This window comes from Laspinema sp. D2d, from assembly GCF_025370755.1.
GTDB lineage: Bacteria > Cyanobacteriota > Cyanobacteriia > Cyanobacteriales > Laspinemataceae > Laspinema.
Genome location: NZ_JAMXFC010000023.1, coordinates 1 through 103,483, shown reverse-complemented (window position 1 = coordinate 103,483; position 103,483 = coordinate 1). Strand labels below are relative to the sequence as shown.

The window sequence follows — 103,483 nt, the reverse complement described above, 5'->3', positions numbered from 1 at the left end:
AATCAACCCAGAGAGGTTACTCTATCAAAGCCTGGAATCCCCCCAAAAACTGGGTTTCTCCAGAACGAATCGCACTACTAATCACATAAGACACGGCTTTTGCGGGGTCTGGAAGCGCTAAATATTCACTCCCTTCATCAACTAAATTTGCCTCCCATTTCGACCCTTCCTGAACTCCAGCCACGCGACTATAAATTAGTTGCCCGCTGACTTGTTCCGGTGGACTGGGGGTCTTATCTCGGGGTAAAGCTAAATTACCCGTCGTTAAAAGTTGCTGCCATTCTTCTAAATTGGGGGCACGTTCGGTTCCATTAGAATCCGTTTTAGCATACAGGGCTAAGGATGCTAAATACACGGGACCATCACTCTGTAATCGCAGAAAGGTAGAACGTCCATTAATGGGTTTTTCTAAGCCTTTTACGGGAATTGGATGATTCATTAACATCCGACTTTCTCCCGGGGGAATGACTAAGGTTTCGGGTAAATCCGCTTGTCTGATTCCCCGCAATACATTATCAACGGCTCGAATTCCTGGCCCTGAATAAATCTCCCCATTAGGATTATCACTCATGGCCGGTTTTTCTTTAAAAGGAGCATCAGGTTCTAGTAAATAACTCGCACCTTCGGGGACGGTTACCGTAACAGCTTCCGCGCCAGGATTATTGACTAAAATCCCGATATAGAGGGTTTGTAAATTCGGGGGAGTATGGGTAAAATGGTGAGCAAATAGCTCAAATTTATCGTTAAACGCAAAGTTGAGATGGGCGGCGGGGACTTGTTTGCCTGCTGGGGGAAAGGTGGAGAGTAAAATGCCTTCAACTTTGACCCATTCTGGGCTATTACTATTAAACATGGGGACTTGATCTAATCCCCCCGGGAGCGATCGCACGACGTTGGATTTCACAATTTCTTGAGGGGATGCCGCTTGTGCTGAGTTGGGCGGTTTACCATCAGGAATTCCCGCATCAATTCCCGGGGAGTTGGGGTCAGCTTTCGTAACACAGCCGCCTGTCAATAGCACTAATAGCCCACAAAACCCTATAGCACTCAACCGACTGACCGAAGTCTGCATAAAATTTAAGGCTCAGTAATTAATAGTTCTATTATAGAGCGAGGCTAAATCAGTTTGGCAAGGGATAACCGCCCGAAAAGGTTGGAGTAGCGCACATCTAAGCAATTCCCCCGACTTTGCATTTTGCTCGCTATTTTGATGGGAGAGGGAAAGGCTTTTACGGGGAAGAGAGTTGTTGCCAGCGCAATACATAAATGGGAACCTTAAACCATAAGTTGTCCGGTTCGGGAACCGTAACTTGAATCACTTTAAGATAGCCCGGATCGGCTTCAATCCAGGTAAAATTCCCGAGATAAGCTAAGATATGTTCTCCATCTACGGTAACTGCTAAATCCCCCGGTTGAATGGTATGATGGTTTAATTCGTTAATACTGGTGGCTTGTTGTCCTCTTGTGGTAAAATTGCGATATTCATCCCTTAAGGCATCGGCCCCGGCATCATACCACCAGAGTTCTATTCCCTTTCTAACCAGTGCAGGATTGAGGGTTTTGAGGCCGATTTTCCAGTTCGCTTGAATTAAACCTTGGCGGACTAATCCGGAACAGTCAATTCCCAAATGGTTTTCGCCACCCCAAAGATAAGAAGTGCCATCATAGCGTTGGAGTTCCCGGATATAAGCGGCTTGTAACATCTTTTTATCCGCAGGATGTCCGGGTAAAATGAGAACAAGACTTAAGGCGATCGCCAGGGATAAGTTAACGTAGCGAACCGGCTTTTTATGCCAATATAAAAATAACCACCCGCCCCAGAGTAATAGCCCGAGGATGAGGGTGGTTAATCGCATGATGCCGTAACTAATGGGCTGAATTAACAGGACAACCAATAACGACAGTAAAACATACCAGAGGGTAAATAATTGGCGTCTGGTAATCGATTTGAGAACCATATTGCGATCGCCATAGAAAAAAGGATATAGGGGAAGTCAGTGGAAAATCCCCCATTCAAGGCGTTAGAAAATAGCTGACTGGATCGACTCAGCTTCTGGACACATAGATGACTGTAATTAATAAATTTAAAGGTATCGAGGACGCCGTTTCAACCGGGTTAACTCCTCAAACTTATCGGTAATCCAGATCGAGGGATCAGTTTCAAGGAGAACCCGGTTGGAATGGGATTAGCGGACTAAGGTGAGTTCTTTTTCTTCCACAACCGATACTTGGGGTTCGGTGTCTACTGTGGAGAACACTTCCGATGGCATAATCAACTCATCGGTGGAGGAAAATTCTGGATGTTCGGGACTGCGATCGCCTGCCAGACGACGGATTGCCAAAATACTAGCACCGGCTGTCAATGCTGCACCGCCTAGGAAAATGGCTTTCGGGATTCCTGTAGAATTGGATAGCTTTTGACTCGATAGAGTTCGTCCTTTAGCGAAAGGACAGCCTGATGCTTGTGCCTCGGAGGTCATTAAAATTCCCGTGGCGATCGCTGCAGTCGAAAGAATTCCGGCTAAAACGTGTTTGGGTTTCATCAGCAATTTTTTAAAAGAAATGACAACGCTTTTACCTATTATGTACAAAAATTTTAAAATGGCAAGGTCTGTCAGGGAACCCCCACAATTTCTGCAATTTACACAGTGGACTAACTGGGGTTCTAGGCGGCAGCGATCACCCCTAATGGAGTGAACGAGGGCAGAGTTAACGGGATTGAACTGCTAAAGTCTTGATTGGCATCTGTCTTTCGGTTGATTTTGGGACAAGTTTCCCGGGTTGTTAGTTAGGGACATTATCTACCGTAAAATTAAACGCAAGGGAGAAAACCTGCCGGTAGTTCGATGCCGCTTGGGATGCACCCCTGATGATTTGATTCAGTGGGGGCTTAATGTTTCGGAATAGGATAGACAGGGGTTGAATCTTTCTGATTCGACCCGGGGTGACTAAAAGACCTCTTACAAAATAGCGGATTGATCCCCCCAACCCCCCTTATTAAGGGGGGCTTTTTAGAATTGGGCAAGAGGTCTAAAGAGAGGAAAATTTATAAATCTTTACTTTTTTAGATTTTCAGTCGCTCAACTCTTGCACGATGTAAGGGTCTTGCTAGGTCAATTGGGGTTCTATAGAGTGTAGAAAAATGATAGAGGAAGTCGATGACCGTGAGAATAATTTTGTTTGATTTTGATGGGACGATCGCTGATACCCTAGATTCTATTGTAAAAATTACCAATCGGTTAGCTGGAGAGTTTGGATATAAAAAAACGACTCAAGAAGATGTCGAATATATGAGAAATATGAATTCAATGCAAATCATTAAAACTTCGGGTATTCCTATTTTTAAAGTACCTTTTTTATTGCAAATGGTCAAATTAGAATTAAATCATGAAATTCAAAATTTAAAGCCTATTCCGGGTATTTTAGAAGCTTTGCAACATTTAAGCAACAAAGAATATAAGTTAGGAATTGTTACGTCTAATTCTTTGGAAAATGTCAAGGGATTTTTAGAAAGAAATGAAATGAGTAAACTTTTCAGTTTTATTCATGCGGGTTCCACCTTATTCGGAAAAAATAAAGCCATTAAAAATTTCTTAAAAAAAGAAGGAGTTTCCCCAGAAAAAGTAATTTATGTGGGAGATGAAACCCGAGATATAGAAGCGGCTAGAAAAGCTAAAATCAAAGTTATTGCCGTGAGTTGGGGATTTAATTCTAAAGCGGTTTTATCTAAACACAACCCTGATTTAGCGATTAATAAGCCCCAGGATTTAATGGAGGCGATCGCCCGCTTAGAGTAAGCTTAGGAGACTTTGATTATTCAAATGATTCTCGGATGCTTTTTTTGAACTCAAACTGGGGGGCAATTCACCACTCAAACCGCTCTCAATGATGTACACTAAAAATCTAGGTTAGACTTGGGTCTCAAAATCCACCGGGATATCGATACCGCATTTAATCCATGAGACTGTTACCCCAGTTAAGGACTAGATTTGGTGTGGGCGTCTACGGAGTGTGTTCAAAAACTCGGTAACTCTTCGTGGGATATAATGCTGTAAAGATGTGCTGGGAAGATGAATGTAAACGGAGTTATTTTCCCTTAACTATACTTTACTGTGAAACCAAAACCTATTGATAATTTTAAAATTGAAGTGGATAGTTTATCCAAACCTAGAAATCAGAATTACCGGAATTAGGGAATAATTAATTTTAAAATGGGTGCAGAAACAGGAGAAATTATGGCAGATATCAATCCCGTCAATTGGTTACAAGAACGAACGGCATTGAGTCGTTTATCTGAACCCGTATTAATTGCGATCGCCCAAGTTATTGAGGAGCAAATCTTCCCTGCAAACGTGGCGATCGCTGAACAGGGGAAAGCGCCCAACGGATTCTACATCCTTCGAGAAGGAGAGTTACAAACGTCCCTAAAAAATGCCCCCCGTTCCCCCAATGAATTGAGTCCCGGTTGCACCATTAACTTGCGGGCATTACTCTTAGAACAACCTCAAGAACAAACGATTTTAACCGTCACGGAATCTAAACTCTGGTTTGTCCCGGCGGACCAAGTTCAAGAATTAGTTCGGCAATACCCAGAAATTACCCAAACCCTGACCCGACAACTCGCCCAAGAACTAGCGGAGGTGTCGAATGCTTTAACTTATGAACAAGAAAGACAAGATGCTTTACGTCCCTATTTTGTTAACAAAGCAAAACGGGGAATTGTGGGCAGAAGTCGCTATGCCCAACGTCTCAGACAGCAGATTAGAGAGGCGGGGTCTGATAGGCGATCGGTTTATATTTTCGGGGAACCGGGATTAGAAAAAGATAATATTGCTGCCCTGATTCACTATGGTTCCCCCCACCGACGGCAACCCATTGTCAAAATTGACTGTGGGATTCTCCAAAAAGGGGGGGCAGAACTCTTTGGACGGGCGGGAGGGAAACCGGGACTGATTGAATGGTTAGGAGAAGGCACACTCATTTTAAACAAAATTGAGGAACTCCCTTCAGAACTGTTTGAGGCGATCGCCACCCTCTTTAAAACAGGCACTTATACACCCGTTACCCGAGAGGGGGATACTCCCGCCGCCCCTAAATCGACCCCGGCCAAAATTCTAGCCATTGCAGAAAAACATCTTCCGGCGATCGCCCCGCATCTGGATCAAACCCTCAAAGTGCCTCCCCTGCGAGTCCGAAAAGCTGACATTGGCGCTCAAGTCGAGTATTATATCAGCTTGTACTGTCGTGCCAAAGGGCTGAGTAAACCGAAACTCACTCCTGAAGCCCTCCGTCGCCTGCAATCTTATGATTTTCCGGGCAATATTCGGGAGTTGCAAAACTTAGTAGAACGGGCGATCGTCCAGTCAGATTGTGCCCGAGAATTAACCGAAGAAATTTTCTGGTCTGCCCAAGGGAAGAAAAAGCGATTTCGCTTCAATTTACTGAATGCTTATCCCCAATTACGGCATTTTCTGCGGAGTCCTTGGTGGCCCGATCGCATTAATTATGGCTTTACTGTTGTTGCCTTTGCCCTAGTTATCGCTATTTTATTTATCGGTCCACAAACCCGCGATCAAAACTTTGCCCTCAACTTCTTTTGGGCCTGGTGGTGGCCGTTAGTTCTATTCGCTTTTCCCTTTGTCGGTCGCTTGTGGTGTGCCGTTTGTCCCTTCATGATTTATGGAGAAATTACCCAAAAAATCTCCGAAAAGTTATTAAAACACAACCTCAAACCCTGGCCCCGACAGCAAGCGGAAAAATGGGGCGGCTGGTTTCTGTTTGGCTTATTTACCCTAATTTTCCTTTGGGAAGAACTCTGGCATTTAGAAAATACTGCCTATCTCTCCGCCTGGTTACTCCTGTTAATCACCGCTGGGGCAATGATTTGTTCCGCCATCTTTGAACGGCGGTTTTGGTGTCGCTACCTCTGTCCCATTGGCGGCATGAATGGACTGTTTGCCAAACTTTCCATGACGGAATTAAGAGCACAACAGGGAACCTGTTCCGCCGAATGTACCACCTATCAATGTTATAAAGGCGGTCCACAAAAAGGAGAAGGAATGGAAACCAATGGCTGTCCTCTCTATTCTCATCCGGCTCAATTAGAAGATAACCGAGATTGTGTTTTATGCATGACCTGTTTAAAAGCCTGCCCCCATCGATCTGTTGAATTCAACTTACGACCACCGGGAATTGATTTGTGGACGACTCATCAGCCCCGTAGCTATGAAGTTGCCTTGTTGCTGTTACTTTTAGGGGGAATTTTTCTACATCGGTTGCCCGAGATTAATGCAGTTTTAGGATTAGGGATTGACTTAAGCCAATTTTGGCCCCATTTGGGATTGTCCCTAGGGGCATTAGGGATTCCTGCGGCAGTTGTGTTACTTGCCGGGGTGGCGATCGCCCAATTCAACCGCACCTTCAAATCTAAACCCTTTGTTCAATTAGCTTATGGCTATTTGCCCTTAGTTTTAGGGGGTAGTTTAGCCCATTATTTGCGCTTGGGATTAGGAGAAGCGGGACGGATTTTACCCGTTACCTTTGCCACCTTTGGGTTGAGTGGGGAAGGATTGCCCGTCTGGATTGCCCATCCCGCAGTGATTGCCTTTTTGCAGGGAACCACCCTCATTGCTGCCGTGGGGTTCAGCATTGTGTTAACCCAAAAAATTGGCCGAGAGTCCCTGCGATCGCTGCTTCCCCAACATTTAGTCACCCTTGGATTAGCTTTGGGGATGTGGGTTATTATCGTTGGGTAAAAAAGATGGAGATGCATTCGCAGCCCCTCTGGAGTCAGAATTAAATCAGGAGTAACGAGATCGTGCTCGATAGTCTCATTAAAATTACCGTGATCGGCGTCGGGGGTGGCGGGTGTAATGCCATCAACCGGATGATTGCTAGTGATCTGTCTGGGGTAGAATTTGTAGGGATCAACACCGATGCTAGAGCTTTAGCCCAATGCCGTGCCGATCGCCGCATTCAAATCGGGCAAAAACTCACCCAGGGGTTAGGAACTGGGGGAAATCCCCTCATCGGACAAAAAGCGGCAGAAGATGCGCGCAGTCAAATTGCCGCAGCGATGGAAGGGAGTGATTTAGTCTTTATTACCGCAGGCATGGGCGGGGGAACTGGCACTGGGGCCACTCCCATTGTCGCGGAAATTGCCAAACAGCAAGGGGCACTCACCATTGGGGTCTTGACTCGTCCCTTTGCCTTCGAGGGGAAACGGCGGAGTCATCTTGCCGATGAAGCAATTACAGCCTTACAAACTCGCTTGGATACGGCGATCGCCGTTCCGAATGAGAAATTGTTATCGGTGATTTCTGACAATATGCCAGTTCAGGATGCCTTTGGTGTGGCGGATGATATTCTGCGCCAGGGAGTACAGGGGATTTCCGATTTAATTGTGATTCCCGGGGTGGTGAATGTGGATTTTGCCGACGTGCGATCGGTCATGAGTCGCGCCGGAACTGCGTTGCTGGGAATCGGAATTGGACAAGGGCAATCTCGCGCCAGACAAGCGGCGATTTCGGCGATGTCGTCTCCCTTTTTAGATTGTTCGATTAATGGGGCCAAAGGGGTTGTTTTTAACATTACCTGCGGCATGGATCTCACCTTACATGAAGTGAATCTCGCAGCGGCAGAAGTCTATAACGTGGTGGATCCGGATGCAAATATTATTTTTGGTGCCGTGATTGACGATCGCCTGCATGGCGAAATGAGAATGACCTTAATTGCCACCGGATTTTCCAATCAAGAATCCCAGGTTTCTCTTCCCCAAACCCGGGTAGTCCCGACTCCCCCCCCTCAAACTCGCGTTGCCAAACCTCCACTCCCCAACCCTCAACCGGAAATACCCCCTCAAAGTTGGCCCGGATTGGACCTGCCTGATTTTTTCCCCCCTCGGCGGGGGAGATAGGGGATTGGGGAGGATTGGGGAGATGGGGGAGATGGGGGAGATGGGGGAGATAGGGGAGATGGGGGAGATAGGGGAGATGGGGGAGATGTTCAAAGTCATGACTTCAGTCGTTTCTTCTCCTACATCCTCCCTATCCTCCCTATCCTCCCCATCCTCCCCATCCTCCCCATCTCCCCTATCCTCCCCATCCTCCCCATCTCCCCTATCTCCCCCCCGATTCCAAGGCGTCCAACGGTTCTAATCCCATTAGTTGCAAGAGGGTTTTCCATGCTTCTTGATTAGAGTGTTCCTCAAGGGGGAGGGGGCTCAGGTCAGCTAAACTGGTGAAGGCATCCATCCAGAGTCCCGCTTCAGCATAAAGTTGGGGATGACTATTGGGAGAGGTATTTTGTAACTGAGTTGCCAGATTCCCCGAGAGTGGGAGACGCTGAACTGTTCCGGTTAAGGTGAGATTTTGGGATGGAGAGAGGGGATTACAAATAATTGAAAATGACCACCGATAATTTTTTTGAATTTCTAAGGGTTCTAGGTTAATAAACCCGGGAAGTTGCAGGCGAATTAGGCCAGGATTTCCAGTGATGGCAAATCGGAGTTTATAAAATACTTGATCGCTGTCGTTGAATAAGACAAATTCAGCATTTTGCGGCGAAGTTTTGGGGAGATAAAAGAAAAAAGAGGGAAATCCTTTGACTGTTGAAATTTGATTTTGATTCGGCGGCAGTAATGGCCTGAAAGAGGTATCCGTTGTCCTCGCCCCGGGGTCACAGGCATTAGTTTCTTGTATTGGGGGACTTTGAGTAAGCTGGGAAGGCAGAATCCTTCCACTCAGTTCGGTGGCGATCGCTCTTGTTGGCAACTCACAAGCCCCCAAGATTAAAAGCGACACCCAATAAGTCACCCTGATCATTCTGCAAAGCGGTGTCTGCAACATAGTGGTTCTTTAAGAAAAGTGCGACAACAACGGTAGATGGATTTATTCTAAGCCCTCGGTCGGATGACATCGATTTGCATCCTGGGTCAGACTATACCGAATTCTTGTTAAATTGGAGTCCTACCCCTAGTGTAGCAACAGATAAGGTTTGGAGATTGAACCGTTTTGCATTCAACCCCGTCAAAACGATAAGGAGTCCGGCATCCTTTATCGAAAAAGCACATTTTTATCCCTCTCCTGCATCCTTAAAATATTGGAATTAACTTCGGCTTAAACAATTACGGTCTGCTAACCGATCATTATGCGGTCTCAATCTCCCCTATTCATTCGTCAAGGGTCCCCGCAGCAGTGGGATAGTCCAAGTCAGCACAACCCAGGTAACCGATCGCTGGGAATCTCCATGAGAACCGGACGGCTGTTCTTCTGTATGGCGATCGCGGTGGGATTAGTCGGGTGTCCCAGCCTTTTTAACCGAGAGGCGGAAGGTCAACCAGCGACTCCAGGTGGGTCCAGAGAACGACAAAGGGGGCCGAGTTCTCCCAGTGTCGAGGTGGCAGTCGCCCAGACGGACAGCTTACGCGAACCCGTGGTTTATAGCGGCAATACCGAACCTTTTCGAGAGGTTTCTGTCCGGGCCCAAACCGAAGGACGCTTACTGGATATGACGGTAGACCTAGGCGATCGCGTTGAACAAGGAGAAATTGTTGCTCAACTCGATGGCACCCTCCTAGAAATCTCCCTCGGAGAAGCTGAAGCTGAATTAGCCGCCCGGGAATCCGATGTGGTCCGCGCCCGCAATGAGGTCAGAAATGCCCAAATTCAGGTCGATCAAGCCCTGGTGGAACTCCAACAGGCTCAAAAAGATGCAGAACGGTTTCTCGCTTTAGCGGCTGAAGGGGCGGTTTCTCGTCAACAGGGAGAACTCGCCCAAACCGAAGCTGAAGTCGCAGCGCAAACGGTGCGATCGGCCCGAGAACAGATTCTGATTGAACAAGAATCGGTGAGTAGTGCCGAACAGCTTGTCAAGGCCCAACGGGCTGTAGTCGCCCAAGCCCGAGAACGGCGGTCTTATGCCTTTTTACGGTCCCCGATTACCGGCGTGGTTCTCGATCGCCTGACGGAACCGGGAAATCTCGTCCAACCGGGTGGGGATGTGTTAAAAATTGGCGATTTTAGCCAGGTCAAGGCGATCGTTCCCGTGGCTGAACTCGCCTTAGCCCAGGTTCGAGTCGGACAAGCCGTTACCGTCACTTTAGATGCCTTGGGGGGGGAAGTGGTTGAAGGGCGAGTCAGCCGCATTTCTCCGGTCTCTAATGTGGAAACGCGACAAATTCCTGTAGAAGTGACCATTCCTAACCCCGATGGCCGGATTGGAAGTGGGTTGCTGGTTCGGGTCACCTTTGATACCCAAACCACAGAACGAGTGGTGATTCCAGAAAACGCCTTGCAAGGGGAAGAGGAAAATACCGTGTTTGTGCTTAAGGAGGCAGAGGGGACCGCCACCGTGGAAGCGCGAATAGTCCAAATTGGGGAACGCCTGAATAATCAAGTGGAAATTCTCTCGGGACTGTCCCCAGGGGAACGCTATGTGACCCGCAGCAGTCGCCCCCTGTCCAGTGGGGATGAGGTGCGCTTGAGTGCCTTGTCAGAATCATAAATTAGGCGCGGGTTTCCTCCCCATGCTGGGGAATTGAGGCGATCGCTGGGAAAAAAGCTGCCATCATAATTCATCCTAATTGTCAATTGTCACTTATCAATTATCACTTATTAATATGAATGGATTCAGCATCAGTGCAACCGCAATTCGTCAGCATATTGGCACTTTAGCCCTCACCACTACGGCGATCGTCCTAGGGGTGTTCTTCCTCACGTCGATTCAAGTGGATCTGCTTCCGGCGATTACCTATCCTCGGATCGGACTGCGCTTAGATGCGCCGGGAATTTCCCCTGAAGTGGCGATCGAAGAGATTACGAAACCCTTAGAACAAGCCCTGACTACCACAGAAGGAGTGGTTCAGGTTTATTCCCAAACCCGGGAAGGGCGGGTCAGTGTCGATTTATTCTTTGAACCTGGGGGCGATGTGGATATCGCCTTGAATGAGGCAACCGCTGCTTTTAACCGTGCCCAAGGACGTCTCCCGGATACGGTGGACTCACCGCGATTGTTTAAGGTGGACCCGTCTCAGTCTCCGGTTTATGAGTTTGCCTTACGGTCTCCCTCCTTAAAAGATGTGGATTTGCGGGTGTTTGCGGATGAGGAGTTAGCCCGAGAGTTAGGGGTTGTCCCTGGTGTGGCATCGGTGGATGTTTCCGGGGGCATTACGGAAGAGATTCAGGTTCGCATTGACCCGGTGCGATTACAATCCTATGGACTGGGGTTAACTCAAGTTTTGAATGAGTTGCGCGATCGCAATATTGATGTAGCGGGGGGTCGGTTATCCGGCGGAAGTGAAGAACCCCTGACTCGCGCCCGGGGACAATTTGAATCCGCTGAAGAGATTGCCAATTTGTCGTTTGAAATTCCCAATCAAGGTCGAGTCTATCTGCGAGACTTTGCTGACATTATTGATGGTACTGCCGAACGGTTGGTGTTGGTGACTTTGAATGGCGAACCCGCTGTGAAAGTGAGCATTCAAAAACAACCCGATGCGAATACGATTACGGCGGTAGAGGGGGTCAAACAGCGACTAGAACAGTTGCGTCAATCCGGGGTAATTCCCCCAGATATGGAAATTTCTACGACTTTAGATGAGTCAATTTTTATTAGAAATTCCATTTCTAATGTTGCAGTCTCTGGGTTGACTGGGGCGGGACTCGCGGCGGTTGCAGTGTTACTGTTTTTAGGGTCGATTCGCCAAACAGTGATTATTGTTTTATCCATTCCCTTGGCAACCCTGAGTTCCATTGCGGTTATGCAAATTTTTGGACTCTCCTTAAATGTGTTTAGTTTAGGAGGATTGGCCCTGGGGGTGGGGATTGTGGTAGACAATGCGATCGTGATGTTAGAAACGATCGCCGAAGGGGTGGGGATGACACCGGGGCAAACTCAGCAAAAGAAACGGCTGACCTCCTCCAAGGCGATCGCCCAAGCAGAAGCAAGCAGCCGGTCTATTGAGTCCGCCTTATTCGCCTCAACCACCACTAACCTGGTTTCTGTCTTACCCTTTTTACTGATTGGCGGGCTGTTTTCTCTCCTCTTTAGCGAACTGATTTTAACCATTAGTTTTGCCGTTGCTTCCTCCTTACTGATTGCCTTAACCGTGGTTCCGATGTTGACCTCCCGCTTATTAGCTATTCGCTATACCAGCGGATTAAGTCAATTCTTTTTAATTCGGCTATTTAATGCGGGATTTAATGGATTTAGTCGGATTTATCAATGGATTTTAAAATGGGTTTTACGATTGCGCTTGATTGTCATTGCTGTAGCTATTATCGGGTTAGGCGGAGGAAGTTTTTGGTTAGCCGGAGGGCTTCCCCAGGAAATTTTACCCCAGATTAATACCGGCCAAGCTCGTTTATTTGCCCAGTTTCCACCGAATACAACGGTGGCTCAAAACCTCAAAATCATGGCAAAGGTTGACGAAATTTTACTGAATCAACCGGAAACCTTGAACGTATTTACCACCGCTGGAGGGTTTCTCTTTGGTACCAGTGTCTCCCCCAACCCTCTGCGGGGTTCGAGTACCATTTCCTTGAAACCGGGTACGGATATTGAGGCTTTTATTACCCGAGTTAATGGGGAATTTGAAAAGCTCAATCTGGTGGATACTCGCTTAAGAATGAGTCCCGAAAGTGTCCGGGGGATTATTCTGACTAACTCCCCGGTTCGCGCCGAGTTGGATGTTACCTTACAAGGTTCCGATGTTCAAACCTTAGAACAAGTCGGAAAAGAAGTCCTAGCCGCATTGGATGAACAAGTTACTTTAGCCAGTTTTCGTCCTGATGCAGACCCCCAACAAACTGAGTTACAAATTCGCCCAGATTGGGTGCGGGCTGCTGAATATGGGTTGTCAGTTAATGACATTGGATCAGCGATTCAAACGGCGATTCAAGGGGCAGTTCCCACTCAACTTCAACGGGGCGATCGCCTGGTTGATATTCGTGTTACTTTACCGGATAATGTGGTTCAACGGGTCACTCAGTTAGAACAATTACCCCTGTTAGTGGGGAATAATCGGTCTATTCGGTTGCAGGATGTGGCAACGGTAGAACGGGGAGAAGCACCCGGAGAAATCCAACGAATTAATCAGCGTCAGGTGTATATTATTGGCGGTTCTTTGACCGAAGGTGCAACCCTCGGGGCGGCCAACGCCCAGATTGCTGAGGTCCTGGCAGGCATTGATTTTCCCCCAGGAGTGAGTGTGGTTCCTTCTTCTTCGGCGAAAACGAATCAAGAGTTACAAGACTCGCTCAAACTGTTAGGAGGATTAGCCGCCTTTCTGGTGTTTGTAGTCATGGCAGTTCAGTACAATTCCCTCGTTGACCCGTTGGTGATTATGCTCACCGTTCCCTTAGCATTAGCAGGAGGAATTGCTGGACTTTATGTCACTCAAACTCCGGTGGGCGCAACGGTATTAGTGGGAGCAATTCTGTTAGTGGGAATTGTGGTGAATAATGCCATTATTATGGTGGAATTTGCCAACCAAATTTATAAAGAAGATGGGATTAACCGACGGCAAGCCATGTTGAAAGCTGCACCCCAACGCCTGCGCCCAATTCTGATGACAACGATTACCACCGTGTTGGGAATGTGGCCCCTAGCGGCAGGAGTCGGGGAAGGGTCGGAATTTTTACAACCTTTGGGGGTTGTAGTGTTCTCCGGGTTATCTTTAGCGACGTTTCTAACGTTGTTTATTATTCCCTGTTTTTATACGTTGCTTCATGATATTTTCGGGGGCAGACGTCCGCCGTTAAGCCCGGATGAACTGGAAACGGTGTTCCAAGACTCTCCAGATTTGGACCCTGTGCCTTCTCCTTCTGGGGTAGACTGGCGATCGCCTGAACCGGAGATGTAATACGAAATCCAGTTGTCAAGGGTTTGCAAAAACCCGCAGGCTGAATAAAGCCTGCGGGTTTTTATAACCATTTACCAACCCAATTCCGTATTACGCGAGGTCGAACAACAACACTTCAGCCTCATCCGACCCAACTAGGGTAAGGGTTTCCGGCGCGGAACAGGCGACCCCATACCCGGTTTTTAAAGGCAGATCGTTCAGGGTCAGGGTACCCCGGGCGACTTGTAGCCAAGCATGACGGTTGGGGGGAATGTCATACACCACGCGATCGCCCTCATGGAGGATGGTGGCATACAGATTCACATCCTGATGGATAGTGACGGAACCCTCCCGACCATCCGGCGACCCGATTAACCGCAATTGGCCGCGTTTTTCCGCCTCAGAATAGTGTTTTTGTTCATAGGAGGGGGGGAGTCCTTGTTGACCCGGTAACATCCAAATTTGCAGCAGATGCACGGATTCGGTCCGGGAATGATTAAACTCACTATGTGCAACTCCGGTTCCCGCACTCATGCGTTGAACTTCCCCGGGAAGAATCACGGATGTGTTTCCCATGCTGTCTTTATGTTCTAATCCCCCTTCTAGGATATAGGTGACGATTTCCATGTCGCGGTGAGAATGGGTGGGAAAGCCACCCCCGCCACTCACCCAGTCCTGGTTAATGACCCGCAGAGCACGAAATCCCATGTGCTGAGGGTCGTAATAGTTGGCAAAGGAAAAGCTATAGTGGGTTTTGAGCCAGCCATAATTGCCTTGTCCTCGTTCTTCGGCTTTGCGTAGGGTTAACATGGGTTCCTCCAATGCGATCGCGACAGGTTTTATGGAATTTAGATGCTTTACTTATTACTTACTTTAGAATGGGTAAAGTCGATTTGTAAAGTATGCACTTTTAAGTGGGTTAGTTCCCAAAAAGTAACAATGGAAGCAAAAGCGGAAAGCAAAAAACAAGTTGGGTGTCCGGTAGAAACCACTTTAGCGATTATTGGGGGACGATGGAAAGTATTAATTTTGCAAGAGCTATTTTCGGGGGTAAAACGGTTTGGAGAATTGCATCGCGCTTTGGATGGAATTACTCAAAAAATGCTGACTCAGCAACTGCGAGAACTGGAACGGGATGGAATTATTAACCGGATGGTTTATGCGCAGGTTCCGCCGAAAGTGGAGTATTCTTTAACGGAATTTGGAATGACTCTTAAACCGATTTTAGATACAATGCACGAGTGGGGGGTCCGCTTTGAGGAAGCACAGCACCCTTGAGAGGCGATCGCCTCACTCTACCCAGAACCTTGACCCAAACCGCGACGGAATTAAGCACAAACGACTCGATTGCGCCCTCCAGCTTTTGCGACATATAGGGCTTCATCGGCGTTGGCAATGAGTTGAGCCGGTGTGGTTTCCGCAGTGGGAATTAGGGTGGCTACTCCTAGACTCATGGTGATGTAAGGATTGACTTTTGATTGGGCATGGGGAATCTGTAAAGCCGCGACTTGAGTGCGAATTTGTTCGGCAAGTTCTAAGGCGTTTTTTAAGTCTTTATTCGGCAATACGGCGGCAAATTCTTCTCCGCCATATCGGGCTATCAATTCAATTTTGGGGTTGATACATTGATGCAGGGCTGCCGCTACCCGTTGCAAACATTCGTCACCGGCTTGATGTCCATAGGTATCGTTATAGGGTTTGAAGTAGTCAATATCGCACAAAATGAGGGAGAGGGGACTTTCTGCTTCTCGTCGCCACTCGTGATTTAGAAATTCATCAAAACAACGACGGTTTGCGACTTGAGTTAAGCCATCGAGAGAGGCAAGGCGATGTAATTCTTGATTAGCAGCTTGCAATTGTTCAAAAAGGGTGGATTGTTGGATCGCGATCGCCACCTGAGTGGCTAATGCTCGAAGAAATTCGGTTTCCCAATTCTGCCACTGTCGCGGACCTTCGCAGTGATGAGCAATCAGCAATCCCCACAGTTGGTTGTGATCTCCGGAGGAATTTTCTACCCAATCTTCTTCGGAATGAGCTTGTAAATCTTCATTTAATAAAATCGGGACGACTAAATTGGCTTTAACTTGAAATTGGGTTAATAAATTGCGATGACAGGCACTGATGGGTTCAGTATAAATATCAGCAGTGGCTTTGAGACGACCTTTTTTATAAAGTATAGCCTGACTTTCTCGAAAGCAGGGGTCAAGAATGGTGAGGTTAAGAATTTCTCTAACGCCAGTGCTACAGGATTCGACGACGACTTTACCACTCCAATCCGGGTGAAAGCGATAAATAATCACGCGATCGGTATTTAAAAATTGTCGAACTTCGGCAACGGTCGTGTTGAGAATTTCTTGGAGATTGAGAGAAGAACGAATGCGATCGCGCATGGCAGACATGACTCGTTCTCGTTCGAGTTGCAATTGCAGGGCTTCTTCAGCTTCAACTCGGCTAGTAATATCGCGTAAAATGACGGTAAACAGTCGTTCTGAACCGACTTCTAATTTAGAAATGGAGGCTTCGGCGGGAAATTGACTGCCATCTTTGCGGCGTCCAAACACTTGCGATCGCGTCCCCATTGTCCGAGATACTTCTAAGGTATGGCAAAACAGTTCAATATACTGGTGATGCTGCAAACGCAGATTTTCTGGTAACAGCAAATCCAAGGGTTGTCCCATCACTTCTGCGGCGGTGTAACCAAAGATTTTTTCCGCCCCCTGGTTAAACAGTTGAATCCTTTGAGTTTCATCAATGGAGATAATCGCATCGTCGGCACTATCCAAAATCCCTGCTAGACGGGCTTGAGACAGGCGCAGGGCGGCTTCTGTATGTTGGCGTTCTAAAATTTCCCGTCGTAATTGTTCATTCGCTTGCTGGAGTTCCGTGGTACGTTCTTCGACTAATCCCTGCAAGGCGGCGATCGCTGCATCCATTTCAATCGGTGTACATCCTTGCAGTAAACTGGTTTGGGTGATAATTCCCTGGATCGCATCCCCCTCATCAGCAACGACTAATCGTCGGACTCGATACTCGCGCATTAATTGATGAGCAGTCCACAGGCAATCCGTCGGTTGCACCAACAACAGGGGCGAACTCATCACTTCCGCAGCGGTGAGTTTTCTCAGATTGAGCTCTAATGCCTGGAGTTGGAGGATATCTCGTTCGGTGACGATTCCTATTGGGATAGGCATTGCGGACCGTTCTGAGGTCCTCATAGGGTCATCGCTGGGGCGATTCTGGGCGATCGCCACGCAACTCACTCGATGGATGCTCATTAAGGTGGCTAATTCTAGTACCGATGCTGAGGGCGATGCCGTAATGACTTTGGGGTTCATCACTTCCACCACCCGTCTCAAACGCATCCAATCTGCCGGTTGGATAATTTCCCGAATGCTCTGGTAAGTAATTGTTCCCAGTAATTTTTCATCCGGATCCACGATCGGCAAATGGCGAATCTGTTTCTGGCGTAACAAATCCAGCAGGTTAACGAGATTGGGAAGGTGCTCCTCCTGTAAGATAAACGGCCTAGGAGTCATTAATGCAGAAATCGGTTGTTTACTAAACGCTTTGGTGAAGGAGTCGATTTCAATATCGCCACTCTGTGCCGTCAATTTCACCACATCCCGTTCCGTAAATATACCCAGTATTTTATCGCCTTCTACCACGATCGCGCAGCTCGATTTGACTTGGCTCATCAGCACGATCGCCACGCTTACTGGAGTATCTGGCGTGACGGTTAACGGATGGCGGTCAATAGCTAACTGTACAGAAAAAGCGGTACTTTCAAGCATAAATTAAAGGCATTTAATAATTCGGCGCAGTCTCTTCCTCAATTGCATGGTTTATCTTGACTGATCCTGGGTTGTTTGGGAAGGCTGATGAAAATTGAGGGCCAATCTCTTAATTCTCTAGTGATATTGTATTACTTCAGAGGTACCTTTCTGCCCGAGGGCTGTCATGTTATGGGTTGTCTAATCAGAACTCTAGGTCTGTTTATAGAGTCTACTCCAGCCAAGCTCAATCGTCAGATGCAGTCAATTTCCCGCTGGATGCCACTCTCCTGAGTCGTTCATCCCACCAGAGAGAGACCCAATTCTGAGATTTTCCTCGGTTACAATCGGCGATCGCCTTGAGTCCAATCACCCGTCACCCCAGATCCTATCGTTGGAGAGGTTTCAAATGCCTAAAGTTCCACCCTTATTCCTCGCGACTGCCACTACCGTTCTGATTGGTTTAATCGCACTGGTGTCCGCTTCGGCACCCTGGCGTCCCGTTAAATCGGGCATTCTTTTTGGCATTAGTGGTATCGCCCTCATTGAGCACTCTCTGGATGGGATGGGATGTCCCCCAAACACTTGTCTTGTAATCGTTCATGACAATAAAATAGAGGGAGACGGTCGTATCGCTATTTTAACGGTTCAGGGACAAGATTCTTTAGAATATTTACCCAGACGGTGGCCTGATGGTGCAGAATGGCCGATCGATTTAGAGGCGATCGCGCGGATTCCAGAGAGTGAAGACTCGGCTTTTATGGCCGTCACCAGTTCCGGACGAGTTTATCATTTCACCCTCGATTCCACGGGGACAATTCAACTGGTCCACATCTTTTCGCTTCCGGATTTGCCCAAAAATACTAATTTAGAAGGCTTTGATTTACACCGAATTAATGGGCAATTGTTAGCAATTTGGAGTCACCGGGGGAGTTCCGATGAGTCCGGGGTAATTTATTGGGGGTGGTTTGACTCGAACGGATACCAAATCTCTCCCCAAGGATCAGCGGTCATTACCGTTCCTTGGCCGGAGGAAGATGTTCGTCACATTAGTGACTTAAAGGTTAATAATGCGGGAATTCTCTATATTAGTTCCTCTCGCGATCCGGGAGATAATGGACCTTTTGATTCTGCTATTTATGCCGCTGGTCTGTTCTCCATGAACGGGGACCAGGTAGAATTTCGTCCCACTTCTTCTTTCGCTCCTCTTTATCGCGTTAACGGCCATAAAATAGAAGCCTTAGAATTTTTACCGGGCCTTTCGGGAGGCAAAATTTTCGGGACGGATGATGAAAATCAAGGGTCATCTCTGTATATCAAGCGTTAGATTTTTCTAAGCGCTAGGGTGGGTATTTAGAGGAATTTTATGCTAAAATAAGGGCAGGGATAAGATGAAATCCACCCCTGAACTATTATGGCTATCACTCTGAGCAAAGAACAGTTAATCCACGAGATAGCAGGTATTGATCGCCGTCAAAAAGGTACGGTATTTTCTTCCGAAGTCATTGGCAAAATATTGGGACATCCCCAACCTTGGAGAACTCTCAAAAAAGACGAACTCATTCAAGTTTTAGAGGCTTGGAATCATCTCTTAGAGTCTTGTCCTAAAACAGCGGATTGGAAAAGGATAGAACGGGGCGATCGCCAGGTCTCTTTACTCGCTGACGGGCATCCCTGGGTAGACTATTTTGGATTTCCCTCTCTCAAAAGTGCGGAACTATTTTTAGAGGAAGTTTTACCCCATTGTGACTGGGCGATCATCCGAAAAAGTGGCAAGCGGGTTAATGCCAGTTTTGAGTGCAAAGTATGGGGATTAATTCCGGACTCCTTGCAGGCGATCGGCCCTCAACGATTAGAAGTTTGTACCCGATAGAACCATCAGGGTTTGACTGGAAAATCTGAGTAGGACCAGATCCGGTTCCCTCCCCGGTATCTTGGGGAGGGCGATCGGTTTCGACTTTTCTATTAAAATCATTGAGGTGTGTTCCAGGAGGAAATCGATAAAATTGTTCCTATAAATATGAAAAAATGACTGATTTGGAATATAATTTATTTTAATAAAAGACATGAAATTTAAGACAAAAATCCAACCCAACCTAGAAAAAGATGCCCCCTTGGCGGCGCGGATGCGACCCCGAGTTTTGGAAGAATTTATTGGACAGGACCATATTTTAGGGCAAGGACGGTTGCTGCGTCGCGCCATTCAGGCAGATCAACTCTCTTCTTTGATTTTTTATGGTCCTCCCGGGACTGGAAAAACTACCTTAGCCCGGGTGATTGCCAATAGTACCCAAGCCCAATTTATTGCTATTAATGCCGTGCTTTCTGGGGTGAAAGAGATTCGGGAGGCGATCGCCACTGCCCAACAGCATCGCCAGGAATCTGCTCAACAGACGATTCTATTTGTAGATGAAGTCCATCGGTTTAATAAATCCCAACAGGATGCGCTTTTACCTTGGGTAGAAAATGGTACAGTTATTCTGATTGGGGCAACCACAGAAAACCCCTATTTTGAAGTGAATAAAGCCTTAGTCAGTCGATCGCGAATTTTTCAACTGACTCCTCTAACTCCCACGGATTTACAGCACATTTGTGAACAAACCTTAACCGATGGCGATCGCGGGTATGGACATCTCAAAGTCCATCTGGATCCGGAGGCAACCCGTCATCTTGTTGATGTTGCCAATGGGGACGCGCGATCGCTCTTGAATGCCTTAGAATTGGCCGTAGAAACCACTCCCCCGGATGACACCGGCACAATTCATATCACCTTGGAAGTGGCGGAAGAATCCATACAGAAACGAGCAGTTTTATACGATAAGGAAGGAGATGCTCACTTTGATACCATCAGTGCTTTTATCAAAAGTTTACGCGGTTCTGACCCGGATGCGGCCCTGTACTGGTTAGCCAAAATGGTCTATGCCGGGGAAGATCCACGGTTTATCTTCCGCCGAATGTTGATTTTAGCCAGTGAGGATATTGGACTGGCGGATCCCTATGCCGTGGTAATTGTCAATGCTTGTGCGGAAAGTTTTGATCGCGTGGGAATGCCGGAAGGACGGTATCATCTAGCCCAAGCTGCGTTATACTTAGCCACCGCTGCTAAATCTAACAGTATTATGGGCTTTTTTGATGCCTTAGCTACCGTGGAAAAGGAACGTGAGGCAGAGGTTCCCAGCCATTTAAAGGATGCTAACCGGGATAAAAAAGGGTTCGGACATGGTGCAGGATATTTGTATCCTCACGCCTATCGAGATCATTGGGTAGAACAGCAATATTTACCCCAAAGTTTGCAGGGACAGGTATTTTATCAACCCTCTAATCAGGGGAAGGAGGCAGAAATTGCCACCCAGGTAGCGCGACGCCGGGAAGCGCAGTTGGCAGCAATGGTGGAAGGGGTGGGAGTAGCCCCCGCAGAGGTTCTCACTTATGGTCCTGGCGATCGCATGGTCGATCGCTGGTTACAGCGTACTTTGGGACAAGTGGGCGATCGCCTCGGACAGGTGCGCGATCGCCTTTTTGAGATGGCGCAACCCCAACGCCATCATCTGATTCTGGATTTGAACGCCCAAAGTGGGTTACTCACTTGGGAGGCAGTTCGCCGAGTCCCAGAAGGGGGAGTCTATGCGATCGCCCGTCAGGGGTCAGAAGTGAGAGCATTGACAGAACAATCTACCGCTCTGCCGGAATTAATGCGTCCGACGGTGATAGCATCATCTTTACCCCAAATCAGCCAAACCCTGGACCAGCAAGCCCCTGGGGTCAAATTTGACCGAATTCTAGGCAGAAATGCCTTAGTTCAGGAACGGGATAAAATGGCGATCGCCCGGAATGTGGCCTCTCTGCTATCCGAGTCGGGATGGTTAGTGTTAGGCGAAACCCTGCCGCGTTATACTCAGCGCTTATATCGGTTGTTAGGGGGGAAAGGACTCAAAGGGAATTTAGGCGATCGCCTGATGGCAGCAGAAGAGGCAATTTATCAAGACTCTACCGATCCGATGGTGAATTGGGATGCAGCAGATTTGCAACGGGATTTAGAATCCCTGGGGTTTCGGGTCCAGTTGCAAATCGAGCGATCGCACCAGGAATTACACATTACTTCCCCGATGCTTGATCGCTGGTTTAGTCCTTCTCAGTCGGAAAAACCTAGCTATGGGGACCGATTGGCACAAATGCTCTCTGTCACCGAGGTTCAGGCAGTCACCGAGGCATTCCAGCATCATCTTCTCCAGCAAACCGTGCAATGGGAAAGTGCGATCGTCTTCATCTGTGCCACCCTGGAATTTTAGCCCCGGATGAGAGTTCAACAAAGGGGAAAACTCTCTAAAAATCAGGTCCATTTTTCCTTAAATCCTTGCCCCATCACAATCAGTCCCGGCCAATATAGGTAGGCTAAAATATCAATATTGTCTCCCAAAGAAAACAAAAATAAAACTGTTAAAATTGCTAACCCAATTCTTGACGTTTTATGAGTAAAAGCTTTAATTCCTAAATCCAGAAAGCTTAAAAAAAACCCGATGGCTAAAGCACTAAAAGCAAAGATTCCATGTATATAAAGAAGGCCCAACCATGTATGATGAGTGCCGACTGGCACTCCGCCAGTGACTGGGGGACCTTTCGGGCTGAGGACCCCATGACCCCACAGGAAAGCATCCCGTTCCCATTGCTGCTTAGCCATTTCTCTTAATGCTTTTCGGACTATAGAAGATCCCGGACGAGCATTATGAAACCGCTCTTTTAAGCTGGTTATGACCTGACGCACCCAGGGTAAAATCATTACGAACAAGGGGGTGAAAAATCCGGCGCAGATTTGAAACCAGGGGTTAAAACAATGAGTTAAGCACCAGATAAAAATGGGGACACAAGGCAATGTGACCATCGCCATGCGCGACGCCGAGGCAAAAATCATTGCGACGGCACCCATGATTCCCAGAAAGCGCCATTTTAGATTGGGTTCTGCCAGGGCCAACCATAAATACATATTCCCAACTAACCCTAAAGCCGGTGACCAAGGGGTAAATAATACTAATCTAACTTCATCTACATCTATGAGATAGCAGAGATGAATCGTCGAAACAAGTGTACCTCCACCAAATATTTTAAATGGAGAGACATAAGTCAGTTCAGGAATATTGACGAGCGCCGCAACCCGAAAAATTGGGGTGATGATGAGGCTCTGGAAACAAAGAATACAGGCGGCTCTATAGATAATTTCTGGTCTAATTTTCAACTGACCTGCTAAGGTAAATAAGATAAAAATGCCCCAGCCTGGATACCACCAGAATACTGTAGATTCAAAGAGTTGTCCTAGACCTAAGCTATTATCAAAATGTCCGATAATTGAAGAAAATTCTATGGTTAGAATGGCCCCAATCCATACCCAATTTAACGGAGAAAATACAATTTTTTCCTCCGGTGGGGTTTTGTCAGTTTCTTCCCACCATTGTTTGAGGACACAAAAGGTTAAATAAGTTCCGAGGAGGCTTGCTGCTACATACTGAGCGCCCAGTAAGTACAGAAGGTAAGTAAAAATAATATAATACCAAATTAGCGCTTCGGGCAAATTTTCCGGATGAATGGAGGAATGCTTCATAAAGACAAATTTAAAGAAACAAGGGGGATAGGATACTGGGGTTTAGGAAGAGGGGGGGTTGATGTGAATCCGGCGATCGCGAACCCATAACCCGAAAAGGCCGGATGTTAACAAACCAGACCCCATTACCGTCGCTAATAGCAACAATTTCTTAGGTGCAGTAGGTTGATCGGGTAAATTGGGCTGGGTGAGTAGTAACATCGGTGGATAGGACACCGAAACATTTGCCTGACTGAGGTCAAGTTGAGTTAACATTGAGGAAAAAACAGCTTCTGCAATTTGGACATCCCTTTGAATATTATCTAACTGAGTCTTTTCGATGGAAAGCCGAGACAGACGAGTTTGGTTGTCAATCAGTTGTTGCTCCATCTTCTGCAATTGCGCTTCGAGTCCCCGGTATTGGTTTTGAAACATAATCAAATCTTGTAATAATTGACTCCGTTCGGCTCTTTCTGAATTATTCGACGGTATATTTAATTGTTTTAATTGTCCCAACTGCATGGGACGTCCTAGTAAGAACTCACTCCGTTGCAGAAGGGCCAATTGCGTTGCCTCCCATTCCTCAGTTTTGGCAATTAAAGCCGGATGTTCCGGACGAAACCTTGCACTTAATTGCACGCGATCGCTACTCCCTTGACTGTAGGCCCTTAAATATTGTTGAAATATCGCATCGGATTGCAAGGTAAAGGCATCCCTCGCTTCTTCAACAGAAATTCCCAGATCGGCGGAAAGTTGTTGTAACCGGGCTCCCACTTGTTGGAGTTCCGCAACTTGTTCATCCCGTTGTCGTCTTAACTGCTCTAAATTAATCGATACATCGCGAATTTGGTCATTATCTAGCAAGATTGATTCCCGTTTATAGTCAGATACCCGCTTCTGTGCATCGTGCAATTTATGTTCTGCAAAGTCAAGAGTGGAGGTCAAGTTACGCTCTTGTTGTTGAATTTCTTCCTGCCTGAGTTGCTGTACCCTTAACTCTAAGGCTGCTTGGAGAGCAAATGCCTTTTTCTGGGCTGATTCAGGACTATTGGACTCCATTTGAAACTGAATAAGGGTGCTGTTGACTAATATCTGTACCCGAGGACGACCAAGTTGATTTTTAGGAATATTAAGTTGACTGGCTGCCATTTCAATCACTTCATCAGTCCGGGCAATCAATTTATAGCTTTCTCGGGGGTCAGCAACATTACTATTATAGGGAGATTCTACGTTGGAAGTGGCTTGTCCAATTCCAGGTAAATAAACATAAGACGATAATTTGGGACCGGGAATTGAAATGCTCCACTCACTGCGATACGTCGGTGCAACCTGTTTGGTGTAAAAAATTGTGGTACTAAAAATACCGATATTTCCTATCAATCCAAATAGGATATAAATCAACAATTTATACTGATTCGGATGAACTATGAGGTTGGAATTCTTTTGGGGAATAGCCAAAACATCTATTTTTTGTTGTTTAAGAAAAGTAGAAAATATATTCATGATGACCCATTTATGAGTTTCATAACTTGGATGAATGAGATAAAAAAAAGGTTGATTTTTGATTTAAAACCTGATAAGTTTAGGGGAGAATACACTTTGTTCCGGAATTCGGTTGTAAAAAATCGATGATGGGTCTATCGCTCTCTTGTCACGAGGGACAAGTCCCGGAGTGCAACAGGGGTTTAAGGATCCGGGGGAATAATTTGATAATAAATCCCTCTACCATTTGTCCCTACAAAGACTAAACCAAAGTGCTGTTTACTGGCGTCCATGCTGTTTGCAAGACTGCCAATCGGTCGGTTCGGATCGTTGATATTGCGCCAGGTTTCTCCTAAATCTAACGATAAAAAGATGCCTTCTCGGCCATCGGTTAACCGTCCATACAGATATAATGCGGGAATGTTGCTCTGGTCTGGCGGTTTTCCAAAAGAGAATAAATCCGATCGCTCAACGGTAGCAATGGGATTGAACGTTTCGCCCCCATTCTCAGACCGATGAAGTCCACCCGTCTCTAAACTTACCCAGACTTCTCCCTCAACCTCCGGCATAGTTTTTAGGCTATATCGTTGCGCTGCTGGTAAAGAATCATACACTGGGGCAAAGGATAAACCGCCATCTTGACTCCGATAAACAGTGCGATCGCAGTAGTAGTAAAAGCGATCGCCATTCACGCTATCCGCCGCTAAGGGTTGAACCCAATTCCAAGGTCCTTTAAATCCATCGGGCAGCCCTTGTACCCCTTGCCATGATGCACCGCCATCTTGGGTCTGTAAGGGCTGTTCTTCACTAAAAGTCACCAGAAATTTCTGGGGATCCGTGGCAGAAACTGCAACCCGTAGGGGTATTTTTTCCTCGGGGAAATTGCGAAAACGTTGCCAAGTACGACCCCCATCCCGGGAGGTTGCCCCCGTATAAGTTTTGTTATAGCGCCTGCCTCCGACTCGAACCATTTCCAACGGGTGACGGGCGCTATAGTCCATACTATAAGTATCTTGTAAGTAGTGCTTCCCATAACCCCGGGGATTAGGGTAACCCAAGCGGTCCAGGGGATAGGTATCCAAGCGACTGTGATAAAATCCATCAACATCGGCAACGGCACTTAAGAGTAATGCCCCTTCCGGGGGAGCAACCAGAGTAAAGATCACCAGTTGTTCATGCCCCTTTGGATAATTCCTCCAGACGGTGGGATTTGCATTAATCTCTTCCGTGCGCCAGATTCCAAACCAGTCCGTGAACCAGACTCGATTGGGGTTTTGGTAATCGAATTGGATCGCCGCCGGATGGGCGCTGAAAAAGCTATCGGGCAACCAGGGCACGTTATTCTGTCTCTGGGTTTCATTTTGGACCCAGGAGCGCCCACCATCTTGGGTCAGATAAATTTTGGCGAACTCTTTTTCCCCTTCCATGACTAATAGGGTTTCAGGATGGTGGGGGTGTATAGTCACTCCATTAAAAATTTCGTTTTTCGAGGCCGTGGGGGTGATATCTTGCCACTGACCCTCTCTATATTTTCTCACACCCGGAACTTGATCGCTGGTGACATACAGGGTGCGATCGCCCGCGATCGCCAGGTTCAGGGCAGTAGAGGGACTCCCGGGAATTTTATTCCAAGATATACCCCCATCCTGGGACTGGTAAACTCCATCGCCATAGGCATTCAAATAGATTTGGTTTGGGGTCTGCGGATCAAAGGCGATGGCTAAGATGCCAACTTGAGGATCTAGGGTTGCCGATAGTCCCTGATGCTGCTGCCAGGTTATCCCCCCATCCTCGGATTTCCATAACCCCTGTTGACGAGAACCAAAGAATAAGAGATTGGGTTCAAAAGGATTGACTGCAATTCGCTGACCCGCCCACCGCTTGTATTCGTCTCCCCCCATTTGCACCTGGAGGTTAGATTTTACCCAAGTTTCGCCGCGATCGCTGGATTTGAAGAGGGTCCCTGGCTCTCCCACGAGATATTTTCCTGCCGCCATATAAACAATATTCGGATCTGTCGGGTCCAAGGCAATAGCTTCAACACCAGAGTAATGACTTTCCTCCACGTCAAACTCATCATTCAAGGGAATCCATCCCAGACTGCTCTCATCCCAGCGATAGCTCCCGCCATTATCGGTTTTAATATATACTACGTTACTCTCTTGAGGATGTATGACAATTCCCGTTACATAACCCCCTCCCCCAATGGAGACATTCTCCCATTCGCTGGTAAAGCGCGTCGGAGCAACGGTTTGACTTAATTTTAGGTTTTTTCCATTCCCATTCCCCATCCAGAAGAACTGGACGAGGGCTGCAGTCAGTAATATCATGGCTCCCCCCGCCCAATAGCGGCGAGGATATCGAATCAGATGTTCTATACTGATTTTGATTCCCGGGTGCTGGATGAATTTGAGCCAGTCCAGGGCTGGACTGACTTCATGTTTTTTTACCAGGCTAGGTTCTTTATCCATTGGGGATTTTCCTCGGGTATCCAGTTGGAGTTAAACCGTTTCAAATCAAGTCAACTCAGCATTTTGATTTACTGCCGAAGTCCGGAGAACCAATCCGTTGAGAATCAATGTCTCTGTTCTGCGGGAAAAGACAATGAAACTGTTTAATCCATGTAAATGGGTTTAAATGAATTTGCGAGGTTAGAAAGTTGGCTTAGAGTTATTTTATATTCTAACCTAATTCAATTCAATTGGAGTCTATTTATTTTAAATATTTCTTAAAGTCTTTTCGGTGTCAGTCACTGGGAAAATTCAGTGCAAATCCCAAAAGTCTCGGTTTGAGGATCTGGAACCCCCGGAATTTTTAAAAAAAGGGGCAATACAGCCTATGGAATACCCTAAAACTGAGCTGTAGGGAAAATTTTGGGGGGGTGGAGTGATCAAGGATTCATCTGTAACCGGGAGTCAATGAGATCAGGGGATGCCATTGGGGTAGGCAACCGGGGTAATCCTCGGAAAATTCATGAAGTTTTGGGGAGAAATACTACCCAAGGAGCGATCGCCTCTGGAATTGCAGAGGAGCTGCACCAAAGGCGATCGCCGGTTATGATCCGCCTAGATGGAGGGTTTGATGTGGGGGGAAAATCGAGTGAGTATCCAGCGTTTAATCAACCATCGCAGGAGCGATCGGCCATAGTCTTGAAATATAATCGGGGGATAGAGGCGAATCGCTTGCGCCAGTTTCTGCCTTGCGCACTCAATGTCCTGGCGATCGCGTCCATATTCTAAATATTGTTGGGTACAATATTCATAAATCCAGGCTAAACTTTGAGGTTTTAGCCCTTGGTATTCCTCCGGAGCGATCGTTGTAAACTGTTTCTCTATCATCGTTAACAATTGATGTTCAATGTGAGCACATTTTGAGGTCATTGACCCCACTGATTGACGATACAGAATTTGATGCTGAGGGACTAAAACAAAAGACCATTGAGCCGCAAGGCGCAGATAATAGTCCCAATCCGCACAGTGGGGAAAGGTCGGGTCAAAGTCTCCCACAGACTGAATTGCTTTTCGGGTGACTAAGGGGTTTGAGCCATTGCCTAAAAAGTTGTTTAACAATAATGCAGGATAAACATTCCCCTCAAAACTGTGAGGATGACCTAGAGACTGTTGTTTTTTCTCTGAATTGAAAAAAATCACCCAACTATAAGCCACCCCCGCCTCGGGATAATGTTCTAGGGTCGCTAATTGCTGTTCTAATTTATCAGGCGTCCATAAATCATCGGCATCAAGAAAGGCGATATAGTCTCCCGTCACCTCCGCCAGACCTCGATTGCGGGCTATAGGTAACCCAGCATTAGTATATGAAAAAACTTTTAATCGCGGGTCGTTAATTGTCTGAAGAATGGGCAAAGTCTGGTCGGTTGAGCCATCATTAATGACAATCACTTCCCAATCAGAAAAGGTTTGATTTTGAATCGATATCCAAGTTTCTAGGATAGTTTTTTCGGCATTATACGCAGGAATAATAATGGATATTTTTGGCATAAAAAAACAAACTAAAGTAAGGGGTTATTGAAGAAAAAAGAAAGCAGATAAACTACTGTTGTTAATTAAGAACGGTTTCTTGCGGTGAATTGCGCCCGGTAAAAACCCGTAAAAATAATTGTTTTAAAAACATTCGGATTAAACAGTGAGTGTAAGCCTCTGAAGCATGAGAAGGATGTAAATAAATGGTTTTACACAAGTTGAATCCCACGAAAAACAACTGCTTAAGGGTTGCCTGCTTGCTTTTTAAGTAATGTTCAGCAATATATTGAGCCACCCAAGATAAGCTTTGAGATTTAAGGTACTGCAATTCGGGAGGGGCGGATTGGAAAGCTCGGTCTATCACTAACCGCAGATAGGTTTCCATTACCTCAATTTTGGAAGTCAAGGAGGTAGAAGATTTACGATAAAAGACTTGAACTTGGGGAACCAAGACAAAATGCCACTGTTTAGCAAGGCGCAAATAATACTCCCAATCTTCGCAGGATTTTAGACTTGGATCAAACAAGCCAACGGAGGCGATCGCTTCTTTTCTTACCAAGGGGTTTGACCCATTTTGAATAAAGTTTTTAACCAACAAATCCCCATAAACATTCCCTTGAAACCTTTGGGAAGTGTCCTCATAAGAATCCGCTGGATTTTCATACTGAAAATAATTCCAGCTATAGGCAACTCCTGCCTCTGGATGGTCTTGCAAAGCTTTCAGTTGCAGTTCTAATTTATCCGTAGTCCATAAATCATCGGCATCCAGAAAGGCAATATAGTCTCCAGTTGCATTGATGATTCCGTGATTTCGGGCCGCTGCCAACCCCGCATGAGGATAGGAAAATACATTGATTCTCGGGTCGTGTAGTTCCTTAACAATCTGGGCGGTACTATCTGTAGAACCATCATCAATGACCAGGGCTTCCCAATCGCCAAAAGTTTGAGTTTGAACAGAATTTAACGTTTTTAAAAGAGTTTTTTCTGCATTATAAGCTGGGATAACAATCGAAATTATTGACATTTTTTTACCCTCTGGTTATATTGAATATTCATCGGATTAAAACTAAAGATTGGAAGCCTTCGGCTGATTTTTAAACACATACTTAAAACACCACAGGGTGAAAGGTGGAATCGTTACAAACTGATAAACCAACACCGCCACAGCCACCCAGACGATTCCCCCCTGAACTGCCCCTAAAATAACCAAGGCAAATAACAGGGTTAATCCAATATTCCAGTACAGGCTGATATGAGGTCTGCCGGTGGCATTCAGGAGATAAAAAGACGAAATGGCTAAGGACCAGGGCAGGGCTGATAAGCAGATAAAGATTAAAATGGGGATAGCGGGTTTCCATTTTTCTCCAAAAATAATGGGGACATAAATTGGGGCGAGACTAGCTTGTAATAGAATCAAAGGACCAATCACCAAATAAGTTTTTTTAAGACTACTCCAAAAGCGATATTTGAGTTGATCTAGTTGGTTTTGAACTTGACAAAAATAAGGAAATAGGGCAGAATTAAAGGCATTAATCACGTTCAGACTAATTCCCAAGCCAGCATTAAAAGCTAAATAATAAATTCCCAAAGCATCAATTCCCAAAAAATGTCCAATAATCAAATAATCGATATTCCCCCTGACTTTTCCCAAAAGTTCAACCCCTAGGAGATTTCCACCAAAGGAGGTAATTTCTTGCCACCGGGCTAGGGTAAAAGTGGTCGGGGGTCGCCATTTTTGATAGTGCCAGGTGACGATAATCCAGACAGGAGTGGTGAGAACCATCGGCCAGACAATTGCCCATACTCCCAGGCCCATCAAGGCTAAAAAGACTGTGATAAGATTGGCCGCTGCTGATTGAATCGCGGTGCATAATGCTATAATTTTTAAACGGTTTTTTCTTTGAATAAGCGAAGAATTTATTAAGTGAAAAGGCATCATTAGATACATGATGCCAGCGGTGATAATCGGTAAAATTAATTGGGTATTTTCATAAATATTGGAAACAATAAAAGCTCCGGCTGCTTGACCCAAAAAAATCAAAATACATAGAATCCAGTTCAACCAGTAAGCGGTATTACTGAGAACCTCCACATCTTTTTCCTGGGCTTGAATAATTTTGGCCCCAATCCCTTGACGTAAAGTAAATACATTCGCAAATTCCACCACGGTATAAACGATCGCCATTAGTCCATAGTCTTCGGTACTAAAAGTGCGTGCCAGGGTCACTGTGGTGGCTAATCTAAAGATGCGATTGAATAATTCCGCTCCACCCAACCATCCGACATTGCGAATAAACTCGCCGGAAAAGATATGCTTGATTTTCTGAGTTAACATAAAAACATGAATTCCCTGGGTACGCTTTGAATGAGTTAGGAACTAGAAAATCACCTCTTTTCGATGCCCAGTTATGATAGTTTATTCCCCGGCTGCAACCGGGGGTCTGGGATAGACAAGCTTTTTCGGATGGAGTGAAACAGATAATTCGCCAGGGGTTTAGGCAACAGTTTTTTAATCCATAATTTGACCCAGAGTTTTTGGAAAGTCCGATCGCCAATCATCAGGCTGGGTTGCAAGGCGATCGCCGCTTGCACGTGTTGTTGGGCTTTCTTGATCGCATCCTGATCTTGACTGCGTTGTAAATAGAGTTCAGCACAATATTTATGAAAATTAGTGAAACTCAGGGGTTTGAGATACTGCAATTCGGGTGGGGCCGCTTGATAAGCTTTTTCCATTGCAATTAAAGCTTCTCGTTCCATGACTTCAACCTTAGATGACATCGAACCCGGCATCCGACGATAAAAAATTTGACACTTTTTAACGACTACAAAATGCCACTTAGCAGCCAATCGGACCCAATAATTCCAATCGGCACAACCCGCACAGGTTGGGTCAAATTCACCCACGGAGGAGATAGCTTCTCGGCGAATTAAGGTATTAGATCCACTATGAATAAAATCTTGAACTAATAAATTTTGATAAACGTTTCCCGTCCATTGATATTCCGGGGAAGGACGAAAGGTGGGAGGGGTCTCAGTGTCGGTTACATCCATAAAACAAGTCCAACTATAAGCAACCCCTGCTTCTGGATGCTCCTGGAGGGCAGCATATTGTTTTTCTAACTTATCCGATGTCCATAAATCATCCGCATCCAGAAAGGTAATGAACTCTCCTTGGGCTAGGGAAATTCCCCGATTGCGAGCCACACAAACTCCGCCGTTAGGATAGGTCATCACCTGTACCCGGCTATCGGAAATACTCTCCACTAGGGTTTGGGTATTATCCTGAGATCCATCATTGATGACCCATACTTCAAAATCTGTAAAGGTTTGCTTTAACACGGAATCAATCGTCTCTAAAATTGTAGCTGCGGCATTATAGGCGGGGATAATTACAGAAATTTTAGGCATCACTTAACCTCTCCATTGATATAATATTTGGAATCCGGCTCTCCTTCTCCTCCGAGGGGCTTACTAAGTGGGGTAACAAAACATCCCGCAGTTGCTTGCCAATGACTTCTGGGGAAAAACAACGTTCTACCCGATCGCGCGCGCGATTACCTAGTTCTCGACTCCATGCGGGATGATCTAACATCCGTCCCAAGGCGATCGCAAATGCAGCCGCATCCCCCCGAGGCACAATTATGCCTCCAGAATCTTCCCCGCCTTCCAGAATATCTGCTATCCCTGATGCATCAGCAGCAACTAGAGGAAGACGACAAGCCATTGCCTCAATAGGAGCAACGGGAAAGCCTTCTTTACGGGACGGGAAGGCATAAATATTGGCGGCAGATAGATATTGTTGAATCACCGTGCGATCGCAGACAAACTGGTTTAACCAGAGGATTCCCCGCAGTCCCATCCCTTCAATCCGTTCCTGTAAAATGTCAGCTTCTATACCCGTACCGAGTAGCAGCAGGCGTAAATCCCGATCCGGGCGATCGAGACAGATTTGTTGCCACGCCTCTACCAAAATATCTAACCCTTTGTCCTGTATATCAATGCGTCCATGCCAGACGACTACCTCAGCATTTACCGGAATCCCCAAGTTATTTCGCGCTGCGGTTTGATCTTGGCGGTGCCATGCGGCGACATCTAAAGGGTTAAAAATTCGGGTAATTTTCGATGGAGAAATGCCATACTGATGACGGATCCGTGTAGCTTCCGTTTGGCTGGCAACAATTACACCCGCACAGCTATGGAACGCCCAATATCGTCCCGGAACTTCTATCCAACTCCTCGGGCGATCGCACCCCTGGAAGGTGGCATAAGTCGGCAACCCCATCCACTTTCCTAACAACACCGAACTATCAAACCGCGCATACTCATACTCTTGGCATAAAATCGCTTGACAATTCTCCTTTCGTAATTCTTTGGCAAGCAAATCCAGGGGGGTCGCGAGATAACTGCCTCCGCTTTGTACGAGATTTTTCAAGACACTCAAGACGGACTTCCTCAAGGGATTAGTATCCTGAAAATTTTTAAAGGTTTCCCCTTCTTGAACACCATAGCCTCGCAGCAATTTTAAGCGGATCCCACGATAAAAACGATAAATCGGCCAAGGGGGTAATACACAGATCGGGGTCCCGGTTGGCTGATGAACAAAGCGAGATGGTTTCTCAACCTGAGCGGAAATACAAAATAAGACAGTGCGGACTCCCACCCGATTGAGGGCATCCACATAACCAAACATCCAACTCCCGAGAAATTCTTGACAAAAGGTTTCTAAAGAGATATTAAGACTCTCTAAAAAATCATCAATTAAATCGAAATAAGGAAGTAAAGCAATTGTGGCCTTTACCTGATATTTTAGGGGTTCAGAGGGGGGTATATTCACGATGGTTATTTGAGTTTATTTTCTGGTTTTAAAAAGAATTTGAGATGACCCGAGGCAGGTAACCTAGGTTAATGAATAGCCGATAATTTATGGATGATAATCCCTGTTCACAATGCGGTAACAACTTTTTGAATTTTTAAGGGCGGTTGGGGAAGACGGCGCAGGGTATGAAAGAGGCGTAAGCATTTCTCGTATTTTTCGGGTCCGAGTCCAGCCATTAAGAGGATGGCTATCTGGAGACGTAGATACTCTCGGGAGAACCGAACTTGAGGGTCAAAAGTGACCGCTTTCATGGCGTAATCCGAGGCTTTTCGATAATCTTTTTGGGGACCTTGTAAGAGTTTCCAGGCTAAACACAGGTTAGTTCTGGCATAACTAGAATTTTTGAGATATTGACGCTCCTCGGGAGCCGTCGCAAACGCTTTTTCCAGCACTAATCGATAACTTTCTGCCATTGCTTCCCAGTTGCGCGATCCACTCTGGGAGTGTTGGCGGTAATACACCAGAGGTTCACAGATGGCTTTGAAGGGATAATGTACAGCAATTCGCAACCACATATCCCAATCTTCTACAACGGAGGGAAAATTGAGATCGAATACTCCACAGGTTTCAAAGCACTGACGCCGGACCATCGCCACACTGCCACATCCAACAATATTTTCCAGGATGAGTGTGTCCCAAATATAACCTTCCTGAGAACTGTTAAATAATCTCCCTGTAGCTATACTCTGTTCATTAATCAGGGCCACCCAGGTATAAACTAACCCAACATCCGGATGATGATCCAGACAGTCCACCTGTTTTTCCAGTTTAGTGGGATGCCATAAATCATCGGCATCTAAAAAGGCTAAATAATCTCCGGTAGCGTGGGCGATGCCGGTATTTCTAGCCCCAGACAAGCCTTGATTGGGTTGAGAAATCAGTTTAATGCGAGGGTCAGACTGTTGAGATACCCATTCTTCCGTGCGATCGCTGCTACCATCATTGACGATAATCGCCTCAAAATCTGAATAGGTTTGATTTAGCACGCTGGCGATGGTTTCCGGCAGATAAGCGAGGGAATTATAGGCGGGAATAATCACCGAAACTTTAGGCATAGAGGGAATCTCCTAGAAAAGTAGAATCAGACGAGATATCAGGAGAGGGAAGCATCGGGGAAGTCCGAACAAGAGGAACAAGAGGAGGCGATCGCCTCTGATTCCGCTCCCACTCATCGCCAGGAAAGACCATCTGTATCAAACGATTGGGTGGGCGATCGGGTGAATCCCAGGGATCACCCGACTATGCCTTCATAGCGGGGAGTCGGTAGAGGAAGGGGGTCTTCTGCAACATTCAAGCGGCACATCTCCTCTGGCAACTCCAGAACGACCTCTATCCCGGTCCCAGTGGGGAGAGATTCAGGGGTCTCTGTTCTCGGGGATGCCGGGACTTCTTGTAATTGCTCAGCCCTTCTGAGTTTCTTGGCAATCTTCGCATACAGGGATAAATTATCAAAAGCAATCCGATCCCATGCATAGTTCTGTTTAACATGGTCCTGGGCCTTAGCAGCCATTGCCTTCAGGGTTTCAGGGTGTGTGAGAGCCTGATTTAGTCCTTCAATGCAAGACTGTAGATTTCCCGCTTCAAATAATAATCCCCGGTCCTCTCCAATCAGTTGGCGATGAGGGGGAATATTGCTGGCGAGTACCGGTACTTTTTCCCGCATGGCTTCTAACATCACCAAGGGTAATCCTTCCACATCCGAGGGCAGTACGAACAGGCCTGCACCCCGCACAATTTCGGATAACAACTCTCCCTCAATTGCCCCGGTAAAGACAATATTGGGGTTTCCCTGTGTCATCTGGAATAACGTCGTTCGGAAAGATGAAGTATCACTGGCTCCTCCAGCGAGGACCAGTTTCCACCCAGGGGGTTTGAGTTGATTAAAGGCTTCCAGAAGGAGATTAGGACGTTTTTCCGGAACTAACCGGCCTAAAAATAAGATGTAACGCCCTGCTTCTAAGCCCAAGGTAGATAAATCGGGTAGGGTGGGATCACACTCTTGATAGGTGGCGGGAGCGTTAGGAATATAGGTTGTTTGGATGCCGTAGGTTTTCAAAAAGTAAGATTGTAGTTCCTTGGAGACGACAATAATTTCGTCTGCATAGTGCACTGCGGCTTTTTCTCCGAGGTAAATGATTTGACTAGAAAGTTTGCCCCATTTACTACGCTGCCAATCTAGTCCATGACAAGTGACGACGACTTTGGCGGAGGTGAATAGTTTGGGTAGAAAACAAAACAGGGCAGGGCCAAGGGCGTGAAAATGGACAACATCGTAGGATTTGAGGATTGAGGCGATCGCCCCGGCGGCTGAATTGGTTAAGGCATCTACTCCTCGTAAGGCGATCGAGGGCACAGAGATTACACGCACACCTTTATAGTTATAGGTGCCAAACCAGGGAATCTGGGTATAACTTTGTCGCGCATACAAATCTACGGTATGACCTTGGGCAACCATGCCGGGATACATTTCTTCACAGTAATGCTCAATTCCACCTTGATGAGCCGGTAAACCTTTGGCACCGATCACAGCTATTTTCATAATGGTAAATCCTGGCGTGATATATTAACTGAGCTTCAGACTGCAAGGATTGAGAGCAATTCATCGGAACTCCAGAACTGGCTCAAATGAAACTAATTCTCTAAAAGGTAGCTGCACACTACTAAAAATTGATTGATTATTCTGTTAATTGGGGGAGGGCGAGACTAGATGTTTCGCCTTCGAGTGATACCATCGGTGCAACATTTCGCGGTAGACTTCGGCAACTACGGTGGGTGCACTATAGGGTTGAGCAGTCTGTACACAAGCCTCGCAGGAATAGCGGGTGGGTGCAGCTAGGACTTGACTCAAGGCATGGGCGAGCGCCTCGGGGGTGCGTTCGCGGCAGACGATGCCACTCTCTGGGGATAGCAGTCTGGGGGTTTCTCCGGAGTCTGTGGTTACGATAGGCGTGCCACAGGCTAGGGCTTCAAGAACGGCCAGGGGTAACCCTTCATAAACGCTACTGAGGACGAAGGCACTCGCCACTTGATATAACTGAGCTAATCGGTCTGAGTTGACTGCACCAAGTAACGTGATGCGATCGCTCAGATTCAACCGATCAATCTCACCTCGGACTGCTTCTTCTAACTCTCCCGCGCCAGCCATCAGTAAATGAACTTGGGTATTTTCCAGGGCGGCGATCGCCCGAATTAACAACAGGGGGTCTTTCTGCGGATGGAAGCGACCGGCAAACAACACAAATTGCACGGTTTCGGCTAATCCCAATTCTTGGGCCAGTTCTCGGCGTTGGGTTTCCCGTTCTGTCCCTAGTTTTGGATAGAAGATTTCCGGATCAAAGCAATTTTTTAAAAAAGCCACGCGATCGGCTAAGTCGGGATAAACTTCCCGATAATGCTGGGCTGATTCACTATTGCAAGAATAAATTTGATTAAATTGTGTGATTAACAACTTTTCCAGGGCAAAATAAGCCCCAGGAAATCGTTGCCACAAAATCGCTTGTTTTCCGGCATTTTGCTGCATTTGCTTCCGGATATCGTTTTGAATAAACAGGGTTTTATCTCCTGCCCAGTTTAAAGTCAATAAAGTGGGTTCAATTCGATAAAAATGCATGAAGTCTGAAGCTAAATTCCGCCCGATGAGAGCGGCGGTATATGAAATTGTCGTAGGAACCAATGGCCTGATATTATCCTCCCCTAAAGCAACCAGCGCCATAAATTGAATCGGTCTACCTGCATATTCCGTCGCTTCCCATACCCCCAAGGCCGAGCCAGGAGGTCCCGTTCCTACCATCCGAAGTTCAAATTCATCCGGAGCATATTTAATAAAAGCACGGATGAAAGTCTGAATGCCACCGATGCTGCTCTGCCAGGGATTAAACTGATAAAAAATTGTTAAAACTGGCTTATTCATGCGTTTGTTTCACCCCCCTCTTTTTTGGGAATGCGGCAACTCATAGGATGATGACCCTCAGTCCCCTGAAGACGAGGTTTTACTGTTTCCCTAGCTCAAACTAGGGGTTGACCTACATCATCCATCACTGATCAATCCCTGGAGGCACTCGGTCCAGACTGTACTAGACAATCATGGTTCCAGGATTTACAACCCGAAGTGCTTATGAACGATTCCTGTTCCCAGGAGAAAGCCCTGATTCTCCCCTCTCTCTTCGGCCCCTAAATGAAGAAAGAAATTAAGTTTGACTATTAGGCTAGATTGCAAGTGATCGTCGTTGTCTATTCTGAGAAGAACTGGAGCGTCAGGGTGTGATTCAACAGCCATTCCCTATCCTAAGCGCGTCCGATCGCTTGTCTCATAGTGTTCAGATACCCTAACCTAAGATTACAACTTTTAGCCCAAATCTTTTCAAAAATTAAAGAAGTTTTAATAAAGTTTCGGTCCCTTGAAATCTGGGGATAAATTCTGACCATCAAGCTCTAGCCGTCAATGCTTGGTGCGACGGAGTAAAGCACACATATCAATTAAAAATTATGGATCAAGAGGTAATCTAAGGGTCTAACCCCAGGTATTTTTGACAACTTAATCCTGTAGGGCATCGGTCCGGGAATTGCACCCTCTACCCCTTCACTGTCCGGGCTGGAAAACCCTGGGGTAGGCAATTTACCGAAAAGTTTTTTTTCACCCCTCTATATTTGGTGTCACTGGAGTGATGCTCTGGCTCCTTTCATTGGGTTCGGGTCAGCTCGTTCGGTCGGGATCGTGCTGATTTCCTACTTAATTTAAGAGCGACGTTAGGTTTAATAAAAAGACAGGTTTAGTCTAACAACGACTCAAGAGAACGTCAATAGGGTAAACAACTTAAGTAGGGGCATCATCAATCCGTTCGGTTCCCTTAGTCCGTATCATGACTTAGGGGGTCTGTCCAATTCAGGGAAGATAACCCCAATTTCTTCACCTCATCGGTTGCTAATCATGATGAGGGTCACCCAAACTTAAAATTCTCGCCATGTGAGAAGTTAGCTCCCACATAGGGAACCCTCCTCTAGTAGGACTTATGCAGATTTAAAAAATTTACCCTAAAGGTAGAGGCAAGTTGGTTTCTCACCTCTACGTTTAGCGGTGGTTTTCCCTAAATAATGCGGAAGTCTGGACTATTGATGGGTTAGGTATTTAGGATTAAGTTGACGGTTGAGGATGGGGGGAGAGGCGAGTTACAATCCACCGCTTCACTAACCATCGGACGAGCGATCGGCTATAGTCATTGAAAAAAGCGGGAGGATGTAGGCGAATGGCTTGGGTTAATTTTTGGACGGCTTTATCCACATCGGTGCGATCGCGTTCATATTCCAAATATTTGTGAGCGCAATATTGATACACCGAGGCTAAACTTTGAGATTGTAGGCGATGATATTCTACGGGAGAAATGGTGGTAAAATGCTTGTCAAACATTGTTAAAAGTTGGTGTTCGATATCATCTATTTTGGAAGACATCGACCCCGAAGATTGGCGATAAAATACTTGATGTTTGGGAACCACTACAAAAGAGCATTGAGCAGCGAGGCGCAGATAATAATCCCAGTCAGCACAGTGGGGGAAGCTAGAGTCAAACTCTCCCACTGAAGCGATCGCTTCTCGGGTAATTAAGGGATTGGAACCATTCGCCAGAAAATTAGTGAGTAACAAATCTGCATAAACATTTCCTTCAAAATGGAGAGGAATACTCCGATATTCAGTTTCTCGTTCCGGGTTAAAATAAACCACCCAACTATAAGCAACCCCAGCCTGGGGATTGTTTTTTAGGGCAGCCAATTGTAACTCTAATTTATCCTCACTCCATAAATCATCCGCATCCAGGAAGGCAATATACTCCCCTGTCGCATGAGTAATCCCTCGATTTCGAGCCATAGAGACTCCCCCATTGGGATAAGAAAACACTTGAATGCGAGGGTCTGAAATTCCTTTGAGAAGGGTCAACGTATTATCTCTTGAACCATCATCAATGGCTATGAGTTCCCAGTCAGAGTAGGTTTGATTTTGAACAGACTCTATCGTTTCCATCAGAGTTTGTTCGGCATTGTAGGCAGGGAGAATGATAGAAATTTTTGGCATGGTTTTTAAAGTTAATTCAAAATGTGCAAGGGGTTGAGTAAAACAGGGAATGGATTAGGGTCCATTAAAATTTAGCCGGTTTGAGAAAACCCATTCGGTTTTGGAGTTTCTCGATAAAGTGGTCCAGAATTCCTTTAGCCATATACTGAGTGTAGTTATCCCAACAATGAGGCGGATAAAACAACACAGCTTTCATCAAATTTTTGGCCGCTAATTGCACTTGGGTAGAGGTGATATTTTTTTTGATAAAATAGTGATGAGCTACATATTTATAAACCCAGGAGATGCTTTGATTTTTCAAGTGCTTTAATTCTTGAGGGACTGATTGAAAGGTTCGATTAATTAAGCGCAAAAGGTAATCCTCCATAACTTCAATATTAGAACTAACGGAATCCGAAGATTGCCGATATATCACTTGGACTTTTGGGACTAAAACAAAGGGCCAGTTTCGGGCTAGTCGTAAATAATAGTCCCAATCTTCACAAGATTTGATAGTGGGGTCAAAAAATCCCACCGAGGCGATCGCCTCTTTTCTCACCAACGGGTTTGAACCATTTTGAAGAAAATTTTTAATCAACAAATCTGGATAAACATTGCCTTGAAACCTTGGGGAAGTGTCAGCATAAGAATCCGCTGGATTTTCATATTGGTAATAATTCCAGCTATAGGCAACTCCTGCCTCTGGATTATCTTGTAAAACCCTCAGTTGCAGTTCTAATTTATCGGGAGTCCATAGATCATCGGCATCCAGAAAGGCGATATAGTCGCCGGTTGCTTTCATAATGCCGTGATTGCGGGCCACCGCTACCCCGGCATTGGGATAGGAAAATACCTGAATTCTCGGGTCCTTCAGTTCCGTGACTATCTGGAGGGTGCGATCGCTCGAACCATCATCAATCATCAGCACTTCCCAATCGGAAAAAGTTTGATTTTGGACTGAATGCAAGGTTTCTACAATAGTTTTTTCGGCATTATAAGCCGGGACAATGACAGAAATTATAGGCATTTTTGAGACTCCATTTAGATTGAATGGGCAGGGGTTAAAAACTAGGGAGTTGAAGCCTTTGGGTGATTGGAAAATACATAGTTGAGACACCACAGCATGAACGGAGGAACCGTGACAAACTGATACAGCAACACCGCCACAGCAACCCAGACAATTCCCCTTTGAACTGTGCCTAAAATAAATAGGGCAAATAATAGGGTAAACCCGATATTCCAGTAAAGGCTAATATGAGGTCTCCCGGTGGCATTCAGGAGATAGAAAGAGGAAATGGCTAAGGATAAAGGTAAGGCTGATAAACAAATGAGGATTAAAATCGGGATAGCAGGTTTCCATTGTTCTCCAAAAATGATGGGAACATAAAAGGGGGCTAAACTGGCTTGTAATAGAATCACTGGAGTAATGACAAGATAAGTTTTTTTCAGACTACTCCAAAAGCGATGTTTAAGTTGGTCTAGTTGATGTTGAACTTGACAAAAATAAGGAAACAGGGCAGAATTAAAGGCATTGATGACATTAAGGCTAATACCTAATCCCGCATTAAAAGCAAAATAGTAAAGCCCCAAGGCATCGATCCCGAGGAAGTGTCCAATAATTAGGTAATCGAGACTTCCCCTCACCCGTCCCAAGAGTTCAATGCCTAACAGATTGCCGCCAAAGGAAGTAATTTCTTGCCACCGGGTTAGTTTAAAAGTGGTCGGAGGTCGCCATGCTTGATATTTCCAGCTTATGATAATCCAGACGGGGGTCGTTAAAACCATCGGCCAGACGATCGCCCAGATTCCTACCCCCATTAAAGCTAAAGTTACGGTAATAATATTAGACAATAAAGATTGAATCCCATTACATAAGGCAATGATTTTGAGACGATTTTGCCGTTGAATGAGGGCCGAATGAATTAAATAAAGTGGCATCATGAGATACATAATACCGGCGATAGTAACGGGTAAAATTAAGCGGTCATTATGGTATAATTTAGAAATAATAAAAGCCCCGATCGCTTGGGCAAAAAAGATAAAAATACAGAGGATCCAGTTGAGCCAGTAGGAGGTATTACTGATGACTTGGACATCCTCGCGATCGGCTTGAATAATTTTTGCCCCAATCCCTTGGCGCAGGGTAAAAACATTGGCTAATTCGACGACACTATAAACGATCGCCATCAGTCCATAGTCTTCGGTACTAAAGGTCCGGGCTAGGGTAACCGTTGTGGCTAAACGAAAGACGCGATTACACAATTCTGCGCCACCCAACCAGCCCACATTTCGGATATATTCTCCCGAAAATATAGATTCTATTTTTTTTGATATCATAATATTTTTAATCCTTGTCTTTTTTAAATTTTGTCACCAATCTTTTTTAAAAAGTCCGATACTTTTAGGGGAGTCTTTCTAAAATTTCCGTCAAGACGAGGATTTTAATCGAGGGTCTGATATCGTCAACGATTTCCGGATTGAATTTAAGAGATAATTAGCTAGAGATTGGGGAAATATTTGTTTAATTAAGCAGCGGATAGCCAGTCTTTGCGTAGAGCGGTTCCAAAAGATTTGCGGTTCGATAAAAAGCGCTTCTTGTAAATGTTTTTGAGCCTTTTTCACGGCCTGAGCATCATTAATTTGTTCTAAATAAAGTTCGGCAAAATATTTATGAAAATTAGTCAAAGTTTGCTTTTTAAGAAGCTTTAATTCTGGGGGTGTTGCTTGATAGGCTTTATCCATTGTCAGTAAAGATTCTCGTTTAATCCGCTCCACATCGGAGGACATAGATCCCGGGCTTCGCCGATAGAGAATTTGGTATTTAGGCACGGCCACAAAGGGCCAATGCTTCGCCAATCGTAGCCAATAGTCCCAGTCCGCAGAACTCGCACAGGCCATATCAAATTCACCCACCGAGGCGATCGCCTCTCGACGAATTAAAGGATTAGAACCGCTATGAATAAAATTTTGTACTAATAACTTTTCATACAGGTTTCCCCCCCATTCTGCTTTTAGGGTCGGATGAAAGGTGGGCAACTCTTGATGAGAATTCATATTCATCAAACAAGTAGAACTATAAGCCACTCCCGCTTTGGGATTCTCTTGTAGGGCGGCCCATTGCAGCTCTAACTTATCTCGGGTCCATAAGTCATCGGCATCTAAAAACGCTATATATTTTCCTTTTGCCAGAGCAATTCCGCGATTTCTGGCAGCACAAACGCCACCATTGGGATAGGTAAATACCTGTACACGCGGGTCAGTAATCCCCTCGGCCAAGGTTTGGGTGCGATCTTGCGAGCCATCATTAATCACCAGGATTTCAAAATCAGTAAACGTTTGCTGTAAAACTGATTCAATAGTTTCTAAAAGAGTCGATTCAGCATTATAGGCAGGAATAATTACAGAAATCTCCAGCACGTTTTCACCTCCTCATGGATTCAGGACAGGAAGCAGTCATCTGAGCTTACGGATTCCCTGATATGTTGGACATTGCCAAGGCAATTGTTGCCCAAGTTTTCCATACTTTGATATTATGCTTGTATCCTAAATTTTCAAGCCCTGTCAACCCTCTAAAGACATAGAAAAGAGTACAGTCTCCACTTTAGGGCAGATGGCTCTCCCAGGCCAAAGCTGTTGGTATGAACCACCGGGTGACTAACTTCACCTCTGGCTTCCTAACATAAGTTCCTAATATCGCTCATTGTGAGTCTCATTTCTGCCCCAGCTAAGGGGGATTCTGGGTGACGGCCCGAACCGAATAAGGCCAGGAGTTACCTGCTTCTATATTTCGGTAGAGGTACTTTGGGAGTTGTTAGGACTACGATCGAAACTGCAAAAAAATATAAAAATACAGGAATAAGGAGTTATGAAATTTGTCTCGGATCCACCGACTGCGGTTAAAATCGAGAAAATGAAAACCCGATTACGATCGCAACATCCCTTGCTACAGTCTAAAGGGATTGATCGCACCCGCTTTGAGTTGGATGACGGGAAATCAGGCGATCGCGAGTTTTCTTTTTTAGTCATCGGGGATAGCGGATCCGGACGCCACATCAAAAACAACCCCCAACGCCAACTCGCCAAACAGATGCTGCAACACCAGGACAACTGCCGCTTTATTCTCCATACCGGCGATGTCATTTATCTCGTGGGTTCGAGCGAATATTACCCCCAAAACTTCATCGAACCCTATCGGGAATTTATCGTGGGTGGAGAACATCCCGATCGCATTGCCTACAACAAAATGGTATTCAAACTCCCCATTCTCCCCGTCCCGGGTAACCATGATTACTATGACATCCCCCTGTTGTACGGGGCGATCGCCCAAGCGGCCCAACCCCTGCGCCATCTCTTGCGGGGCCACTTCAATCTCGATGTGGGATGGCATGGTTCTGAGCAAGGTAAAGCCTACGCCCGCGCCTTTCTCGACTACCTCCAAGACATTCCCGACTTCCTACTCGGCGCGCATTTCGATCGCCATTACACCGCCCAAACGGACACCGGACGCTGTTTACGCTATCAACCCAGAAAGTTTACCCGATTACCGAATCGGTATTACACCTTTCGCTATGGGGACATCGACTTTTTTGCCCTAGACTCCAATACCTTTAATGAACCGCCCCCCCTTCCCGACACCCCAGAAGGGCATCAATACCGGCGATTGTTAGAAAAACGGCGGGATCAATTGGAACTTCAGAAAGCCGAACTCACCGCGCGATCGCAACAACTCAACCCCGATAACTCTCATGATGCGGAGGAACTGGATGATCTGGAAGCTAAGTTAGAGCAGATCGAAGAAATGCAGCTCGATATTGAGAAACAACTAGAATCCAATGAAAACACTGTTACCGATATTGAACAACTCCATTGGTTCAAACAACGCCTGATTCAGTCTTGGAATACCCCAGAAGTGCGGGGACGAATCCTGTATTTCCACCATCCTCCCTATGTGACCGAGGCCACGAAGTGGGACCAAGGGCAAACCCTCGCGATTCGCCGTCAACTCCGGTGGGTTTTAGATGAGGTAGCCCAGGAGGTCGGGGACCAGACCCAAGGCAGGCCCCTGCTGGATTTAGTGATCAATGGTCACGCCCACTGTCTGGAATATTTACAAACGGGAGATACGGGACACGCCGATTCCCATATCAATTGGATAGTCTGTGGCGGTAGCGGATATAGTTTGCGGCGTCAGCGAGTAGGGGGTTACGACTTAACCGAGTGGTTCCCGGAAAGTGAGGAGGAGCGCCTGGTGGCCCGGTCGAAATTGTTTGTGGGGCGCAAGGGTCGCGGTTCCGATAAGCAGCGCCCCTACTCCTTTTTACGGGTTGATGTCTTAGAGGGGTCTCCCCCCAAGTTGCGAATACAACCCCTGATTTCCGAACGAATGCACCATCAATGGCACGATCGCCAGGGAGAAGCCTTTATGATTTAAGCCTGTCCCCTGGTTTTGCGATAGAGAAACCCGGCTTTTTCCAGTTGTCCCCGGTTGATCGCTTCATCGAGAAGGATGGTTGTTGCGTCGATATTGAGATTCAAGGCAACAGCAACTTCGGGAACAGTGATGGTTTCCCAATGGGTGGCATAGGCGATCGCATCGGTCACCGATCGCAGGGGTTCGAGATCCGGTGCAATTTGGGTGATGGCATCTCGGAGGACGGAATAGGGTCGATATCCCATCATCAGCAGCGATCGCCCTGAGTTCGGGCGTAGCATCATGCTGGGAAACCGGGCAATCCCGCGATAGCGCATTTCTTTGAGGTCCTGGCGGAATGCTTCTACAGAATCGGGATGGTCCAAATCTCGCTCAAAGCGATCGCCATCAAAGCCGAGTTCCGGGTTCAATTCCGTCCCCAGTTCCAGCAGAACCTCCCTCTGGGAAATATTGCGGCCCTCTAACATCACCGCCTCTCGCAGCCGCCGCAAATAAGACTCACCCACGCTGGGGCCTTGTTGTGAGGCGGCTTTCACGGCAATACAGGCGGGATAAGAGGAAGTTGGCGGGTTCTTGACCCAGATTTTCTCATCAATCGGCATTCCCGTGAGGTGTCGGACCTGGATCCAAACGGGACCCATTTGAATGGGACGGGAAATATGGTTGAGGGGGTCGCTAAATTGTTGCCAATCTCGCAGGAGTCCCCCCATTGAATAGCGCCACACCAGGCGATCGCCAAACTCGTACTGTAAGCGTCGCCGCTGGGGTTCCACCGCCCAACTCCAGGAACAGAGGGGGTCAGTATAGTAGGTGATTTCCAGAGGTACTACAGGATTTGAATTTTCGCCGAGGGTTTGGGGATCCGGTGAGGTCTCCAAGGAGGCGATCAGGGGATAAGTTTGCATGATTAAGGATGTTTGTTATAAATAGGGGTTGAATTGAGGGAGGCGATCGGTATTTTGATAATTTCTGTAGCAGGCGATCGCTGGGTTAGTGCATTTTTTCTTCACCTTGAAACCATGATAATTCCCCTTTCTTCAGGGGAAAGGGGAATTTCATCTAGCTTGGGGTTAAGCCTTCAGGGTTGGACAAAATCCAACCCCGTTTTCTAAATGAGCCCGCCCAGGAGAGGCTCCGTCCTGTGAGCCTCCACCCTTCAAATGACCGATTTTCTTATTTCATCGGTGCTTTCGGACTACTCAGACTCGTTTGGGGGTAAGAAGACCACTGATTCCGTCCATTTGGAGTGGCGGATTTCACCTCAGCCGAACGTTTCATACTCAGTTCTTGTTCCTTTTTGAACGCCTGTTCTTCCGTCAAATTCGTCCCTTCACTCGTCTGATTGCGGGTCATCCCTTCAGTCTTCACCACATAATCAAGGGGGTCATCCACATACACCCAATTTTCCCCATCGGGCCAAGATCCTTGACCTTCATTCCAAGGTCCGCGCGCACTGGTTCCATTAGACATATTAAAGTACAAATGGCTGTAGCGCGGGTCAGCTTGTAGCACTCCCGGCGGGAAATTGGGTTCGATGGTTTCTAGGGCTGCGGCGAACATTTTGTAATGAGAAACTTCCCGCGTCATTAAAAAGCGTAAAGTATCTTTTACATCTGGATCATCGGTAAATTGCATCAAATATTCATAGACAATTTTCGCCCGAGATTCAGCCGCGAGATCCGATCGCAAATCAACGGTCAAATCCCCATTTGCATTCACATAGGTTCCTGACCAAGGCACACCTTGGCTATTCGTGACCGTTGGACCACCACCGGATACGGCTAATAATTGCGGTCCAGTCATCGCAATTTGATGGATCAGGTCCTCTCGTCCAGTCTTATTTCCCCCCAGAAATTGCATAATTTCGCTGTTTTCCGCAGCGTTTTTCAGGTCTCCATTGATGCCATCCAGCAACATGGTCACCAAGGCCCCGACAATCTCCAAGTGGCTAAATTCTTCCGAGGCAATATCCATCAACATATCGTATTTTTCCGGGTACGCCTGCCGCGCCGCAAATGCCTGGACAAAATACTGCATCGCTGCGGCTAGTTCTCCGTTAGGACCACCAAACTGTTCTAACAGCAAGGTTGCAAAGCGGGGATCGGGTTTGGATACCCGTGCATTAAATTGTAATTCTTTGACGTGATAAAACATTTGATTTCCTTGGGATGAAATTCTACTTCTTTAGGGGGAGGGCAATTTTTTATTTAACCTTTTTATTAGATTAAACCACAACGCTCGGGTTCAGTTTGGGGTTCAATCCTCCTCACCTAAATACCCAGGTTAGCGAGTGATTTAGCCTTCAGTTTCTACCGAAAGGATGAACCTAGGTCATAAACTCTCTAATTTATCCAATTAAATTAAAATATTTTCCGGTAACGCTGAATTCTCTAAATTAAGCACCAAAATTTATTTCTGAATTCACACTGACGCCTTCCCTAGCGATCGCCCTGTCGAGGCCAGAAAGCAAATTACCCCTAATCTGTTAAGTTGCTGCTCTAAATAGGAGGAATTTTGGGAATAAATTCTATCTAAGGAGGTATGAAATTTATTCAAAATCACAGTATCCTAAGCTGGATAAAATAACAGTGAAAAATCTTAACCGGGATTCCAGATTTTGACTGGAAATTGAGGGACAGATAGACCTTAACTGAACCAGTCTGAGGGTGGGTGGGAATGGGTCAATTTAGAGTAAAAAGCCGGTTAAAGGATTCCGGTGTAAGGCATCTTTAGACTCAAATCAAGCCGGTTTTCCATTCCGCTTGGCTCCGGGGCTACATCCGCAAAAGCCCCAGCTTGGAGGAGTCGGGATGGTGAGGAAGACTCTGGGTAGACAGAAGGGAGCCCTGACCCGTAGAGGGACCTCAAAGGGGGAGGAAATTCTTAGGGAAACGACTGCCCGGGGACCCTCTGCGCTAACTGATTCCGGCCTGGACCCTCGTTCTTGGTGGATCCTAGAGTCTCGCTTCCCTGGCGATCGCAAATCTGTTTCCCCCCCTCCAAAGCCACCCCAAACATGAGAAAATATAATCCTCAGTCATAGAATAACCACAACCCTAAGCGTGGGACTGTGCCCGAGTTTGCTGTGGGTTCTAACCCGGAGCCCCAATCAGCCGGACAACTAGGGCAACAACAGGATTCAGTCCTCTGAAAACACCCTGGGCGATCGCCTTTCCCGCTTTGCCCGGATTGCTGCCAAATCGTCATGATCGCAGGTACAATCGGTACAGTATCCATTCCCAGGAGCCAGACACTCCCCTCGGAGGGTCTTTTTTGTAGTCATTGTTAATACAGGAGCAACAAAGAAGCGTGTTTGATTCAGAAGCCAACCCTAAATCAGCATTCCCCAAAGGATTTGCCCTGAAGGGTCAACCCTGGAAAATAGGTTTCCTATTGCCTGTTTTAGCAATCTCAAATTCCCGACTCTGCGCTATTACTTATCCTCATTCCCTATCTTAAATATCTTTCATGCAGACCGAAGCCTTTAGTGAGCTTTTCCCGCTATTTAGTGCCGCCAATCCAGAAACTCTGGAATGGCTTTTGTCCGTTGCGGTTGAGCACGAATATCCATCAGGCAGAGCAGTCTTAATGGAAGATGCCTGGGGCAATGCCGTTTACTTTATCGTCACGGGTTGGGTCAAAGTCCGTCGCCTATATGGAGACAACGTAGTAACTCTGGCGATTCTCGGGCGAGGTGATTTCTTTGGAGAAATGGCAATTCTGGATGAATCGCCCCGTTCCACCGACGTGATTGCCCTCTCAACCGTCCAACTCTTGAGCGTTTCCGCCCAACGGTTTATCCAAACCCTGTTTAAAGACGCTCAACTCCATCATCGGATGCTGCAACTCATGGTCCGACGACTGCGACAAACTAATCTCCGGTTTCAATTGCGGAACCGTCCCCCGGCGGTGAAACTTGCCAATACTTTAGTATCTCTGGCGGAAAACTATGGACAGTCCACCGAGAAAGGGACAGAAATCTACAATATTCCCTATAAAGACTTAGCAGATGTCACCGATATTGGCGTCGAAGAAACCAGCAAAATCATGGAAAAATTGAACGCCAAAGGCTGGATTAAAATTGATGAAACTGCGGAATCTCTTTATTTGGTCAATCTCAAACAGTTGACCCATTTAGCGGGCCACGTTTGAGCTATTTTCGCCGAAAAGAGCCAAGGTTAGGGGCATTCTAAACCGTAGGGAAGGGGACTCAATGCGATCGCGCCTGAAGCACTCACCGCCATACCATCAACCGTGGCGAATCGACAGTCTAAAATACTGCCCCTAACCGAGTCCAGATTAGCCGATAACCTAACACAAAATAACCGATGACTGAAGCAACAACAATTCCACCGAGTACGATGCCCCGAATCGCACCCGATGTTTACTATCAGGTGGCGATGTATGAACCCGAATCTCATCTGTTTGACGTGATGTTAAAGGTCCGGGGATGGCAAGGCTCGGTCCTAGATTTGAAAATGCCGGTATGGACTCCGGGTTCCTATTTAGTGCGAGAGTATGCCAAACATCTCCAGGAATTCTCCGCTGAAGATGCCAACGAAATTGCCCTCCCCTGGCGCAAACTCAGCAAAAATCACTGGCAAATTGAAACCCCGGGACTCTCGGAAATTATTGTTCGCTATCGCATCTATGCCAATGAACTCTCAGTCCGAACCAATCACCTAGATAGCACTCATGGCTATTTTAACGGGGCTGCCCTCTTCTTTTATATCCCCGGGTTTGAAAAAAGCCCCCTCTCCATTCAGATTATCCCTCCAAAACCGGAATGGCGAGTCACCACTTCCCTCCCCTCAAAGTCGGGACGTCCCCACACCTTTACCGCCCCGGATTTTGATACCCTGGTAGATAGCCCTTTTGAAATTGGCACCCACCAATCCTATTATTTTGAAGTCGAACATAAACCCCATGAACTAGCCATTTGGGGCCAAGGAAATCTCCAAGCTGAACGGCTAATTTCCGATATTGAAAAAATCATTGAAACGGAAAGTCGGCTATTCGGCGGGTTACCTTACGATCGCTATTTATTTATCCTCCATCTCTCTTCTCAAGGCTATGGCGGCTTGGAACATAAAAATAGCTGTTCGTTAAACTATCCCCGCTTTGGATTTAGAAATCCCGAAAAATACCACCGTTTTATCCAATTAGTCGCCCATGAGTTCTTTCACTTGTGGAATGTTAAGCGCATTCGTCCTAAACCCCTAGAAGTATTTAATTATGAAGGGGAAACCTACACAACTTCTCTTTGGTTTTGTGAAGGAACAACCAGTTATTATGATATCTTGCTGCCGTTGTGGGCGGGCATTTATGATGCGAAAATTGCCTTACAAGGGCTGAGTAAAGATATTACGCGCTTACAAACGCTTCCGGGACGTCGGTATCAACCCCTGAGTGAATCCAGTTGGGATGCTTGGATTAAACTATATCGCCGGGATGCCAATAGCGATAATTCCCAAATTTCCTACTATTTGAAAGGAGAATTAGTCTCCCTGTTGTTAGATTTGCGGATTCGAGCAAACTCCGGCAACGCGCGATCGCTGGATCAAGTAATGCAGCAACTCTGGCAACGGTTTGGTACCGAAGAAATTGGCTTCACTGACGAGGAACTCAAAGCCATTATCGAATCCGTTGCCGAAGAAGATTTAACGGACTTCTTTAACAACTACATCCACGGGACTGCGGAATTACCTCTGGATGAGTATCTGCAACCCTTTGGGTTAAAAGTGCAACCCGTTGAAAATAATGATGCAGCACCGTTTTTGGGCTTGACAGTGAAGACAGAAAATGGTAAGGCCGTCATTAAATTTGTAGAAATCGGTTCACCGGCACAACGGGCGGGAATCGATGCCGAGGATGAGTTGCTGGCGATCGATGGAATGCGCGTAACCGCAGAAGATTTGAGCGATCGCCTGAAAGACTATCAAACCGGGTCTAAAATCCAAATTACGGTGTTCCATCAAGAACAATTACGAACCGTTGAGGCGGTTCTCGCTCAACCCCGTCCCACAACTTACAATATCGTTCCCATTCAGAATCCCACCGCCACTCAACAGACTAATCTCAAAGGCTGGTTAGGGAATTCGGTGACGCAACTGAAAGGGTAAATCGGCGAAGACGGGATACCGACTTCAGTGGGTATTTCCCGTCAACCCATTCCCTAAGATAACCTTACGATACAAGCCGAACCCGGCGATCGCATGATAAGGTTTTGCCACAACTTCCCATCTTTTAAGGAATAGAACAATGGCAATGCAACCCCCACCCCCACCCTCCATCACCCCGCGTCAGATGAACCTGTTACGCGTCGTAACGGCAATGGCATGGGCGGATGGTGAACTCGCCGCAGAAGAAGTCGATATCATGCTCGATCGCTTTAGTCGGTTATTTTCCGTCAGTTCCGAACAACAAGACAAACTCAAAGAAGAACTGCGGGACTACATGATGCAAAACATCCCGCTTGAAGAATTAATCCCGAAACTCGCCACCCAACCGGAACGGGAACTGGTTCTGCAACTCGGCTATGAAGTCATCGCTTCCAGTGCTCGCACTCCCGATGAACCTAATATTAACGCTGACGAAGCGGAAGCCTACCAAAAACTTGTTGTCCTCCTGAATTTACCCGAGGATGTCGTTCACCGCATCGAAGCAGAAGCTGAAAAAAGTTTACAAAATGAGGAAGGAATCATTGAGAAACTTGCCTCTCAACTTCAAGCGTTTTTGAATCAATAGACTTCTTGCAAAAAAAGGATTGATCCCCCCAACCCCCCTGATTATCCCCCTCCCGTCCCCCTTAAGAAGGGGGAAGCCGGAGGAATAAATGTTTAGTTACTGGGGGGCTTTAAAGAATTTTGCAAGAAGTTTAATAATTAAGTGCCAACACCCGACGGGTTTTAAACACCCCGCCGGGTTGCTATCCTTACGCGCTCATTTCTAACATTCGTTGAATCGGGTGCAATGCTGCTATCCGCGTTTCCTCCGGTAAGGTAATCTCCGGGGCGCGATTTTTCATCGCTAGATATAATTTTTCTAAGGTATTCAGCCTCATGTGAGGGCATTCATTACAAGCACAATTATTCAGGGGTGGCGCTGGGATAAATTGTTTATCTGGCGCTTGTTTTTGCATTTGATGAATGATTCCCGGTTCCGTGGCAACGATAAACACGCTGCTGTCACTCTTCTGAGCATAATTTAACAACGCACTGGTTGAACCCACATAATTGGCATGGCGCAACACCGGGGGTTCACACTCCGGATGCGCAATGATTTCTGCTTCGGGATGTTGAATTTTAAGCTGAACCATTTTCTTTTCAGAAAAGGTTTCATGCACCATACAACTGCCTTGCCACAAGACCATATCCCGGCCCGTTTGGTCCATGACATACCGGCCTAAATTGCGATCGGGAGCAAAAATTATCGGCTGATTTTCGGGAATTTGGCGCACCAGTTTAACCGCATTAGAACTGGTGCAAATAATATCGCTCATGGCTTTAATCGCCGCCGAGCAGTTAATGTACGAGATAACGATATGATTGGGATGAGCGGCTTTAAATTCCCCAAAGGCATCGGGAGGACAACTATCAGCAAGGGAACAACCCGCATCCAAATCCGGCAGCAACACCAGTTTATTCGGATTGAGGATTTTAGCCGTTTCTGCCATGAAGTGAACTCCGGCAAAGACGATGACATCGGCGCTAGTATTGGCTGCTTTTCGCGCTAGTTCCAGGGAGTCGCCGATATAGTCTGCAATATCCTGAATGTCCGGTTCTTGATAGTAGTGGGCGAGAATCACGGCATTGAGTTCCTGCTTCAGGTCTTCAATGGCGGCAAATAAATCGTCTGGAATGGCGGAGGTTTGGGCAGAATTGGGCGGGGATAAAGTAGCAGTAAACACAGTTTTCAGGGGGTGAACTTGCCGTTCTTTAGGGTGTTATTGCTAATTATAGTATTTTTTACCAAAAAGAGGAACCAGGCCCTAGAGTCTCGTGGGGAGGGACCTCTCCCCGGGTAGGAGAGGGTCGGGGAGAGATCCAACGGGTGGGGAGTTTCTGGAGTTTCTTCGCATTCAGGCGCTTGATTGCCTATCCTAGATAAAGAGCAGCGAGAGAAACAGGGATGTTCGGACACAATCATCAGAAAAATCAGATTAAAATTGCCGTTGTTGGAGATGTCCACGAACAATGGGAACCCGCCGATGGGGAAGCGCTAACCGAACTGGGGGTTGATTTAGCGCTGTTTGTGGGGGATTTTGGGAATGAGTCAGTCCCAATTGTCCGGGCGATCGCCGCTTTGGATATTCCCAAAGCGGTGACGTTTGGCAACCATGACGCTTGGTTCACAGCGACGGACTGGGGTCGCAAAACCTGTCCTTACAATCGTCGGAGTGAGGATTGGGTCCAGTCCCAATTGGATATCCTGGGTGAGACTCATGTGGGGTTTGGCAAGTTAGATTTTCCCCAGTTTGGACTGACGGTGGTAGGGGCGCGGCCCTTTAGCTGGGGAGGGTCGGAATGGAAATATGCGGATTTTTATAGCGATCGCTGCGATGTCGGCAGTTTTGTCGAGTCTACCGATCGCATTATGGCAGCGGTGAAACGCGCCCACTTCGATACCATCATTTTTCTGGGACATAATGGACCCAAAGGGTTAGGCGATCGCCCAGAAGACCCCTGCGGCAAGGACTGGAAACCCCTAGGCGGCGACTTTGGGGACCCGGATTTTGCCGATGCGATCGCCCAAACCCGCAAAATGGGCAAAACCATCCCCCTCGTCACCTTCGGACATATGCACCACCGCCTCCGCCACACTAAAACCCAGTTGCGGAGATCCCTGCATACCACCAACGATGGCACCGTTTACCTGAATGCAGCCCGCGTCCCCCGGATTGTCCCCACAGAAATGGGTCAAGTCCGCAACTTTTCTTTAGTTGAATTACAAGGGAACACCGTGACTCGCGCCTCCCTGGTTTGGGTAGATCAAGATTTTGCAGTCGCCTCGGAAGAGGTGCTCTACCAACAACACCCGGAATCCGTTGCCACCCTCGCCTAGGGGCGATCGGATTTTTTCCCCCCTTGCCTCTTTCAATTCCAGACAACTCGGGGTAAGATAAAACAGAGCCGCACTGGAGAGGTGGCAGAGTGGTCGATTGCGTCTGACTTGAAATCAGATGAATCCGCAAGGGTTCCGGGAGTTCGAATCTCCCCCTCTCCGTTGATTAATCCAGAGAAAAACCCGGCAGGGGTTAAAACCCCCGCCTAACAGCTTAAGTCGGTTAAAACCGACTTAAAGTCTTATGGGGAACGACTTCAGTCGTTCTCTTTATTCTTTCGTAGTAACGACTTCAGTCGTTACCCCCATACAACCCCAACCCTGCGATCGCCTCGTTACCCTCTAAGCAATATCCCTCCGAAATTGCGGTAAAGTTTGACGTATCATAAGAACAGTAAAATCCTAAAAAAACCCGATGACTGATAACCGGATCAGGGCTTATATCCAACTCATTCAAAAATTATTAGATTGTCCCGAAGGAGAAGAAATAAATATACTTCGACAGAATGAAGATTTAGTCGATGTTGAATTTATCTACATTTTGGAACAAGCAGCCGCCAAAGCCGAAACCGAAGGGGAAACAGAAGCCGCTAGTTTTCTAGGGGATTTAGCCCAACAATTACAACTCGCCTTTGGACAAGCGACTGAAATGATGAACCCCGATCGCAGCGATCGCACCGAGGCTTATATTAAGCTAATTGAGGGAATCTTAGCGTGCGATCGGGGGGAAGATGTGGCACTTCTTTTAGATAAGAACTCCGATTTAGTAGACCGAGGCTTTGTCCAAGTCCTCGCCCAAATTGCCCAAATATTGACTGAAAATGGGAAGCCAGATTCTGCGGCATTTTTAATCAACATGGCAACAGAAATCTCCGCAGTCATTGAGGAAAGTTAACATCATTACAATGGTCAAATAGCTAAACCCCCCACACCCTAAAGGGTGGGGCTATACGGACGAAGCCCGCGCAGGCGGGCTAATTTATAGAAAACAGGTCTTTGACAACTGGATTGGGTATTAAAAAGCGATCGCATCGGGACAATTCTTCCCCCAAACTGTTACAAAAATTTATTAAATTCCTCACCCGTTCATGATAAATTATTAAAATCGGAGTAGGTGTGGACATATAAGCTCATGCGTTGTTTAAACTGTCATGCAGAAGGCATCCCGTCAACAAATCAATATTGCCCAAAATGCGGCGCTCACTTACCCGCACTCCAGCAAAACCTCCTGCCGGAACAGACCCGCTTAAAAGCCGACACCTACCAAATCGAATATGCTTTAGGACGAGGGGGATTTGGGATTACCTATCGCGGGCATCATATTGGCCTGGAACAACCTGTCGCCATCAAAGAATACTATCCCCAAGAACTCGCCCATCGCCACAGCAATAATGGGGGATTAACCGTTCCCCAAAACAAAACGGAAATGTATCAGCGTTGGTTAACCCGATTTTTGCGAGAAGGGCGGATTTTAGCCAAACTGAATCATCCCAATTTAGTGCGAGTGCAAGACTTATTTGAAGAAAGAAACACCGCCTATCTGGTGATGGAACTGCTCTCGGGGAAAACATTAGGGCAAGAGTTAGACGAGCAGCCTGGGAAAAAATTAGACCCGCAACAAGTTAGGGAAATCATCACCGCTTTAGTCAGTGCTTTAGCGGCAACTCATCAAGCCGGAGTCTATCATCTCGACCTCAAACCAGACAATATCCTCCTGACACGGGAAGGGCGAATCGTCTTAATCGATTTTGGGGCAGCCAAACAAGAAAGCGCCGCGATCGGGCCCACCCGGAGTACCCGAGCATTTACACCAGATTACGCCCCACCGGAACTGATTGGCAACCAGGCGATCGGGCCAGAAAGCGATATTTTTGAACTGGGGATGCTCTTACATCAAATGCTCACCGGGACCCTACCGCCACTCGCCCTGAGTCGCCTCATGGGAGAAAACTGGGAACCCGAATTAGAGGAACCCTGGCAGAGTTTAGTCGCCTCCGCCTTACCCCTACAGAAAAATCAGCGACCTAACAATATCAGCGAGTGGTGGAAACCGGCAGCATCTGAGGCAAATAGCTATCCAAATCTCCCCTCTACAAAACTCCCACTTCCCAAACCCCAGGTTCCAGCATCAATTTTAAAGCCCCGGCCAACAAGTGCATCAGTTTCGGGCAAAAGCGTAATAGATCTGCGCGGCTATTTTATCTTGCCTGAACTGCAAGCACAGGGAATGGTACGGCGTTTTAGTCGTGGAATAATTCAAGATGTGATCCTGCTGGATCAGGAATTAGCGATTGTCTGTACCGGGGGTGGCGCAGCATTATTTAACCTCAGCAGTGGTGAGGCACTCTGGGAAATCGACTGTCCTGCTAATTCTAAAGCCGTGAGTCTGGAGCAAAAACTGTTAGCTTTAGCGTGCGGACAAGCGATTTACCTCTGGGATTTAACGACAGGGCAATTCCTGGGTCAGATTCACGGACATACGGACTGGGTCGGTAGCCTCGCCTTCAGTCCCGATGGGAAATTCCTCGCTTCTGGGAGTGGGGATAATACCGTGCGGTTGTGGGATAGCGCTACGGGAAAACAACTGCGCCAATTTGATGGCCATACCTCTTTCTTGATTAGCATTGCTTTCAGTCCCAATGGCAAATTCCTCGCTTCTGGGAGTTATGATCACACCCTGCGGCTATGGGATATAGCTCAGGGAACACAGCTACGCCAATTTCAGGGATCTACCCTTTTCGTGAAGAGCATTGCCTTCAGTCCCGATGGCTACTTTCTTGCTTCTGGGAGTGGGGATGAGCATTGGTATAATAGGGTAGTGCTGTGGGATGTTGCTCAAGGAACGCAACTGAGGGAATTTGAGGGACATACCGCCTCGGTGAATAGGATTGCCTTCAGTCCCGATGGTAAATTCCTCTCTTCTGTAAGTGATGATCACACACTCCGGCTGTGGGATACGGCTACAGGAAGGGAACTGGGCCAACTCTGTGGACATACCGACTCGGTAAATAGCGTGGCCTTCAGTCCTGATGGCAAATTCCTCGCTTCTGGGAGTGGGGATACAACCCTGCGTTTGTGGGATGTGTCTGAGGGAAAGCAACTTCGCCAATTTAAGGGACATACCTCTTCGGGGTTTAGGGTAGTCTTTAGTCCCGATGGCCAATTTCTCGCTTTTGGGAGTGGGGATAATACTCTGCGGCTATGGGATGTAGCTACGAGAAAACAACTGCGCCAATTTGATGGCCATACCTCTTTCGTTAGTAGCATTGCCTTCAGTCCCAATGGCAAATTCCTCGCTTCTGGGAGTTATGATCACACACTGCGGATGTGGGATGTAGCTACGGGAAAACAACTGCGCCAATTTGGTGGCCATACCTCTTGCGTTAGTAGCATTGCCTTCAGTCCCAATGGCAAATTCCTCGCTTCTGGGAGTTATGATCACACACTGCTGCTGTGGGATGTGGCTAAGGGAACGCAACTGCGCCAACTAGCGGGAGATATCTACTCGCTGAGTAGCATTGCCTTCAGTCCTGATGGCAAATTCCTCGCTTCTGAGAGTAATGATCACAGACTGCGGCTGTGGGATGTAGCTACGGGAAAACAAATGCGCCAACTTGAGGATATATCTCCCTTCGTAAAGAGCATTGCCTTCAGTCCTGATGGCAAATTCCTCGCTGCTGGGAGTTTAGATAAAAGCGTGCGGCTGTGGGATACGGCTACGGGAAGTGAACTGCGCCAATTTCAGGGACATACCTCCTCGGTGTTTAGCATTGCCTTCAGTTCTAATGGCAAATTCCTCGCTTCTGGGAGTGGTGATAATACCGTGCGGCTGTGGGATACGGCTACGGGAAGGGAACTACGCCAACTGTGTGGACACACCTCGGTGAGTAGCATTGCCTTCAGTCCCGATCGCAAATATCTCGCCTCCGCAGGTAGTGATGGTGTAGTGCGGTTGTGGGATGTGGCAGATCTTGAGAGTTGAGTGGGGTTAATCCTCCTGACTATTGCTATCTTCGGCAGCTTCCCGAACTAAATCTAATGGCAACTCTAACGATTCAGCAATAGCTTCTAAAGTTAACCCCCGCCGCAAGAAGGGTTTCACTGTCTCTAGTTTTCCCATAATTTTACCTTCGGCAAGACATTCTTGATAGGAGCGATTGTCTTTCCAACTTCCTAGTTCAAACATGGCGTCTATCTCCTCTCAACCTAAAATCTGGGATAAAACCCCCTCAATGATGTCCTGGATTAGAGGGGGTCGATTGGTTTATGTCAACCTACGGATTTCTTCCAGCATTGAGTGGGATTAATCTTCCTGACTATTGCTATCTTCGGCAGCTTCCCGCACTAAATCTAATGGCAACTCTAAAGATTCAGCAATAGCTTCTAAAGTTAAGCCCTTTCGCAAGAAGGGTTTAACTGTCTCTAGTTTTCCCAGGATTTTACCTTTCCCTATACCTTCGGCAAGGCTTTCTTGATAGAAGCGATTGTCTTTCCAACTTCCTAGTTCTAACATGGCGGCTATCTCCTCTCGACTTTTGGTGGTTAACTTGTAAATGATGATGGTTTCAATGAGTTCGATGAGGTCCCGTTTGCGGTTGGGATTGGTGAGTTCAGTGGCGGCTTGGGCGATTAGGCGTTTGGCTGTTTCTACCGCAGCCGTTTCCGGTTCTATGATTAGTGTAACAACTCCCAGACCTAATGTGCTTTCCTCTTCCGGTTCCAGTTCATCCAAGTAGATGCGGGTGACCCGATCGCAGTTGAGCAGTTCCTGAAATTGTAACTGGTCTTTGGGTTCGATGTGACGATAGGGGTAAATGATGACGACTTGCCAGGGATTTGCCGGTTTGTATTGGCGCAGGTAGATAAAGAGTTCGGCAAAAATCCGATAGTAAAGGTCATCATCGGGTTGAAATTGTACTTCGGTGAGGTAAAAGGGTCGGTTGGGTTCCTCCTCGGTGGGCATGAAGACTCCATCAATCCGAAAAGCCAATTGTTTGATTTCGATGGAGGTGAACTGATAGGCACTGGCTTCTTGAATGGGACGGTGGAGTAATTCAAAGAAGATGGTGGGATATTTTTGGAATATGGTATAAAAAATTGTGTCGGTTCTCATGGGCGCTGAGATAAAGGTGAGTTGTGCATATCTCGTATTAGTTGTTTTGATTTATTATTATTTTACCGCAATTAGTTCTTGAAAACAACAACAAATAGCAGTTTTTATTTGTTGGTTTAATCGGGATTTTAGCTTTTGCATAATAACGGGTTGATCCCCCCAACCCCCCTTAATAAGGGGGGCTTTTTAGAGTTTTAGAATAAGTCTATTGAAAAGTTAGGAATTGCCTGCCACAACTGGGTGACCCTTTTGGGGGACGGGTGTTGTACGTTAGACTGGGGTTATGGAGTCGGGAACACCTGTGGATTGGGGGGGTTCAATCCAATTGTCGATCGCACGTAATGGAGAGGGTAAAAGTTGTGAAACAAACTCAAATAATCGGTTGGGATTCATCAGGAAAATTCTCGGGAAATTTTGGCTTTAATCGTCGGTTTAGACGGTGGCATCACCGGGCGATCGCACCGCTGATTGCTGCAATGCTGGCAGTCGCCTCGGGTGCAAATGTGGCGAGTCTTGCGGCTGAAAGTTTGACCTTTCGTCTCGGTCCCTGGCAAGGCTCGATCGCCATTTCTGATTTAGAACAGTATGCTAGAACTGGCGAACTTCCCGGCAATCTTGCTCCCCTAGGTCCCTTTTTACCGGCTGGATTGCAAGAGGTGTTAGCGCAACGGGTGGAGATTGACCCGGATATTGGCGATCGCGCCCTGGATCGTCTCATCAAATCTCCCCAAGGAAACCGATTTGTTCGCGCTATTTTCTTACTGGTTCCTGATAGTACGATTGAGCAAATTAAAGATGCTATTAAACTCGTTGCTACCCAAGGCAATGGTTTGAGTTTATTAGGTATTTTAAAAGCCTTACCCGGAGATAATATTGTCTTTGATGCAACTTCGGCGATTGGAGTCGCATCTCGTCTAAATTTGCCCTATTTAGAAGGGCAAATTTTGCGATCGCGCTTAGAAAGTGACCTGGAACTAGAAACTGAACCCTTTTTCGCCAGTTTTGACCCGGCTTTACCCGGTTCGCAACAGGTTTCTCAGCAAACTTTAACCTTTCGCGATCGCCAGCGTAATCGTGATATTACGGCTGAACTCTATTTCAGTCCAAATCCCCAAGGACCTCTCGCGGTTCTCTCCCACGGATTAGGGTCCGATCGCTTCTTATTGAACTATTTATCTGAACATCTCGCTTCCCACGGCATCACCGTCGTTGCTATTGAACATCCTGATATTAATGAGGCATCGGTTGAAAATCTCCCGGTTACCTTAGACCCCACGAATCTGATACCCGCTTCCGTCTTTTTAGAACTTCCCAAAGATATCAGTTTTGTCCTGGATGAACTCGCCGAAATGAACCGTCAACCCGGTTCGCTTGCCGGGAAATTGAACACCGCAGAAACAGTAGTCATCGGACATTCTTTAGGCGGTTATGCGGCATTAGCTGTAGCGGGGGGCGAGTTAAATTTAGACGAATTGCGAGAGTTTTGTAGTGAGGGCCGTAAATTAGGCCGATCGCCTGCGGATTTATTGCAATGTTCCGCCACAGAATTATCGGGAAATCGGATCAGTTTGCGCGATCGGCGGATTAAACAGGCAGTCGCCCTTAATCCGAATATTGGTAGTTTATTCGGGGAAAAAGGACTGAGTGAAATTGAAATTCCTATCTTGTTAGTCGCTGCCAGTGATGATGCTTGGGCCCCGGCAGTGACTCATCAATTGCGACCCTTTACCCAACTCGAAGATCCAAAATATCTCCTCACGGCGATCGGGGGGACTCATTTCAGCGTGACTGACCCCGATTATCCCAGTCTGTTAGAACGTCAAACCGCCTTACCCGATGACCCCACTCGGGAACAGACAGAGAATCTGCGGCAATTACTGCGCGGGGTTACCTTGGCATTTGTCAAGCAGCAGACACCGGAAGCGCGCACCTACGCCCCATTTTTAAGCGCTGCCTATGCGCAATCTTTGGGAACTGAAGAAACAGCCTTGCGCCTGAATGAAACCCTCCCCACGCGCTTGGCGCGGTGGTTGGCAACCAGTGAAGCGGCCCTCGGGCGGTTGGATTGAGGCATTGACAAGGGTGATCGCCTCCGGAATTTAGGATGCGATCGCCCCTGTACGGATGCTTAACCTTCACAAACCGATTAAACTAGAGTCAATACCTTTCTTAGAGATTTTTTGCCGCTATTCCTGAACTAAAAGGGTTGGGGTTGCCTCAGAAATTAAACTCTCGTCCTATTTCTCTAAGCGGGGCATAAAATTTCAGCATTTTTCGAGATTATTTTTTGCAGCTATCATGCATTATGAATACATTTTTTGCCTTCATCGTTCCCTTAATTTTTGGCATTCTCGGTTATACCGTTAGCGCCATTAAAGTCATTAATGAAGGAAACGAAGCGTTAGTAGAACGTCTGGGACGATTTAATCGCAAACTGAGTCCCGGTCCTAATTTTGTGTTTCCTTATGTCGAAAGTATCGTGGTAGAAGATACGACTCGGGAACAGGTTTTAGATGTCCCGCCGCAAAATGCCATCACTAAAGATAACGTCGCCATTAAACTAGATGCGGTGGTCTATTGGAAAATCATGGATTTGCAAAAGGCTTATTATGAAATTAACAACATCAATTTAGCGATTAAAAACCTGGTTTTAACCACCCTGCGTTCTACCATTGGTCACATGGAATTGGAGCAAACCTTCTATTCTACTGAGGAGATTAATAAGCGGGTGTTGAAAAGTTTAGATGAAGCTACTTTTAGTTGGGGAATTAAAGTGTTGCGGGTGGAAGTCCAAGACCTTGACCCGCCGAAAACCGTTTTAGAATCAATGGAAATGCAACGCGCTTCGGAGATTCGCAAACGGGCAACGATTGTTGATGCTGAGGCAACGGCTGAATCTGTGCAACTGATTTTAGACTTGCTGCAACCTCAGATGACCACCACAGAAGTAATGAGATATTTGTTGGCTAAACGCTATGTGGATGCGAATCAAGAACTGAGTAAAAGTCCTAATTCTAAAGTAATTTTCATGGACCCGAAGGCGTTAAATGATACCCTATCCGAGCTAATTTATACGCCGGAAATCGGGCAACACCTGACTAATCCGAATAATCCTACCCCCCCAGGAGGAAATCCTCCCCCCAATCCGCCGGGAAATGGCTCGAATCCGACTTAGGTTTGGGGTCGATAAATGGCATCAGCCACCCGACAAACGTCGTGCATTTCTGCCACATCATGGATGCGGAGGATATCGGTACTGCCAGTGGCGATCGCCGCACAACAAGCGGCAGCAGTTCCCCAAACTCGTTGTTTCGGGTCCGGTTGGTTGAGTAAATGTCCGATAAAACTTTTACGAGAAGGACCGACTAAGAGGGGACAGCCTAATGTTTGAAACTGGGACAGGTTTCTGATTAGGTCCAGATTTTGCTCAAAAGTTTTCGCAAACCCAATCCCCGGATCGAGAATAATCTGATGGGGTTGAATCCCGGCAGCCGTTGCCTTCTGAATTTGAACGGTGAAAAATTCGGTTATGTCCCCGATTAAGTCCTGATAATCCGTGAGTTTTTGCATAGTTTCAGGAGTGCCTCGACTATGCATTAGGACGAAGGGAACGCCTAATTTTGCGACTACGGAGAACATTTCGGGGTCTCCGGTGCCGCCGGTGACATCGTTGACAATATCTGCACCTGCTTCTATGGCAGCTTTTGCCACAGCCGATCGCGAGGTATCGATGGAAAGGGGACAGGTGGCGAAAGTGGGGTCTTTTCGGAGCGATCGCACCACCGGAACCACCCGCGTGAGTTCTTCTGTCAGGGACACTTCTAAGGCCCCCGGGCGCGTGGACTGGCCCCCAATGTCTAAAATATCCGCACCGGCGCTAACTAACGCCTTGGCATGAGTAACAGCAGTCTCCAGGGCATTAAATTCGCCCCCATCACTAAAACTATCGGGGGTAACATTGAGGACCGCCATCAAATAGGTGCGCTGACCCCAGATAAACGGGCGATCGCGAATTGTCAGCGGCAAGGGTTGAGGATTCATCCTGGATTAATGACTGTTGAGAGTTAGGAATTAGCGAGTGCTAGGGAATCCGGTTTTGAAAGTCTATAAAAACCCGCACCCTGAAGGGTGGGGGTCCCTTAATAATTCCTTTCCTAGACAGTCCAGGGCGCACCGCAGAGCGCCCCTCCTGCTTCACGCTGAGAATGGACTGCGGTTCATTTCTGAACCGTTATTCCTTGACCCTAAGCGTGATAATTGACAATTTTGCCCCAGCTATCCGGGGTGAGACTGGCTCCACCGACCAATACTCCATCAATTTCCGGCATTGCCATCAATTCATCGATATTATCCGGTTTGACCGAGCCGCCATACTGAATCGTGACATTTTTATTGTCCAATTTCGAGCGAATCAACCCGATTACTCGGTTTGCCTCGTCAGATTCACAGGTTTCCCCGGTCCCGATCGCCCAAATCGGTTCGTAGGCAATCACCAACTGGGTTTGGTCGATATCTACCAGGTCTTTTTCCAATTGACCTAAGATGTGAGATTCCGTCTCGTTAGCGGCGCGTTGTTCCTTCGTTTCCCCCACACAGAGGATGGGAATCAGTCCCCATTTCTGGGCTGCTTTCAGGCGCAGGTTCACCGTTTCATCGGTTTCCCCAAAATATTGCCGACGCTCGCTATGCCCGATAATGACATACCGCACGCCGATTTCCGTCAGCATTGGACCCGAAATTTCTCCCGTATAGGCACCCGCTTCTTCCCAGTGAATATTTTGAGCACCGAGGCGAATGCGACTCCCGTGCAAATTCTTGGACAGGGCGCTCAACGCAGTGAATGGCACGCACAGAACCACTTCCCGATTCTCCGGGGCGTCCTCTACGGTGGGTTTGAACCCCTCTAAAAACTCCAGGGCTTCTGCCTGGGTTTTGTACATTTTCCAATTACCGGCCAGAATGATTTTTCGCACGGTTAACTCAGTCAGATACAGAATTCGACAAAATACTGAATATGAGTGTAAGGCGAATTGGGATCGTTTCACGCCAATCTTGCTAAAAAGGCGCAAAAAATCTAGGTGGGGCCGTAGGCTGTTTGGGGCCTCCGGGATGATTCCCGACTCTGGGTCTCGTATTTTCCGTTGCTAATCTTTAATGATTGATATTAATTTTAATGAACCGATCGGTGAAGTGGTCACTACAAAAACCTCGATGAACCGCTGAAGTCATCTCTCTGAAGTCGGAAAACTCATGGAGTTGTCCTCCCCGGTTATCCCCCGTTTGTAGTAACGACTTCAGTCGTTCTCTTGGGTTCAAAAAAGAATGAGTATGAGCCAACCTAAACCCAACTTTTAGAGGAAGCGAGGGATCTTAAGTCCTGATTAAAATTGATAAAAGGCTATAGAAATTGTTATGGTTCCCGAACGATATGGGCATCAATTGTAGCCGAAACTGCCCTTTTAAATATAAAATTAAGTGACTCTCCTACCGCCCTGAAGGGGATAGCGGTTTTCAATATGGTTCAAGCTACGATCTCATATACCATAGGCTTTATCAAGCAAGAAGCGCGTCAATTGGTCAAAAAAGGCATTCTCAGCCGTCAGCAACCGATTTATACCCTTTGCAAGTACATTCCCCCGCGCGAATGGGGAAACATCGAGCTAGAGTTAGAACACAATGACTTTTTGCTCCGCGATCGCATTTGTGACTTGTTAGGTCGAGAAGATTGGTACGACGAGTAACGTTAGATTAGGTCCACCCTCACCGTTGTGGTTTATTTTGTGGGTTAGCATGAACCCCACCGCCTGGGTACATCCTGGGTGGGGTTTCTGTTCTGCCATCAGAAAAAGCGATCGCCTGCTGAAAATGCAAAAAGCTTCTGAAATCAGAAGCTTTCTATCACCCATTCTCACTTATAACTGATGATCCATCCCTATCGGCAGGCCATGAGCAACCCCTCCAGATCAAGTTGGAGGGATAAAGCTAGACTGTTCTAGGCGAGTCCTGCTGCTTCACGAGCAGCTTGTGCCTCATCGGGATGAATGTTCAAACGAGTGAGATTGATTCGGCCTTTGTTATCAATATCGCGCACTTTAATCACGACTTGATCACCCACGGCGAGTTCATCCTCAACCTTGCCAACTCGATAATCAGCAATCTGAGAAATATGGACCATACCTTCCTTACCTGGGAGGAATTCCACAAACGCACCAATGGGAATAATCCGTGTGACGGTCCCCAGATACACATCTCCCGCCGATAACTTGCGGGTCATGTTTTGGATAATCGTTACCGCACGCTGTGCCTTTTCACTTTCGATCGCCGAAACGGTGACGGTTCCATCATCCTGGATATCAATCTTCGCCCCAGTTTCTTCGGTAATACTCTTGATCATCTTACCGCCGGGACCAATCACCATGCCAATGAATTCGGGATCAATCTTGATCGTCAACAGGCGTGGCGCGTAGGGGGACAAGTCGGAACGAGCCGTATCAATCGTCCCGAGCATTTTTTCAAGGATATGTAATCGCGCCGGTTTCGCTTGCTGAATCGCCTGAGCGATCGTCTCCATCGACAACCCGGAGATTTTCATATCCATTTGCAAAGCAGTGATCCCCGTGTCGGTTCCCGCTACCTTGAAATCCATATCCCCGAGGAAATCTTCAATCCCTTGGATATCGGTCAAAATCCGTATTTCATCCCCTTCTTTGATCAGACCCATTGCTGCACCGGAAACGGGTTTCTTGATAGGAACACCGGCATCCATCAGACCCAGGGTCGAACCGCACACGGAACCCATTGAGGTAGAACCATTGGAGGAGAGCACCTCAGAGACGACGCGAATCACATAAGGGAATTTGTCATAATCCGGTAACACCGGCAATAAGGCGCGTTCTGCTAAAGCGCCATGACCAATTTCCCGACGTCCAGGCGATCGCATCGGTCGGGTTTCTCCCACGGAAAACGGCGGGAAGTTGTAATGGTGCAGATACCGCTTTTCATCTTCCGGATGCAGGTCATCGGCTAAATCCTGGGCATCTCCTGGGGTTCCCAAGGTGACCAAGGATAACACCTGAGTTAATCCCCGGTTAAATAACGCGCTACCATGAACCCGGCGAGGTAACAGTCCTACGCGACAAGAGACAGGCCGTACTTCGTCCAGTTTCCGACCATCGACGCGGACGCCATCTTCGACAATCTGCCGCCGCATCAGTTTTTTGGTGACTTCTTTAAAGACTTTCCCCAATGCTTTGCCATCCGCAGTTGCCGCCACCTTGACGGGTTCTTCCTCGGGCATTTCGGCAATTTGCGCTTGGATAGCCTCTTTAATCTCATCTAAGCGCGTATCCCGGAGGTTTTTGTCTAAATACTGAGACAAAATCCCTTTAATATCATCGGTCGTCCGTTCCTGAATGAACGTTTCCAGGGTTTGATCAACCTCTTGCGGTGGCTCAATTACGGCCTCAATTCCTAACTCTTCCATGATTTCCCGCTGCGCTTGAATCAAGTCGCAGGTTGCTTCATAGCCGAAATCAATGGCTTCGATGATATCCTGTTCCGGAAGCTGATTTGCACCGGCTTCCACCATGATCACCCCATCGGGACTTCCGGCAACCACCAGATCCAAATCTCCCGAGGTAATTTCTTTATAAGTGGGATTAATGATAAAATCATCTCCCACTAAACCGACGCGCACGGCTGCCATTGGACCATAGAAGGGAATTCCGGCTAACTGCACCGCCACCGAAGCACCCGTCACCGCCAATACATCCGGGGGTACTTGGGGGTCCATTGACCAGGTTGTTGCCACAATTTGAATATCATCCCGAATCCATTGCGGAATTAAAGGCCGTAAGGGACGGTCAATTAAGCGACAGGTCAGGGTGACCTTTTCCGGTGGTCTTCCTTCGCGGCGCAAGAAGCCCCCGGGAATTTTTCCACCTGCATAGAGGCGTTCTTCATAATCGACCAACAACGGGAGAAAATCAATCCCTTCTCTGCCCTGAGAACGGGTCGCCGTCACGAATACAGCCGTATCTCCAGACTGAATCAATACTGCACCCCCTGCCTGGGGTGCAAACAACCCAATAGTGAGTCGAATATCCCGTCCATCAAAGGATATTGACTTTTCAATTTCTTTCATGCAGTCCTTTTTCCTTCTAATTCGCTCTCTTTTCTTTTCTGTGGCAATCGTAACACTTCTAAAGTGCGATCGCGTCAGACACAATCAGGGGTTCGGATTGATCCGCCAACAGCAATCTCTTCGCCACTTTCCCTGATGATGTCGCCCGGTATGAGCGGAGCGGTTTTGGCTTGAGTGCATCTCTCCTACTTGGGGTCCGCCGCCCCAGCACGGATGCTTTCTTTGGGTACTCGTCCCCTTCACCAAGCCTTTTGATCCATTTTAGCCCACGATCGCAGCTTTAAAACCCCGAGAATAATCCCCGCAATCCGGTAAAATCTTCACCGGATCACCCCTAGCAGTCAGGGGATTGGGATGTCCCCGGGAGTGGGAACTCGGGCGATCGCCTCCTGGGGTTCCCCCGTTAAGCGGTTCGCAGGATTTCTCCAGACTGACCCCCATTCCTGCCCCATTTCGGTTCCGTGGGGCGATCGCTCTGAATCCGATGTCTGAGTTGCCCGAAAAATGTTAAATTGAGTCCAGTCTCATTCCCAGGCATTGGAATTGAGCCGGTACATTACAACCCGTTCCATCCCATGATTCTGGTTCAATGGTTATCAATTTTTATAGGTTTTAATTTAAAATTTAATGCTCTTGTTTTAAACAGCTTCATTTAATAAATACTCGTAAATCATAGGATTTTTACAGGCATGGCAATTTTACATGGGAGTTGGATTCAGTCAGGGGATTCAACCGAAAGCAAACAAATTGGTGAATCTTTATTAATTTGGGGAGAAACTTGGCGGCGATTCATACCGGAGGAAATGGCAATTGTTGACCAGACGATCGCCCATCCTTTAGCCATGAATTCCGCCGAATTAATCGAGTTTATCCATAGCTTAAACGCACAAAATCGCTTGTCTTGGAAATTACCAGACTGGGCGAACCCAACTCCGACAAAGGGCAAAACTGCCAAGAAGTCCGACAAAACCCTAGGAATTGAACCGTGGCAGACGGTGGCGATCGCCCTACCCACGGATCTCAGTTCCACTCAGGGTCCGATTCCCCTCCATTCCGGAAGTCACCCCTCTGAAGAAGACTTCGCGTTGTACCCGTGGCAAGTCGAGGGACTCTGCCTCAATCCCGCAGAGGCGATCGAATTTTTATCGGCATTGCCCTTGGGGACCCTCGACCCTGCGGATAATTTTATCGGGTCGGACTTGCGCTTTTGGTCCCACATTGCCCGATGGAGTTTGGACCTCCAGGCGCGATGTAAGTTTCTCCCGCAAATCCAACGCCCCCTCACCGGAGGGGCGATCGCCCATTGGCAACCCCTCCTCGATAGCGACACCGATCGCAAGCGCCTCAACCGCTTCACCAAGCAAATGCCCGTTGCCTGTCGGACCTACCAACTCGGGGACCCTGAAGCATTGGCGGTCCAATTCCCCCCGGAACCCCAGGAGTTGTTACAAGGATTTCTCTCGCAGGCCCTAGATATTCGCATCCGCAAGGCGGCTGGACCGGAGTCGATCCCTAATTTGGTCTCCCCGGTGAAAGAATGGCTGCAAGGGTTGGTTTCGGAAGCGGGGATGATTTCCGGGGAACCGGATGCGATCGCCAAAATTGAATCGGCGATCGCCACTTGGACTGCCCCAGTCGCGCCCCATCTCGCCGGACAGCAACCGTTTCGCGTCGCCTTTGAACTCGTCCCCCCAGAATACGGCGATAATCGTTGGACCTTGCAATATTTCTTGCAATCCGTCGATGATGCTTACTGTTTAGTCGATGCCAAAACTATCTGGAATAATCCAGTGGAACAGTTTGTATATCAAGGTCGCACGATTGAACACCCCCAGGAAACGTTATTGCGCGGATTGGGATTAGCTTCCCGCCTCTTTCCACCCTTGGAAGCGAGTTTAGATACGCAATGTCCCCAATCCTGTGCGATCGCACCTCTGCAAGCCTATCACTTTATTAAATCCGTCACTTGGCGCTTTGAAGATAGTGGATTAGGTGTCATTTTACCTGAAAGTCTTTCCCCTCGCGATGGATGGGCCACTCGCTTAGGATTATCCATTCGCGCCGATAGCCCAACTCGTCCGCAAGGGGGATTAGGGTTACAAAATCTCCTGAATTTTAAATGGGAATTAACCATTGGTGGACAAACCATTTCCAAGAAAGAATTTGACCGTTTAATTGCCTTGAATTCTCCTTTAGTTGAAATTAATGGAGAATGGGTGGAACTGCGGGACCAAGATATTCGCGCCGCCACGGACTTTTTTAAATCCCGTAAAAATCAGATGTCTTTGACCTTAGAAGATGCCTTGCGATTGGCAACGGGAGATACTCAGGTCATGGAAAAACTCCCCGTGGTTAAATTTGAAGCCGGGGGACATCTGGAGGAATTGCTGAATAATATCACTAACAAGCGATCGCTAGAAGATTTAGAAGTTTCTGCCAACTTCAAAGGCGAACTGCGACCCTATCAATTACGCGGCGTCAGTTGGTTGGCGTTCTTGCAAAAATGGGGTTTAGGCGCTTGTTTAGCCGATGATATGGGATTGGGTAAATCCATTGAAACTATTGCATTTTTGCTGTATTTACAAGACCAGCAAGAATTAAATAATCCCGTTTTGTTAGTTTGTCCCACCTCAGTTTTAGGCAACTGGGAACGAGAAGTTAAAAAATTTGGACCCAAACTCAAAGTTCTGGTTCATCATGGGGATAAACGGGCCAAAGGGAAAGCCTTTGCTAAAGCCCTGCAAGGCAAAAACTTAGCCATTACCAGTTATCCCCTGGTTTATCGTGATCAACCAGAATTGCGAAGTATTCCCTGGGATGGCATTATTTTAGATGAAGCTCAAAATATTAAAAATTCCCAGGCGAAACAGTCGAAAGCGGTCCGAGAATTGATTAATGAAGAAACCCAACCCTTCCGGATTGCTTTAACGGGAACCCCGGTGGAAAACCGACTGCAAGAACTGTGGTCGATTATGGACTTTTTGAATCCTGGTTATTTGGGGGCCAAACAATTTTTCCAACGCCGATTTGCCACACCGATTGAGAAATATGGGGATACCGATTCCTTAGAGGCATTGCGATCGCTGGTTCGTCCTTTTGTTCTCCGTCGCCTCAAAAGTGATAAAACCATCATTCAGGATTTGCCGGAAAAACAAGAAAATCCTATTTTTTGTGGACTGTCTGCGGAACAGGCAAAACTGTATCAAGAAACCGTGGATAGTACCCTGGCTGACATTGATGCAGCAGAAGGAATTCAACGGCATGGGTTAATTTTAGCATTGCTGGTTAGATTGAAACAAATTTGTAATCATCCGGCGCAATTTTTAAAAGAAAAAACCCTGAATCAACCGTTGCGATCGGGTAAATTGCTGCGCTTAGAGGAGATGTTAGAAGAGATGCTGGCAGAGGGCGATCGGGGCTTAATCTTCACCCAATTTGCCGAATGGGGAAAACTCCTGCAACCCTATCTCTCCCAAAAATTAAGCCGAGAAGTTCTATTTTTGTATGGCGGAACTCGCAAAAATCAACGCGAAGAAATGGTCGATCGCTTCCAACAAGACCCCCAAGGACCACCGATTATGATATTGTCCATCAAAGCCGGTGGGGTGGGTCTCAATTTAACCCGCGCTAATCATGTATTTCACTACGATCGCTGGTGGAATCCCGCCGTAGAAAATCAAGCCACGGACCGCGTATTTAGAATTGGACAAACCCAAAATGTGCAAGTGCATAAATTCATCAGTACCGGCACTTTAGAGGAAAAAATTCACGATTTAATCGAAAGTAAGAAAGAGTTAGCCGAACAAGTTGTAGGCGCAGGTGAACAATGGTTAGCCGAGTTAGATAGCGATAATTTGCGGAACTTACTCATCCTCGATCGCAATGCCGTCATTGATGATGATGAGGAGTAATAAAACTGACCAAAACCCCCAGGCTAAAACCTGGGGCTATACGAACGTAGACGCGCCAGCGGCTTCCCGAAGGGTAGCCTGCCTGGGCAGGCTAAGAAATAAAGCAAGTCTTTGACAATTAGATTTGGTTTTGTTTATCAACTACACCTAAAATTTATGACTAATTACACTCAACCGGATAAAGAATGGTGGACTCAACAATGGTTAGACTTGCTTAATTCTTATCGGTTTAAAAAGCGGTTAGAACGAGGACGAATTTATGCCAGAGAGGGCAATGTTTTAAACATTGACTTTGAAGGACAAAAGGCATTTGCCCGAGTCCAAGGAACGGACCCCGAACCTTATAAAGTATCGCTATGGTTAGATCCGTTAACTGATGAAGATTGGACTTATGTAATTCAAACGATGGCAGAACGGGCTATTTTTTCCGCTAAACTCCTATCGGGGGAAATGCCACAAAATATTGAAGAAGTCTTTGCCACCAATGGGGTGAGATTGTTTCCGTTTACCCTGGATCAAGTTAATTCCCGTTGTAGCTGTCCGGATAAAGCCAATCCCTGTAAACATATTGCTGCGGTGTATTACTTGTTAGGCGATCGCTTTAGTGATGACCCATTTGTCTTGTTTCAATTACGGGGACGCACCCAAGCCCAAATTCTCGCCGCCTTACGCCAGACTCGGGGTACGGATACGGATGCAGAACCAGCAGACTCTAAAGCAAAAGAACATAAATCAAAACTGCATAAATCTCCTGTAAAAGTAGAGAAATTTTGGCAGTATGATGACCAGTTAGAATCGGGATTAGTGGTGATTGCCCCTTCGCCTAGTAGTGAAACGGTGTTAGATGTTTTAGGACCTATTCCTATTAAACCTGCAGCCACAGGACAAGCGGTGATGCAGTCATTAAATAGTATTTATCAAACCGTGAGTCAGCAGGCCATTTTATCAGCATTAAGTCGGGATGGATGAATAGAACTTTTAGCCCGCCCGCGCTTTGTCCGTATAGCCCCAATCTTTAGTGTGCGGGTGTGGAAGACGTCGGCGGCCCCCAACCGACGGCAACCCACAGAGAGGGGATCTTTCAATGTTAAAAATTATTTAGGATTGCTATAGACAGATTCAGCCTTAGCTTGATGGGTAGGGGGGACTCCCCCGAAGGTAAAACATCAGATTTTTAACCCCTTCTTCACCACGAAACCCATCGGCAAGGGAATGGGGTTAAGGTATCTCGATTAGTTATCAGATTATTACTGATCAGCATCAGGAGAGTTTGACCTGTACCTCGGAAACGGGGGTGGGTAGCAGTTTTTTGATTGAAATCCCCATTCATCAGACGGTCAAAGACTCTTCAAGGGCTTAAGTGTCGTCATGGGCGTAACGACGATAGAGGAAATCGAGGGCTTCGTTGCGTAAGTCGTAGTATTCCGACTGTTCTATGAGTCGGGCGCGATCGCGGGGCCGGGGGAAGGGTAAGTCTAGGATTTCGCCAATGCGGGCGGCGGGGCCGTTGGTCATCATGACGAGGCGATCGCCCAGGAAGAGGGCTTCGTCGATATCATGGGTAATCATCAGGACGGTGACCTTGTGATCGGCCCAGATTCGTAAGAGTTCTTCTTGGAGTTCTTCCCGGGTGATGGGATCGAGGGCACCGAAGGGTTCGTCGAGAATGAGAACTTTGGGGCGCACAGCCAGGGCGCGGGCGATGGAGACTCGTTGCTTCATGCCCCCGGAGAGTTCTTTGGGTTTTTTGTCGGCGGCGTCACTCAATCCGACGAGTTCCAGATGTTCTCGCACGATCGCCGCTTTCTCCCGTTGTTTGAGTTTGGGAAAGACGGAGTTGACGGCCAGGAAGATATTCTCGTAGGCGGTTAACCAGGGGAGGAGGGCGTAGTTTTGGAAGACCACCATGCGATCGGGACCGGGTTCTTGAATCCGTTGTCCTTCGAGGAGGACTAATCCTTCACTGGGTTGACGGAAGCCGGACACCATATCTAGGAGGGTCGATTTGCCACAGCCGGAGTGACCAATCAGGCAAATAAATTCTCCTTCGCGGACGGTGAGTTGGATGTTATCGAGAACGGGATAGGGACCTTCTGGGGTGGCATAGGTTTTGCTGAGACCATCAATGACGAGGTAGGAGTCATTAGTGGGTTGGGGATAGCTGGTGGAGGTGGTTAGGGTTTGCATGGGTTAATTAAGAAGACAAAAGGCAAAAGACTAAAGGCAAGGCTTGCGGGAATATAGCGCTTCGGGGTTAGGCGGCGGACATTTCTAGGGAAGCTAGGTTGAGATCGATTTCTTTGATGGTTAGGTTGGTTTTGATTTCAAGTTGTTCTAGGTAGTGAATGGGATCGTCAGGGTTGAAGATGACCTCATCGAAGAGAATGATGGGTTGGCGATCGCGGCCTAGGTCCATCATGTTTAACCCCTGGGCGGCTTGGGAGAAGAGGTCTACGCGACGGACGCGATCGAGGACCTCAATCCAGTTACGGGGGAAAGGGGCGATGCCCCATCGGGCCATTTGGGTGAGAATCCACAGGGCTTCGGTGCGATCGGGACAGTTGGTTTTGTCAAAGAAGAATTGGTTATAACGGGCAATGGGTTCGGGGTTGCCAATGCCTTTGTTATAGGAGTCGATGAAGCCGGGACGGGTGTAGATGGGATCCGATCCGATGTACTTGGGACGACAGATAAGGTCTAAAACTTGCTCCCGATGCCGCATATCGTCACAGTATTCGCAGGCTTCGAGAAGGGCCTGGATCAGGGCAAGATGGGTTTTGGGGTGGGCTTTAGCCCAGTCTTCCCGCACTCCTAGAACTTTTTCGCAATGACCGGGCCAGATTTCTGGGTCGGTAGCCATGACAAAGCCGATGCCTTCGTGGACCGCGCGGGAGTTCCAGGGTTCGCCGACACAGTAGCCGTCGATGTTGCCCGCTTTGAGGTTGGGGATCATTTGCGCGGGGGGGATCATCACTAGGTCCACATCGCGATCGGGGTCGATGTTAGCTGAGGCCAGCCAGTAGCGTAGGATCAGGTTGTGCATGGAGGTCGGATGCACGACCCCGAGGGTGAGTCGTCGGTCGGAATCGCCAGCAACGAAGCCTTTGAGGTCGGCGAGGGTCCGGATACCCTCCTCGTAGAAGTGACGATGGAAGGTGATGGCGTTCCCGTTGCGCGAGAGGGTCATGCCGGTGACCACGGGTAGAGGGGAATGGTCTTGACGACCGAGGGTCATGCCCAGGGGCATTCCGGCGGTCATTTGGGCGGCGTCGAGGCGTTGTTCTCGAATGCCCGACTCGATCGCACCCCAACTGGGTTCGCGACTGAGGTTAACTTGGGTTAGGCCATGTTTTTGGAAGAACCCTAGTTCTTTAGCCACAACGAGGGGGGCGCAGTCGGTGAGGGGGATGAAGCCGAGGTTGAGGTTGACTTTTTCTAAGCCTTCTAAGCCGTTTTCGTGGACTTGGACGAGTTGGGGTTGGGGTTGGGGTTGGGGTTGGCTTTGCCGTTTCTTGGCCCGTCGCTGTTGGTTGAGGAAATAGACAATCTCGTTGCGGAGACTATAGTAGTGGGGATCTTTGACGGCGGAGACATGGGTGCGGGGACGGTCTATGGGAACATCGAGAATTTGTCCGACGTAGGATCCCGGCCCGTTGGTGAGGAGAACTATGCGATCGCTCAGGAGGAGGGCTTCATCGACGTCATGGGTGACCATGATACAGGTGACTTCGCTTTCCTCACAGATATGCATCAGTTGTTCTTGCAGTCCCCCTCGGGTGAGGGCATCTAGGGCCCCAAAGGGTTCATCGAGGAGGAGGAGTTTGGGGCGGATGGCTAAGGCCCTAGCGATCGCCACCCGTTGTTTCATGCCCCCAGACAGGTGGGCGGGGCGTTTATGGGCCGCATGACGCAGACCCACGAGGTCGATGTGATGTTCGATGATACCCCGTTGTTCTCCTTTGGGGCGATCGCCCATAGCGGACTGCACAGCGAGGGCGATGTTTTCCCGCACGGTGAGCCAGGGCAGGAGAGAATAGTTTTGGAAGACCACCATGCGATCGGGTCCCGGTTCTGTTACCTGGCGACCTTCTAAGATGATGCCCCCTCGGGTCGGTTTATCCAGTCCGGCAATGAGGTTTAAGAGGGTTGATTTACCACAGCCGGAATGACCCACTAAGGAGATAAATTCACCTTTACGAATCTTGAGTTCAATGTTACTCAGCGCAACATAAGTGCCTCCATTGGGGAGATTAAAAACTCGTTCGATATGGTCAACTTCAGCAAAAATAGACATGGATGTTAAGCAGGAGTAGAGGACAACCAAAGAAGATTAAAGAAGACTCACTATTACTGAGCTTGGTCTTCAGACACGACCAAACTCGCCAAGAAACTAATCAACTTATCCAGAAGTAGTCCTACAATTCCTACATAAATTACCGCCAGGATAATGTCACTCATCCGGGAACTATTCCAGGCATCCCAGATAAAGAAGCCAATCCCCACACCGCCAATCAACATTTCTGCTGCAATAATTGCGAGCCAAGATAGGCCAATGCCAATTTTTAGTCCCGTAAAGATATAGGGAACCGTTGCTGGAAAGAGGATTTTGAAGAAGTAAGTCTTGCGATCGAGTCGTAGCACTCGCGAGACATTATTATAATCTTGAGGAATTTGGCGCACTCCCTCCGTAGTATTGATAATAATCGGCCAAATTGCTGTAATAAAAATTACAAAAATCGCAGAAGGATTCGCCCGTTCAAAACCCGCCAGGGAAATCGGCAGCCAAGCCAACGGGGGAATGGTTCTCAGGATTTGAAAAATGGGGTCTAATGCCCGATACATCAATCGGTTTGTACCGACGAGAATCCCCAAAGAAACCCCGACAATCACCGCCAGGGAGAATCCTAGGGCAACCCGTTGTAAACTGGTCAAAATTTGCCAAAATAGACCTTTGTCGATTCCACCATGATCAAAGAATGGGTTAATAATCAATTCCCAGGTTTCTGAGACCGTGCGAATCGGACCCGGCAGCGTCGAATCCGAAACCGATGTAAACGCCTGCCAAATGATTAGAAAAATTAGAATAGCAACCGTAGAAGGAATAAGCTCTTTCCCCTTCTTGAGACCGGCTTTAAGCCATTTTTGAGGCATAAATTGGAACTTTCTGCGTCGGGGATAGGTTGGTGAAGTCATGGTTTTTATGGGGGAGAAGGGAACAGGGGAGATGGGGGAGATGGGGGAGATGGGGGAGATGGGGGAGATGGGGGAGATGGGGGAGATGGGGGAGATGGGGGAGATGGGGAAGATGGGGAAGATGGGGGAGATGGGGAAGTGCCGCGCCCTCTTGTGGGGCTGAACCTAAATTCGGGTAATCTCTAAACTCTTGAGGTAATCTAGGGGTTTTTCTGGGTCAAAGACTTTGCCATCAAAGAAGGTTTCAGGTCCACGGGAAGAACTTTTAGGAATCATGCTTCCCTGACCAATGGCATCTGCCGCTTCTTGCCAGAGGTCGTCCCGATTGACTCGGTTCACCATGCCCTGAATATCCGCATCTGGTGGGAGATAACCCCAACGGATATTTTCCGTGAGGAACCAGAGTTCATGACTCTTGAAGGGATAGGAGGCATTATCCAGCCAATATTTCTGCATCAACTGCGGCTGTTCTTTCGGCTCACGGACGCCATCGTTATAGATGCCCCGAGAGCGATCGATAATGTCCTCAAAGGGGACATTAAACCAAGACCTGCGGGAGAGAATCTGACACATTTCCTCCACATTCTCCGGTTGACTACACCAGATTTGGGCCTCTAGGGTTGCCATCAAGAGGGCCCGGGCCGCTTTGGGATTTTGGTCAACCCAATCTGCCCGCATTCCGAAAGACTTCTCGGGATGGTCTTGCCACAGTTGCCCTGTGGTTAAGGCGTTGTAGCCAATCTCTTGGTTCACCAATTGCAGGGGCCAGGGTTCCCCGACACAGAAAGCATCCATGTTGCCAACCCGCATATTGGCTACCATCTGCGGGGGTGGGACGACAATGGTTGAGATATCTTGGTCGGGGTCAATGCCTCCGGCTGCTAGCCAGTAGCGAATCCAGCAGTCATGGGTTCCCCCGGGAAAGGTCATGGCGGCCCGTAAGTCTGCACCGGCGGCCCGTCGTTCAGCAAATCGTTCTTTGAGGGGGCTACTGTCCACTCCCACCTCTAAATCGAGGTAGTCCTTGGAGAGACAAATCCCCTGACCATTCACATTCAGACGCGCCAAAATATACATCGGCACGGGCCGTCCATCGGTGACAATTCCTTCCGATAATAGGTAAGGCATGGGGGTGAGAATGTGGGCACCATCAATGCCGCCGCCGCCAGAACCGAGGACTAAATTGTCTCGGGTTGTTCCCCAGGAGGCTTGTTTTTCAAGGGAGACATCTGTCATCCCATACTTAGTAAAAAAGCCTTTTTCCTTGGCAATAATTAGGGGGGCGGAGTCCGTTAGGGCAATAAATCCTAGTCGTACTGTTGGGGTTTCTGGGGCATCAGCGGGGTCAATTTCAACCTCAACTTGGGCTTGGTCATTATTCTGTCCGCAGCTATGCAGGAACAAAGTTCCCGCTGCTGCTGCACCGGCTGTAATCAGGAATTGGCGACGGTTAAATCGGGACATTTTTCAGTTAGGAATTAACAGTGGGGTGTGAGTATCTAATCGCGTGGGATTGAGTTGTGAGAGAGAACAGAGGGTCTATTGGACGTGGTGTACACAAGTTAAGGAATATGACAAGGGGTTTATGTATCAGGAAGTACAATTTTTAGACTTTTTTTTGTTTTATGCATTTAGGTCATTCGTAACTTGCATCGTGGTGAAAGGGAGTCATGAAAATAGCATAAAAAAAGTAGCTATTGATACGATTAGCCTAAAAGAGCGATCGCAAGGTGACATCTCTTCTTCTCTCTTGCCTTCTCCCCCCTGTTCCCTATTCCCTATCTCCCCCGCCATTGTCCGCCAGAGTGGCTATCCTGGAAGTTGTCAGTGCATTAGCTTCTATAGCGACCGATAGCCCTCAGAACACCTATAGAACTATCAATTCAACGATTATGACAACCCTTCGCGCTTGATGTTTGTGGGCGATCGCCTCTACAATGGCTAACCTCAATGCTGTTTCCAACTAGCATTTATTAAACCGTTAGTCAGTAGGCGATTTTGTCTGCATTAAGTCGCGATGGATGAATAAAACTTTTGCTTTTATATAGCCCTAACCCCTGAATGGGTTACTACAAATGTTTGTAAATTCTACTGTAAAAATGCTCCCGGATCCTAACTGACTTTCCACGGCAAGATTCGCTTGATGTTTCTGGGCGATCGCCTGGACAATGGCTAACCCTAATCCCGTTCCCCCAGTTTTGCGGCTGCGATCGCTATCCACACGGTAGAAACGTTCAAAAATGCGGGTTTGTTCTTCCAATGCAATGCCAATTCCGGTATCTTTCACGGTAATTACCGCAAGGCGATCGCGTCGCGTTAACTCAAGCACAATTTTACCCCCACTCGGTGTATATTGAATCGCATTAGCCATTAAATTAGACACCAATCGATACAATTGGGATTCATGTCCTAAAACATAAATTTGAGCATCGGTAACATGACTAATGAGATGCAGTTCGGCCCCGACGGCTAACTCTAAAAATTCTTCTGTTAAATCATTGATTATATCATTTAAACAGCAAGGTTTGAAGGGGATTGGGGATGAATTTTGCTCCAAACTGGTTAACAAGAGTAAATCAGAAATTAAATGACTCAACCGCCGTCCCTGCCTTTCCACCGTTTGCAGCATGATGGGAATTTCCGACTGATTGGCGGGGGGTAATCGTAACATTGCCTCTACTGTTGCTAACAGACTCGCCAGAGGTGATCGCAATTCATGGGCAGCATTTGCCGTAAACTGTTGCTGTTGCTGATAGGACTGATAAATCGGCTGCATGGCTAATCCCGATAGCCACCAACTGGAAATCATCACCAACCCTAATGCAATGGAAAACCCCATTCCTAAAATCCATCGCATTCGCTGCACTTCTCCATCCAATGCTTCTAAAGTTCGGCCAATTTGTAAGTATCCCCAAGAAGGATGAGAATGATGGAAAGAGGAAGATTCACTGGGATGATGATTATGTAAAATAATCGTAAATTGGTGATAGCGAATCCCCTGGGGACTCTGAAACGTTTGCCAGGGTTCAGGATGGAATGTTCGGGAAATGCCTAGGGGTTGACTGGGAGAAAAAGCTAGAAGTTTGCCTTGCTGATTAAATAGGCGAATATAGTAAGTATTGCGATCGCTAATTCCGATGGTATGGCGTTGAATTAGCGTCGGACTGATATTACAAGATTCTCCCGCCACACAGAGTTCCGGCAAAATCCGCTTCAAAACCGTTGTCGCTTCCCCGGAAGGCGGTAACATCGGTTCCAAACTATCATGCAACGTCCCGGCGATCGACTCCATTTCCCGTTCCATTGCTTCCCAATTGGACTGAATCAGCGATCGATACAAACTCAAACCGGACAAACTCAAAATCACCGCCATTACCCCGGCATACGAAAAGGCAAGACGGAATCGACTGCGGCGAAATAATTGATGACTATTCATTCCCCAAGAAACTCACAGAGATGTGTTGAATCGATATCCTTGACCCGGAATGGTTTCAATGGGACAAGGACAACCATAATGGGCTAATTTGCGCCGCAATAATCGCATTTGTGCCGCTACTACATTGCTAATCGGTTCCTCATCCAAATCCCAGAGTTGATACCGAATCTTACCCCCGGAAATGATGCGATCGCAATTTTGCATCAAATAGGCAAACAGTTGAAATTCTTTCACCGTTAACGGAATCAGTTGCGGCGGTTGACTCAACCCGAAACTGAGGATATTATTTCCATAATCTAAGGTAAATCCACCCACTGTTAGGGTTTGGGGTTGAAGTTGAGGCGATCGCCGCTGCAGTGCTCGCAAACGTGCCAATAATTCTTCCATGACAAAGGGTTTCACCAAATAATCATCCGCCCCAGCATCCAATCCCGCAACCCGATTTTCCGGCTGTCCCAACGCCGTTAACATCAACACAGGTAACGGATTTTGATGCGATCTCAATCGCTGACATAATTTTAATCCAGATAACTCCGGCAACATCCAATCCACGATCGCTACTGTATAATCCGTCCACTGATTTTCCAGACATTCCCAAGCCTGCACCCCATCCTGAACCCAATCTACAACATACTTTTCATTCACTAACACCTGCTTAATCGCCCGTCCTAAATCCGCCTCATCTTCCACCAGCAAAATTCTCATCGGTGTTTAGGAAACTCACTACAGGCTTGATTTTAGCGAAGCTGGTTCCATTTCATCTCAATTTCATCTACCCTTTGCCAGACTAGGGAGAACTTTTATCCCTTACATCGAGTGAATCATGGGTTACTCACTTCAATCTTTAATTCGGACTGTTTTAATCACAACGGTTCTTTTGTCCTTCCCCAAACCCGCTTTATCCCATGTGGGACACGGGGATGAATTCCAATCCAGTGGCGGGATTGAACGGGTAGCAGTGAACCCGGAAATGGACCAAATGTTAGGCATTGTCGCCACTCCCATCGCCCCAGCGGCAGATGGTAGTGCCCGCATCTTGGTCCCCATGACTGCCTTAGTGAATGAAGAGGATCAGCAACTCGTTTTTGTCCAATATGAAAACTTCTATGAACCTGTTCCCGTTACCATTGGCGCAACCCAAGGGGAACTGATTGAAGTCATGGAGGGATTATCCGTGGGGGAAAATCTCGTCACCCAAGGCAGTTTGTCTCTTTATGCTGAATCGCGCAAAACCCAATCCCCCGAGACTGCCGCCACTCCAGAAGCTATTACTACTCCAGAAGCCATTACCACTCCAGCAGCGATTACGACTCCCCAGACTGATGAAACCCATGCTCAGGCACATTCCCAAGGACTCCCTCATAGCCATACTTCGGGAGAACAGCCGATGGCAAGTGCTCAGCAATCTGCTCAGATAAATGAGGTGGAAAGCCCATTTCCCCTGGGTTGGTTGATAGGCATTGGCGTGGGAGTTGTTCTCGTGGCAACCCCGATCGCCTTACTCAGTTCCCGCAAAAAAAACAGCAGCCTTTCCGATAACCAAGGAGATCGTTAAGCAGGCAGATGTTAAATTCACTTCTCAATCTTACCCTTAAAAACTCCATTGCTCAACGGTGGTTAATCGTTGTGAGTGCTATCTGTATTACCATTTGGGGAATTTTCAGCATTACCCAAATGCCTTTGGATGTTTTTCCCGAATTTGCACCGCCTCAAGTTGATATTCAAACTCAAGCGGGGGGATTGGCACCAGAGGAGGTGGAATCGCAAATTACGGTTCCCATTGAAAATGCGGTTAATGGCTTGCCGGGAGTCACCACCGTGCGATCGTCCTCCAAAGTTGGACTTTCAATGGTCCAAGTCGTATTTGACTCCCAAGCAGATATTTATAAAGCAAGGCAAGCGGTTACTGAACGAATTCAACAGATTACCAATCAACTTCCGGCAGGGGCACATCCCCCTGAAATTTCCCCCCTAGCTTCCCCCTTAGCTACGATTTTGCAATATGCATTTACCGTCACGGAAGGAGGGGAAACTTCCTTAATGGACCTCCGGCATTTCGTGGATACTACCCTCACCCAGCAACTTTTATCCGTGCCAGGGGTAACCCAAATTACGGTGTATGGCGGTGACGAACGGCAGGAACAAGTGCTCGTTGATCCGGCTAAATTGCGATCGCTGAATGTGTCTTTAACGGAAGTTGCCCAAGCGGCTAGAGGCGCTAATTCCAATGCCCCAGGTGGGTTTTTGATTGGTGGAGGTCAAGAATTATTAGTCCGAGGAATCGGTCAGATTAAATCCATCGAAGACTTACAGCAATCGGTAGTCAAAGTCCAAGAAGGCTCCCCGATTTTACTTAAAGATGTGGCAGAGGTGAAAACTGGAGCAGCCCTAAAACGGGGCGATGCCAGTTTTAATGGAGAATCGGCTGTGGTGATGATGATTAATAAACAGCCTAATGTAGATACTCCAACGGTCACCAAAGCAGTAGAATCCCGGATGCGATCGCTCCAGGAAACCTTTCCGGCAGATATCCAAATTGCCCGCACTTTTCGCCAATCTAACTTCATCGATTCCGCGATTAGTAATGTTAGCGGCTCTCTGATTCAAGGCATTATCATTGTCTCCGTGATTATGCTGCTATTTTTGATGAATTGGCGCACGGCAGTGATTACATTAAGTGCCATTCCCCTCTCATTAGTCATTGGCTTATTGTTCATGAAAGCCTTGGGCTTGGGCATTAATACCATGACGTTGGGAGGATTAGTCGTTGCCATTGGTTCCGTCGTCGATGATTCCATTGTTGATATGGAAAACTGCTATCGGGGACTCCGCACGAATCAAGCTCAAGGTAATCCGAAACATCCCTTTCAAGTGGTTTATGATACCTCCGTTGAAGTCCGGCTGGCGGTGGTTTTCTCCACAGTGATTATCATTGTTGTCTTTGCGCCTATTTTTAGTTTAACGGGGGTGGAAGGACGGATTTTTGTGCCAATGGGGTTAGCTTATTTACTCTCGATCGCCGCCTCTACCCTGGTCGCGATGACCCTTTCCCCGGCCCTTTGCGCCATTCTGTTAGCGAATCAAACCCTTCCCCAAGAAGGTACTTTTATTTCTCGGTTAGCAGAAAAATTGTATCGCCCCTTGCTGAATCTATCCTTACGCGCCCCCCAAATTATTCTAGCGATCGCCCTCGCGAGTTTAGTAGCAACCCTGGCGATCGTTCCTTCCTTGGGACAAGTTTTCCTACCGGAATTTCGGGAAAAATCAATGGTTAACTCAATGGTTTTATATCCTGGAGTTTCCCTAGATATGACCCAGCGCGCCGGTATTGCCCTATCCAAATCCCTTCAAAACAATCCCCTCTATGACTGGGTACAAGTCCGCGCCGGACGGACTCCTGGAGATGCCGATGGCGCTGGGGTAAGTATGGCTCATGTGGATGTAGAACTGAGTGATTTAGCCTTAAAAGACCGAGAAACGAGCGTTCAACAACTGCGCGAAAGTTTCCTGAAATTACCGGGTGTTGCGCCAAATATTGGCGGATTTATTTCTCATCGCATGGATGAAGTTCTCTCGGGAGTTAGAAGTGCAATCGCCGTCAAAATTTTTGGCCCAGATTTAAAGGAACTACGCCGCATTGGTGAACAAGTTCGAGATGCGATCGCCCCGATCTCTGGGATAGTCGATTTGCAATTGGAACCGCAACTCCCCATCCGCCAAATCCAAATTGAATACAACCGACAAGCAGCGGCAACGTATGGTTTAACAATGGAACAATTGTCAGAAGTTGTGGAAACCGCCCTCAATGGTCGAGTTGTTTCTCAAGTCCCAGAAAATCAGCAACTGATTGATATTTTTATTACCCTCAACGATAAGGCGCGCAATAGCTTAGATGCAATGGGTGCAATTCCCATTTCTACTCCAACGGGAGAGACAATTCCACTGAGAAACGTCGCCCGTTTAAGTTACGGCATGGGAGCAAATGTAGTCAATCGGGAAAATGTCTCTCGGCTAATTGTAGTTTCGGCGAATGTAGCAAATCGAGATTTAGGCAGTGTCGTCGGTGATATTCAAGGTCAAATTCGGGAAAAAGTAACCTTGCCCCAGGGATATTTTATCCAATATGGCGGACAATTTGAATCAGAACAACGGGCGAGTAATAGCTTATTCTGGTTTAGTCTTTTAGCAGCAGTCGCCATTGCTATCCTGATGTTTTTCTCGGTCAAATCTCTCCCGGCAACCATCGCGATTATGCTGAATTTACCCTTGGCATTAGTCGGGGGAATCATCTCCATTGCCTTAACCGGCGGCGTCATTTCCATTGCCTCCCTAATTGGATTTATTACCCTATTTGGGGTAGCAGTCCGTAATGGGTTGTTGCTGGTGGATAATTACAATACGAAATTTGCCCAGGGAATGCCTTTGAAAGAGGTGATTATCAACGGTTCCCTAGACCGAGTGAATGCCATTTTAATGACCGCTTTAACCTCTGCCTTGGGAATGTTTCCCTTGGCGATCGCCACCGGCGCAGGGAATGAGATTTTACAACCCTTAGCCATTGTGGTTTTAGGGGGGTTATTTACCTCTACCGCCTTAACACTGTTAGTAATTCCGGCCCTTTATGCCCAATTTGGGAAACGATTAATGCCTCAACCTAAACCGGCGATCGTGGATATCGAGTCCGGATGGAAAAACCCAAACTCCATCCTTCATTGACCAAATTCCACCCGCGCTTTTTCCACAATCTCCGGCGTCACCACATCCAGTTCGGCTTCTCGCGCCAACTGGATGATTCGCTGTCTTGCCTGCGATCGCACGAAATAAGGGATATTTTTCAGCTTGACTTTAGCTTCTTCCGTCCATTCCAGGTCATCAAATAAATCAGAATTAGACATAAATAATATCCGGTTAAATGTTAAATCTTTGAAGGGCAATCTGTCAATCTACAGCAGTGTCCTTTATTTTATTGTAATAGCAAATCCCACTTCTCCAACATTTTAAAACTATCTTCCTAACAAAAAAGCTCCTGCTTTATGCAGGAGCCTTTAATGATGAACTGATTACTCGAAATTCATCCTTCAATTCAGAAGAAATTAATCGAGTTCAGTCATTGCCAACACTGGCTCATCTTCACGGTCAATACCGCGTTCAAATCCAGCAGCAGCGGCGCGAGCGCGTCCAGCGTGCCACAGGTGACCGACTAAGAAGAAGAAGGCCAAGATGAAGTGAGAACCAGCCAACCAAGCGCGGGGGTTCACATAGTTGAAGCCGTTAGCTTCAGTGATAATCCCACCCACAGAGTTGATGGAACCGTTAGGCGCGTGAGTCATGTACTCAGCAGCCCGACGGATTTGCCAGGGTTGAATGTCATTTTTCAGCTTACGCAGATCCAAGCCATTCGGTCCACGGAGGGGTTCCAACCAGGGGCCACGGAAATCCCAGAAGCGCATGGTTTCACCACCGAAGATGATTTCCCCAGTAGGAGAGCGCATCAGGTATTTACCTAGACCTGTGGGGCCTTGGGCGGTACCGATGCTGGCACCTAAGCGTTGGTCACGAACCAAGAAGGTGAAAGCTTGAGCCTGAGAAGATTCGGCGTTGGTGGGGCCGTAAAATTCGCTGGGATAAGCTGTGTTGTTAAACCACACGAAGGAAGCGGCCACAAAGCCCATTAAGGACAGAGCGCCTAAGCTGTAGGATAAATAAGCTTCGCCAGACCAGATGAAGGCGCGACGCACCCAACCAAAAGGCTTGGTGAGGATGTGCCAGACACCGCCAATAATGCAAGTGAAGCCGACCCAAATGTGACCGCCAATAATGTCTTCCATGTTATCGACGCCGATCAACCAGCCTTCGCCACCGAAGGGAGATTTGGCTAGATAACCGAAGATCACAGCGGGGTTCAGAGTTGGGTTGGTGATCACGCGGACGTCACCGCCACCGGGTGCCCAGGTGTCATACACACCACCAAAGAACATGGCTTTGAGCACCAGCAACAAGGCACCCAATCCAAGAACGATCAGGTGGAAGCCCAAGATGGTGGTCATCTTGTTTTTGTCGCGCCAGTCGTAGCCGAAGAAAGAAGAGTATTCTTCTAAGGTTTCTGGACCGCGAACGGCGTGGTAGATACCACCCAAACCGAGAACGGCAGAAGAAATCAGGTGCAGAACACCAATGACAAAGTAGGGGAAAGTATCGATGACTTCTCCACCGGGACCCACACCCCAACCCAGGGTACCCAGGTGAGGCAGCAGGATTAAGCCTTGCTCATACATCGGCTTTTCAGGAATGAAGTGTCCGACTTCAAATAAAGTCATTGCTCCAGCCCAGAAGACAATTAATCCAGCGTGAGCAACGTGAGCGCCCAGGAGTTTACCGGATAAGTTGATTAGACGGGCGTTTCCAGACCACCAGGCGAACCCGGAGGTTTCTTGGTCACGTCCGCCCATGACCATCGAACTATTGAAAGATGTTTGCACGGATGAGAACCTCGTTTTTGCGATCGACAACAGATGATATCGCTACTTAAGATTTTAGATTTCAGAAGTGAATTCAATCCCATCTAAAATCTAAAATCTCCAATTAAATTTTCTACAGAGCGTTACCGCGAGGTAGAACTTCTTCAGGGAACTCAAAGTTTTCATGAGGCTGGTCAACCGGAGCCATCCAAGCCCGAATCCCTTCATTCAGAAGGATATTCTTGGTATAGAAGGTTTCAAATTCCGGGTCTTCCGCAGCCCGCAGTTCTTGAGACACGAAGTCATAGGCGCGCAGGTTTAACCCTAAGCCAACAACCCCGATCGCGCTCATCCACAAGCCGGTAACTGGCACGAACAACATAAAGAAGTGTAACCAGCGCTTGTTAGAGAAAGCCACCCCAAAGATTTGGGACCAGAACCGGTTGGCAGTTACCATCGAGTAGGTTTCTTCCGCCTGAGTCGGTTCAAAGGCGCGGAAGGTGTTAGACCCTTCGCCATCTTCAAACAAGGTGTTTTCCACGGTGGCTCCGTGAATGGCGCACAGGAGTGCACCACCGAGGATACCGGCCACACCCATCATGTGGAAGGGGTTGAGGGTCCAGTTATGGAACCCTTGGAAGAACAACAGGAAGCGGAAGATAGAAGCAACGCCAAAGCTAGGGGCAAAAAACCAGCCGGATTGACCCAAGGGGTACATCAAGAACACGCTGACGAACACCGCAATGGGTCCGGTAAAGGCGAGTCCGTTGTAGGGACGAATCCCTAACAGGCGGGCAATTTCCAACTGACGCAGGCAGAAGCCAATTAGACCAAAGGCCCCGTGCAGGGCGACGAAGGTCCAGAGGCCGCCGAGTTGACACCACCGGGTGAAGTCCCCTTGAGCTTCAGGACCCCAGAGGAACAGGATGGAATGTCCCAGACTGTTCGGGGGCGTAGAAACAGCCACGGTGAGGAAGTTGCAACCTTCTAAATAGGAGGAAGCGAGTCCGTGGGTGTACCAAGAGGTCACGAAGGTGGTGCCGGTCAGCCAGCCTCCCACTGCGAGGTAGGCGCAGGGGAAGAGTAATAGGCCAGACCAACCGATAAATACGAAGCGATCGCGTTTTAGCCAGTCGTCGAGGACGTCAAACCATCCCCGTTCTGTCTGTGCGCGTCCAACTGCTATTGTCATAAAATTTGCGGGAGTTGGGTGCTGGTTTTAAGTCGTCTTGCTCTACAAGAATCGCAAGCTTTCTAAGTAAGTTAACATAACTATATATTACATTGATCAAAATTTGCAAAACCCTTAGTCCAAGGCGACCGGGTTCTCTGAACAAAGCCAGTCTCTGTGGCGGTGGCTCTAGTCCCCATCCATCAGACTAAACCAGCTTAGGACAAGGACTGGGGCCCTGTCGGAGAATCACTTTGAACCCGATTACCTTCTGGTGTCCTGGACTTGAGTTCTATTGTTGGGTCCCAATGGGAATCCCGATTTTGAGGGTCCGCTGACTTGTTTCTCAGGTCGGAATCCCTCTGCTCTTAATGCCCTCTTGATGGGGGAGATTGTTCTCTCTACCTGGCATCCCACCCGTTAAGCTTTGCCTTGGTGTCTCCCCCGGTTCCCTAGCTCTGTGTCAGGGTTTACCCTCGGTGGGGACTTCAAAAAATTAAGAATTTCCCAGAAACTCTAGCTCATTGTCCACCTCAGAGACGGATACTAGGAGAGGACCTATTCTTAGGTGCCTTGCCCTTCCCCTTAGAGAGGCCGGGAAAATCTTTCCCAGTTCTCTATAATTAAGGGTTCCGTTCTCTCCCTTACCCAGCTTATTTTCGATGACTGCAAAAAGCATCTCTACTAGCGATCGCGTACTTCGCAAAGAAATTATCGGTTCTCGCCGGTTCAGTAACTACCTTCTAGTTGTTATCGTTAACTTAGGAGGGATCGGCTTTCTCTTAGCCAGCCTTTCCAGTTATCTGAAGGTCAATTTTTTGCCGTTTGCAGACCCAACCCAGCTCATCTTTCTTCCCCAAGGCTTGGTCATGGGCTTTTATGGGGTAGCAGCTTTGCTGCTTTCCCTTTATCTGTGGCTCACCATTCTATGGAATGTAGGCGCGGGCTACAACGAATTTAATAAAGATACCGGCAAGGTGCACATCTTCCGTTGGGGATTTCCAGGCAAAAATCGGAAAATTGATATTTCCTACCCCCTCGAAGATGTCCAATCTATTCGAGTTGAAGTCAAAGAAGGACTCAATCCTAAACGGGCGATGTATATGCGCACCAAAGGTCGTAATCCCCTGCCATTGAGTCGCGTGGGTCAACCAATCCCTTTGTCAGAACTGGAAAACGAAGGTGCAGAATTAGCTCGGTTTTTGGGGGTTCCCCTCGAAGGCTTATAAGCTTGGTTAATCCTCTTACACCCTGAGATTTTTTCGGCTGTAGAGTCAACTATTTCGGGTGAAAAGGATGGAATAGATCCGTGAAAATCGGCATCGCTTTTCTTAGCCGGGGACAACTCGATCAGGACTTAGGCATCACTTCTATCGGTGAGGAGGGGTAATTCATAAAGTGCCCCTCTTGACCTATCCGGTGAAATCCCCAAAGAAAGCTTCATGGGTGAACCTAACCCTATTTTTTTCCCAATTCCTGTGATGCCCGGAGCGAGAAAATTAGCTCAGGTAAGATTGGCATCATATCTCATATCACTCGCGAGCTCAGCATATTGTATTGGAAACTGAACATGGAAATTAACATTCGGCAGTGGATCGTATCAGTGATGATTCTAGGTGCTTTGTTGATCGGAGGTTGCGCTCAACAGGAGGCGGCATCCCCACCGTCTACCTTGCCGACGGAACCTCCTGTCACAACACAAACTCCTGATGCCTTCAGCAATCTCCCCCGTTTGGAGGGAAAAGCGACGGTGGAAATGATGATTAAGGGCAAACCCGTCACGATTGAAGTCGATGGCACAAATGCGCCGATTACGGCGGGGAATTTTGTGGATTTGGTTCAGCGTCAGGTCTATGACGGGTTAACGTTCCATCGGGTGGTGCTTACACCGGAACCCTTTGTGGCTCAAGGGGGAGACCCGCAAAGCAAAGACCCCAATTTTAGGGGCGATTTAGGAACTGGGGGTTTTATTGACCCGCAAACAGGTCGGGAACGCAGCATTCCTTTAGAAATTACTCCGGAAGGGGCCCCGAGTCCGGTCTATGGTTCACCCCTGCAAGCGGCCCGAATTAATCAACCTCCGGTTTTGAAACATAAGCGCGGCGCGATCGCAATGGCCCGATCGCAAGCCCCGGATTCAGCATCCTCTCAGTTTTACTTTACCTTGAGCGATTTAGAGTTCTTAGATGGCAATTATGCCGTTTTTGGTCAGGTGACTGAAGGCATGGATGTGGTAGACGGAATTGAACAGGGCGATCGCATTGACTCCGCTAAGGTGGTTGAGGGCCTGGAAAATCTTCGTTCTAACGGTCCTTCCTAAACGTGATCACCGGCCATCCAGGGGTGCAAATTGTGGTGACGGGAATCGGTCTAGTTTGCGCCTTGGGCGATGGGTTGGAGCCGATTTGGCGCAGATTGCTGGGGTCGGAGTCGGCGATCGCCCCCGGCCAACCGTTCCCCGAACTGCCCCCCCGTCCCCTCGCTCAAATTGGACCCACTCCCGCTCGCCTCGACCAACTCCTTGAACCCGTGGTGACTAGCGCCCTCAAGGATGCCGGTTTGGTTCCACCCCTGCCCGATTGTGGGGTGGTGATGGGGTCGAGTCGCGCTCACCAAGGCCAATTGGAGCAACTGGCACGGCAATTTTGTCAAACGCCCCCAAGGGACGACGGCAATTGGGGGCGGAATTGGTTGGACCTGTTACCCCATACTCCGGCGATCGCGACGGCGCGGCAGATTGGGGGCACGGGACCCGTGATGGCCCCGATGGCGGCTTGTGCGACGGGGATTTGGGCGATCGCCCAAGGGGTTGAACTGATCCGCACAGGTCAATGTCAGCAAGTTCTGGTGGGTGCAGTTGAAGCCCCCATCACCCCCTTGGCCCTCACCGGATTTACTCAAATGAGTGCTTATGCCAAAACCGGCTGTTATCCGTTTGACCGCTATCGGGAAGGGTTGGTCTTGGGTGAAGCTGCCGCCGTTTTGGTCCTAGAATCGGCGGATTTCGCTCACCAGCGTGGGGCTAAGAAGATTTATGGGAAAATCCTTGGATTTGGGATTACCAATGATGCACGGTATGCCAATGCTCCGGATCAAGAGGCAACGGCGGCGATCGCAGCGGTGGAGCAATGTCTAAGGCGATCGCAGTTGCACCCATCAGAAATTGACTATATTCATGCGCATGGCACCAGCACCCATCTCAATGACTGCACTGAAGCCAAATTGATTGCTTCCCTGTTTCCCCAAGGCGTGCCGGTGAGTTCGACCAAAGGAGCTACAGGTCATAGTTTAGGCGCTTCTGGGGCCTTGGGTGCTGCCTTTTGTCTCCTGGCAATGCGCGATCGCTGTTTACCCCCCTGTGTGGGGTTGACTGTCCCCGAATTTGACCTAGATTTTGTGCGGCGATCGCGGCAAATCCCTGTCAACCGTACCCTCTGTTTTAGTTTTGGTTTTGGCGGCCAGAATGCTGTGTTAGCGTTAGGACAATAAAACTTTTCCCAATCGTCTCTCTTGCCCTCCAGGGTTCCTCTCGCCAAAGAAGAAAGCGCTCCCGAATCCTAAAAACTTTTAAAACAGGCATTTACCCCATCCCTAAACTTTCGTAGGATAGAGTTAACCCCCCTAGTCTCTTCCCGATGCAGGTAACTTAACATGGATTTGGAATCGCATCGATTTATTTCCTATTTTCTCCCCGACCAAAGACCGGAATTGTGCCACAGTGCCACGATAGAAAAATTTCCTCAAGGGACGGTTATTTTTGAAGAAAACGAAAAACCCGATGCATTATATCTCGTTTTAGACGGAAAAATTGAATTTAGTAAACGAGGAGGATTAGGCCAGTATCAAAATGTGGCCTGGGCGGAGGAAAATGATTTTTTTGGTGAGTTTGGGGTTTTAGATGGACAACCGCGCAGCGCTAGAGCGGTGGCTTGCACCCCCGCTACCATTGCCAAAATCCCACGCGATCGCCTCATGGATATTTTAGAACGGTCTCCAGGAAAGGTGGTGTTGCAATTATTTCACCATATTATCCATTATCTCCGCCTGACCACCGAACAATATGTGAATCAGATGGTTCACAAACATAAAATGATGGCCGTTGGAGAAATGGCAAATACTATTATTCATGATTTAAAAAGTCCTTTTACGGGTATTTCTTTAGCCACTTCGATGTTGAAAGATTTACATGGAGATGAAGAAACTCAGGAATGGTGTAATTTAATTCAAGCCCAAATCACTCAAATGTTAGTGATGACTGAGGAAATTTTAGAATTTACTCGGGGTAATGCTGTCTTAAATAGAAAACCCCTTAATTTATCAGAAAATTTAGAAAAATTCCAACGATTAAATTTTATATACTGGAATCAATCTCATATTAATTTTATTCTTCAGTGTGATAATATTATTTTGAATGCTGATGAAAATAAACTGATGCGGGTCTGGCAGAACTTAGTCGGAAATGCTGTAGAAGCCTTAGACGGTCAGGGGGGACAAATCGTCATGGTCGCCACTAAGCTGGACCGGGATGCCTTAATCAAAATTGCTGACAGTGGACCGGGCATTCCCCCAGCCATTCAAACTCGATTATTTGATCCCTTTGTCACCTACGGAAAGCGCGGTGGAACGGGACTGGGAACGGCGATCGCCCTTTCAATTGTGGAAGCACATGGAGGCGATATTACTTTTGAATCCCAAGCTGGAAAAGGCACAACGTTTTACATCCGCTTACCCCTTTGTTGAGTCGAAATTTAAGTTTAAACCATGACCCTGACTGAACGCATTCTCTCTCAGCTACCCGGTGATGTTCTCACGGGACTCCATCGCAGCGATCGCCTCTGGCAATCCTTGAAAAAAAATCCCCAAGTCATTCCTTCGGTCATTACAGAACATTCCCAACCCGTCACCTCATGGGAATGGGATATTTTAGTTTGTGGTGGCACGTTAGGAATTTTTATCGGGGCCGCTTTAGCAGTTAAAGGCTGGCGGGTTGCGTTAATTGAGCGAGGTATCCTGCGGGGTCGAGATCAAGAATGGAACATTTCCCGCGAAGAATTAACGGTATTTTTAGCCCTAAATTTACTCTCAGAAGCCGAGTTAGAACAGGCGATCGCCACCCAATACAACCCCGCCCGTATTCAATTTAATAACGGTCCCGAATTCTGGGTCCGCGATGTTCTCAACATCGGCGTTGATCCAGTCTATCTCCTGGATACTCTTAAAGCCCGGTTTTTAAAAGCTGGGGGTCAAATTTTTGAAAATACCCCCTTTGAAAATGCGAGTGTTCACCCCAATGGCATCGTCGTTAAAAGTACCACAGGACAATCTTTTACGGCCCGCTTACTCCTTGATGTCATGGGTCATTTTTCTCCCATTGTCCGCCAAATTCGTCAAGGACAAAAACCCGATAGTGTTTGTTTAGTGGTCGGCAGTTGTGCCAAAGGATTTCCCCAAAATGAAACGGGAGATTTAATCACCTCATTCACCCCCATTCAAAAGCAATGTCAGTATTTTTGGGAAGCCTTTCCCGCAAGAGATGGGCGCACAACTTATTTATTTACTTATTTAGATACCCATCCCAGTCGTTTAAGTTTAACTGAGTTATTTGAAGATTACTTAAAGTTATTGCCTGAATATCAAAAGGTGCAGTTAGGTCAGTTAGAATTTGTGCGGGCGCTATTTGGGTTTTTTCCGGCTTATCGAGATAGTCCGGTGCGATCGCCCTGGGACCGGATTCTTGCCGTGGGAGATAGCAGCGGCATCCAATCTCCTCTTAGTTTTGGGGGATTTGGGGCAATGTTGCGCCACCTCAACCGCTTAACTCAGGGCATTAATGAGGCATTAAAACAAGAGATGCTCTCCCATAGTGCCTTAGCCCGATTACAACCCTATCAGCCGAATATTTCCATAACTTGGTTATTTCAACGGGCGATGAGTGTGGGGATGGAACAACAACTTGCACCGAATCAAATTAATGAACTCCTCTCCGGTGTTTTCAGTTGTATGGAACAGTTAGGAGATCCGGTTCTTAAACCCTTTTTACAAGATGTGATCCAATTTGGGGGACTCTCCCAAACCCTATTTAAAACCGCGATCGCGCAAACTCCCTCTGTTTTTCGAGTCATTCCTCAAGTCGGACTCCCCGCTCTGGTAGACTGGATGCAGCATTACCTTAACCTCGGTATTTATAGTGCCTTATCCCCCATCGGACAACGGTGTGAAACATGGGTTAATCGGTTACCCCCCGCCCAACAATATTATTGCCATCGGTTGATTCAAGCTTGGCAGTACGGATCCGGGGGCGACTGCAAAAATTAAGCGGTTTGGCTGACAATCTTTGCCGTTTCTTCATCAGAACACGGTGCATCTATATTCCGTCAGACGCTCAGAAGGCTTATTGGGTGCATCTACTAAAAACTCAAGAATCTGTTGATGTTGAACCGGAATTTCAGGGAATTTTATGAAGAAATGGCACGGGTTAAATCAATCCTGGCGCAGTCTAAATATTACCGCTAAATTTAGCTCGGCTTTCATCGGGCTAATGTTAATTTTGGGAGGGGTGGCAACAACAGGATGGCTGTCGCTGAACTTTGTGCGAACTGAAACTCAAGCCACCATTGTTAGTAGTATTAAACTCCAACGATTGGTGTTTGAAATGAACGATGCTTTAGATCAAGCCCGTCGCCTAGAACGTGACTTTTTTGAACAGTGGTCAAAAACTGGGTTTTTAGATGCGAGGGAGGAATATGCGAGAGCTTATGGAGAACAAATTGACATGGTACTGTTGATTAGTGATCTCTTGCAATCGTTACTCGCAACGGATCAAGTCAGTGCCACCTTACGTCAGAGCAATCCAGCGGTTGTTTCTTATGAAGAAATGGTACAACAGTACGCCAGTAGCTTTCGAGAAGCTGTGGGAGTGGTGGGGGAGTTGGGGATGGATGAAACGGGAATACTCGCTCGTTTACAGCAAAATTCCCAACGAGTAGGAGATATTCTCCAATTGGCTGATGATCCAGACTTGATGGAGTTATATCAGCAACTGCAATCCCGGGAACAAGAGTATCTCAGCGATCGCCAAAATCCCGAACGTGCTGCCCTGTATCAAGCGATTGAGCAGTTACAAACCGCGATTCGGCAGTCCCCTAACTTAAGTTTAGAACGGCAATTGAACGCCCTCAATGCCCTCAAGGATTATCAAGTTCTTGCCCAACAAATTATCCGCTTAGATCTGGAAATTCGGGCCCAAATTTCCCAGTTTGATCGCCAAGCCAGTGAACTCTCTGCTCAATTGCTGGAAATCGCCCGCCAAGAAGTTCAGCGGGGGGAATACCGCATTAATCAAACCAGTCAGGCAGCCACGGGATTGCTAGTGGCGGCGTTGTTATTAGCCCTAGTTTTTGCCAGTGCGATCGCTCAGGAATTTGTCTATGCCTTAAAGCAATTAGAAATCGAACAAGCTAAATCGGAAAGTCTCCTACTGAATATTTTACCCAAAACTATCGCCGATCGCCTCAAAGAAGAACCCACTACCATTGCCGATCAGTTTACCGATGTCACGGTTTTATTTGCAGATATTGTCGGCTTTACAAATCTCTCCTCCCGCATTTCTCCCCGGGAATTGGTGACCCTCCTCAACGAAATTTTTTCTGAATTTGACCGCCTTGCGGATTTACATGGCTTAGAAAAAATTAAAACTATTGGCGATGCTTATATGCTCGTGGGCGGACTTCCTGAACCCAAAGCCGATTGTGCCCTAGATGTGGCTGAAATGGCCCTAGATATGCAACAGGCGATCGGTCAGTTCAATCAAAATCATCAGGAGAATATTAATATTAGAATTGGCATTAACACCGGCTCAGTTGTTGCTGGAGTAATCGGGCAGAAAAAATTTATCTATGACCTTTGGGGGGATGCGGTCAATATTGCCAGTCGGATGGAATCTCACGGTTTACCTGGCTCAATTCAAGTTAGCGAAGATACTTATCAATTGTTACAAACATCCTATCAGTTTGAAGAACGCGGTTCCATTATGATTAAAGGAAAAGGAGAGATGAAAACTTATTTTCTCCTGGGTAGAAATCCGGAACCAGCAGAGAAAGAACGCCAGTTACTGCCCTTTCCCGATCCCAGTACCAGTACCAGCTATGGCTTTGGGACCGGATTAGAGCGATAGGACCCTCAACCGACTTTATATCGCGAGTCTAAGGCCCTGGAGTCATACAATTAAGAAGTGGGATCGTCTCCCTCCCTGGCCCCATTCATCCCCTCTGGACCCTCTACCTTGGATCAATTGTGGCGGCAATTTCCCGTTCACCGAGTTGCTAAACTAAAGCAGGGGTTAAGGGAACTGACTATCCCTGGTGCTTTCTGCCGCCTAGAACCTGCACGAAATTGTTCTACACCTGTATTACCCACAAATCCCGATCGCCTAGACCCCCTACCTTTAGAGTTGTATCTATCATGACGACTAACCCTCAACCTACCGCTGAACAACCCGCCACAGAAACAGTGGAACAAGCCAAACCCGGAAAATCTTCCCCGGAGAAAAAACCCCTATTGGGACTCTCATTACCGGAGTTAACCGAATGGGTGCAACAGCAACAGCAACCTGGCTATCGGGGAAAACAACTGCATAACTGGATTTATGACAAAGGCGCACGATCGCTGGCTGACATTACGGTATTTTCCAAACAGTGGCGTGAACAACTTGCCGACTATCCCCTCGGGCGATCGACCATTTCTCACAAGTCCATTGCATCCGATGGCACGATTAAATATTTACTGCAATTAACAGATGGTCAAATCATTGAAGCTGTCGGAATTCCCACGGAAAAACGCCTCACGGTTTGCGTTTCTTCTCAAGTGGGATGTCCAATGGGTTGTGACTTTTGTGCCACTGGAAAAGGCGGATTTACTCGCAATTTGGCAACTCATGAAATTGTCGATCAAGTCTTAACGGTGCAGGAAGACTTTGGACGCCGAGTGAGTCATATTGTGTTTATGGGAATGGGAGAACCGTTACTCAATACTGAAAATGTATTAGCAGCAGTGCGATCCATCAATGAAGATATCGGAATTGGTCAACGGTGCATCACCGTTTCCACCGTTGGCATTCGCGATCGCATCCCCCAACTCGCCAAACATCGCGGTCAATTTACCCTCGCCGTCAGCCTTCATGCCTCCAATCAAAAACTGCGGGAAAAACTGATTCCTAATGCAGGAGGATATCCCATCGAAAAAATTATCGCCGATTGTCGGGAGTATGTAAAAATTTCCGGACGCCGAGTGACCTTTGAATATATCTTACTCGCCGAATTTAACGATCGCCCTGAAAATGCTGAAGAATTGGCGAGTTTATTGCGCGGGTTCCAAAGTCATGTTAACTTGATTCCCTATAACCCGATTCAAGAAGTAGACTTTAAACGACCCGATCGCCTGCGGGTGCAAGCCTTTGTAGAAGCGTTAGAAAAGCGGCATATTGCAGTCAGTGTCCGCTATTCTCGCGGATTAGAAGCCGATGCAGCTTGTGGTCAACTGAGGGCCTCAAAAGCCTAAAAAATAGGCGATCGCGTTTTGAATTGCGATCGCCTGAATTAAGCAGCAAGAATGTTAGTAAGGAAGAGAGAATTAACCGATGGGATTTTATAAATTAATGTGACCGACGAATCGAAAGCCCGGGAGCATAAGCCTCCACAACGCGACCCGTGCTCACACAACTCACCATCAAATAATCACAACTCGGACATTGGGTCTGACTAAAATCTCGTTTTGAAAAATAATACCGTTCCGCGAGATTTCCACAATTAGGGCATCGAATCGCTTGAAGTGTCTGCATCTTAAACCCTCTCGGTTAAATGGTGGGACTAGAAAAAACAGGAAACTAAAAAAACAGAAAAATTTGAAGAATTAGGGGAAAACTGAGTTACAGTATTTGAGAATCGCGGTTTTGTCTTTCACACCGATCAATAAAATGCACTTGCACCCTAGGACTGGGGAAATTTTCACCTGGCGATCGCCTCCTGGCTACAGCTCATCAAAAAAAAACCATCTTTTTGAGTAAAAACCCATTGCGTTACCAGGAACTCATCGGGTAGAATCGAGAGAAGTTATTCTCTTTCCTCCATTAAAATCATCCCTTAAAACGCCACAGGAGGAAGTGATCCCCATCCGCTTTATCCGTGATCCCCATCACTTATTGCCGAATTATAGTCCAATTCTCAAGGGGATGCCCCAAAATTCAGCAAATTGCAGAGGCGATCGGTCACAGGTTTAGTCCGATCTAGGGTCAAACGAGGGATTAGATTTACACGGGCGATCGGTCCCCCATCCAGTTCAACTCTTTCAAACCAACCCACCCTAACCATTCCCAACCATTCATTATAAATTACAGCATAAATTACAGTGTAGAAAAAACCATTCGCCTTTCTCAATTTCCCATCCCTACTCCACAGCTTCCCCGAACCTATCCCCTTTTTCTAGCCCGTCATATCCCTTGGGTTACTCCCCTTTTGGCCCTTAAAAAAGAGAGGATTTTGATATAATCAATTGATTATAGAAATCCTAAAAAATAGCTCAAACTTCCATACTTTTAATAATTGACTCTAGCCAAAACATCCCACGGAGGCAACAATGGGTACAGAAACTACAACTATTCCAAAATCCTCAATCATCTACCCCGAAAGCGATAGTCAACCGATGGCAGATAACACCGAACAATTCCGATGAATTGTGACAATTCAAGGAGGAATTGACGCCCGGTTTAAAGAAGACCCTAACGTATTTGTCGCCGGAAACTTACTCTAGTATCATAAGGATGAATTGATGCCCGGTTTAAAGAAGACCCTAACGTATTTGTCGCCGGAGACTTACTCTGGTATCCTGGAGAAGGCAACAATAAACTCAGAGTCGCCCGAGAGGTAATGGTAGCCTTTGGCTACCCTAAAGGAAAACGCGGGTCTTATCTGCAATGGAAAGAAGATAATATCCCCCCCCAAGTCGTCATAATCGCCGTTTAATTCGTGCAAAATCTCTCGTCCTATTTGCCACTATCGCAGTTCCCCTGGTGTCACTGCGCGAACCTCAACCGGAGCGTGTTTAAGGGCTTCAGCCGGTCCTAGTCCCCGGTTTAAGGAGTGTGCCTCCCTGGTTCCAAACATTCGCCCCCGCGAGGGCAATTCCTCCCCGATACATGGGATTATCTGCATCTGCGGCATCGAGGCGACTGGCGATCAGCTGTTTGACAAGATAGTCTCGAATCAGGGGGATAGATTTTCAGAGGGCGAGCGCTAATCGCTCATCTGCCGATAAATCTGGTCAACCTTGGCTGACCCAAAAATCAGCCATCATCAACCTGAAATAGGTAATAAAATTTAGAAACGGAGAGGGGGGGATTCGAACCCCCGATGGCTGTGACACCATAACAGATTTCGAGTCTGCCGCATTCAACCGCTCTGCCACCTCTCCAATTGCTCATGTTACCCTATCTCCCCCGCTTTGGGAAGCCCTAGAGGAAAAGATTTTCATTATCCAGAGGATCCAAGGTTGATTCAAACCCATCCCGGGAATTCCACTGAATTGCCCCTTCCCGACCGATCGCATAAATTTGAGTATTCCGTTGTCGCAGTAATCGTTCCGTCTGTGGGTCGATCGCATCGTTGGAGGCGATCGCTACCGACGGTTGCAGGGCCTCAACTAAATAAGGAGCCAACTGTTCCCCGGACCACCACAACACCCGCAACGGTGACTCCCCATTCTTTACCTCCAGCAACGAACCCGCTGTGACTAAACGGCTTTGTTCTGAAGGATTCAAATCCCCCAGTAAAAACCACATCTGATTGCGAATTTGGAACTGTACCACCGGCGGCTTCAGACTCACCACCTGAACTCCCGTTGTTCCCACTGCCAAGGTTTGTCCGACTGGTAAAGGATGATAGGACCCTTTGCGATTGCTTAAATTCGTTAGTAAAGGCTGATCTCCATTCTGATAGGGGCCTGTAGGCGGCGAAGAAAACAGCCGTACTCGCAAACTATCTAAGACTTGATACCACCCACTGCGGTAATTCACTGGCATGGTGGCGATCGCCCAATCAATTTGATTTACCCCCTGCTGTCGCAGAAAAGGTAACACCGCATATCGTGCCGTTGCATCATCTCCACTGTTGATCACAATCGCTTTCCCGCGATCTTGAACCACCAACACCGGATCTCCACGAGTTGCCAGGGCTGTAATCTGAAAGACTGTCGTTTGAGCATATAATACCGGCACCACTACCAAACCCACCGCAAACAGGAATCCCAATAGCCATCGCCGTTTTTGATGCAACCAAGGAATCACCCACACTGATACCACGATTCCATAGAGGAGCACGACCTGTACAATCGAGAGGGTTCCTGTAGCAATGGAATTTCCAGGTAATTGGCTGACAAATTCGACAAGGGCGATCGTTAATTTCAGGGGATAATATAGCAACCACGCGAGCGCTGTCCCCGCTAGCGGCCAGATTGCAGCGGCGATCGCACTGATAAATCCCCCCAGAGTAATTCCCGCCAAAGGCAACGAGAGCAGAATATTTAATCCGATACTATAAGGAGCTAATACCCCAAAGGTATAGAGTTGCAAAGGTAGCACCCATACCGCCACGGCGATCGGTACCGCAATCAAAGAGGCGATCGCCGGGGGTAACCAATCCAACCGCTTTAAAACGGGTGGGGTCGAGACTAACAATCCTAAAGTTGCCAAAAAACTAAGTTGAAATCCTAAATCCCAAATCCACAGGGGATTCCAGAGTAGCAAAAAGGTCGCTGCTAATAACAGAGACCCTAAAGCATTCACCTGACGCTGCATTAAAGGAGCCAGTAATGCTGCGCAACCCATTAATGCCGCTCGTAAAACCGAAGGTGAACCCCCCGTTACGAACACATAGATAATTAAAACTACCGCTCCATAAACAAATTGAGTTTTTTCAGAGAAACGACGGGTGACTGCTCGAACCAATCCTAAAATAACTGCCACATGAAATCCTGAAGCGGCTAGAACATGGGCTAAACCCACTTGTATGAAGCGTTCGCGAATGTCATGACCCAGATCAACCGCTCGTCTTCCTAACACCATTGCACTGAGGACGGGGCCTTCTGGCACTCCCAATCCCCGGACTTGAGCACGCAAAATCCGCCGTCGGAGTTGCCACATTCCCCAGGAATTCTGGGGGCGATCGCTGGTCCGTAAATTCACCTGCCGTCCCGCTAACCCAGCAAAAGTCCCTTCTCTTGCCAAATAAGCCTGAAAGTCAAACCCTCCAGGATTTGCTGCCGGTTTAGGCAAGTACAATCGACCCGTTACCTCCACCCGTTGACCCGGATATAACCCGGTGCCTTGAAGTAAGGGAACCGTGACATAGAGCTTGCCGGTAACAGTTTGGGTTTTTGCAGTATCGCTCCCTTCACTTCCAGAAGTCCCCACAAGTTCAATCACTTGGTTGGGTTCAAACCAGAATTGAATACGGTTGCTGCGGGTTAATCGGGTTTCACTGGCGACTTTTCCGAAGACATTCACCAGTTGCGCACCAGAAGGGGCCTCTGAGGTAGCCACAAACCGACTGATATCATTCACGCCGATTTGTGGCTGCCGCAGGGGTAAATAGAGGGTCGCTAGAAACCCGATTGCTCCTGCAATTAGCCAAATTCTAGGTTGTAACCCAGCTTTTAGGACTTCGATGCGTCTTGGAAATGGTACTTTCAGCAACAGGAGGGCGGCGATCGCTCCTGTCAAACTCAGGACCACTAATCCTCCCCAGGTAGAACGGGTGCAGAGTAATCCTAAAATGTAGGCTAAACACAGAACCACTAAAGGGGCAGAAGTCATCAGGTTGCGCTTTCCTCTATATAGATAGACCCAGTTTTAATCCCACCCAGGCATGAACCAACATGAGCCCAAGGGCCACCGTTCCTAAATAGGCATGAGCAACCCGCAGGGTGAGGCGATCGCCCTGAAATCCCAAAGACATCGCTCCATTCAGGGCTAACAACACCAATAATATCGAACCCGTCCAGAAATGAGGGCTTTCTAAAATGGGCTGTTGTTGCATCACCAAAGATAAAACCCCTCCGGTATAACCGAGGGCCATAAATAAGAACATCCAAGGGGCCAGTTTGCGATGGTCGCTGCGGGCCTTAATTGCGGCATCCTTATCCGGTGCAAGTCGTCCGCGCCATCCGGACCAGCCGACATAACTACCCATTACAAATATCACAATCCCCATCATGAGGGGATGTCCCCAATGCACAATCGGCTCAGGTAGCCCCAAACTGCGAAACTGACTGGCGATCGGTTCGAGGACTTCACTCAGATCGATCATTCCTTCTCCTATTCTTTACTCTTTAATTCAATATCACGGGTTAAACCCACTTAGGCAGCCGAGGCATTATCAGAGGGGTCACCTTTCAGAAGCGGGAACCCTAGTTTCTCCCGTTGCTCCAGATACAGATGAGCCACCCGTCGCGCCAAATTGCGGATCCGCCCAATATAACGAGTCCGCTCCGTTACGGAAATCACGCCTCTGGCATCTAATAGATTAAAGGTATGAGAACACTTCAGGACATAATCCAGGGTAGGAGCCACCAATCCTCGTGCTGTTAGCTGTTCCGCCTCTTCTTCATAGAGAGCAAAGAGCTTGAACAGTAAATCTGGATTAGATGCCTCGAAGTTATAGACGCACTGCTCTACTTCTCCTTGCAGGTGAACATCTCCATAACTCACCTCATCGGTCCAGTTAATCTTGGTGAAGGCATCTTTTTCCTGGAGATACATGGTTAAGCGCTCCAGTCCATAAGTAATCTCGATGGAAACGGGACGGCAATCGATGCCCCCACATTGTTGGAAATAGGTAAATTGGGTAATCTCCATGCCATCGAGCCAAACTTCCCAGCCGACGCCCCAAGCTCCTAGGGTGGGAGACTCCCAATTATCCTCCACAAAGCGAATATCCCGGTCTTCCGGACGGATTCCTAAAGCGCGCAGGGAATCCAGATACAGATCTTGGATATTGTTGGGGGAGGGTTTGATGATGACTTGGTACTGATAATAGTGTTGGTAGCGGTTGGGGTTCTCGCCATAGCGGCCATCGGTGGGACGACGGCAAGGTTCCACATAAGCTACAGACCAAGGTTCGGGACCGATCGCCCTTAAGAAGGTATGGGGATTCATGGTGCCTGCGCCTTTTTCGATATCGTAGGGCTGGGCAATCAGACAACCGCGATCGGCCCAAAACTGATTTAACGTGGCAATCACAGACTGAAAATTCACGGTTCGCTTTCCTCTGCAAGCAAGTTCATTATTTATTCTCGCCTAAAACTCTCCCCGTGAAAGGCTTTCAGACTTTTTTCCCAAAAAGTCAAAAAAAATCCTCAAAAACGCTTGACAAACCCCGGTGGGTTAGTTAAAGTAGTAAAGCGCGGTGAGGAAAGGCAACGAACCGAGTCGCGCCTGAACCAAGACAATTAAAGAGTTTGAAAGCCAATAGAAACCTGGTCTCGTCAAGAAATCAGAAGTCTCTAAAGGGTTATACCTAGAGACTATAAACTAAACGTCAAAAAAACGCAAGTTTTTAGACCAAATAGCCAATCACTCAAAGTGAAAAGCCTAAAGTCACAGGAAATCATTCAGTGAAATGAACCTAACTTTAGAATTAAAACGGAGAGTTTGATCCTGGCTCAGGATGAACGCTGGCGGTCTGCTTAACACATGCAAGTCGAACGGTGAACCCTCGGGTTCATAGTGGCGGACGGGTGAGTAACACGTGAGAATCTGCCTCCAGGTCGGGGACAACAGCGGGAAACTGCTGCTAATACCCGATGTGCCTAAGGGTGAAAGATTAATTGCCTGGAGATGAGCTCGCGTCCGATTAGCTAGTTGGTGGGGTAAAAGCCTACCAAGGCGACGATCGGTAGCTGGTCTGAGAGGATGAGCAGCCACACTGGGACTGAGACACGGCCCAGACTCCTAC

Annotated in this window: 73 protein-coding genes, 2 tRNA genes, 1 rRNA gene and 2 pseudogenes; 36 read left to right on the top strand and 42 right to left on the bottom strand. The window is 47.5% G+C overall.

The genetic code is table 11. The features are described from left to right. Window positions 1-16: 16 nt before the first annotated feature. The 3 genes from NG796_RS16350 to NG796_RS16340 all read right to left on the bottom strand — a co-directional run bounded on the left by NG796_RS16350 (window position 17) and on the right by NG796_RS16340 (window position 2,543). A complete protein-coding gene (locus NG796_RS16350; RefSeq protein WP_261207902.1) occupies window positions 17-1,072 on the bottom strand; it encodes a DUF3370 domain-containing protein in 1,056 nt (351 codons plus the stop codon). Between the two features lie 157 nt (window positions 1,073-1,229). Then, window positions 1,230-1,958 carry a C40 family peptidase gene (locus NG796_RS16345; protein WP_261207901.1) on the bottom strand — a complete coding sequence of 243 codons (729 nt, stop codon included), beginning with the start codon at window positions 1,956-1,958 and terminating at the stop codon, window positions 1,230-1,232. A 228-nt stretch (window positions 1,959-2,186) separates the two neighbouring features. Continuing rightward, window positions 2,187-2,543 (bottom strand): hypothetical protein, encoded by a 357-nt coding sequence (locus tag NG796_RS16340; protein WP_261207900.1) that lies wholly within the window; start codon window positions 2,541-2,543, stop codon window positions 2,187-2,189. 615 nt (window positions 2,544-3,158) lie between these two features. Here NG796_RS16340 and NG796_RS16335 point away from each other — a divergent pair. The 3 genes from NG796_RS16335 (at window position 3,159) to ftsZ (ending at window position 7,915) form a co-directional block, all read left to right on the top strand. Continuing rightward, window positions 3,159-3,797 (top strand): HAD-IA family hydrolase, encoded by a 639-nt coding sequence (locus NG796_RS16335; protein WP_261207899.1) that lies wholly within the window; start codon window positions 3,159-3,161, stop codon window positions 3,795-3,797. A 414-nt stretch (window positions 3,798-4,211) separates the two neighbouring features. Then, the gene (locus NG796_RS16330) at window positions 4,212-6,755 is read left to right on the top strand and encodes a cyclic nucleotide-binding domain-containing protein (protein WP_411268815.1); all 2,544 of its coding nucleotides are present in this window, start codon (window positions 4,212-4,214) and stop codon (window positions 6,753-6,755) included. A 44-nt stretch (window positions 6,756-6,799) separates the two neighbouring features. Then, window positions 6,800-7,915, top strand: coding sequence for a cell division protein FtsZ (gene ftsZ / locus NG796_RS16325; RefSeq protein WP_261207905.1), 1,116 nt, complete (start codon window positions 6,800-6,802; stop codon window positions 7,913-7,915). 202 nt (window positions 7,916-8,117) lie between these two features. Here the strand turns inward: ftsZ and NG796_RS16320 are convergent, their stop codons facing one another. Then, on the bottom strand, window positions 8,118-8,813 hold the full coding sequence (locus NG796_RS16320; RefSeq protein WP_261207898.1) for a DUF928 domain-containing protein: 696 nt from the start codon (window positions 8,811-8,813) through the stop codon (window positions 8,118-8,120). Between the two features lie 334 nt (window positions 8,814-9,147). Here NG796_RS16320 and NG796_RS16315 point away from each other — a divergent pair, with 334 nt between their 5' ends. Together NG796_RS16315 and NG796_RS16310 are read left to right on the top strand one after the other, a co-directional pair. After that, entirely contained in the window at window positions 9,148-10,503 is a 1,356-nt protein-coding gene (locus NG796_RS16315; protein ID WP_261207897.1) for an efflux RND transporter periplasmic adaptor subunit, read from the top strand. Window positions 10,504-10,618: 115 nt separating this feature from the next. Further along, on the top strand, window positions 10,619-13,861 hold the full coding sequence (locus NG796_RS16310; protein WP_261207895.1) for an efflux RND transporter permease subunit: 3,243 nt from the start codon (window positions 10,619-10,621) through the stop codon (window positions 13,859-13,861). A gap of 90 nt (window positions 13,862-13,951) precedes the next feature. Here the strand turns inward: NG796_RS16310 and NG796_RS16305 are convergent, their stop codons facing one another. Then, on the bottom strand, window positions 13,952-14,650 hold the full coding sequence (locus NG796_RS16305; RefSeq protein ID WP_261207893.1) for a pirin family protein: 699 nt from the start codon (window positions 14,648-14,650) through the stop codon (window positions 13,952-13,954). 129 nt (window positions 14,651-14,779) lie between these two features. On the opposite strand from NG796_RS16305, the gene NG796_RS16300 reads away from it, so the two are divergent. Further along, window positions 14,780-15,118, top strand: coding sequence for a winged helix-turn-helix transcriptional regulator (locus NG796_RS16300; RefSeq protein ID WP_261207892.1), 339 nt, complete (start codon window positions 14,780-14,782; stop codon window positions 15,116-15,118). A 50-nt stretch (window positions 15,119-15,168) separates the two neighbouring features. Here the strand turns inward: NG796_RS16300 and NG796_RS16295 are convergent, their stop codons facing one another. Beyond that, complete coding sequence (locus NG796_RS16295) at window positions 15,169-17,631, bottom strand: diguanylate cyclase domain-containing protein (RefSeq protein WP_261207891.1); 2,463 nt, start codon at window positions 17,629-17,631, stop codon at window positions 15,169-15,171. 388 nt (window positions 17,632-18,019) lie between these two features. Here NG796_RS16295 and NG796_RS16290 point away from each other — a divergent pair, with 388 nt between their 5' ends. From NG796_RS16290 to NG796_RS16280, 3 genes are all read left to right on the top strand, one after another. Next, a complete protein-coding gene (locus tag NG796_RS16290) occupies window positions 18,020-18,937 on the top strand; it encodes a hypothetical protein (protein ID WP_261207890.1) in 918 nt (305 codons plus the stop codon). Between the two features lie 87 nt (window positions 18,938-19,024). Continuing rightward, window positions 19,025-19,483 (top strand): hypothetical protein, encoded by a 459-nt coding sequence (locus NG796_RS16285; RefSeq protein WP_261207889.1) that lies wholly within the window; start codon window positions 19,025-19,027, stop codon window positions 19,481-19,483. A gap of 193 nt (window positions 19,484-19,676) precedes the next feature. Continuing rightward, on the top strand, window positions 19,677-21,899 hold the full coding sequence (locus NG796_RS16280; RefSeq protein ID WP_261207888.1) for an AAA family ATPase: 2,223 nt from the start codon (window positions 19,677-19,679) through the stop codon (window positions 21,897-21,899). Between the two features lie 41 nt (window positions 21,900-21,940). Here NG796_RS16280 and NG796_RS16275 read toward each other — a convergent pair whose 3' ends face one another. The 15 genes from NG796_RS16275 to NG796_RS16205 form a co-directional block, all read right to left on the bottom strand. Then, complete coding sequence (locus NG796_RS16275) at window positions 21,941-23,203, bottom strand: O-antigen ligase domain-containing protein (RefSeq protein WP_261207887.1); 1,263 nt, start codon at window positions 23,201-23,203, stop codon at window positions 21,941-21,943. Between the two features lie 42 nt (window positions 23,204-23,245). Then, the gene (locus NG796_RS16270; protein ID WP_261207886.1) at window positions 23,246-24,685 is read right to left on the bottom strand and encodes a GumC family protein; all 1,440 of its coding nucleotides are present in this window, start codon (window positions 24,683-24,685) and stop codon (window positions 23,246-23,248) included. A gap of 182 nt (window positions 24,686-24,867) precedes the next feature. Continuing rightward, a complete protein-coding gene (locus tag NG796_RS16265; protein WP_261207885.1) occupies window positions 24,868-27,135 on the bottom strand; it encodes a hypothetical protein in 2,268 nt (755 codons plus the stop codon). 594 nt (window positions 27,136-27,729) lie between these two features. Further along, window positions 27,730-28,662: a glycosyltransferase family 2 protein gene (locus NG796_RS16260; protein ID WP_261207884.1), complete on the bottom strand. Its 933-nt coding sequence runs from the start codon at window positions 28,660-28,662 to the stop codon at window positions 27,730-27,732. 61 nt (window positions 28,663-28,723) lie between these two features. Continuing rightward, window positions 28,724-29,668 carry a glycosyltransferase family 2 protein gene (locus NG796_RS16255; RefSeq protein WP_261207883.1) on the bottom strand — a complete coding sequence of 315 codons (945 nt, stop codon included), beginning with the start codon at window positions 29,666-29,668 and terminating at the stop codon, window positions 28,724-28,726. A gap of 42 nt (window positions 29,669-29,710) precedes the next feature. After that, window positions 29,711-30,979: a lipopolysaccharide biosynthesis protein gene (locus NG796_RS16250; protein ID WP_261207882.1), complete on the bottom strand. Its 1,269-nt coding sequence runs from the start codon at window positions 30,977-30,979 to the stop codon at window positions 29,711-29,713. A gap of 71 nt (window positions 30,980-31,050) precedes the next feature. Then, window positions 31,051-32,052, bottom strand: coding sequence for a glycosyltransferase family 2 protein (locus tag NG796_RS16245; protein WP_261207881.1), 1,002 nt, complete (start codon window positions 32,050-32,052; stop codon window positions 31,051-31,053). Then, on the bottom strand, window positions 32,045-33,478 hold the full coding sequence (locus NG796_RS16240; protein WP_261207880.1) for a glycosyltransferase family 4 protein: 1,434 nt from the start codon (window positions 33,476-33,478) through the stop codon (window positions 32,045-32,047). Before NG796_RS16240 ends, NG796_RS16245 begins: the two co-directional genes overlap by 8 nt. 107 nt (window positions 33,479-33,585) lie before the next feature. Next, window positions 33,586-34,575, bottom strand: a complete 990-nt coding sequence (locus NG796_RS16235) for a glycosyltransferase family 2 protein (protein ID WP_261207879.1) — start codon at window positions 34,573-34,575, stop codon at window positions 33,586-33,588. A 176-nt stretch (window positions 34,576-34,751) separates the two neighbouring features. Beyond that, window positions 34,752-36,059, bottom strand: a complete 1,308-nt coding sequence (locus tag NG796_RS16230) for a glycosyltransferase family 4 protein (RefSeq protein ID WP_261207878.1) — start codon at window positions 36,057-36,059, stop codon at window positions 34,752-34,754. Window positions 36,060-36,203: 144 nt separating this feature from the next. Continuing rightward, a complete protein-coding gene (locus NG796_RS16225; protein WP_261207877.1) occupies window positions 36,204-37,430 on the bottom strand; it encodes a glycosyltransferase family 4 protein in 1,227 nt (408 codons plus the stop codon). A gap of 1,221 nt (window positions 37,431-38,651) precedes the next feature. After that, window positions 38,652-39,584 (bottom strand): glycosyltransferase family 2 protein, encoded by a 933-nt coding sequence (locus NG796_RS16220; protein ID WP_261207875.1) that lies wholly within the window; start codon window positions 39,582-39,584, stop codon window positions 38,652-38,654. Between the two features lie 64 nt (window positions 39,585-39,648). Beyond that, entirely contained in the window at window positions 39,649-40,590 is a 942-nt protein-coding gene (locus NG796_RS16215) for a glycosyltransferase family 2 protein (RefSeq protein WP_261207873.1), read from the bottom strand. Window positions 40,591-40,631: 41 nt separating this feature from the next. Then, the gene (locus tag NG796_RS16210) at window positions 40,632-41,900 is read right to left on the bottom strand and encodes a lipopolysaccharide biosynthesis protein (RefSeq protein ID WP_261207871.1); all 1,269 of its coding nucleotides are present in this window, start codon (window positions 41,898-41,900) and stop codon (window positions 40,632-40,634) included. Window positions 41,901-41,990: 90 nt separating this feature from the next. Next, entirely contained in the window at window positions 41,991-42,980 is a 990-nt protein-coding gene (locus NG796_RS16205; protein WP_261207869.1) for a glycosyltransferase family 2 protein, read from the bottom strand. 448 nt (window positions 42,981-43,428) lie between these two features. Here NG796_RS16205 and NG796_RS16200 point away from each other — a divergent pair, with 448 nt between their 5' ends. Next, window positions 43,429-44,994: a metallophosphoesterase family protein gene (locus NG796_RS16200; RefSeq protein WP_261207868.1), complete on the top strand. Its 1,566-nt coding sequence runs from the start codon at window positions 43,429-43,431 to the stop codon at window positions 44,992-44,994. On the opposite strand, the gene NG796_RS16195 is transcribed toward NG796_RS16200, so the two are convergent. Together NG796_RS16195 and NG796_RS16190 are read right to left on the bottom strand one after the other, a co-directional pair. Then, the gene (locus tag NG796_RS16195; protein WP_261207867.1) at window positions 44,991-45,899 is read right to left on the bottom strand and encodes a DsbA family protein; all 909 of its coding nucleotides are present in this window, start codon (window positions 45,897-45,899) and stop codon (window positions 44,991-44,993) included. The genes NG796_RS16200 and NG796_RS16195 overlap by 4 nt on opposite strands. A 268-nt stretch (window positions 45,900-46,167) precedes the next feature. Further along, window positions 46,168-47,148 (bottom strand): manganese catalase family protein, encoded by a 981-nt coding sequence (locus NG796_RS16190; protein ID WP_261207866.1) that lies wholly within the window; start codon window positions 47,146-47,148, stop codon window positions 46,168-46,170. A gap of 1,314 nt (window positions 47,149-48,462) precedes the next feature. Here NG796_RS16190 and NG796_RS16185 point away from each other — a divergent pair. The 3 genes from NG796_RS16185 to NG796_RS16175 all read left to right on the top strand — a co-directional run bounded on the left by NG796_RS16185 (window position 48,463) and on the right by NG796_RS16175 (window position 51,741). Further along, window positions 48,463-49,146 (top strand): Crp/Fnr family transcriptional regulator, encoded by a 684-nt coding sequence (locus tag NG796_RS16185; protein ID WP_261207865.1) that lies wholly within the window; start codon window positions 48,463-48,465, stop codon window positions 49,144-49,146. 176 nt (window positions 49,147-49,322) lie between these two features. Then, a complete protein-coding gene (locus NG796_RS16180) occupies window positions 49,323-51,116 on the top strand; it encodes a M61 family metallopeptidase (protein ID WP_261207864.1) in 1,794 nt (597 codons plus the stop codon). Between the two features lie 145 nt (window positions 51,117-51,261). Then, on the top strand, window positions 51,262-51,741 hold the full coding sequence (locus tag NG796_RS16175; RefSeq protein ID WP_317619321.1) for a TerB family tellurite resistance protein: 480 nt from the start codon (window positions 51,262-51,264) through the stop codon (window positions 51,739-51,741). Window positions 51,742-51,928: 187 nt separating this feature from the next. On the opposite strand, the gene nadA is transcribed toward NG796_RS16175, so the two are convergent. Further along, window positions 51,929-52,903 carry a quinolinate synthase NadA gene (gene nadA / locus NG796_RS16170; RefSeq protein ID WP_261207862.1) on the bottom strand — a complete coding sequence of 325 codons (975 nt, stop codon included), beginning with the start codon at window positions 52,901-52,903 and terminating at the stop codon, window positions 51,929-51,931. A 221-nt stretch (window positions 52,904-53,124) separates the two neighbouring features. Here nadA and NG796_RS16165 point away from each other — a divergent pair, with 221 nt between their 5' ends. From NG796_RS16165 to NG796_RS16150, 4 genes are all read left to right on the top strand, one after another. Then, entirely contained in the window at window positions 53,125-54,057 is a 933-nt protein-coding gene (locus tag NG796_RS16165) for a TIGR04168 family protein (RefSeq protein ID WP_261207861.1), read from the top strand. 75 nt (window positions 54,058-54,132) lie between these two features. Next, a tRNA-Ser gene (locus NG796_RS16160) sits at window positions 54,133-54,219 on the top strand. 253 nt (window positions 54,220-54,472) lie between these two features. Further along, window positions 54,473-54,952: a hypothetical protein gene (locus tag NG796_RS16155; protein ID WP_261207859.1), complete on the top strand. Its 480-nt coding sequence runs from the start codon at window positions 54,473-54,475 to the stop codon at window positions 54,950-54,952. A 237-nt stretch (window positions 54,953-55,189) separates the two neighbouring features. Beyond that, window positions 55,190-58,039, top strand: a complete 2,850-nt coding sequence (locus NG796_RS16150; protein WP_261207857.1) for a protein kinase domain-containing protein — start codon at window positions 55,190-55,192, stop codon at window positions 58,037-58,039. A 6-nt stretch (window positions 58,040-58,045) separates the two neighbouring features. On the opposite strand, the gene NG796_RS16145 is transcribed toward NG796_RS16150, so the two are convergent. Next, window positions 58,046-58,243 (bottom strand): hypothetical protein, encoded by a 198-nt coding sequence (locus tag NG796_RS16145; protein ID WP_261207856.1) that lies wholly within the window; start codon window positions 58,241-58,243, stop codon window positions 58,046-58,048. 117 nt (window positions 58,244-58,360) lie between these two features. After that, window positions 58,361-59,170, bottom strand: coding sequence for an Rpn family recombination-promoting nuclease/putative transposase (locus NG796_RS16140; protein ID WP_261207855.1), 810 nt, complete (start codon window positions 59,168-59,170; stop codon window positions 58,361-58,363). Window positions 59,171-59,529: 359 nt separating this feature from the next. Here NG796_RS16140 and NG796_RS16135 point away from each other — a divergent pair, with 359 nt between their 5' ends. Continuing rightward, complete coding sequence (locus NG796_RS16135) at window positions 59,530-61,239, top strand: alpha/beta hydrolase (protein WP_261207854.1); 1,710 nt, start codon at window positions 59,530-59,532, stop codon at window positions 61,237-61,239. 236 nt (window positions 61,240-61,475) lie between these two features. Beyond that, the gene (locus tag NG796_RS16130; RefSeq protein WP_261207853.1) at window positions 61,476-62,345 is read left to right on the top strand and encodes an SPFH domain-containing protein; all 870 of its coding nucleotides are present in this window, start codon (window positions 61,476-61,478) and stop codon (window positions 62,343-62,345) included. On the opposite strand, the gene folP is transcribed toward NG796_RS16130, so the two are convergent. Together folP and tpiA are read right to left on the bottom strand one after the other, a co-directional pair. Continuing rightward, the gene (folP, locus tag NG796_RS16125) at window positions 62,342-63,211 is read right to left on the bottom strand and encodes a dihydropteroate synthase (RefSeq protein WP_261207852.1); all 870 of its coding nucleotides are present in this window, start codon (window positions 63,209-63,211) and stop codon (window positions 62,342-62,344) included. The genes NG796_RS16130 and folP overlap by 4 nt on opposite strands. Before the next feature lie 203 nt (window positions 63,212-63,414). Next, window positions 63,415-64,143 carry a triose-phosphate isomerase gene (tpiA, locus tag NG796_RS16120; protein WP_261207904.1) on the bottom strand — a complete coding sequence of 243 codons (729 nt, stop codon included), beginning with the start codon at window positions 64,141-64,143 and terminating at the stop codon, window positions 63,415-63,417. 543 nt (window positions 64,144-64,686) lie between these two features. Between tpiA and NG796_RS16115 the strand changes: the two genes are divergently transcribed. Further along, entirely contained in the window at window positions 64,687-64,911 is a 225-nt protein-coding gene (locus tag NG796_RS16115) for a DUF4327 family protein (RefSeq protein ID WP_261207851.1), read from the top strand. Window positions 64,912-65,162: 251 nt separating this feature from the next. On the opposite strand, the gene NG796_RS16110 is transcribed toward NG796_RS16115, so the two are convergent. Further along, window positions 65,163-67,313, bottom strand: coding sequence for a polyribonucleotide nucleotidyltransferase (locus tag NG796_RS16110; protein ID WP_261207850.1), 2,151 nt, complete (start codon window positions 67,311-67,313; stop codon window positions 65,163-65,165). A 354-nt stretch (window positions 67,314-67,667) separates the two neighbouring features. Here NG796_RS16110 and NG796_RS16105 point away from each other — a divergent pair, with 354 nt between their 5' ends. The 4 genes and pseudogenes from NG796_RS16105 to NG796_RS26595 all read left to right on the top strand — a co-directional run. Then, window positions 67,668-67,805 (top strand): hypothetical protein, encoded by a 138-nt coding sequence (locus tag NG796_RS16105; RefSeq protein ID WP_261207849.1) that lies wholly within the window; start codon window positions 67,668-67,670, stop codon window positions 67,803-67,805. Window positions 67,806-68,002: 197 nt separating this feature from the next. Next, window positions 68,003-71,224 carry a DEAD/DEAH box helicase gene (locus tag NG796_RS16100; protein WP_261207847.1) on the top strand — a complete coding sequence of 1,074 codons (3,222 nt, stop codon included), beginning with the start codon at window positions 68,003-68,005 and terminating at the stop codon, window positions 71,222-71,224. A gap of 156 nt (window positions 71,225-71,380) precedes the next feature. Then, on the top strand, window positions 71,381-72,193 hold the full coding sequence (locus NG796_RS16095; protein ID WP_261207846.1) for an SWIM zinc finger family protein: 813 nt from the start codon (window positions 71,381-71,383) through the stop codon (window positions 72,191-72,193). A 201-nt stretch (window positions 72,194-72,394) separates the two neighbouring features. Next, window positions 72,395-72,584, top strand: a pseudogene (locus tag NG796_RS26595) (ATP-binding protein); the annotation flags it as partial. Here NG796_RS26595 and NG796_RS16090 read toward each other — a convergent pair. From NG796_RS16090 to ntrB, 3 genes are all read right to left on the bottom strand, one after another. Then, the gene (locus NG796_RS16090; protein WP_261207845.1) at window positions 72,581-73,411 is read right to left on the bottom strand and encodes a nitrate ABC transporter ATP-binding protein; all 831 of its coding nucleotides are present in this window, start codon (window positions 73,409-73,411) and stop codon (window positions 72,581-72,583) included. The pseudogene NG796_RS26595 and the gene NG796_RS16090 overlap by 4 nt on opposite strands. A 67-nt stretch (window positions 73,412-73,478) precedes the next feature. Beyond that, entirely contained in the window at window positions 73,479-75,518 is a 2,040-nt protein-coding gene (locus NG796_RS16085; protein ID WP_261207844.1) for a nitrate ABC transporter ATP-binding protein, read from the bottom strand. A 53-nt stretch (window positions 75,519-75,571) separates the two neighbouring features. Beyond that, window positions 75,572-76,375, bottom strand: a complete 804-nt coding sequence (gene ntrB / locus NG796_RS16080) for a nitrate ABC transporter permease (RefSeq protein WP_261207843.1) — start codon at window positions 76,373-76,375, stop codon at window positions 75,572-75,574. Window positions 76,376-76,415: 40 nt separating this feature from the next. On the opposite strand from ntrB, the gene NG796_RS16075 reads away from it, so the two are divergent. After that, window positions 76,416-76,580 (top strand): hypothetical protein, encoded by a 165-nt coding sequence (locus NG796_RS16075; protein ID WP_261207842.1) that lies wholly within the window; start codon window positions 76,416-76,418, stop codon window positions 76,578-76,580. Window positions 76,581-76,582: 2 nt separating this feature from the next. On the opposite strand, the gene NG796_RS16070 is transcribed toward NG796_RS16075, so the two are convergent. The 3 genes from NG796_RS16070 to rppA all read right to left on the bottom strand — a co-directional run bounded on the left by NG796_RS16070 (window position 76,583) and on the right by rppA (window position 80,558). Then, on the bottom strand, window positions 76,583-77,881 hold the full coding sequence (locus tag NG796_RS16070; protein WP_261207841.1) for a CmpA/NrtA family ABC transporter substrate-binding protein: 1,299 nt from the start codon (window positions 77,879-77,881) through the stop codon (window positions 76,583-76,585). A gap of 586 nt (window positions 77,882-78,467) precedes the next feature. Continuing rightward, window positions 78,468-79,853: a two-component system sensor histidine kinase RppB gene (rppB, locus tag NG796_RS16065; RefSeq protein ID WP_261207840.1), complete on the bottom strand. Its 1,386-nt coding sequence runs from the start codon at window positions 79,851-79,853 to the stop codon at window positions 78,468-78,470. A 12-nt stretch (window positions 79,854-79,865) separates the two neighbouring features. Further along, window positions 79,866-80,558 (bottom strand): two-component system response regulator RppA, encoded by a 693-nt coding sequence (gene rppA / locus NG796_RS16060; protein WP_261207839.1) that lies wholly within the window; start codon window positions 80,556-80,558, stop codon window positions 79,866-79,868. 118 nt (window positions 80,559-80,676) lie between these two features. Here rppA and NG796_RS16055 point away from each other — a divergent pair, with 118 nt between their 5' ends. Further along, complete coding sequence (locus tag NG796_RS16055) at window positions 80,677-81,408, top strand: cobalt transporter (protein ID WP_261207838.1); 732 nt, start codon at window positions 80,677-80,679, stop codon at window positions 81,406-81,408. A gap of 8 nt (window positions 81,409-81,416) precedes the next feature. After that, window positions 81,417-84,569 (top strand): efflux RND transporter permease subunit, encoded by a 3,153-nt coding sequence (locus NG796_RS16050; protein WP_261207837.1) that lies wholly within the window; start codon window positions 81,417-81,419, stop codon window positions 84,567-84,569. Here the strand turns inward: NG796_RS16050 and NG796_RS16045 are convergent. From NG796_RS16045 to psbD, 3 genes are all read right to left on the bottom strand, one after another. Continuing rightward, on the bottom strand, window positions 84,563-84,748 hold the full coding sequence (locus tag NG796_RS16045) for a PCP reductase family protein (RefSeq protein WP_261207836.1): 186 nt from the start codon (window positions 84,746-84,748) through the stop codon (window positions 84,563-84,565). The genes NG796_RS16050 and NG796_RS16045 overlap by 7 nt on opposite strands. 198 nt (window positions 84,749-84,946) lie before the next feature. Beyond that, window positions 84,947-86,308, bottom strand: coding sequence for a photosystem II reaction center protein CP43 (gene psbC, locus NG796_RS16040; protein ID WP_261207903.1), 1,362 nt, complete (start codon window positions 86,306-86,308; stop codon window positions 84,947-84,949). 136 nt (window positions 86,309-86,444) lie between these two features. Beyond that, window positions 86,445-87,503 carry a photosystem II D2 protein (photosystem q(a) protein) gene (gene psbD / locus NG796_RS16035; RefSeq protein ID WP_261207835.1) on the bottom strand — a complete coding sequence of 353 codons (1,059 nt, stop codon included), beginning with the start codon at window positions 87,501-87,503 and terminating at the stop codon, window positions 86,445-86,447. Between the two features lie 641 nt (window positions 87,504-88,144). On the opposite strand from psbD, the gene NG796_RS16030 reads away from it, so the two are divergent. The 8 genes and pseudogenes from NG796_RS16030 to NG796_RS26590 all read left to right on the top strand — a co-directional run. Continuing rightward, entirely contained in the window at window positions 88,145-88,711 is a 567-nt protein-coding gene (locus NG796_RS16030) for a photosystem I assembly protein Ycf4 (protein ID WP_261207834.1), read from the top strand. A 341-nt stretch (window positions 88,712-89,052) separates the two neighbouring features. Then, the gene (locus NG796_RS16025; protein ID WP_261207833.1) at window positions 89,053-89,802 is read left to right on the top strand and encodes a peptidylprolyl isomerase; all 750 of its coding nucleotides are present in this window, start codon (window positions 89,053-89,055) and stop codon (window positions 89,800-89,802) included. Window positions 89,803-89,804: 2 nt separating this feature from the next. Beyond that, the gene (locus NG796_RS16020; protein ID WP_261207832.1) at window positions 89,805-90,971 is read left to right on the top strand and encodes a beta-ketoacyl-ACP synthase; all 1,167 of its coding nucleotides are present in this window, start codon (window positions 89,805-89,807) and stop codon (window positions 90,969-90,971) included. Between the two features lie 162 nt (window positions 90,972-91,133). Then, window positions 91,134-92,222, top strand: a complete 1,089-nt coding sequence (locus NG796_RS16015; protein WP_261207831.1) for an ATP-binding protein — start codon at window positions 91,134-91,136, stop codon at window positions 92,220-92,222. A gap of 21 nt (window positions 92,223-92,243) precedes the next feature. Further along, a complete protein-coding gene (locus tag NG796_RS16010; RefSeq protein ID WP_261207830.1) occupies window positions 92,244-93,797 on the top strand; it encodes an FAD-dependent oxidoreductase in 1,554 nt (517 codons plus the stop codon). A gap of 142 nt (window positions 93,798-93,939) precedes the next feature. Then, the gene (locus NG796_RS16005) at window positions 93,940-95,655 is read left to right on the top strand and encodes an adenylate/guanylate cyclase domain-containing protein (RefSeq protein ID WP_261207829.1); all 1,716 of its coding nucleotides are present in this window, start codon (window positions 93,940-93,942) and stop codon (window positions 95,653-95,655) included. Between the two features lie 287 nt (window positions 95,656-95,942). Continuing rightward, window positions 95,943-97,037 carry a 23S rRNA (adenine(2503)-C(2))-methyltransferase RlmN gene (gene rlmN, locus NG796_RS16000; RefSeq protein WP_261207828.1) on the top strand — a complete coding sequence of 365 codons (1,095 nt, stop codon included), beginning with the start codon at window positions 95,943-95,945 and terminating at the stop codon, window positions 97,035-97,037. A 1,074-nt stretch (window positions 97,038-98,111) separates the two neighbouring features. Beyond that, window positions 98,112-98,482: pseudogene (locus NG796_RS26590) on the top strand (hypothetical protein); the annotation flags it as partial. A 376-nt stretch (window positions 98,483-98,858) separates the two neighbouring features. On the opposite strand, the gene NG796_RS15980 reads toward NG796_RS26590, so the two are convergent. From NG796_RS15980 to glyQ, 4 genes are all read right to left on the bottom strand, one after another. Then, window positions 98,859-98,945: transfer RNA gene (locus tag NG796_RS15980), tRNA-Ser, on the bottom strand. Window positions 98,946-98,985: 40 nt separating this feature from the next. Continuing rightward, window positions 98,986-101,343, bottom strand: a complete 2,358-nt coding sequence (locus tag NG796_RS15975; protein ID WP_261207825.1) for a ComEC/Rec2 family competence protein — start codon at window positions 101,341-101,343, stop codon at window positions 98,986-98,988. A 16-nt stretch (window positions 101,344-101,359) separates the two neighbouring features. Then, window positions 101,360-101,836, bottom strand: a complete 477-nt coding sequence (locus tag NG796_RS15970; protein WP_261207824.1) for a DUF4079 domain-containing protein — start codon at window positions 101,834-101,836, stop codon at window positions 101,360-101,362. A 50-nt stretch (window positions 101,837-101,886) separates the two neighbouring features. Next, complete coding sequence (gene glyQ, locus NG796_RS15965; RefSeq protein WP_261207823.1) at window positions 101,887-102,783, bottom strand: glycine--tRNA ligase subunit alpha; 897 nt, start codon at window positions 102,781-102,783, stop codon at window positions 101,887-101,889. A 384-nt stretch (window positions 102,784-103,167) separates the two neighbouring features. Between glyQ and NG796_RS15960 the strand changes: the two genes are divergently transcribed. Further along, window positions 103,168-103,483, top strand: a 16S ribosomal RNA gene (locus NG796_RS15960); the annotation flags it as partial.

What these genes read in the sequence shown, in the direction of transcription:
- psbD (WP_261207835.1), bottom strand. Translation starts at nt 87,503, where the DNA reads ATGACAATAGCAGTTGGACGCGCACAGACAGAACGGGGATGGTTTGAC.
- NG796_RS16335 (WP_261207899.1), top strand. Translation starts at nt 3,159, where the DNA reads ATGACCGTGAGAATAATTTTGTTTGATTTTGATGGGACGATCGCTGAT.
- NG796_RS16255 (WP_261207883.1), bottom strand. Translation starts at nt 29,668, where the DNA reads ATGTCAATAATTTCGATTGTTATCCCAGCTTATAATGCAGAAAAAACT.
- NG796_RS16330 (WP_411268815.1), top strand. Translation starts at nt 4,212, where the DNA reads ATGGGTGCAGAAACAGGAGAAATTATGGCAGATATCAATCCCGTCAAT.
- NG796_RS16210 (WP_261207871.1), bottom strand. Translation starts at nt 41,900, where the DNA reads ATGATATCAAAAAAAATAGAATCTATATTTTCGGGAGAATATATCCGA.
- NG796_RS16225 (WP_261207877.1), bottom strand. Translation starts at nt 37,430, where the DNA reads ATGAATAAGCCAGTTTTAACAATTTTTTATCAGTTTAATCCCTGGCAG.
- NG796_RS16050 (WP_261207837.1), top strand. Translation starts at nt 81,417, where the DNA reads ATGTTAAATTCACTTCTCAATCTTACCCTTAAAAACTCCATTGCTCAA.
- NG796_RS16075 (WP_261207842.1), top strand. Translation starts at nt 76,416, where the DNA reads ATGGTTTTTATGGGGGAGAAGGGAACAGGGGAGATGGGGGAGATGGGG.
- NG796_RS16250 (WP_261207882.1), bottom strand. Translation starts at nt 30,979, where the DNA reads ATGTTAACTCAGAAAATCAAGCATATCTTTTCCGGCGAGTTTATTCGC.
- rppB (WP_261207840.1), bottom strand. Translation starts at nt 79,853, where the DNA reads ATGAATAGTCATCAATTATTTCGCCGCAGTCGATTCCGTCTTGCCTTT.
- NG796_RS15970 (WP_261207824.1), bottom strand. Translation starts at nt 101,836, where the DNA reads ATGATCGATCTGAGTGAAGTCCTCGAACCGATCGCCAGTCAGTTTCGC.
- rlmN (WP_261207828.1), top strand. Translation starts at nt 95,943, where the DNA reads ATGACGACTAACCCTCAACCTACCGCTGAACAACCCGCCACAGAAACA.
- NG796_RS16085 (WP_261207844.1), bottom strand. Translation starts at nt 75,518, where the DNA reads ATGTCTATTTTTGCTGAAGTTGACCATATCGAACGAGTTTTTAATCTC.
- NG796_RS16345 (WP_261207901.1), bottom strand. Translation starts at nt 1,958, where the DNA reads ATGGTTCTCAAATCGATTACCAGACGCCAATTATTTACCCTCTGGTAT.
- NG796_RS16110 (WP_261207850.1), bottom strand. Translation starts at nt 67,313, where the DNA reads ATGAAAGAAATTGAAAAGTCAATATCCTTTGATGGACGGGATATTCGA.
- NG796_RS16300 (WP_261207892.1), top strand. Translation starts at nt 14,780, where the DNA reads ATGGAAGCAAAAGCGGAAAGCAAAAAACAAGTTGGGTGTCCGGTAGAA.
- NG796_RS16025 (WP_261207833.1), top strand. Translation starts at nt 89,053, where the DNA reads ATGGAAATTAACATTCGGCAGTGGATCGTATCAGTGATGATTCTAGGT.
- NG796_RS16105 (WP_261207849.1), top strand. Translation starts at nt 67,668, where the DNA reads ATGTCCCCGGGAGTGGGAACTCGGGCGATCGCCTCCTGGGGTTCCCCC.
- NG796_RS16260 (WP_261207884.1), bottom strand. Translation starts at nt 28,662, where the DNA reads ATGCCAAAAATATCCATTATTATTCCTGCGTATAATGCCGAAAAAACT.
- NG796_RS16055 (WP_261207838.1), top strand. Translation starts at nt 80,677, where the DNA reads ATGGGTTACTCACTTCAATCTTTAATTCGGACTGTTTTAATCACAACG.
- NG796_RS16195 (WP_261207867.1), bottom strand. Translation starts at nt 45,899, where the DNA reads ATGCAAACTTATCCCCTGATCGCCTCCTTGGAGACCTCACCGGATCCC.
- NG796_RS16350 (WP_261207902.1), bottom strand. Translation starts at nt 1,072, where the DNA reads ATGCAGACTTCGGTCAGTCGGTTGAGTGCTATAGGGTTTTGTGGGCTA.
- NG796_RS16070 (WP_261207841.1), bottom strand. Translation starts at nt 77,881, where the DNA reads ATGTCCCGATTTAACCGTCGCCAATTCCTGATTACAGCCGGTGCAGCA.
- NG796_RS16155 (WP_261207859.1), top strand. Translation starts at nt 54,473, where the DNA reads ATGACTGATAACCGGATCAGGGCTTATATCCAACTCATTCAAAAATTA.
- NG796_RS16150 (WP_261207857.1), top strand. Translation starts at nt 55,190, where the DNA reads ATGCGTTGTTTAAACTGTCATGCAGAAGGCATCCCGTCAACAAATCAA.
- NG796_RS16190 (WP_261207866.1), bottom strand. Translation starts at nt 47,148, where the DNA reads ATGTTTTATCACGTCAAAGAATTACAATTTAATGCACGGGTATCCAAA.
- NG796_RS16165 (WP_261207861.1), top strand. Translation starts at nt 53,125, where the DNA reads ATGTTCGGACACAATCATCAGAAAAATCAGATTAAAATTGCCGTTGTT.
- ntrB (WP_261207843.1), bottom strand. Translation starts at nt 76,375, where the DNA reads ATGCCTCAAAAATGGCTTAAAGCCGGTCTCAAGAAGGGGAAAGAGCTT.
- NG796_RS16100 (WP_261207847.1), top strand. Translation starts at nt 68,003, where the DNA reads ATGGCAATTTTACATGGGAGTTGGATTCAGTCAGGGGATTCAACCGAA.
- NG796_RS16175 (WP_317619321.1), top strand. Translation starts at nt 51,262, where the DNA reads ATGCAACCCCCACCCCCACCCTCCATCACCCCGCGTCAGATGAACCTG.
- NG796_RS16315 (WP_261207897.1), top strand. Translation starts at nt 9,148, where the DNA reads ATGCGGTCTCAATCTCCCCTATTCATTCGTCAAGGGTCCCCGCAGCAG.
- rppA (WP_261207839.1), bottom strand. Translation starts at nt 80,558, where the DNA reads ATGAGAATTTTGCTGGTGGAAGATGAGGCGGATTTAGGACGGGCGATT.
- NG796_RS16290 (WP_261207890.1), top strand. Translation starts at nt 18,020, where the DNA reads ATGCCTAAAGTTCCACCCTTATTCCTCGCGACTGCCACTACCGTTCTG.
- NG796_RS16180 (WP_261207864.1), top strand. Translation starts at nt 49,323, where the DNA reads ATGACTGAAGCAACAACAATTCCACCGAGTACGATGCCCCGAATCGCA.
- NG796_RS16230 (WP_261207878.1), bottom strand. Translation starts at nt 36,059, where the DNA reads ATGAAAATAGCTGTGATCGGTGCCAAAGGTTTACCGGCTCATCAAGGT.
- NG796_RS16140 (WP_261207855.1), bottom strand. Translation starts at nt 59,170, where the DNA reads ATGAGAACCGACACAATTTTTTATACCATATTCCAAAAATATCCCACC.
- NG796_RS15975 (WP_261207825.1), bottom strand. Translation starts at nt 101,343, where the DNA reads ATGACTTCTGCCCCTTTAGTGGTTCTGTGTTTAGCCTACATTTTAGGA.
- NG796_RS16295 (WP_261207891.1), bottom strand. Translation starts at nt 17,631, where the DNA reads ATGCTTGAAAGTACCGCTTTTTCTGTACAGTTAGCTATTGACCGCCAT.
- NG796_RS16245 (WP_261207881.1), bottom strand. Translation starts at nt 32,052, where the DNA reads ATGCCTAAAATTTCTGTAATTATCCCCGCCTATAATGCCGCAGCTACA.
- NG796_RS16095 (WP_261207846.1), top strand. Translation starts at nt 71,381, where the DNA reads ATGACTAATTACACTCAACCGGATAAAGAATGGTGGACTCAACAATGG.
- NG796_RS16215 (WP_261207873.1), bottom strand. Translation starts at nt 40,590, where the DNA reads ATGCCTATAATTTCTGTCATTGTCCCGGCTTATAATGCCGAAAAAACT.
- NG796_RS16145 (WP_261207856.1), bottom strand. Translation starts at nt 58,243, where the DNA reads ATGTTTGAACTAGGAAGTTGGAAAGACAATCGCTCCTATCAAGAATGT.
- NG796_RS16275 (WP_261207887.1), bottom strand. Translation starts at nt 23,203, where the DNA reads ATGAAGCATTCCTCCATTCATCCGGAAAATTTGCCCGAAGCGCTAATT.
- NG796_RS16310 (WP_261207895.1), top strand. Translation starts at nt 10,619, where the DNA reads ATGAATGGATTCAGCATCAGTGCAACCGCAATTCGTCAGCATATTGGC.
- psbC (WP_261207903.1), bottom strand. Translation starts at nt 86,308, where the DNA reads ATGGTCATGGGCGGACGTGACCAAGAAACCTCCGGGTTCGCCTGGTGG.
- NG796_RS16280 (WP_261207888.1), top strand. Translation starts at nt 19,677, where the DNA reads ATGAAATTTAAGACAAAAATCCAACCCAACCTAGAAAAAGATGCCCCC.
- folP (WP_261207852.1), bottom strand. Translation starts at nt 63,211, where the DNA reads ATGAATCCTCAACCCTTGCCGCTGACAATTCGCGATCGCCCGTTTATC.
- NG796_RS16265 (WP_261207885.1), bottom strand. Translation starts at nt 27,135, where the DNA reads ATGGATAAAGAACCTAGCCTGGTAAAAAAACATGAAGTCAGTCCAGCC.
- NG796_RS16270 (WP_261207886.1), bottom strand. Translation starts at nt 24,685, where the DNA reads ATGAATATATTTTCTACTTTTCTTAAACAACAAAAAATAGATGTTTTG.
- NG796_RS16030 (WP_261207834.1), top strand. Translation starts at nt 88,145, where the DNA reads ATGACTGCAAAAAGCATCTCTACTAGCGATCGCGTACTTCGCAAAGAA.
- NG796_RS16200 (WP_261207868.1), top strand. Translation starts at nt 43,429, where the DNA reads ATGAAATTTGTCTCGGATCCACCGACTGCGGTTAAAATCGAGAAAATG.
- NG796_RS16090 (WP_261207845.1), bottom strand. Translation starts at nt 73,411, where the DNA reads ATGCAAACCCTAACCACCTCCACCAGCTATCCCCAACCCACTAATGAC.
- NG796_RS16285 (WP_261207889.1), top strand. Translation starts at nt 19,025, where the DNA reads ATGGCTATCACTCTGAGCAAAGAACAGTTAATCCACGAGATAGCAGGT.
- NG796_RS16005 (WP_261207829.1), top strand. Translation starts at nt 93,940, where the DNA reads ATGAAGAAATGGCACGGGTTAAATCAATCCTGGCGCAGTCTAAATATT.
- NG796_RS16015 (WP_261207831.1), top strand. Translation starts at nt 91,134, where the DNA reads ATGGATTTGGAATCGCATCGATTTATTTCCTATTTTCTCCCCGACCAA.
- NG796_RS16115 (WP_261207851.1), top strand. Translation starts at nt 64,687, where the DNA reads ATGGTTCAAGCTACGATCTCATATACCATAGGCTTTATCAAGCAAGAA.
- NG796_RS16010 (WP_261207830.1), top strand. Translation starts at nt 92,244, where the DNA reads ATGACCCTGACTGAACGCATTCTCTCTCAGCTACCCGGTGATGTTCTC.
- NG796_RS16235 (WP_261207879.1), bottom strand. Translation starts at nt 34,575, where the DNA reads ATGCCTAAAGTTTCGGTGATTATTCCCGCCTATAATTCCCTCGCTTAT.
- NG796_RS16130 (WP_261207853.1), top strand. Translation starts at nt 61,476, where the DNA reads ATGAATACATTTTTTGCCTTCATCGTTCCCTTAATTTTTGGCATTCTC.
- NG796_RS16220 (WP_261207875.1), bottom strand. Translation starts at nt 39,584, where the DNA reads ATGCCAAAAATTTCTATCATTCTCCCTGCCTACAATGCCGAACAAACT.
- NG796_RS16305 (WP_261207893.1), bottom strand. Translation starts at nt 14,650, where the DNA reads ATGTTAACCCTACGCAAAGCCGAAGAACGAGGACAAGGCAATTATGGC.
- NG796_RS16185 (WP_261207865.1), top strand. Translation starts at nt 48,463, where the DNA reads ATGCAGACCGAAGCCTTTAGTGAGCTTTTCCCGCTATTTAGTGCCGCC.
- NG796_RS16340 (WP_261207900.1), bottom strand. Translation starts at nt 2,543, where the DNA reads ATGAAACCCAAACACGTTTTAGCCGGAATTCTTTCGACTGCAGCGATC.
- NG796_RS16045 (WP_261207836.1), bottom strand. Translation starts at nt 84,748, where the DNA reads ATGTCTAATTCTGATTTATTTGATGACCTGGAATGGACGGAAGAAGCT.